Annotated in this window: 102 protein-coding genes and 2 tRNA genes (1 of these 104 running past the window's edge); 59 read left to right on the plus strand and 45 right to left on the minus strand. The window is 43.3% G+C overall.

The window, feature by feature from the left end; all coding sequences use genetic code 11:
• Positions 1 to 131: 131 nt before the first annotated feature.
• Positions 132 to 1,634 (minus strand): guanosine-5'-triphosphate,3'-diphosphate diphosphatase, encoded by a 1,503-nt coding sequence (gppA, locus tag N475_RS07910; protein WP_063355828.1) that lies wholly within the window; start codon positions 1,632 to 1,634, stop codon positions 132 to 134.
• Positions 1,635 to 1,664: 30 nt separating this feature from the next.
• Positions 1,665 to 2,948 (minus strand): ATP-dependent RNA helicase RhlB, encoded by a 1,284-nt coding sequence (gene rhlB / locus N475_RS07915; protein WP_063355829.1) that lies wholly within the window; start codon positions 2,946 to 2,948, stop codon positions 1,665 to 1,667.
• 92 nt (positions 2,949 to 3,040) lie between these two features.
• Here rhlB and trxA point away from each other — a divergent pair, with 92 nt between their 5' ends.
• The 3 genes from trxA to N475_RS07930 all read left to right on the plus strand — a co-directional run bounded on the left by trxA (position 3,041) and on the right by N475_RS07930 (position 6,251).
• A complete protein-coding gene (gene trxA, locus N475_RS07920) occupies positions 3,041 to 3,367 on the plus strand; it encodes a thioredoxin TrxA (protein WP_063355830.1) in 327 nt (108 codons plus the stop codon).
• 210 nt (positions 3,368 to 3,577) lie between these two features.
• A complete protein-coding gene (gene rho, locus N475_RS07925; RefSeq protein ID WP_023399073.1) occupies positions 3,578 to 4,837 on the plus strand; it encodes a transcription termination factor Rho in 1,260 nt (419 codons plus the stop codon).
• A gap of 136 nt (positions 4,838 to 4,973) precedes the next feature.
• Positions 4,974 to 6,251 (plus strand): methyl-accepting chemotaxis protein, encoded by a 1,278-nt coding sequence (locus tag N475_RS07930; protein ID WP_063364995.1) that lies wholly within the window; start codon positions 4,974 to 4,976, stop codon positions 6,249 to 6,251.
• Here the strand turns inward: N475_RS07930 and N475_RS07935 are convergent.
• Positions 6,228 to 9,077, minus strand: a complete 2,850-nt coding sequence (locus N475_RS07935; protein WP_063364996.1) for an ATP-binding protein — start codon at positions 9,075 to 9,077, stop codon at positions 6,228 to 6,230. The genes N475_RS07930 and N475_RS07935 overlap by 24 nt on opposite strands.
• Before the next feature lie 67 nt (positions 9,078 to 9,144).
• Between N475_RS07935 and N475_RS07940 the strand changes: the two genes are divergently transcribed.
• Positions 9,145 to 9,759 (plus strand): DNA-J related domain-containing protein, encoded by a 615-nt coding sequence (locus tag N475_RS07940; protein WP_081215843.1) that lies wholly within the window; start codon positions 9,145 to 9,147, stop codon positions 9,757 to 9,759.
• 17 nt (positions 9,760 to 9,776) lie between these two features.
• Here the strand turns inward: N475_RS07940 and dbpA are convergent, their stop codons facing one another.
• On the minus strand, positions 9,777 to 11,159 hold the full coding sequence (gene dbpA / locus N475_RS07945; RefSeq protein ID WP_063355833.1) for an ATP-dependent RNA helicase DbpA: 1,383 nt from the start codon (positions 11,157 to 11,159) through the stop codon (positions 9,777 to 9,779).
• Between the two features lie 231 nt (positions 11,160 to 11,390).
• Here dbpA and N475_RS07950 point away from each other — a divergent pair, with 231 nt between their 5' ends.
• Together N475_RS07950 and N475_RS07955 are read left to right on the plus strand one after the other, a co-directional pair.
• The gene (locus N475_RS07950; RefSeq protein ID WP_063364997.1) at positions 11,391 to 12,800 is read left to right on the plus strand and encodes a M20/M25/M40 family metallo-hydrolase; all 1,410 of its coding nucleotides are present in this window, start codon (positions 11,391 to 11,393) and stop codon (positions 12,798 to 12,800) included.
• An 88-nt stretch (positions 12,801 to 12,888) separates the two neighbouring features.
• The gene (locus N475_RS07955; RefSeq protein WP_063364998.1) at positions 12,889 to 13,665 is read left to right on the plus strand and encodes an SEL1-like repeat protein; all 777 of its coding nucleotides are present in this window, start codon (positions 12,889 to 12,891) and stop codon (positions 13,663 to 13,665) included.
• Here the strand turns inward: N475_RS07955 and N475_RS07960 are convergent.
• Positions 13,650 to 16,226 (minus strand): EAL domain-containing protein, encoded by a 2,577-nt coding sequence (locus N475_RS07960; protein WP_155730844.1) that lies wholly within the window; start codon positions 16,224 to 16,226, stop codon positions 13,650 to 13,652. The genes N475_RS07955 and N475_RS07960 overlap by 16 nt on opposite strands.
• 327 nt (positions 16,227 to 16,553) lie before the next feature.
• Here N475_RS07960 and ubiD point away from each other — a divergent pair, with 327 nt between their 5' ends.
• The 3 genes from ubiD to N475_RS07975 all read left to right on the plus strand — a co-directional run bounded on the left by ubiD (position 16,554) and on the right by N475_RS07975 (position 19,420).
• Positions 16,554 to 18,029, plus strand: coding sequence for a 4-hydroxy-3-polyprenylbenzoate decarboxylase (gene ubiD / locus N475_RS07965; protein WP_063355837.1), 1,476 nt, complete (start codon positions 16,554 to 16,556; stop codon positions 18,027 to 18,029).
• 137 nt (positions 18,030 to 18,166) lie between these two features.
• Positions 18,167 to 18,880, plus strand: a complete 714-nt coding sequence (fre, locus tag N475_RS07970; protein WP_063355838.1) for an NAD(P)H-flavin reductase — start codon at positions 18,167 to 18,169, stop codon at positions 18,878 to 18,880.
• 129 nt (positions 18,881 to 19,009) lie between these two features.
• Positions 19,010 to 19,420 carry a CBS domain-containing protein gene (locus N475_RS07975; RefSeq protein WP_063355839.1) on the plus strand — a complete coding sequence of 137 codons (411 nt, stop codon included), beginning with the start codon at positions 19,010 to 19,012 and terminating at the stop codon, positions 19,418 to 19,420.
• Between the two features lie 17 nt (positions 19,421 to 19,437).
• Here the strand turns inward: N475_RS07975 and add are convergent, their stop codons facing one another.
• The 7 genes from add to cyaY all read right to left on the minus strand — a co-directional run bounded on the left by add (position 19,438) and on the right by cyaY (position 26,450).
• Positions 19,438 to 20,433, minus strand: coding sequence for an adenosine deaminase (add, locus tag N475_RS07980; protein WP_063355840.1), 996 nt, complete (start codon positions 20,431 to 20,433; stop codon positions 19,438 to 19,440).
• Positions 20,434 to 20,637: 204 nt separating this feature from the next.
• A complete protein-coding gene (locus N475_RS07985) occupies positions 20,638 to 21,783 on the minus strand; it encodes a heme biosynthesis HemY N-terminal domain-containing protein (protein WP_063364999.1) in 1,146 nt (381 codons plus the stop codon).
• Positions 21,780 to 23,606, minus strand: coding sequence for a uroporphyrinogen-III C-methyltransferase (locus N475_RS07990; RefSeq protein WP_063365000.1), 1,827 nt, complete (start codon positions 23,604 to 23,606; stop codon positions 21,780 to 21,782). Before N475_RS07990 ends, N475_RS07985 begins: the two co-directional genes overlap by 4 nt.
• A 1-nt stretch (position 23,607) precedes the next feature.
• The gene (gene hemC, locus N475_RS07995; RefSeq protein ID WP_063355843.1) at positions 23,608 to 24,546 is read right to left on the minus strand and encodes a hydroxymethylbilane synthase; all 939 of its coding nucleotides are present in this window, start codon (positions 24,544 to 24,546) and stop codon (positions 23,608 to 23,610) included.
• 18 nt (positions 24,547 to 24,564) lie between these two features.
• Entirely contained in the window at positions 24,565 to 25,458 is an 894-nt protein-coding gene (locus tag N475_RS08000) for a DUF2914 domain-containing protein (protein WP_063355844.1), read from the minus strand.
• 18 nt (positions 25,459 to 25,476) lie between these two features.
• On the minus strand, positions 25,477 to 26,130 hold the full coding sequence (locus N475_RS08005) for an alpha/beta hydrolase (RefSeq protein ID WP_063355845.1): 654 nt from the start codon (positions 26,128 to 26,130) through the stop codon (positions 25,477 to 25,479).
• A complete protein-coding gene (gene cyaY / locus N475_RS08010; RefSeq protein WP_063355846.1) occupies positions 26,130 to 26,450 on the minus strand; it encodes an iron donor protein CyaY in 321 nt (106 codons plus the stop codon). Before cyaY ends, N475_RS08005 begins: the two co-directional genes overlap by 1 nt.
• Before the next feature lie 132 nt (positions 26,451 to 26,582).
• On the opposite strand from cyaY, the gene lptM reads away from it, so the two are divergent.
• From lptM to N475_RS08045, 8 genes are all read left to right on the plus strand, one after another.
• Complete coding sequence (gene lptM / locus N475_RS25075; RefSeq protein ID WP_081232398.1) at positions 26,583 to 26,759, plus strand: LPS translocon maturation chaperone LptM; 177 nt, start codon at positions 26,583 to 26,585, stop codon at positions 26,757 to 26,759.
• 3 nt (positions 26,760 to 26,762) lie between these two features.
• A complete protein-coding gene (lysA, locus tag N475_RS08015) occupies positions 26,763 to 28,019 on the plus strand; it encodes a diaminopimelate decarboxylase (RefSeq protein ID WP_063355847.1) in 1,257 nt (418 codons plus the stop codon).
• Positions 28,020 to 28,064: 45 nt separating this feature from the next.
• Positions 28,065 to 28,895, plus strand: coding sequence for a diaminopimelate epimerase (dapF, locus tag N475_RS08020; protein WP_063355848.1), 831 nt, complete (start codon positions 28,065 to 28,067; stop codon positions 28,893 to 28,895).
• On the plus strand, positions 28,892 to 29,518 hold the full coding sequence (locus N475_RS08025; RefSeq protein ID WP_063365001.1) for a DUF484 family protein: 627 nt from the start codon (positions 28,892 to 28,894) through the stop codon (positions 29,516 to 29,518). Before dapF ends, N475_RS08025 begins: the two co-directional genes overlap by 4 nt.
• Positions 29,515 to 30,441: a tyrosine recombinase XerC gene (locus N475_RS08030; RefSeq protein ID WP_063365002.1), complete on the plus strand. Its 927-nt coding sequence runs from the start codon at positions 29,515 to 29,517 to the stop codon at positions 30,439 to 30,441. The genes N475_RS08025 and N475_RS08030 overlap by 4 nt, the downstream gene beginning before the upstream one ends.
• 81 nt (positions 30,442 to 30,522) lie before the next feature.
• Positions 30,523 to 31,227, plus strand: coding sequence for an HAD-IA family hydrolase (locus tag N475_RS08035; RefSeq protein ID WP_193343366.1), 705 nt, complete (start codon positions 30,523 to 30,525; stop codon positions 31,225 to 31,227).
• 160 nt (positions 31,228 to 31,387) lie between these two features.
• Positions 31,388 to 32,269: a dTDP-4-dehydrorhamnose reductase family protein gene (locus tag N475_RS08040; protein WP_063355937.1), complete on the plus strand. Its 882-nt coding sequence runs from the start codon at positions 31,388 to 31,390 to the stop codon at positions 32,267 to 32,269.
• A 27-nt stretch (positions 32,270 to 32,296) separates the two neighbouring features.
• On the plus strand, positions 32,297 to 33,451 hold the full coding sequence (locus tag N475_RS08045) for a retropepsin-like aspartic protease (RefSeq protein WP_063355852.1): 1,155 nt from the start codon (positions 32,297 to 32,299) through the stop codon (positions 33,449 to 33,451).
• 44 nt (positions 33,452 to 33,495) lie between these two features.
• Here the strand turns inward: N475_RS08045 and N475_RS08050 are convergent, their stop codons facing one another.
• The 3 genes from N475_RS08050 to N475_RS08060 form a co-directional block, all read right to left on the minus strand.
• Positions 33,496 to 34,221, minus strand: coding sequence for a hypothetical protein (locus N475_RS08050; RefSeq protein WP_063355853.1), 726 nt, complete (start codon positions 34,219 to 34,221; stop codon positions 33,496 to 33,498).
• 104 nt (positions 34,222 to 34,325) lie between these two features.
• A complete protein-coding gene (locus tag N475_RS08055; protein ID WP_063365004.1) occupies positions 34,326 to 35,165 on the minus strand; it encodes a glycosyltransferase in 840 nt (279 codons plus the stop codon).
• A gap of 145 nt (positions 35,166 to 35,310) precedes the next feature.
• Positions 35,311 to 35,616, minus strand: a complete 306-nt coding sequence (locus N475_RS08060; protein ID WP_063365005.1) for a DUF6482 family protein — start codon at positions 35,614 to 35,616, stop codon at positions 35,311 to 35,313.
• 116 nt (positions 35,617 to 35,732) lie between these two features.
• On the opposite strand from N475_RS08060, the gene N475_RS08065 reads away from it, so the two are divergent.
• Positions 35,733 to 36,452: a pseudouridine synthase gene (locus N475_RS08065; protein WP_227008464.1), complete on the plus strand. Its 720-nt coding sequence runs from the start codon at positions 35,733 to 35,735 to the stop codon at positions 36,450 to 36,452.
• Here the strand turns inward: N475_RS08065 and N475_RS08070 are convergent.
• A complete protein-coding gene (locus N475_RS08070; RefSeq protein ID WP_063355856.1) occupies positions 36,441 to 36,824 on the minus strand; it encodes an MAPEG family protein in 384 nt (127 codons plus the stop codon). The two genes, N475_RS08065 and N475_RS08070, sit on opposite strands and share 12 nt — an antisense overlap.
• Before the next feature lie 297 nt (positions 36,825 to 37,121).
• Between N475_RS08070 and N475_RS08075 the strand changes: the two genes are divergently transcribed.
• Positions 37,122 to 37,994 carry a DMT family transporter gene (locus N475_RS08075; RefSeq protein ID WP_063365006.1) on the plus strand — a complete coding sequence of 291 codons (873 nt, stop codon included), beginning with the start codon at positions 37,122 to 37,124 and terminating at the stop codon, positions 37,992 to 37,994.
• A gap of 96 nt (positions 37,995 to 38,090) precedes the next feature.
• The gene (locus N475_RS08080; RefSeq protein WP_063365007.1) at positions 38,091 to 39,161 is read left to right on the plus strand and encodes a GGDEF domain-containing protein; all 1,071 of its coding nucleotides are present in this window, start codon (positions 38,091 to 38,093) and stop codon (positions 39,159 to 39,161) included.
• A 21-nt stretch (positions 39,162 to 39,182) separates the two neighbouring features.
• On the opposite strand, the gene N475_RS08085 is transcribed toward N475_RS08080, so the two are convergent.
• On the minus strand, positions 39,183 to 41,495 hold the full coding sequence (locus N475_RS08085) for a penicillin acylase family protein (protein WP_063365008.1): 2,313 nt from the start codon (positions 41,493 to 41,495) through the stop codon (positions 39,183 to 39,185).
• A 243-nt stretch (positions 41,496 to 41,738) separates the two neighbouring features.
• Between N475_RS08085 and N475_RS08090 the strand changes: the two genes are divergently transcribed.
• The 6 genes from N475_RS08090 (at position 41,739) to folX (ending at position 48,672) form a co-directional block, all read left to right on the plus strand.
• Positions 41,739 to 45,068, plus strand: coding sequence for an ATP-binding protein (locus N475_RS08090; RefSeq protein WP_063365009.1), 3,330 nt, complete (start codon positions 41,739 to 41,741; stop codon positions 45,066 to 45,068).
• A 106-nt stretch (positions 45,069 to 45,174) separates the two neighbouring features.
• Positions 45,175 to 45,789: a YceH family protein gene (locus N475_RS08095; RefSeq protein WP_063365010.1), complete on the plus strand. Its 615-nt coding sequence runs from the start codon at positions 45,175 to 45,177 to the stop codon at positions 45,787 to 45,789.
• A gap of 90 nt (positions 45,790 to 45,879) precedes the next feature.
• Positions 45,880 to 46,716 carry an NAD(+) synthase gene (nadE, locus tag N475_RS08100; RefSeq protein ID WP_063355862.1) on the plus strand — a complete coding sequence of 279 codons (837 nt, stop codon included), beginning with the start codon at positions 45,880 to 45,882 and terminating at the stop codon, positions 46,714 to 46,716.
• Between the two features lie 247 nt (positions 46,717 to 46,963).
• Complete coding sequence (gene folM / locus N475_RS08105; protein ID WP_063365011.1) at positions 46,964 to 47,671, plus strand: dihydromonapterin reductase; 708 nt, start codon at positions 46,964 to 46,966, stop codon at positions 47,669 to 47,671.
• A gap of 52 nt (positions 47,672 to 47,723) precedes the next feature.
• The gene (gene folE, locus N475_RS08110) at positions 47,724 to 48,281 is read left to right on the plus strand and encodes a GTP cyclohydrolase I FolE (RefSeq protein WP_063355864.1); all 558 of its coding nucleotides are present in this window, start codon (positions 47,724 to 47,726) and stop codon (positions 48,279 to 48,281) included.
• Positions 48,282 to 48,300: 19 nt separating this feature from the next.
• Complete coding sequence (folX, locus tag N475_RS08115) at positions 48,301 to 48,672, plus strand: dihydroneopterin triphosphate 2'-epimerase (RefSeq protein ID WP_063355939.1); 372 nt, start codon at positions 48,301 to 48,303, stop codon at positions 48,670 to 48,672.
• A gap of 34 nt (positions 48,673 to 48,706) precedes the next feature.
• Here folX and N475_RS08120 read toward each other — a convergent pair whose 3' ends face one another.
• Positions 48,707 to 49,132 (minus strand): YqaA family protein, encoded by a 426-nt coding sequence (locus N475_RS08120; protein WP_063365012.1) that lies wholly within the window; start codon positions 49,130 to 49,132, stop codon positions 48,707 to 48,709.
• A 100-nt stretch (positions 49,133 to 49,232) separates the two neighbouring features.
• On the opposite strand from N475_RS08120, the gene N475_RS08125 reads away from it, so the two are divergent.
• Positions 49,233 to 49,742 carry a TlpA family protein disulfide reductase gene (locus N475_RS08125; protein WP_063365013.1) on the plus strand — a complete coding sequence of 170 codons (510 nt, stop codon included), beginning with the start codon at positions 49,233 to 49,235 and terminating at the stop codon, positions 49,740 to 49,742.
• Positions 49,743 to 49,768: 26 nt separating this feature from the next.
• Entirely contained in the window at positions 49,769 to 50,200 is a 432-nt protein-coding gene (locus N475_RS08130) for a DUF2721 domain-containing protein (protein WP_063355940.1), read from the plus strand.
• A gap of 316 nt (positions 50,201 to 50,516) precedes the next feature.
• Here the strand turns inward: N475_RS08130 and N475_RS08135 are convergent, their stop codons facing one another.
• Positions 50,517 to 54,554, minus strand: a complete 4,038-nt coding sequence (locus tag N475_RS08135) for a S8 family serine peptidase (RefSeq protein WP_063365014.1) — start codon at positions 54,552 to 54,554, stop codon at positions 50,517 to 50,519.
• Positions 54,555 to 54,917: 363 nt separating this feature from the next.
• On the opposite strand from N475_RS08135, the gene N475_RS08140 reads away from it, so the two are divergent.
• Positions 54,918 to 55,367, plus strand: coding sequence for a c-type cytochrome (locus N475_RS08140; protein WP_063355868.1), 450 nt, complete (start codon positions 54,918 to 54,920; stop codon positions 55,365 to 55,367).
• A 76-nt stretch (positions 55,368 to 55,443) separates the two neighbouring features.
• Here the strand turns inward: N475_RS08140 and N475_RS08145 are convergent, their stop codons facing one another.
• Positions 55,444 to 55,626: a PA3496 family putative envelope integrity protein gene (locus tag N475_RS08145; RefSeq protein WP_063355869.1), complete on the minus strand. Its 183-nt coding sequence runs from the start codon at positions 55,624 to 55,626 to the stop codon at positions 55,444 to 55,446.
• 354 nt (positions 55,627 to 55,980) lie between these two features.
• On the opposite strand from N475_RS08145, the gene N475_RS08150 reads away from it, so the two are divergent.
• Positions 55,981 to 56,769 (plus strand): DUF2884 family protein, encoded by a 789-nt coding sequence (locus N475_RS08150; RefSeq protein WP_063355870.1) that lies wholly within the window; start codon positions 55,981 to 55,983, stop codon positions 56,767 to 56,769.
• A gap of 37 nt (positions 56,770 to 56,806) precedes the next feature.
• On the opposite strand, the gene N475_RS08155 is transcribed toward N475_RS08150, so the two are convergent.
• Positions 56,807 to 58,237, minus strand: a complete 1,431-nt coding sequence (locus N475_RS08155) for an aminotransferase-like domain-containing protein (protein WP_063355871.1) — start codon at positions 58,235 to 58,237, stop codon at positions 56,807 to 56,809.
• 122 nt (positions 58,238 to 58,359) lie between these two features.
• Here N475_RS08155 and N475_RS08160 point away from each other — a divergent pair, with 122 nt between their 5' ends.
• Positions 58,360 to 59,286, plus strand: a complete 927-nt coding sequence (locus N475_RS08160) for a DMT family transporter (protein WP_063355872.1) — start codon at positions 58,360 to 58,362, stop codon at positions 59,284 to 59,286.
• Here the strand turns inward: N475_RS08160 and N475_RS08165 are convergent.
• A complete protein-coding gene (locus N475_RS08165) occupies positions 59,279 to 60,118 on the minus strand; it encodes a diacylglycerol/lipid kinase family protein (RefSeq protein ID WP_063355873.1) in 840 nt (279 codons plus the stop codon). The two genes, N475_RS08160 and N475_RS08165, sit on opposite strands and share 8 nt — an antisense overlap.
• 250 nt (positions 60,119 to 60,368) lie before the next feature.
• On the opposite strand from N475_RS08165, the gene N475_RS25390 reads away from it, so the two are divergent.
• The 4 genes from N475_RS25390 to N475_RS08180 all read left to right on the plus strand — a co-directional run bounded on the left by N475_RS25390 (position 60,369) and on the right by N475_RS08180 (position 61,852).
• Complete coding sequence (locus tag N475_RS25390) at positions 60,369 to 60,518, plus strand: hypothetical protein (protein WP_155730837.1); 150 nt, start codon at positions 60,369 to 60,371, stop codon at positions 60,516 to 60,518.
• Between the two features lie 210 nt (positions 60,519 to 60,728).
• A tRNA-Ser gene (locus tag N475_RS08170) sits at positions 60,729 to 60,819 on the plus strand.
• Positions 60,820 to 60,838: 19 nt separating this feature from the next.
• A tRNA-Ser gene (locus N475_RS08175) sits at positions 60,839 to 60,931 on the plus strand.
• A 168-nt stretch (positions 60,932 to 61,099) separates the two neighbouring features.
• Positions 61,100 to 61,852: an MBL fold metallo-hydrolase gene (locus tag N475_RS08180; protein ID WP_063355874.1), complete on the plus strand. Its 753-nt coding sequence runs from the start codon at positions 61,100 to 61,102 to the stop codon at positions 61,850 to 61,852.
• 4 nt (positions 61,853 to 61,856) lie between these two features.
• Here N475_RS08180 and N475_RS08185 read toward each other — a convergent pair whose 3' ends face one another.
• Both N475_RS08185 and N475_RS08190 read right to left on the minus strand, forming a co-directional pair.
• Positions 61,857 to 62,969 carry an aminotransferase class V-fold PLP-dependent enzyme gene (locus N475_RS08185; protein ID WP_063365015.1) on the minus strand — a complete coding sequence of 371 codons (1,113 nt, stop codon included), beginning with the start codon at positions 62,967 to 62,969 and terminating at the stop codon, positions 61,857 to 61,859.
• Positions 62,956 to 64,149: a PrnB family protein gene (locus N475_RS08190; protein WP_063355876.1), complete on the minus strand. Its 1,194-nt coding sequence runs from the start codon at positions 64,147 to 64,149 to the stop codon at positions 62,956 to 62,958. Before N475_RS08190 ends, N475_RS08185 begins: the two co-directional genes overlap by 14 nt.
• 137 nt (positions 64,150 to 64,286) lie before the next feature.
• Here N475_RS08190 and N475_RS08195 point away from each other — a divergent pair, with 137 nt between their 5' ends.
• The 4 genes from N475_RS08195 to N475_RS08210 are packed head-to-tail and all read left to right on the plus strand — an operon-like array spanning position 64,287 to position 69,916.
• Positions 64,287 to 64,748 carry an Lrp/AsnC family transcriptional regulator gene (locus N475_RS08195; protein ID WP_063355877.1) on the plus strand — a complete coding sequence of 154 codons (462 nt, stop codon included), beginning with the start codon at positions 64,287 to 64,289 and terminating at the stop codon, positions 64,746 to 64,748.
• A 20-nt stretch (positions 64,749 to 64,768) separates the two neighbouring features.
• Entirely contained in the window at positions 64,769 to 67,516 is a 2,748-nt protein-coding gene (locus N475_RS08200; RefSeq protein ID WP_063355878.1) for an ATP-binding protein, read from the plus strand.
• On the plus strand, positions 67,468 to 68,763 hold the full coding sequence (locus N475_RS08205; protein ID WP_081232399.1) for an alpha/beta hydrolase: 1,296 nt from the start codon (positions 67,468 to 67,470) through the stop codon (positions 68,761 to 68,763). The genes N475_RS08200 and N475_RS08205 overlap by 49 nt, the downstream gene beginning before the upstream one ends.
• Positions 68,756 to 69,916 carry a GNAT family N-acetyltransferase gene (locus N475_RS08210; protein ID WP_063365017.1) on the plus strand — a complete coding sequence of 387 codons (1,161 nt, stop codon included), beginning with the start codon at positions 68,756 to 68,758 and terminating at the stop codon, positions 69,914 to 69,916. Before N475_RS08205 ends, N475_RS08210 begins: the two co-directional genes overlap by 8 nt.
• On the opposite strand, the gene N475_RS08215 is transcribed toward N475_RS08210, so the two are convergent.
• Positions 69,893 to 70,486 (minus strand): DUF938 domain-containing protein, encoded by a 594-nt coding sequence (locus tag N475_RS08215; RefSeq protein WP_063365018.1) that lies wholly within the window; start codon positions 70,484 to 70,486, stop codon positions 69,893 to 69,895. The two genes, N475_RS08210 and N475_RS08215, sit on opposite strands and share 24 nt — an antisense overlap.
• Positions 70,487 to 70,685: 199 nt before the next feature.
• On the opposite strand from N475_RS08215, the gene N475_RS25395 reads away from it, so the two are divergent.
• The 5 genes from N475_RS25395 to N475_RS08235 all read left to right on the plus strand — a co-directional run bounded on the left by N475_RS25395 (position 70,686) and on the right by N475_RS08235 (position 73,905).
• Entirely contained in the window at positions 70,686 to 70,856 is a 171-nt protein-coding gene (locus tag N475_RS25395) for a hypothetical protein (RefSeq protein WP_155730838.1), read from the plus strand.
• 98 nt (positions 70,857 to 70,954) lie between these two features.
• Positions 70,955 to 71,326, plus strand: coding sequence for a hypothetical protein (locus tag N475_RS08220; protein ID WP_063355882.1), 372 nt, complete (start codon positions 70,955 to 70,957; stop codon positions 71,324 to 71,326).
• An 8-nt stretch (positions 71,327 to 71,334) separates the two neighbouring features.
• Positions 71,335 to 72,711 (plus strand): class II fumarate hydratase, encoded by a 1,377-nt coding sequence (locus N475_RS08225; RefSeq protein ID WP_063355883.1) that lies wholly within the window; start codon positions 71,335 to 71,337, stop codon positions 72,709 to 72,711.
• Between the two features lie 220 nt (positions 72,712 to 72,931).
• Positions 72,932 to 73,525 carry a hypothetical protein gene (locus N475_RS08230; RefSeq protein WP_063355884.1) on the plus strand — a complete coding sequence of 198 codons (594 nt, stop codon included), beginning with the start codon at positions 72,932 to 72,934 and terminating at the stop codon, positions 73,523 to 73,525.
• Positions 73,522 to 73,905 (plus strand): hypothetical protein, encoded by a 384-nt coding sequence (locus N475_RS08235; protein WP_063365019.1) that lies wholly within the window; start codon positions 73,522 to 73,524, stop codon positions 73,903 to 73,905. Before N475_RS08230 ends, N475_RS08235 begins: the two co-directional genes overlap by 4 nt.
• A 331-nt stretch (positions 73,906 to 74,236) precedes the next feature.
• Here the strand turns inward: N475_RS08235 and N475_RS08245 are convergent, their stop codons facing one another.
• Complete coding sequence (locus tag N475_RS08245; RefSeq protein ID WP_063365020.1) at positions 74,237 to 75,229, minus strand: zinc-dependent alcohol dehydrogenase family protein; 993 nt, start codon at positions 75,227 to 75,229, stop codon at positions 74,237 to 74,239.
• A gap of 98 nt (positions 75,230 to 75,327) precedes the next feature.
• Here N475_RS08245 and N475_RS08250 point away from each other — a divergent pair, with 98 nt between their 5' ends.
• Positions 75,328 to 76,218 (plus strand): LysR family transcriptional regulator, encoded by an 891-nt coding sequence (locus tag N475_RS08250; protein WP_063365021.1) that lies wholly within the window; start codon positions 75,328 to 75,330, stop codon positions 76,216 to 76,218.
• A 6-nt stretch (positions 76,219 to 76,224) separates the two neighbouring features.
• Here N475_RS08250 and N475_RS08255 read toward each other — a convergent pair whose 3' ends face one another.
• Both N475_RS08255 and N475_RS08260 read right to left on the minus strand, forming a co-directional pair.
• On the minus strand, positions 76,225 to 77,031 hold the full coding sequence (locus tag N475_RS08255) for an SDR family NAD(P)-dependent oxidoreductase (RefSeq protein ID WP_063365022.1): 807 nt from the start codon (positions 77,029 to 77,031) through the stop codon (positions 76,225 to 76,227).
• Positions 77,032 to 77,164: 133 nt separating this feature from the next.
• Positions 77,165 to 77,872, minus strand: coding sequence for a DUF2306 domain-containing protein (locus N475_RS08260; protein ID WP_063355941.1), 708 nt, complete (start codon positions 77,870 to 77,872; stop codon positions 77,165 to 77,167).
• Between the two features lie 338 nt (positions 77,873 to 78,210).
• Between N475_RS08260 and N475_RS08265 the strand changes: the two genes are divergently transcribed.
• The 7 genes from N475_RS08265 to N475_RS08300 all read left to right on the plus strand — a co-directional run bounded on the left by N475_RS08265 (position 78,211) and on the right by N475_RS08300 (position 85,596).
• Positions 78,211 to 79,281, plus strand: a complete 1,071-nt coding sequence (locus N475_RS08265; protein ID WP_162269592.1) for a helix-turn-helix domain-containing protein — start codon at positions 78,211 to 78,213, stop codon at positions 79,279 to 79,281.
• 571 nt (positions 79,282 to 79,852) lie between these two features.
• Complete coding sequence (locus N475_RS08275; protein ID WP_063365025.1) at positions 79,853 to 80,638, plus strand: iron-containing redox enzyme family protein; 786 nt, start codon at positions 79,853 to 79,855, stop codon at positions 80,636 to 80,638.
• On the plus strand, positions 80,631 to 81,902 hold the full coding sequence (locus N475_RS08280) for a pyridoxal phosphate-dependent aminotransferase (RefSeq protein WP_063365026.1): 1,272 nt from the start codon (positions 80,631 to 80,633) through the stop codon (positions 81,900 to 81,902). The genes N475_RS08275 and N475_RS08280 overlap by 8 nt, the downstream gene beginning before the upstream one ends.
• A gap of 44 nt (positions 81,903 to 81,946) precedes the next feature.
• Positions 81,947 to 83,686, plus strand: a complete 1,740-nt coding sequence (locus tag N475_RS08285; protein ID WP_063365027.1) for an FAD/NAD(P)-binding protein — start codon at positions 81,947 to 81,949, stop codon at positions 83,684 to 83,686.
• 21 nt (positions 83,687 to 83,707) lie between these two features.
• Positions 83,708 to 84,238 carry a hypothetical protein gene (locus N475_RS08290; protein ID WP_063355894.1) on the plus strand — a complete coding sequence of 177 codons (531 nt, stop codon included), beginning with the start codon at positions 83,708 to 83,710 and terminating at the stop codon, positions 84,236 to 84,238.
• Entirely contained in the window at positions 84,238 to 84,993 is a 756-nt protein-coding gene (locus N475_RS08295) for a sulfite exporter TauE/SafE family protein (protein ID WP_063365028.1), read from the plus strand. Before N475_RS08290 ends, N475_RS08295 begins: the two co-directional genes overlap by 1 nt.
• A gap of 18 nt (positions 84,994 to 85,011) precedes the next feature.
• Positions 85,012 to 85,596, plus strand: coding sequence for an O-methyltransferase (locus N475_RS08300; protein ID WP_063365029.1), 585 nt, complete (start codon positions 85,012 to 85,014; stop codon positions 85,594 to 85,596).
• Between the two features lie 8 nt (positions 85,597 to 85,604).
• On the opposite strand, the gene N475_RS08305 is transcribed toward N475_RS08300, so the two are convergent.
• The 4 genes from N475_RS08305 to N475_RS08320 form a co-directional block, all read right to left on the minus strand.
• On the minus strand, positions 85,605 to 85,823 hold the full coding sequence (locus tag N475_RS08305; protein WP_063365030.1) for a TIGR02450 family Trp-rich protein: 219 nt from the start codon (positions 85,821 to 85,823) through the stop codon (positions 85,605 to 85,607).
• A 97-nt stretch (positions 85,824 to 85,920) separates the two neighbouring features.
• Positions 85,921 to 87,912, minus strand: a complete 1,992-nt coding sequence (locus N475_RS08310; RefSeq protein ID WP_063355898.1) for a methyl-accepting chemotaxis protein — start codon at positions 87,910 to 87,912, stop codon at positions 85,921 to 85,923.
• 308 nt (positions 87,913 to 88,220) lie between these two features.
• On the minus strand, positions 88,221 to 89,405 hold the full coding sequence (locus N475_RS08315; RefSeq protein ID WP_063365031.1) for a cellulase family glycosylhydrolase: 1,185 nt from the start codon (positions 89,403 to 89,405) through the stop codon (positions 88,221 to 88,223).
• Between the two features lie 400 nt (positions 89,406 to 89,805).
• A complete protein-coding gene (locus N475_RS08320; protein ID WP_063365032.1) occupies positions 89,806 to 90,084 on the minus strand; it encodes a helix-turn-helix domain-containing protein in 279 nt (92 codons plus the stop codon).
• A 227-nt stretch (positions 90,085 to 90,311) separates the two neighbouring features.
• On the opposite strand from N475_RS08320, the gene N475_RS08325 reads away from it, so the two are divergent.
• The 4 genes from N475_RS08325 (at position 90,312) to N475_RS08335 (ending at position 92,502) form a co-directional block, all read left to right on the plus strand.
• On the plus strand, positions 90,312 to 90,608 hold the full coding sequence (locus N475_RS08325) for a helix-turn-helix domain-containing protein (protein WP_227008463.1): 297 nt from the start codon (positions 90,312 to 90,314) through the stop codon (positions 90,606 to 90,608).
• Positions 90,608 to 90,739, plus strand: coding sequence for a hypothetical protein (locus tag N475_RS26160; RefSeq protein WP_264373385.1), 132 nt, complete (start codon positions 90,608 to 90,610; stop codon positions 90,737 to 90,739). Before N475_RS08325 ends, N475_RS26160 begins: the two co-directional genes overlap by 1 nt.
• Positions 90,740 to 90,864: 125 nt before the next feature.
• On the plus strand, positions 90,865 to 91,449 hold the full coding sequence (locus N475_RS08330) for a hypothetical protein (protein WP_063355902.1): 585 nt from the start codon (positions 90,865 to 90,867) through the stop codon (positions 91,447 to 91,449).
• Positions 91,450 to 91,902: 453 nt separating this feature from the next.
• Positions 91,903 to 92,502 (plus strand): hypothetical protein, encoded by a 600-nt coding sequence (locus tag N475_RS08335; protein WP_063355903.1) that lies wholly within the window; start codon positions 91,903 to 91,905, stop codon positions 92,500 to 92,502.
• Between the two features lie 43 nt (positions 92,503 to 92,545).
• On the opposite strand, the gene N475_RS08340 is transcribed toward N475_RS08335, so the two are convergent.
• Together N475_RS08340 and N475_RS08345 are read right to left on the minus strand one after the other, a co-directional pair.
• Positions 92,546 to 93,556, minus strand: a complete 1,011-nt coding sequence (locus N475_RS08340; RefSeq protein WP_063365034.1) for an AraC family transcriptional regulator — start codon at positions 93,554 to 93,556, stop codon at positions 92,546 to 92,548.
• Positions 93,556 to 94,464 carry a GGDEF domain-containing protein gene (locus tag N475_RS08345; protein WP_063365035.1) on the minus strand — a complete coding sequence of 303 codons (909 nt, stop codon included), beginning with the start codon at positions 94,462 to 94,464 and terminating at the stop codon, positions 93,556 to 93,558. The genes N475_RS08340 and N475_RS08345 overlap by 1 nt, the downstream gene beginning before the upstream one ends.
• Positions 94,465 to 94,898: 434 nt before the next feature.
• Here N475_RS08345 and N475_RS08350 point away from each other — a divergent pair, with 434 nt between their 5' ends.
• Positions 94,899 to 96,842: a phytase gene (locus N475_RS08350; protein WP_063365036.1), complete on the plus strand. Its 1,944-nt coding sequence runs from the start codon at positions 94,899 to 94,901 to the stop codon at positions 96,840 to 96,842.
• Between the two features lie 67 nt (positions 96,843 to 96,909).
• Here the strand turns inward: N475_RS08350 and N475_RS08355 are convergent, their stop codons facing one another.
• The gene (locus N475_RS08355; RefSeq protein ID WP_063355907.1) at positions 96,910 to 97,131 is read right to left on the minus strand and encodes a hypothetical protein; all 222 of its coding nucleotides are present in this window, start codon (positions 97,129 to 97,131) and stop codon (positions 96,910 to 96,912) included.
• 355 nt (positions 97,132 to 97,486) lie between these two features.
• Between N475_RS08355 and N475_RS08360 the strand changes: the two genes are divergently transcribed.
• Complete coding sequence (locus N475_RS08360; RefSeq protein ID WP_063355908.1) at positions 97,487 to 98,095, plus strand: hypothetical protein; 609 nt, start codon at positions 97,487 to 97,489, stop codon at positions 98,093 to 98,095.
• A gap of 405 nt (positions 98,096 to 98,500) precedes the next feature.
• On the opposite strand, the gene N475_RS08365 is transcribed toward N475_RS08360, so the two are convergent.
• The 9 genes from N475_RS08365 to N475_RS08405 form a co-directional block, all read right to left on the minus strand.
• Complete coding sequence (locus tag N475_RS08365) at positions 98,501 to 99,226, minus strand: hypothetical protein (RefSeq protein WP_063365037.1); 726 nt, start codon at positions 99,224 to 99,226, stop codon at positions 98,501 to 98,503.
• On the minus strand, positions 99,223 to 100,344 hold the full coding sequence (locus N475_RS08370) for a hypothetical protein (protein WP_063365038.1): 1,122 nt from the start codon (positions 100,342 to 100,344) through the stop codon (positions 99,223 to 99,225). The genes N475_RS08365 and N475_RS08370 overlap by 4 nt, the downstream gene beginning before the upstream one ends.
• Positions 100,334 to 102,727 carry a sensor histidine kinase gene (locus N475_RS08375; protein WP_063365039.1) on the minus strand — a complete coding sequence of 798 codons (2,394 nt, stop codon included), beginning with the start codon at positions 102,725 to 102,727 and terminating at the stop codon, positions 100,334 to 100,336. The genes N475_RS08370 and N475_RS08375 overlap by 11 nt, the downstream gene beginning before the upstream one ends.
• 28 nt (positions 102,728 to 102,755) lie before the next feature.
• A complete protein-coding gene (locus N475_RS08380) occupies positions 102,756 to 104,441 on the minus strand; it encodes an N-6 DNA methylase (RefSeq protein ID WP_063365040.1) in 1,686 nt (561 codons plus the stop codon).
• Positions 104,442 to 104,647: 206 nt separating this feature from the next.
• Positions 104,648 to 106,258, minus strand: a complete 1,611-nt coding sequence (locus N475_RS08385; RefSeq protein ID WP_063365041.1) for a Tn7-like element transposition protein TnsE — start codon at positions 106,256 to 106,258, stop codon at positions 104,648 to 104,650.
• Positions 106,221 to 107,759: a TnsD family Tn7-like transposition protein gene (locus N475_RS08390; protein WP_063365042.1), complete on the minus strand. Its 1,539-nt coding sequence runs from the start codon at positions 107,757 to 107,759 to the stop codon at positions 106,221 to 106,223. The genes N475_RS08385 and N475_RS08390 overlap by 38 nt, the downstream gene beginning before the upstream one ends.
• Position 107,760: 1 nt before the next feature.
• Complete coding sequence (locus N475_RS08395) at positions 107,761 to 109,431, minus strand: AAA family ATPase (RefSeq protein ID WP_063365043.1); 1,671 nt, start codon at positions 109,429 to 109,431, stop codon at positions 107,761 to 107,763.
• A complete protein-coding gene (locus tag N475_RS08400; protein WP_063365044.1) occupies positions 109,428 to 111,515 on the minus strand; it encodes a Mu transposase C-terminal domain-containing protein in 2,088 nt (695 codons plus the stop codon). The genes N475_RS08395 and N475_RS08400 overlap by 4 nt, the downstream gene beginning before the upstream one ends.
• On the minus strand, positions 111,499 to 112,326 hold the full coding sequence (locus tag N475_RS08405) for a heteromeric transposase endonuclease subunit TnsA (protein ID WP_063365045.1): 828 nt from the start codon (positions 112,324 to 112,326) through the stop codon (positions 111,499 to 111,501). Before N475_RS08405 ends, N475_RS08400 begins: the two co-directional genes overlap by 17 nt.
• 145 nt (positions 112,327 to 112,471) lie before the next feature.
• On the opposite strand from N475_RS08405, the gene N475_RS08410 reads away from it, so the two are divergent.
• Positions 112,472 to 113,923 (plus strand): anti-phage deoxyguanosine triphosphatase, encoded by a 1,452-nt coding sequence (locus tag N475_RS08410; RefSeq protein WP_063365046.1) that lies wholly within the window; start codon positions 112,472 to 112,474, stop codon positions 113,921 to 113,923.
• Between the two features lie 140 nt (positions 113,924 to 114,063).
• Here N475_RS08410 and glmS read toward each other — a convergent pair whose 3' ends face one another.
• A protein-coding gene (gene glmS, locus N475_RS08415; protein WP_063355909.1) for a glutamine--fructose-6-phosphate transaminase (isomerizing) crosses the window boundary here: on the minus strand, positions 114,064 to 115,343 show its 3' portion. The gene runs 541 nt beyond the window's last position; 1,280 of the gene's 1,821 nt are visible here — the last part of the coding sequence; the start codon falls outside the window, past its right edge — the gene reads right to left on this strand; the stop codon is at positions 114,064 to 114,066.

Here is a 115,343-nt window from a genome sequence, read left to right on the forward strand (position 1 = left end):
GTGGGTGCGCATTATAGGGAGATTTGAGATTGGCGCAAGCGTTTTTTTAATTAATAATCAAAAAACACTTGCAACTGCACAAACTATAACCAAAACATCACTTTTTGCTGATTAAACGTTCAAATTTGCGTTTAATCACACTCAATTATGAGCAACCAACCACACTTTTCTTGATACTTGGCTTCTTGCTCAAGCTCTGTTTCCATTAATGGATGTGCCTCTAACCAGTTTTTCGACACAGTTAAGGTCAGCGTTTCTGGTTCACTAGCAGTAAGAAACAATTCAGGCAACACATCATCTTGACGACGCATAGACAGAATAACCCCTAATCTTAACAGTCTAATCAAGATTTCAGCTAATCGTTGATTCGAGCCTAACTCCGCGAAACTATCTATTTGAATGTCCAGCCTGTGATTACTCACCATTGTCGCAATAAGTTGCTTCTGCGCTCTGGTGTAACCGGGCATCACACTATTATTGAGAATATATGCGCTATGCTTGTGGTACTCTTTATAGTCTATTAATAGCCCTATTTCGTGAACAACCGTTGCAGCTTTCAACGCATCTGAACCAAATTGCGTATTGATTGACCAATAATCTTTGAGTTGATTAAAGAAGCCATTGCTAATTTCAAAAACTCGTTGAGCTTGCAAATTGTCCACATGAAATCGTGCCATAAAACAATCAAGAGTACGTTTACGGATATCAGTCACACTTAGGTCATCAATCATGCCATAAAGAACACCTTCTCGAAGCGCTCCGCCAGCTAGTCCCATGCGCTCTATTTCCAGCGACTCGAATAATGCGATAAGAATCGCTAGGCCTGATACGAACACGAGCCTGCGCTCTTCACTTAAACCGGGTAAATCAAGTTTAGGGATGGTCTCGCAGCCAATAGCCAAAGATTTAATTTGAACAAGTTTGGACAATACTAAATATTCGTCCAGCCCAAGTGCTGCAAATATTTCTTGTATTGCTTGTACTGTCCCTGAGGCGCCAATCGCCAGCTCCCATCCTACCTGCTGGAATTCACTGACATGCGGTGCGATAACCTTTTTTGCAGCATTTATAGCTGATGCAAAATTTTCTTCGCTGAGCTGGTCATCTTTGAAGTATTTCTCCAAATATGTCACGCACCCCATATTGAGGCTGTAGTATATATGAGCATCAAAACCACGACCAATCACTACTTCTGTACTTGCACCACCAATGTCAACAACGAGCTGCTTGCCATGGCATGAAGAGGTATGCGCTACCCCTTTATAGATAGTACAGGCTTCCAGCTCACCACTAATAATATCAATTTTGTGATTGAGAATGTCTTGCGCACGCTGTTTAAACTGCTCAGCATTTTGAGCTAGCCGTAAAGTTGCTGTCGCCACAATTTTAATGTTTTGAGGCGGAATATCCTGCAATCTTTCCGCGAAGAGGGAGAGGCACTCCCACCCTCTTTCCATCGCTTCTTGAGAGAGTATATTTAGCTCATTCAGCCCAGCTGCGAGCCTTACTTTACGTTTTACCCTACCAATAGTATGGACCCCACCTGCCATATGCTTCGCAATTAACATGTGAAAACTATTTGAGCCCAAATCTATAACGGCATATACATTATTCTGTGGTGAGTTGTATCCCACGCTAGTAACCTCTACTTACCCTTTCTACGTCTAATTGTGTTTAGGCGATGATTTTTGATAACTACCTTGTCTGCGAGAGTTGCCTCGTTTTCTTTGACCCGATTGATAATTTCTTCGATGTTGTTTTACGGGTGGCTTAAGGTCATCTAGCAATGCCGTCTTATCATAGTGAGATACTGGAATAGAGTGTTCTATATATTCTTCGATCTCATGAAGGTTATAAGCATATTGCTCACACGCAAAACTAATTGCGTGTCCCGATGCGCCAGCACGTCCGGTTCGACCGATACGGTGAACGTAATCTTCTCTATCATCAGGTAAGTCAAAGTTAAACACATGACTCACTTCTGGAATATGTAACCCTCGCGCAGCGACATCAGTTGCAACAAGTAAGTCCAATTCGCCTTTGGTAAATTTAGTTAAAATAGACAAACGTTTTTTCTGATTCACATCGCCAGTTAGTAACCCCACTCGATGTCCATCAGCTTTCAACCACTCGTAAACATTCTCACAACTGTGTTTAGTGTTAGCAAAAACAATTGCCTTATCAGGCCAATCTTCCTCGATTAAGGTCAAAAGTAAAGGTAATTTGTCCTCTTGTGAGGGGTGAAATAGCTCTTCTTGGATGCGCTTACCTGTTTTAACATCAGGCTCGATTTGTACGTGAATGGGGTTGTGCATGTGCTCGAATGCTAATTCTTGCACTCTGTAAGAGAGTGTGGCTGAAAAGAGTAGATTTAAGCGCTCTTGCGTGCCAGGCATACGATTGAACAGATATCGGATATCTTTGATAAAGCCCAGATCAAACATACGGTCAGCTTCATCAAGTACCACAACCTCAATGCTATTTAGATTAAATGCACCTTGTTTGTAGAAATCAATTAGCCTACCAGTGGTGCCAATTAAAATATCAACGCCTTTTTCTAGTTGTGCCCGTTGTTTTTCATATTCTTCGCCACCATATACTAATCCTAACTGTAAATTGCAGTGCGGTGCGATGACTTTTGCATCTTTATGGATCTGTATTGCCAACTCTCTAGTCGGCGCCATTATAATGGCTCTAGGTTGTACAGATGCTTGCTGTTCAGGTTGATTTTGCATTAAACGATGACAAGTCGCTGTCAGGAATGCCAGTGTTTTACCGGTTCCCGTTTGCGCCTGACCCGCAATGTCCCTGCCTTCACATACGTAAGGCATACACTTTGCTTGAATTGGCGTACAAAACTCGAAGCCATTCGCTGTCAAACCGGCGACCACTTCCGGTGCTAAAGCAAAGTCTGAAAATGTAGTATTGGTCAAATGTGTCTTAGTCATAGCAATAAAGCATAACGTTTAAACTTGCAATAAGAAACAAGAGTGTTTAAATACGCACTAAATAATTCGCCTAATTTCTATCGGAGAACGTAATGAGCGACAAAATTATCCAATTAACTGACGACAGCTTTGAAGCTGACGTACTTAACTCAGACAAACCTGTTCTTGTTGACTTTTGGGCTGAGTGGTGTGGTCCTTGTAAGATGATCGCGCCGATCCTTGATGAGGTAGCGGAAGAGTTTGAAGGTAAAGTAACTATCGCGAAATTAAACATCGACCAAAATTCAGGTACTCCTGGTAAGTTTGGTATTCGTGGTATTCCTACGCTACTTCTTTTTAAAGATGGTGCTGTTGCTGCAACTAAAGTAGGCGCGCTATCTAAAACTCAGCTTGTTGAGTTTTTAAACGACAACGCTTAAAAACTTAAAAGCCCAAACTACACAGTGGATTGGGCTTCACTATTATTTGCTTGCCAGCGAAAATTATAGATAAATGGATTAATTTTTTGTATAAAGACTGGACGACTCGATGGCTAGCTGCTAACTTATAGAGCCACAAACCTTTTTATCGAATTTCAACTCAATCCCTCGTGCGACGAGAAAACAACGTTAATTAAAGAACCCACCAATATGCATTTACGCGAACTTAAAGACAAGTCAATAAATGAGCTTGTAAAACTTGCCGAGTCAATGGGACTCGAAAACGTAGCCCGTCTTAGAAAACAAGATATCATCTTCGCTATCTTAAAAGCTCACGCTAAAAGCGGCGAAAACATCTATGGCGGCGGTGTTTTAGAAATTCTCCAAGACGGCTTTGGCTTTTTACGCTCTTCCGAAGCTTCATACCTAGCAGGGCCGGATGACATCTATGTATCGCCGAGTCAAATCAGACGCTTTAGCTTGCGTACTGGTGATTCAATTAGCGGTCTTATCCGTCCACCAAAAGATGGCGAGCGCTATTTTGCTCTACTAAAAGTTAACGAAGTTAACTTTGATAAGCCAGAAAACTCTCGAACTAAGATCTTGTTCGAAAACTTAACTCCTATCCATGCTAACGAACGTTTGGTTATGCAGCGTGGTAACGGTAGCACTGAAGATATCACTGCGCGTGTTTTAGACCTTGCGTCACCTATTGGTAAAGGTCAACGTGCACTTATCGTAGCACCGCCTAAAGCCGGTAAAACAATGCTACTGCAGAATATTGCGCAGTCGATCTCTTACAACAACCCTGACGCAACTCTGATGGTATTACTTATCGATGAGCGTCCAGAAGAAGTAACTGAGATGCAGCGCCTTGTTCAAGGTGAAGTTGTTGCCTCAACGTTTGATGAACCAGCAAGTCGTCACGTCCAAGTTGCAGAAATGGTCATCGAAAAAGCTAAGCGACTAGTTGAGCACAAAAAAGACGTTGTAATTCTATTAGACTCGATTACCCGTTTAGCGCGTGCATACAACACTGTTATCCCTTCATCAGGTAAAGTACTAACAGGTGGTGTTGACGCAAACGCACTACACAAGCCTAAGCGTTTCTTTGGTGCAGCACGTAATGTTGAAGAAGGTGGTAGCTTAACTATTATCGCAACTGCGCTTATCGATACTGGCTCTAAGATGGATGAAGTTATCTACGAAGAGTTTAAAGGTACAGGTAACATGGAACTTCACCTAAACCGTAAGATCGCGGAGAAGCGTGTATTCCCTGCAATCGACTTTAACCGTTCTGGTACTCGTCGTGAAGAGCTATTAACCAAGCCGGACGAATTACAGAAGATGTGGATCTTGCGCAAGATTGTTCATGAAATGAGTGAGATCGATGCGATGGAGTTTCTCATCGACAAGCTATCAATGAGCAAAACGAATGATGAATTTTTCGATTCCATGAAGCGAAAATAATCAGTAAGAAGCCTGCGTTAGCAGGCTTTTTTTTGCCTTGTAAAAGCTTGGAATTCACTATGAACTAGTCTATACCTATTATTCTAAACTGGAAAAAGTTTCTAATTTTTAAGGTCATAGAAAGGAGACTCAGGCAATGCGTTTAAACGTCGGAGCGATTAGTACCACGTGCGCCAATCTTACAATTACCGTACTTTGTGCTTTGTATTTTGATTTTTCTTTAGCTGCAACACTTACTTTGTGTAGCTTCATCATCTTAAGCTCCCTGACAGTCTACCTCCTTATTTTGAAGTTTAGCCATAAAGGCACATATCTCGATAACTTGGTCAGTGCTTTACTCGCGGATACCAATATTGATCTTACTTACCGGTTTGATGAACAAGATAAACAACTCCCCAATGCCTGTTTAGCCCTTAACGCTGGCATTGCGACCATTGAGCATATTATTTGCGAAGTCTATACCTGTTCAGCACGACTCGCACCAATGGCTGATGACTTGCGAGATACTTATGCTTCAATGACACAGAAAGCCACAATTCAACATGCCCATGGTGAAGATCTAGCGGCTTCAATCAATCGTATGCTTATCGTCTCTCGCGAACTGGATGATAATTTAGATAAGATTTATCGATCTGTGGAAGACGCAACAGAGGCCGTTAAAAAAACCCGCATCGATACTGATAAAAGCCAAGAAAGCTTAATCAGTCTTGCTGAACATATTCGGCAAACCAGTAAACAAATAGAGGCCCTCAAAGCGGACAGTGATGCCATTAGTGCCGTGATTGATGTCATCAATTCTATCGCCGACCAGACAAACTTATTGGCCTTGAATGCCGCGATAGAAGCTGCCAGAGCTGGAGAGCAAGGCCGAGGATTTGCCGTAGTAGCTGATGAAGTGCGCAGCCTAGCCGCAAGAACTAGTCAATCAACACAAGAAGTGCGTACCATGGTGAGTAAAATCCAAGCGGGTACAGACAGTGCTCATTCACTTATGTTACTTGCATTAGAAGAAACCGATCGTACAGTTAGCTTATCGGAAGAGTCGACGAAAGAAGTCGACCAAATTGAACATGCCATGCTAGATATCAACGCTATGTCCCATAGTATTCACAGCCAAGTAAAACAGCAAAAAGAGGTTTCTGATGAGGCGCAGTCAAGTATTGAGTCTATGGTTGAGTTAAATTCAGACGCGCTATCTAGCTCTAAGATTCAGGCAGTTTCAAGTACAGATCTCATTAATCTTTCAACCAGTATCCATGAAAAGCTAAGTATCTTCAAAACCGAAACACCACAACCAGACTTAGATCCTCGAGTCGATAAAAGCCGTACCCATAGTGCTGAAGTTGCTGTTAATAAACCTCAAGCAACTCCTATTGATGATGCATCAGATTCAGGTGATATCGAACTGTTCTGAACAGGCATGTACTTTTAGCTCATCGCAGAGAATCAAAAACAGATCCTGATATTGGCTTGTATTTTGTGCTTTTAGGGCAGTTTCGAATTGCTTTGCGATATCTGCAATTGGTAAAAAGCCAAATACTGCTGCTGCACCTGCGAGCTTGTGACAGTGATATTGTAGCCCTGGATAATCTTCTTCTTGCCACAAGTCGATGAGCTTGTATCTCTCTTGCTCTAAGGTAGATGCAAAACTCTGTTTTAAATCCGTCATATCTAGGCTCATTTCAGTATTTGCTTGAGGTTGATACCTGTCGCCCAGCGTTGCTTGCAGCACAGCGATTAGTTTGTCTTTTTCTAGAGGTTTACTTAAGTGGCCGTTAAAACCATTGTCCAAGTAATACTTAATTTCATGCTCCATCACGTTTGCTGTCAAAGCATAAATAGGCCCTTCATAGCCTGCCTGACGCAATAAGCTCAATGCTTCTAACCCATCCATGTGCGGCATTTGAATATCCATCAGCACCAAATCTGGATAACTACTCAGGCACTTTTCAACAGCTTGTTTGCCATCTAGTGCAGATTCGACTTGTACACCGAGCTGAGACAGTATTCGCTCAAACAGCACTCTATTATCATCATGATCTTCTGCAAGGAGTACTAGCCCTTCGAACACCTCAACCGATGGCTTTTCTGGCTGTGAAATTGGCGCTGCATCATCTAATTGATTTAATCGAACGCAGGGAACCCAAAAAGAAAACCGGCTGCCTACATGCGGTTCACTTGTAACCTTGATCACCCCTCCCATCATGGCAGCAAGCTGCTGAGATAAACTTAGCCCCAAGCCCGATCCCCCAAAGCGACGTGTAATACTGTTATCACCCTGTTGGAAGTGCTCAAAAATCTTTTCTAGTTGGGATGCTGACATTCCAATCCCTGTGTCAGTCACGCTGAATAAGATACCATCTTCTTGCTGCTCGGCTAATAATTCAACATAGCCATGATGGGTAAACTTGATCGCATTGCTTAGTAGGTTTATTAATACTTGCTTCACCCTGACATAATCTAAGCATACCCGGTAAGGTGTATCCAAGCGGTGATCAACAATCAGTTCCAACGACTTTTCTAAACAGGGGTGATGGAACATATCAGTCACATCAGATAGCAATGACTCGACTTTGAATTCAGTTAGGTCAAGTTCGAGTTGTTCCGCTTCAATCTTACTAAGATCCAATACATCGCTGATCAGCTCTTTCAGATGCCTACCTTGACGCATTAGTACGGTGAGTGACTCTTTGAGCCGTTCATTGTCTCTATGCTCATGCAACATGCTTTCACTGTAACCAAGAATTGCGGTCAGCGGGGTACGTATTTCATGGCTAATATTGGCAAGAAACTGGCTTTTAATTTGATTCGCACTACGCAATTGATCCGCTGTTTTTTGCAGCTCGGCGGTACGCTCTGCAACCTCGTTGCTCAAATCTAGTTTGGCTTTGCGCTCAATCGTACGACGATACCAAGCCACAAGCGCAAGTAATGCAAAACCAACCACCAAAACGCTCATCCACATTAATTGTTGTTGTTGCTTTGACTTTAATTCCTGAAGTTGCTGTGCTTGTCTGAGCTGCGCAAGCTCTTGGCTTAATTCACTTTCTTCAAATCGCTTTTGGTACTTTTCAGCTTTTTCTAATAACGCCTGATTTAACAGCTTGAACATTTCCCGATCATAATCCGTCAAGGTCTGTAATGCCTCAGCGGTACTCCCTTGCGCAGCTTCCGCCAGCGCAATTATCGACAGGGCCCTTTTTTCACGTAACTCTGCGCCGAGGGACTGATTCATTTCTAAACTACGCTGTGCCGCAGATTTTGCTTTGGTAATCTGCCCCTTGACTAAAAATATCTGCGCCTGCACATATAAAGCTTCAGACATATTTGAGTCATTTTCTGCCTTTTCTGCATAATAAATAGCAAAGTTTACGTGTGTTTCCGCCATTGCCATATCACCAGTCGATATACTTACTTTCGCAAGATTGCTGTATTCATATGATAGGTGTTTAACGTCATTGACCGCCTCGTAGTAGTCAATGGCATTTTGTAAATAAACGCCAGCCTGCTCAAAGCGAGAGGTTTGAGTATATAGCACGCCTAAATTGGCTTGCGAGAGCGCGATACCGTAGCTATCTCCAAGCTTTTCGAACAATGTTATAGCCTTTTGCAGCAACTCTTCGGCCTTTTGATATCTTAACAAACGTATATACACACCCGCGATGTTAAGAATAATATCAGCTTGATCTTGCTCATTACCATGCTGCTTGTATAGCTCATACGCATCTAAATAGTGGGATAAGGCACTCATTAAATCGTGCATTTTTACGTATGCTAAGCCCAAATTATTTTGAATATGTGCCACTTCAATTGGCGGCTGGTGATTTTTCGCTAGCACCAATGCGCGTACATAGTCCTTTTCAGAAGCCGCAAACTCTCCCGAGTGGTACCAACCTATTCCTTGCATTTTTACTGCCGTAAAATGGAGTTGTGGATCGGGGTTTTCACCTAATGAAATCTCCATCCGTTTAAAAAAGTGAATACCTTTACGTAGTTCACCATTTTGAAAAGCAGATCTACCAAGGATTTGAAACAGAGAAGCTCTTTGCGGTTGCGAAAGCTGAGGGTGGTTTAACAATTGCTCTCCAACCATTTGCTGTTCTTGCCAGCTTTCGAGTTGTGCAATGTTCTGTATTTGTTGCGCTAGTGATTGTACTTCGTTGCTCTGCTCAGACGCATAGCTGAAGATACTCAATCCTAAAGTAAAAATCACTATCCAGCACGTGTTCATTAATGCCATCCATGCCATCCCAATTTGCAATAGCGTAATATTTCATCGACAATATTTAAGGTCATGAAGATACACTATGTTTACAGGCCGAACAATGATCAACCCAATTCTCAATATTATTTTTGACGTCATCTCGGCTACACCACACTTAAAAGTGCATGAACTAGCCGCCCATTTAAAAGCCCAATCAGCATTACCTGAACTAGACAAAGACCCTCATAAGGATCTGTTTAAAAGAAACTTTATAATTATGAATGGGCTGTACCAATTGCAAAACGAATTGCGAGATAGCCATTGTGATGTGCATATTTCAGCCTTAGACATTTATATAACGGATCTAAACACCAAGCGAGGGTCCAGCCAGTTAAACTTGCGAAACACACTACAAGAAAGTGACCCGCTTAAAAGCTATTATTTAGATTGGGGAAACTATGACACAAGCGCAGAAGAGGTTGAGTTATTATTGTCGCAGTTTTGGCAAAGCTATTTGACTAACTCCAACAATTTGGTATCACAACAAACCCAAATCGAGCTTATAGAAAAGTGGCAATTGCCTTCTAAATACGACTTATACACACTACAAAAAACTTGGCGCAAGCTCGCTTTATCATGTCACCCTGATAAGGGCGGTTGTGCTGCAGATTTCAACCAAATCAAACGTGAATATGCGCAGCTCAAAGCGCTCTTATGAGCTGCATAAAGTCATCTTTAAACCAATCGCTTAGCTTTAATTCGCTTACCTTTGATTTTATCAGCATTTAATTTTCGAATCGCGGGTTTCACTGCTTCTCTGAATATCGCGATGTAAGCTTGGTTATCCTGCACTGTAATATTACCAATATGCGCTGAACCAATACCGTTTTCACCAGTCAGGCAGCCGACTATATCTCCGGCACGAACTTTTTGCTTTTTACCCGCGTCGATCACAATAGTCACCATCGTTGGCTTGTAAGCTGGTTTATCAAGCAAACTAAGTGGTGGTGTTGGCGACGGGTTGAACTCTCTTTCGTACAACTCGCAAAGTTGCTTCATTTTAAATGTTTCATTCTCACCATACAGGGAGCAAGCAAAGCCCTTTTTCCCACCACGCCCTGTGCGCCCAACGCGGTGTACATGCGTTTGTGGATCCAGTGCCATATGGTAATTCACTACCATGTCGATATCATCTATATCTAGCCCCCGCGCAGCTACGTCAGTCGCAACCAGCACAGATGCACTTTTGTTAGCAAACCTTAAGAGCATTCTTTGTCGCTCGATCTGAGCTAAATCGCCATGCAAAACAGCAACCTGTAATCCTGTTTGTTGTAATTCGCTAAAAAGCTTTTTCGTTTCAACTTTGGTATTACAAAAAACAATGCAGCTTTGTGGCTTATGTTGCAACAGCAATAGTCTCAGTGTGTTAAATCTAAGTTTGTTGTTTTTGAGCGGGAAGAACTGCTGTTTGATCTGTTTGTTAAGTGTTTCAGTTTCACCTTTTACTAATATCGGCGATTGCATAAAGCGCGCTGATAACTGTTCAATATCTTTAGGATAAGTGGCGCTGAACATCATTGTTTGACGAGCAGGAGGTAAATATACTGCAATATTTTCAATGGCATCCACAAAGCCCATTTCCAACATTTGATCTGCTTCATCTAAGGTAAAGTGACTGACCTGCGTTAAGTCCAATGTCCCCTTGAACAAGTGCTCCTCGACACGACCAGGCGTACCTACAACAACATGGGCGCCATGCTCCAATGAGCTAATTTGTGGTCCAATGGGTTCACCGCCACAAATGGTCAACACTTTTACATTACCCAGATCCTTAGCCAATTTTCGTACTTCTTCAGCAACTTGGTTAGCTAACTCTCTGGTAGGTACTAAAATTAAACCCTGAATATGCGATGCTTGTACAACCAAACTTTGCAACATCGCTAAGCTAAAGGCCAATGTTTTCCCCGAGCCAGTTTTTGCTTGTGCGACCACATCTTTACCAGCCAGCAACTCAGGTAAACTTTGTAACTGGATAGGCGTCATGCGGCTAAATCCAGCTTTACTTAGTGCCGATTGTAACTCTGCGCGAAGTGTTAATTGAGTAAATTGCGGGTTCACATGGTTTTCCTGACAAATCAAATTGTGTTAATTTTATCAAAGATCATCCCCCTTGGTATACTGTGGAAAACATGTAAGCTTATACCACTTACAAAATTACACCGCGTGTTCCTTTTCACATTTTCTAAAATAGCTCATAACAGCTTCATGCCATGCATTTCATCCTATTTACGTTTTAATCAATTTCTTTTGGTGTCAAAATAACCACATTAATACCGACCAAGGACCATTATGAAACGAGTATTTCGTACTTTGATTAAAACTAGCATATTACCGCTCGTCGCATTGTGCACAAGCTACACAACACTGGCCCAAGAATTTAGCCAAGCTGAATTAGACACTGTAGCAAAGGTTCGTGAGCATGCACGACATAGCGAATTGAGCTGGCAACTTGTTGAATCATTAACCACAGAAGTAGGTCCTCGCCTCCCAGGTACAGAAAACGACAAAATGGCCGTCGCCTGGGCTAAGAAAAAGTTCCAACAACTCGGTTTTGACAAAGTCTGGTTGGAACCTTCCAAATTCCCCGAATGGCGCCGCTATCATGAATCAGGGTTTATTTTGACCCCAAGCAAACAACCTCTGCATTTAACCGCACTGGGCAATAGCGTCAGTACACCTAAAGCAGGCTTATCCGGCGAAGTCGTCATGTTCGAAACATTTGATGAGTTAATTGCAGCGCCAGCCGACAGCCTGAAAGGCAAAATTGCGTTTATCAATTACCGCATGAACAGAGACATAGACGGAAATGGCTATGGGCCCGCAGTAAAAGCCAGAAATAAAGGTGCTGTGGAGGCAGCTAAGAAAGGGGCTATCGCCTACATGATGCGCTCAGTCAGTACCAGTCATCACCGGTTTGCACACACAGGTGGCAGCCACTATACCAAGGGCGTCAGTAAGATCCCCACTACAGCGGTTGCCAACCCCGACGCCGATCAGTTAGCACGACTAATTGCGCTTGGTAAACCAGTTAAAGTAGAACTCAATATTCAAACTGAAGATTTAGGTGAAGGCACTAGCTATAACGTTATCGGTGAAATCACAGGCTCAAAGTACCCAGAACAATATGTGCTACTTGGCAGCCATTTAGATTCTTGGGATCTGGGCACAGGTGCATTGGATGATGGTGCAGGTGTCGCGCTCACCATGGCTGCGGCAAAGCATATTGCAGATCACACGCGGCCTGAGCGAAGCATTCGCGTTGTATTGTTTGCAGCTGAAGAGTTAGGGTTATGGGGTGCAAAAGCATACTTTAAACATTACCAAGACCGATTAGATAATATAGTTGCCGCCGCAGAGTCTGATTTTGGTGCAGATGTGGTGTATGCATTTGAATCAAATGTCAATGCCGCGTCCTTGCCTGCAGTACGCGAAATTGCTAAGCAGTTAAAGCCACTAGGCATCAAATACATACGCAAAAATGCCGCTCGAGGAGGCCCTGATCTGATCCCATTTAAGCAAATGACTTCGGCCCCTATTTTCGATTTACATCAAGTAGGAACTGATTACTTTGACTATCACCACACAGCAGATGATACGTTAGACAAAGTAGACCCTGATAAGCTCAAGCAAAATACCGCGGCTTATGCAGTATTTGCCTTGATGGCAGCCAATGCTGAAACCGCTATGGCGGGTAAATAACGACCTCTTTGTGTCGAGGCGAAGCCATGCTATCTTAGCTTCGACACGCATAAGAGCTAAAACAGTGTAACCAACCACGGAGATGGCAATGATAAAAAGCACCCTATTTCGCACACACGATGTGATTTCAGCATCTGTCAGTCGATATAAAGCAATTATTATTGCCTTCTTGGTTGTGGGGTTTTGTGGATACTGGATAGTTAAACACCAACAAAGCCAAACACAGCAACTGGAGTGGATTAACGCTCCAAAGGTCGACGATATTATTATGGTTGACTTTGGCCGAATTCAAACTGATCGCGTCTATCAACCGCAGTTTAGAGTCACGCAAGTCATTGCTGTAGATGAGCAGCACATCACCCTGAAAGAAGGTCGTTATACTTATGCAAGAAAACGCGATGCAAAGCGTGCAATTCAGCTAGACAACCTCATGCTTGATGATTACTTTAAATCGCAACCTTGGCGCTTGACACACTCGCAAATATCTAATTTCTACCAAAGTGGTGGTGTTTACGCTGCGTATCGTCCCAATGACATTTATGTCTTAGGTGGCATAGTAAAAAAGCGTGCACTTGCTCATTTTCCCAAACACCAGAGAGCGCAGTTTTCACCACAAAACAGCCAAGGGATCAGCTTATATCAACAAGGTGAATTTGAGGCGGCGCGCCAAGCATTTGAAGAAGCAGTGGCAACCCAAGATCAATGGGGGATGTATAACCTCGCAACCATGTTGATTGCAGCAGAAGGTGGAGTTCAAGACTTACCTCGAGCATTTGAGCTACTCAAAGCTGCAAAAACTCAAGGCAATCTCAAAGCCATTGAAGCGCTCAAGTCTCTGTGCCAGATGCATCAGGTTTGCGAGTGAGCCTCACTTTTTGAATAAGCTATCAAAAACTGTTCGAAGTCTCTGGCAGCACCAGGTTTAGCATGTAAATATCCCTGGGTATAATCACAACCAAGTTGCTGTAACAACGCCAATTGCTCTGCCGTTTCAACCCCTTCTGCAATTACTGTTAAGTTTAACTTGCTAGCCATAGAAACAATAGCGCTAATGAGTGTTTTATCTTCTTCGTCTTCAGGTAAGTCTTTGATAAATGCGCGGTCTATTTTTAGCTTGGACAATGGGAAGCGCTTTAAGTACCCCAACGACGAATACCCAGTACCAAAATCATCAATGGCTAGGCCAACTCCCATGCTGCGTAGTTGATCTAATTGCTGCTCTATACCATCGGAGTTATCTGCTAACACAGTCTCGGTTATCTCTAATGTAAGACATGTTGCAGGTAGACCCGTATCTTTGAGGACTTTGCTAACTAAACTCACGATATCCTGACGTTTGAACTGTGTGCTAGATACATTCACAGAAACAAAAAAAGGTTTGTCTGTTTTGGTCAACCAAGATCGCGCTTGTGCACAAGCTTGGTAAAGCACCCATTCACCCATCGCCAAAATTAGCCCAAGTTCTTCACTGATAGGAATAAAGTCGGCAGGAGATACTTCCCCCAAAGACTCATTGTGCCAACGTAATAATGCCTCACAACCTAAGTCGTTATCTTTACCAACGATGGGTTGATAGACCACTCTCAACTCTTGGTTAGACAGCGCTCGATGCAATGCGCCCTCTAACTGACTACGTGCCTTTGCGTGTTCATGCATTGCTGCGGTAAAGAATTGGAAGCAATTCCGGCCGTTTTCTTTGGCTTTATACATGGCGCTGTCTGCATTACGCAATAGTACCTTTCTATCCTCACCATCATCCGGATAAAAAGTAATGCCCATACTGCCCGAAACATACGCTTCATGCCCTTCTAGATGAAACGGCGCGCTCAAAGCGGTGAGAATTTTCTCTGCCACTTTTTCCATGTCACCGATCATCTCCATTTCTGGCAGTAACAAGGCGAACTCATCTCCGCCTAATCTGGCCACAGTATCTGAGTTTCTGGTGCATTCTCGAATGCGATTTGCTGCTTCAATCAGCAACAAATCACCAATATGGTGACCAAGAGTATCATTGACCGCTTTAAACCGGTCGAGGTCGATAAAACAGACTGCAACCCGTGATTGTTTGCGCTCTGCTTGAGTTAAGGCAATATCAAATTTGGCATGGTAGTGGTGTCGATTCGCAAGCCCAGTTAAATTATCAAAATTTGCTTGTTGCCACATCAATTGTTCATTGCGTTTGCGCGAAGTTATATCATTAAACAACGCCACATACATATCAATGTCACCGTGTTGATCAAATACAGCCGAGACTTGCAACCAACTTGGATATACCTCTCCACTTTTACGCTTATTCCAAATCTCTCCTTCCCAATGCCCTCTCGAACTTAACGCATCATAGAGCTGAGTAAAATAGGCCGCATCATGACGTCCAGAGTTAAATATGGCTGGCGTTTTTCCCATCACTTCAGGCCCACTAAAACCGGTGATTTCTGTAAATGCTTTATTGACCATTTGAATGCAATTGTTTTTGTCAGAAACCAATACACCTTCACTGGTGGTTGAAAATACCGTACTCGCGAGCCGCTGCTCTTGCTCATCAATGAGACGTTGGGTGATATTTTGCAACAGATAGATATGGCCATATAGACCACCGCTGCCGTCCGGCACATCCGTCTTACTTATTTCCACATCTAAGGCGCCAAAATTGGTGTCTAAACGACACTCTTTAGGCTCAAATTGCGTCACCTCTGTACATGCGCCGTTGCCCAGCGCTTCAGTGATCATTTTACCATCTAAGTCGCCCAAATCTTGATAAGCTGCTCGATTTGCCGACAACACTTTGTCATCTGGATCGGTAAATACAAGATAGTCACCAATGGAATCAAAAATCGCATTTAATCTAGCTCTTTGATATTCCAAGCGACGTTTTGTTTTACGTATGCGTAAGAAACCCCAGCCTAGAATTACCGTAGTCCCTACCAGAATAGCAATAACGCTACTCAATAAAAAAACCTGAACTGTGCTAGCGTGTTTGATTTCTTTTGTCTGTAACGCAACTTGCTGTTCAAGATTACTTTGATAATGCCATAACGCATGCTCCAGTTTTCGCCTTGCGCTGACATCTTGAATTACGGAAAATAATAAAGCATCCCCGTCATTGTTCATAAAGGGAGATGAATAAACAGATACAGTACGATTTTCACCATTAGCTAAGCGATGCTGGAAAATAAAATAATTGCGCCCTTCATTGAGTGCGGAGAGTCGCTCTTTTTCAACCTGCTGAGGTGTGAACTGATTAATCTCTTGAATGTAGAGATTTTCTAACTGTGCTTTGCTGTAGCCATAAAAATCAGCCGCAGACTGATTGGCACGCACAATTTTACCGCTGTCAGGTTCGATTAACAGCATTACTGCGCTGTGATTATCAAATACGCCAGCAGGCAAACTTTGCGCCTTTGAGTGGGCAGTATAAGTCACCACCATTAAACTTAGTATGAGGTAAACTATTGTTGTTATTGTCTTCAAGCCGCCTCCAATAGATACCCGTCGACTCATTCAGACTATAGCCCAAAGCCTAAATCAAGGAAACAATAGACTTCAAAACGGGCTTAAAAAGCTGCTCAACAACCAATCTAACTGACCATCCAGCTCGTATATGAGTGTACTTACACTTGTTAAACTTGCCTTCTCGTTGCCGTAATCATTTCAGCGAATTAAATCCGTCTTTCCTCGCGTAGAGTATGTTCAGCGTGTGGGGAATTGATATACTTGCAGCCACAGATAGGCTTACTCACTGCGTAATAGGCTAAAATGAAATATAAAGACTTAAGAGAGTTCATCGAACTGCTTGAAAAGCAAGGCGAACTTGTCCGCGTCAGTCAACCCATTTCCACTAAATTAGAAATGACTGAAATAGCAGATCGCACCTTACGTGCCGGTGGTCCTGCAATTTTATTTGAAAACCCTGAAGGATTTGATATCCCCGTACTTGCCAACCTATTCGGCACCCCTAAGCGTGTCGCGATGGGGATGGGCCAAACAGATGTCAGTGAACTTCGTGAAGTCGGTAAGCTCTTAGCGTTTCTCAAAGAACCTGAGCCACCAAAAGGTATCAAAGAAGCGTTGGGCCAAATTCCAGTCTTCAAGCAAGTCCTTAATATGCCCGCCAAGGAAGTCAAAAAGGCACCTTGTCAAAAAGTTGTATTGAGCGGTGACCAAGTAGATTTAACTAAGCTTCCGATTCAGCATTGCTGGCCAGGCGATGCTGCCCCACTCATTACATGGGGTCTAACAGTCACCAAAGGACCACACAAAAAACGTCAGAATCTTGGGATTTATCGCCAGCAACTACTGGGTAAAAACAAAATAATTATGCGCTGGTTGTCACATCGGGGCGGTGCACTAGATTTTCAAGAATGGTGCAAAGAGCATCCAGGCAAACCTTATCCGGTGTCTGTTGCACTGGGTGCAGATCCAGCAACAATTTTGGGTGCAGTAACCCCTGTGCCAGATACGCTCAGTGAATATGCATTTGCGGGCCTTTTGCGAGGCAGCAAAACCGAAGTCGTTAAGTCGATCTCTAATGACTTACAAGTGCCTGCAAGTGCAGAGATTGTGCTTGAAGGTTACATAGAGCAAGGCGAAACGGCACCAGAGGGCCCTTACGGTGACCACACAGGGTATTACAATGAGGTAGATGACTTTCCCGTTATGACCGTCACCCACATTACGCACCGCGAAAACCCGATTTATCACAGTACATACACTGGCCGCCCACCAGATGAGCCCGCGATACTGGGCGTGGCACTTAACGAAGTATTTGTGCCCATTTTGCAAAAGCAGTTCCCAGAGATTGTAGATTTTTACCTTCCACCTGAAGGCTGTTCATATCGCATGGCCGTCGTGACCATGAAAAAACAATACCCAGGACACGCCAAGCGCGTGATGATGGGTGTTTGGTCATTCTTGCGACAATTTATGTATACCAAATTTGTGATTGTTTGCGATGACGATGTTAATGCTCGTGACTGGAATGATGTGATCTGGGCCATTACAACACGCATGGACCCAGCTAGGGATACCACCATGATAGAAAGCACACCAATAGACTATCTAGACTTCGCCTCACCGGTATCAGGACTAGGCTCAAAAATGGGTATGGACGCGACCAATAAATGGCCGGGAGAAACGGACCGTGAGTGGGGTGTGCCTATAGTGATGGATGAAGATATCAAGCGCAAAGTCGACGATATCTGGGACAGTCTGGGCATTATGGATAAGAAATAACTAATAAGTATTGTGCACTTTCATAAAAATTTGTTTGAATTTCGGGTAAACGTCAAGCGACGCGATATAACAAAGTCGCGATTAAATATGTTACAGTGCGCATACTTTCGCCAAGGTGCTTAATAATAAGGTTTGAAATGCAAATATTAAAAGCGCGTGTTGAGGCCATTTCACCTCTCACAGAATTTGTTTACAAAGTGCTGTTAAAGCCACAACAAGATGCAGAATTTTCAGCAGGCCACTACTTACAGCTGGTACTTGGTGAAAAAGACAAGCGTGCATTTTCGATTGCCAGCAGCCCATCCAATAAACAGCAATTAGAGCTGCACATTGGTGCGTCAGGTGCTGACTCATACGCCATGCAGGCGCTTGAGCACTTAAAAACGGCGCATATTGATGGTACAGAGGTAGATCTAGAAGTTGGATTGGGTATATCTCAAGTTCGTCCAGAGCAAGCGAGACCTATCGTATTGCTAGCTGGCGGTACCGGATTTTCTTACGTGAAATCTATGGCAGACCACCTCGCTGAAATTAATTATGAACAGCCAGTATTGTTCTACTGGGGCGTGAAAGAAGAGTCAGCGCTCTATGCTAAAGCAGAGATGGAAGCATGGGCCGCAAGCAAGAAAAACTTCCAGTTTATCCCTGTTGTTGAACATGCCTCAGACGCGTGGCAAGGACATACAGGCTATGTACATCAGGCGGTAATGAAAGACATCATTTCACTAGAGCCATACAGCGTATACATGGCTGGTCGCTTTAACATGATTGGTATTGTTCGCGACGACTTTATCAACCACGGCGCGAATCGCGATTTCATGTACGCGGATGCGTTTGCATTTATCAAATAAATGCAGCAGCGCGCAGCACATCGCTTGCGCGCTTAATCTAAAAAACAAATCAAAGTGATACAATTAATCAATTTTAAAAATAAACTGAATTTGCCCATACTACTCCTAACACAAAACAGGAGACACACCATGGCAAACCAATTTATTGAAGACATCATGTCATTCCAGTTCCCGGTTATTACCCCAGACACCGAAATTACAGAAGCGATTGAGCAACTGCACAAATTTGATTTATTTGGCGCTCCTGTACAAAACAAGCATGGCGCACTAGTCGGATTTATTTCAGAGCAGCAGCTACTAGCACCTCTTCTACAAAGCAGCTATTTCTGCGATGGTGCAACACAAGTTGCAGAACTTATGACAACAGAACCATTATCAGTAAGAAAAAAGACCACTGTGGTAGATTTGGCGACCCAAATGCAACACGATAAGCCGAAGATTTATCCCGTTGTACAAGCCGATAAAGTGATTGCCATTGTCACACGAAGCCATGTGATCAATGCATTAAGAGAGGATTATTTGAGCTGCTCAAAACAATGAGCAACTCAAATTCAACATTAAACGTACTTTTGTAGCAATGCTTGCTTGTCTGCGTCGCTTAAGAATGCAATTTCAACTGCATTTCTTTGTGCCTTTTGAATGTCCGATTCACTCAGACCTGCAAGTGGAGCAGCCTTTGCAAACTCGTTGTCTAACTCAACACCTTGTACGGCTGGATCATCAGTGTTTATTGTCGCTAAGATACCATGATCCAAGAATTGCTTAAGCGGGTGGGCTTCAATGCTCGCCACAGTGCTAGTTTGTAAGTTACTCGTTAAGCAAGACTCGATACCAATACGGTTATCTCTCAAGAAATCCATTAACTGTGGGTCTTCAATGGCTTTAACACCATGCCCAATACGTGTAGCACCAAGCTCTTTAATCGCTTGCCAAATGCTCACTGCACCTTCGGCCTCACCCGCGTGAATTGTAGCGCCTAAGTACGCATCACGTACTTGCTTAAAGTGCTCAATAAATAACTCTCCAGGGAAACCCAACTCATCACCAGCCAAGTCTACGGCCACAAGACTTTCTTTAAACGCGAGTAATGCATCTAATTCGTGCTGACATTTCTCAACGCCAAAAGTACGCGACATAATACCAATCAAATTAACCTTGATATCTTGGCCCTGTGTTGCAGAGCTAATGCCATCGACAACTGCTTCAACGACGCCTTGCGGATGAAGATTGTGTGTCTTGGCCATGTAATATGGGCTAAAGCGCAGCTCGGTATAATCCATGTTTTGTACAATGGCATCTTCAACATTTTCTACTGCAATTCTATGACACGCATCATAATCACCTAGCACCTTAACCCCCCAATCCAGCTTCGCTAAAAAAGCCATTAAATTTGGCGCGTTGTCGATAACTTGCACATGAGGACGTAAACCGTCTACATCATTTGCAGGCAAAGGCATATTAAATTTCTGACCGAGTTCTAAAATCGTCTCAGCACGCACGTTACCGTCTAAGTGACGGTGTAAATCAAGTAAAGGTAGTTTGGTATTGATCATAAGGCACTCGGTTTGCAGATAAAATTTTTCAGATCATACGCAGATCAAGTTTAGATACAAGGACAATTATCCGCAAAATATAACTCAACAGACCTCTGTTGACTTAAGAGCAATTGCTTAAGAGGCAAGCGATTAGGAGCGATGAAAAGGGTTGGGAAGAAACGCTGTTAAAAAGCCAGTGTTCGGCGACACTGGCTGACTCGATTAATTCTGTACGTTGCTCACTAGCAAATAAGCCTTTTCAAATTGGCCTGTTTTGGCAAAGGCGATTTCAGCCTGATGCTGCCAAAGTGCTTGCCATGGCGCACTTGAAAGTGAATCGAATATTTTCGCAGCAAGTCCATGGTCCCCTTCCCCATTTGCCAAGCTCGCGAGACAAAACAACAGTTCAGTCTGATCTGGTTGCTTCTTAAGTTGAGCTTGAATGGCCTTGCGTAATTCAATATCACCACCGCCAGCATATTGCAGGATCGTCGCCAACTCTTGATATTGCGACTTTTTAAGCATTTTCAGCAACTCTTTACGAACTACCTCAATGTGCCCAAAGCGCACACAAGCGTGTACATACGCTTCATGACTCTGTCCGCGCAGCGCTCTCGGAAAAGCGCCGTAGAGTGCGTGAATATCTTTGTCACTGTGGCGCAGAATCGCTTCAAAGTATGCAGCAAAAAACTGCGACCACTGAGTACCAGACCACTGCAACTGTTTATGGCGTTGTTCAATAGTTGACTGCAAAGTGTCCCAATCTTTTGCCTGAAGCAGTGCGCTTACATAGGCATTTAATTCAGTTGGCGAAGCTTTTTTCATCTGCGCTTGTGGAGCTAGGCTAGTGAGTGCTTGCGTATCTTGTTCAGCAGCCAACCATAGCTCACTAACTTTGCTTTGAGCAGACTCAGAAAGCTGCTGGAGATACTCACGAGCAACCACTTTTTGACCAATGTGTAGTGCTGCTTTGGCTTGGATAGCAAGCTGCTGATCACGCCACTTTTCAGGAAATTCAGACAGCTGCAATGTATAACCAAGGCTATCAGGTTGATTGTTAATAAGCGCCCAAACACTTTGAGTAAATGCATCCTCTTCACGTTGCTGACGTTTTTTCGTTCTACGCGCAGTGACCCCTCTTATTACCCGCCACACAGTTTTGGCAAGCTTCGTTGTGAGCCACATTACAAATACAGTAATGACGGCAATAAACAACAGCGACACCAGTGTGCTTTCAATTGTGTACTGACCAAAAGAAACCAGCACATACCCTTTTTCATCTATGAGTAAATGCGATCCAGCTAATACGGCGCAAAACAGCAGTATCACAATCAAGACGAACAAAGTGCGTTTGATAAATTGCCTCATTGCAGCCACTCCTTCAATGCGTTAGGTGTGGCTAATTGCAGATCTTTGGAAGTGCCAAACTCAGCCCGTTGTAGCGTTTTAAGTGTGTTAAGCATGCTATTCGCTGCAGACTGCTCGACTCTAAAGTAACGATTCAAAGTGTCCTTCGCGCCCTCTACAGCATTAAAATAAATACTCATTTGCCCGTCTAACATTGCGGTTTGAGCTTGTTGTAAATAGCTGCGCAGCTGGCTGCGAATTAACTGTTGCTCTTGTGCATCAAGTAACGGATCAATAACCGGTTTGTCATGTCGCTCAACCGTTAAAAATTCAGCACTAATCTTCTCTAAACTGCGGATGATGTTTTCGCGCCATTCACTAATATCACTGCTCAGAACAGTAGAGTGTGGCTCAGACACCGTTGGCTTTTCGAAGGTCTTGAGAGGCACACTGTCTACTTGCGACAGTAAACCAGCCAGCTCCATATACAAGGCTTCCGTCTTTGGTTTTGGTTGTGCTTGTAATTTGGCAATGTCTGTACTGATTGCTAACCGCAACGCATCAGTGCCAGTTTCTTCAGCTAAAGCTTGTTTTAGACGCTTTAACACCAAAACTGAACCTAAGTAATCTCGCTCACTCAATGCTTTAAACTCGGCATGACGCGCCAAAGAACGTAGCTCTGAGCTAAGCGCCCCGCCTACTTGCTGGCGCGCCTTTGACAGTGCTTGTTGAAGGTTTTCAGCGACCTGAGCTTGCTGCCTTGCCAATTGCTCAGTCACAAGTTGCTCTTGCTTCGGCCACTGTGACTGCAACTGATTGAGTGATGATATTGCACTGCTAAGTTGGGTTTGTAGCTGCTGATTTTGTTGCTGAAGCGCAGCAAGTGAATTCTGTCGCTGCACATCTTGTTGTTGATTGTAATAAAACAGACCTGATGTAGCACCCACGCCCGTCAGCGCAATTAAAAGTGCCACCACAGCCGTCTTACTCAGCTTTGCTTTGGGAGCGCGCTCGGTATTCTCCTCTGCGACTTCCATATTCTGTTTTGATTCAGACGTGCTTGTTTGTTGGTTTTTTTCCGTCATTGCGCTGCCCTGTTGGGAAGTTAATTTACAGATCGTCTTAAAGAGTGACTCATTACTTGCTCCGTCACTCACGATGATCTGCTCATCGGTTATTTTAAACTGTATTTTGAGATGTTGCGCAGTACGCGCACTTACTACGACAAAGTAACGCGCTTTAAGCCAACGCAAATGTGCAGACTGTTTGCTGTTAAATATCGCATCCACTGCCGTATTACTGGTTACCACTATACCGTCAATCTTCTCCTGCATCCAGTGGTCTAACCAGTCAGAAGAATATTCATGAATCGAACATCGCTCATACACGTTGCACATTGTAACTAAGGCGCCCCGTGACTTCAGCGTTTTCGCGATATGCGTTCTGCCGCCACGTCCTTTTACCAGTGTCACTCTAACCTGCGCTATTTCTTGCAAAACTGATAGAGCAACCAACCCCTCTGAGTCCTGCTGAGTCGGTACAATGGCATTGCGAGAAAAGTGCTCTACTATGGTATCGGCCGTTTGCTGACCAACCGCAATGAGTTGAGCATGTGTAGAAAGTGGTATAGCTGCTTTTTGAAGTTGTGCAGCGAAATTAAGCACCGCATCTTGTGAAATAAAAATGATGATCTCAGCGTCACAAGCTTCAACCAGTTGGGCCTGTGAAGCTTCTACGCTTTCGAGTTTCAGCACTGGTGTGCACAGCGCTGAAATCCCCTGTTTTGCCAACTCAGTGGCTAATTCATCCCCTTTTCCTTGCGGCCGAGTTATGGCAAATTTCACATTAAGCGTCTCTGTATACCTCAGCTAAAATCTTATCTGCACCTTGTTCAAGCAGAGATTCAGCTAGTTCTACTCCTAATGCTTCAGCTTGCTGTAAAGACCCTGTTGTTTCTGCACGCAAGATTGTGCTGCCGTCAACAGCGCCCACAAGACCTCTTAAATAAATGTGATCTCCTTGCAACTCAGCATATGCCCCAATTGGTACCTGACAACCGCCCTCAAGACGACGATTCATCGCGCGCTCGGCTAAAACGCGAGCACGGGTTGGAGCATGCTCAAGTGGTGCCAGCAGGTTTTGCACGCGGATATCATCACTGCGACACTCAATTCCTACCGCACCTTGACCATTTGCAGGCAAAGATTGCTCAACTGACACATAACTGGCGATACGCTCCGCCATTTCCAAACGGATCAGGCCCGCAGCAGCTAAGATGATTGCATCAAACTCACCGGCATCCAGCTTAGCAAGTCGTGTATTCACATTGCCACGTAAATCTTTGATTTGCAGATCTGGCCTCATTTCTCTGATTTGGCACTGCCTGCGCAAGCTTGAAGTACCCACAACGGCACCCGCTGGTAATTCAGCTATTTGTTGATATTGGTTAGAAACAAATGCATCACGGGGGTCTTCGCGCTCACAGATAGTGTGTAACTTCAACCCTTCTGGAAAATCTACAGGCACATCTTTCATTGAGTGGACGGCGATATCAGCACGTCCCTCTAGCATCGCTTGCTCTAGCTCTTTTACAAACAAACCCTTACCACCAATTTTGGCCAGAGGCGTATCTAAAATTTTGTCGCCTTTGGTCGACATGGGCACCAATTCAACGACAAGGTCTGGATGAAAATGTTCAAGTTGCGCTTTTACATACTCCGCTTGCCAAAGCGCCAGTGCACTTTTACGCGTAGCTATGCGAACAATATTTTTTGTGTCTGTCATGTTTTGCCTTGTCGGCTCCTAAGGAGCCTTTGCTAAAATTCGAAATGATTTTTGTGCCAACAACTGTCCATTTTGCGTGATGACTTCTACGCGCCACTGTCCAGTTTGGCTTGGCATAATATTTTTACTTGAGTACGTACGGAACCGTGGCGCACTGATGGATAAGGTGATTTCAGCCATCAGTTGCTCTTGGTGAAACCACAAATGTTGCACCACTTCGCCTTGGAGGCCTTTGATCTCGGTAAAGAAATATAGCTTTTCTTCAAATCTATTTTGCTCAACGAGGTGCTTAAGTACGTTAACTGGTTCGCGATTTTCAATACCAGATGTAAGAACCGCGCGACTGATATGGCTAGTATCCACTTTGGCATTGAGCGCAACGCTGGCAATTTGTGCATCGTCAGCAAATCGCGTTGTGGTAGCAGGGCTTTCCTGAAACTCAGGTTGCGCAGGTAGCTCTGGCTGTACGTTTGCTTCTTCAGTGTCATTTGATGCCACAATTAACAAGCTATCTGCGTCATCGGCCACGTTAACAACGACTACAGAGGATAGTTCAGGCTCTGCTTCGGCCACAACCTGCTCGTCCTGAGTTGTTAGCTCGATGTCGTTAACTTCTGAGTTTAAAGCTTGATTGTCTTGAATTTGAGGTACAGACGGACGCTCTGTAGCTGGGGTTACGGGATTATTTGCAACTGACGCAGCTAAAACCACAGCATCGGAGTTTACCGTCGTTGAATCATCCGCATATACCGACTTAAATACGCCATAAGACAACGCCATCACACCAAAGCTCATCATGACCAGCACGGTAATTATACGTCGCCAATGATATTGATAACTCACTGAGTTTGCTGTTGCTGGCTGCGACTGCGCATCAGTCACTTTGGTTTTAATCACTATACGTTGAGTCATTCGTCTGTCCTAATTTCACTATGACAAGCGCGAGATTAACCACGCTCTAATCGCCTTGAGCTCTTCCAAACATACTTGGTGCTCCATGGGATAATCTTGCCAACTTACATCGTATCCTTGATGCACAAGCGCGTCATACGCTGTTTTACCCGCTGACATAGGTACAACTGGGTCATGGCTACCATGTGCCATAAAAATATTCAGCGTATTTTGGTGTGCCTCGTCTGCAAGCTTTTGAGGTGCACACATATAGGTAGATAAGGCCATCACGCCTGCAACTTGGAAAGGGAGTCTTGGTGCTAAATGCAAACTGATCACGCCACCTTGAGAAAAGCCAGCTAAGATAATTTTATCTGCTGGAATACCGGCTGCAATTTCTTTTTCAATCAAGTTTGTCACTAATGCCGCTGACTCTCTCACTCCAGACTCATCAGCTCGATTTTCAAGGTCCATGCTTTTAATATCATACCAAGCACGCATTTCCATACCACCATTGACCGTCACTGGCTGGATCGGTGCATGAGGAAATACAAAACGAACACCCAGCTCGTCTGGCAAACCAAGCTCTGGCGCAATCGGCAAGAAGCCGTTACCCGAATCACCTAGTCCGTGCAACCAAATTACCGTTGCCTTGTGCTGCTGTTTTGCAGCGTATTCTACAAATTCTAACATCAGTCGTGTTGCCACTCTATTGTTTGACCTGCTTGTCGAGTCGCGGCATCAGACATAAACTGCCAAAATTCAGCGCCCGAGCGGTTATCAATCCATTTATCATCACGCAATTCAAAGTGATGCCCATTAAATTTTGTCGCGACCCATACTTGATGCAAAGGTGCTTGCTTGTTGATAATAATTTTAGACTTATCAGCAAAAATGATTTCGAGAATACCTGAGGCAGACTCATAGTCTAAATCAGCACCACAATCGTCAATCTGCTCCTCGATCGTCAGCATCAGCGCCTCAGCTAATTGATGATATTCGTGATCTGTCATGGCTAACTCCTTAATTACGGCAACAAAGGCCAAACATTCCCTCAATCAGGGAATAAATTTCAACCGCAAAAGCTGCTTTTTTCGCGAATTCTGTTACTCTGCGATTATAAAGGCACTGACATCATTAATCTAATGAAAGCGACATACACTCAATTTAGCTCACTGGCACTAGTATTAACTAGCACCTTAACGTTATCAGCTTGCGGGCAGCGTGGTCCACTGTATTTGCCTGAGGATGCAGATAAAAATCGCACAACTCAGTCCAAGCCCGAGGCACAGGATAAAGCAAAAACTGACGAAAAGGAGTGATAAATGGACTTTTTCCAGTATCAAAATAATGAGCTCTTTGCCGAGCAAGTGGCTGTGCAAGACATTGCCAAGGAATATGGAACCCCTTGTTATGTTTATTCGCGCAAGACTCTGGAACGTCATTATCACGCGTTCACAGATGCAGCAGCTGCGCATACTCACTTGGTATGCTATGCCGTTAAGGCAAACAGTAATCTAGCAGTATTGAATGTATTGGCGAGATTAGGTGCTGGGTTTGACATTGTTTCGCAAGGGGAGCTTGCCAGAGTGCTCAAAGCTGGCGGCGATCCGAGTAAGGTAGTGTTTTCTGGTGTCGCCAAAACCAGCGACGAAATCGCATTTGCCATTGAAAAGCAAATCAAGTGTTTTAATGTTGAGTCAAAAGCCGAACTGGAACGCATTTCTGTGACAGCAACCCAAATGCAAACAGTTGCACCAGTGTCAATTCGAGTCAATCCTGATATTGATGCAAAAACACACCCATACATTTCAACTGGGCTTAAAGAGAACAAGTTTGGTATCGACATCAAACAGGCATTTGACGTTTACCAATTGGCATGTGCACTGCCTGGCATTGAAGTGGTGGGTGTAGATTTCCACATTGGCTCTCAGCTCACTGAGGTGGAACCTTTTCTAGCAGCGCTAGATAAAGTACTGGCACTGGTAGACAAGCTAAAACGCGCCGGAATTGTGCTAAAGCACTTAGATATTGGCGGTGGGTTAGGCGTCCCATATGAGGGCGAAAAACCACCTCATCCAAGTGCCTATGCTGCACAAGTCATTGATCGTTTAAGCAACTATTCAGAACTAGAACTGATTTTTGAGCCCGGCCGTGCCATTGCTGCAAACGCAGGAATACTGGTTACAAAAGTGGAATATTTAAAGCCAACAACCGACAAGCATTTTGCTATTGTAGATGCAGGCATGAACGATATGCTTCGCCCTTCTCTGTATCAGGCATGGCAAGAAATCATTGCGGTAAGCCCTCGTACAGATGGCACACCTGAACATACCTACGACGTGGTTGGGCCGGTATGTGAAACGGGCGATTTTATTGGCAAAGACAGAGTATTGGCCATACAACCAGGAGATCTGCTGGCACAGCGAAGCGCTGGGGCATATGGTTTTACCATGAGCTCCAACTATAACTCACGACCGAGAGTTGCTGAGATAATGGTAGATGGGGAAACCGCACACTTAGTCAGAGCTCGTGAATCGTTAGAGTCTCTATGGCATGGTGAAGCGTTACTTTCAGAATAATAATTTGCGTATATATCGCACTCAGCGACTCAATAGTAAGGTAATATGTTTGTAAATTTTTCAAAGATGCACGGCTTAGGAAATGACTTTGTAGTGATAGATAATGTCACTCAAAATGTGTTTCTATCCCGAGATCAGATCCGCAAGCTTGCTGATCGACACTTTGGTATTGGTTTCGATCAGTTACTGCTGGTTGAGCCGCCCTATTCACCAGATTTGGATTTTCACTACCGAATTTTTAATAGTGATGGCACTGAAGTAGAACAATGTGGCAACGGCGCTCGTTGCTTTGCCCGCTTCGTCCGTATGAAAGGATTGACTAACAAGCATAAAGTCAGTGTTTCTACAAAAGGGGGCGACATCACTCTCTATACAGAGAAAGACGGTCAAGTCACTGTTAATATGGGAACACCACAGTTTGCGCCACAAGATATTCCATTCAAAGCACAACAAAGCGAACTGACCTATATTCTAAGGGCGGGTGAACACACCATATTCTGCGGTGTCGTTTCTATGGGCAATCCCCATTGTGTGCTTGAGGTAGATGATATAGAAAGCGCAGACGTGGACACATTAGGACCGCTATTGGAGAATCATGAACGTTTTCCCAAGCGCGCCAATATAGGCTTCATGCAAATCATTAACCGTGAACACATCAAGCTTAGAGTTTGGGAGCGCGGAGCAAATGAAACCTTAGCGTGTGGCAGCGGTGCTTGTGGTGCTGTCGCTGTTGGTATCAAACAGGGTAAGTTGGCGGACACCGTACGTGTAGACCTGCCAGGTGGTACCTTACAGATCCGATGGAATGGTGCTAACAAGCCGGTGAAAATGACAGGCCCTGCTGAACATGTTTTTGATGGACAGGTAGCAATATGAGTGAGAAAAAAAACGCAGTAACGGAAACAGAAGTAATGGGCTTTTTACAAAAAAACCCTAACTTTCTGATTGAGCACCCATATTTGTTACTCGATCTCAACTTACATATTCAGCAGCAAGGCGCGCCAAACCTCGCGTTGATGCAACAACGATTACTGCGCGAAGAAAATGCCAAGTTACACTCGCAGATAGAGCGAATGATGGACTCTGCCCGAGAAAATGAACTCATTTTTAAGCTTTTTAATGATTGCCAACGTGCACTTTGGTACTGCCAAAGTTTTCAAGAGCTTGCTGATATCTTGGCTGATACTCTCACACAGTCGCCAAAAATTAATGTATGCCAACTTATTCAATACGACACAACATTAGAGGGACTAGTAAAAAGGCGCTTAAATAAACTACCTCGCTATCTAGGCCGCTTAGATAAGCAAGAGCAAAAACAGCTGTTTAGTGGATTTGATTGTCGTTCTGTTGCACTTTACCTGTTGGGACCAAGTGATGACCCAACCGCCATACTTGCCTTTGCAAGTGATTGCGCTGACCACTTTTCTCCCGACAATGGCAATCTATTTGTCAACGAGCTGGTATCGTCATTACAGCTGCGTTTAAAAGAGCTCGCATGAACGGCGATGGTGCCAATACACTCACACCATCATGGCAGCAGCCAATCTCTGACTTTATGGCGTACTTACAATTTGAAAAGCAGTACTCCGCCCACACCGTACGCCAATACCAAACACAATTGCAATTGGCCGCCCATTTTTTTGCAGCGCAAAGTGATGGCTGGTTTTCGGTTAGTAGCGAACAAATTCGCCGCTTTTCGATGTCATTGCGCAGTAAGCAGTACAACCCCAGAAGCATCAATTTAAAGCTTAGTTGCATCCGCAGCTTGTATAAATTTTTAAAAACCAAACAGGCAGATAGCACCCTGCTGCATAATCCTGCGGCCGGACAAAAAGGCCCTAAGTTTCAAAAGCCGCTGCCTAAAAACCTCGATGTTGACCAGATGCTCCAGCTACTGGAAATAGACACCGAAGACGCACTGGCCGTGCGAGACAAAGCGATGATGGAGCTGATGTACTCTAGTGGATTACGTGTTAGTGAGCTGGTTAACACCAATTTAAATGACATTCGAGAAGGCGAGATCAGAGTACTCGGTAAAGGGAATAAAGAGCGTGTTATCCCTGTTGGTTCAAAGGCCCTTGATGCCATTGCTGCGTGGCTAAAGTTACGACCACTTTTTGCTCATGATGAAGAATCAGCCATGTTTGTAAGTAAGCGTAAGACACGTATATCAATTCGCCATGTCCGCGCCCGAATGAAAGAATGGGGAGTCAAACAGGGGATTTCGGCCAATGTACACCCACATAAACTACGCCACTCATTTGCCAGCCACCTACTAGAGTCAAGTGGTGATCTGCGTGCTATTCAAGAAATGCTCGGCCACACCAGTTTATCAGCAACTCAGGTCTACACCCATGTGGACTTTCAGCACCTGGCTAAAGTCTATGACCAAACTCATCCACGTGCTAGGCAAAAGAAATAACCCATAAAAGGCACTGTCAATTTGCTCCGTAACCGTTGTTTTCGCGTACAATAGAATTAAATAGCACAAAGCAAAACGAGTATTATGCGATTTAATCGAGCCATTAACCCTGTCAAAGTTTTAAGCTTTGATTTAGATGACACGCTTTATAACAACCACCCAATTATTTTGAACGCCATCAGTGCCATGCAAGATTACTTGCAGTCAATTCCAGAGTGGGCCAATAAAGAAGGTGATTACTGGTTAGAGTGCAGACGCCATGTCGGTGCAACACAGCCACACTTGCAGGACGATGTCACAACATGGAGAAAAGTAGCGTTAAAATTTGGCATGTCACAGTTAGGCTTAACAAATGATGAAATCACAAGACATTCAACCAATGCGTATCAGGCATTTGCAGACGCTCGCAGCAACATTACGGTTGCCGACTCGGTTCTTGCTTTGCTGCAAAAGTTGGCTAAGAAATATACGCTCATCGCTATTACCAATGGGAATGTAGAGGTCGATAAATTTAATTTAGCGGGTGTATTTGAGCGCGTTTATCTTGCTGGTCCTGACGGGAGAGCGAAGCCAGATGCTGCTTTATTTCAACGCGCTTGCCAAGACCTTGCTGTAAAACCGGCGCAGATCTTACATATTGGTGATAGCTTGGACACCGATGTACAAGGAGCCAACTTGGCGGGTTGCCAAAGTATATGGCTTAATAATCAACAAACAACCTATACGTACAAAGGGCTCGCAGATATCGAAATAAGCGATATTCATCAGCTCTCGCTATTAGAGTAGCCCCCATACAGTGCTGTTTCTCTGTGAAAGCGGGCATTAACCCGCAACTTCTCAATTCGTCAGCAGATCTTGTATAAAAAGGAAATCGTCGATATTACTTTTTATATCAACCAAAGCAGAGTTAATATGGCAAGAAATACATCAAGGTGATATTCAGTTTATGCGCAAAATTGTTGTTACAGGTGCGACAGGTCTATTAGGCCGTACACTCTTCAAAACTCTAGCACACACGCACACAGTGATCGGCACAGGTTTCAGTAGGGCAAAGCCACCCATTGAGCAACTCGATTTAAATCAAGAAGATGCTATCGTTAACTTTTTAGACAAGCACCAACCAGATGTAATGATCCATGCAGCAGCAGAGCGAAAGCCCGATGTTTGCGAAAACGACCATGAAGCAACCATTGCATTAAATGTTAAAGCCGCAGAATTTTTGGCGAACCAATGCCGTGAACGTAATATCCATTTTATCTTTATTAGTACTGACTATGTATTTGATGGTAAATCTGCCCCTTATTTAGAAAGTGCAGCATGTTCACCTGTTAACTTTTATGGCCAAAGTAAAGCATTGGCAGAGCAAGCGATCCTCACAAACAGCACATTGCATACCATTATTCGCGTACCGGTTTTATATGGAGAGGTTGAAAATCTTGCAGAATCTGCCGTGACAATTATTGCTCAGCAAATACTCGCTCAGACGAACAGCGCCCATGATGATTGGGCTGTGCGATTCCCAACCCATGTCGAAGACATTGCATTAACATTGCAAGCGCTGTTACAACACCCTAAGTCAGCCACTGGCGGGGTTTTTCATATCTCTGACAATCAATCAATGACCAAGTACCAAATGGCCAGACATATTGCTGATGCACTGGGGCAAAACCCCGATAACCTTATTGCGCTGCCGGAGCCAACGCAAAGTGCCACTAGACCATACAATTGCGCTCTTGCAGACTCTCGACTAACAGCCTTGGGCATTGCCTTCTCGCGCGACTTTGCAACCGCCATTAAACAAGCTGTACTGCCTCATATAGCCCAATAATTCATAGCATAAGGGAGATTTGAAACAATGAAATACATGTTTAACCTGTTGTTATTTTGCTCCCTTACTCTCAATATTTACCTTGATTGGCATCGCCCAAATTCATGGCTAAAACAAGCTTTTACCACTGAACAGCCATCTCACAATCCTGCACAAAACGGCACAAGCTCCACTCCACAAGGTGTAGCAGCGAATCCACCTGCCCCTTCGCACATATCAACCACACGTGTCGTAATGGAACAAACATTTGCCGCTGGACAGTTGTTTGCGGCGTTCGAACAATGGCAAACCCTGCCACTGGATAGTCGCTCAGCTCAAACCATCCACACTTGGATAAAAAGCTTGCAAGGCACATTTGGTACAGCGACCTCCCATGCACTTGCAGATTACCTGCTATTTGTACAAAAATATTTAGCAATTGCACCCGAAGACTTAATCGCACTGCAATTTGAGGCCGAGGTTTTTTTAGCGCGTGGAGAACACATAGAGGCGATTTATCGATATATTCAATTGTCGCGACAATTCCCGGAGCATGCTCATCTCCAAGAGACCCTGTCCAAGCTCATAGCTGATGTACTTGCAGAATTACTGGCACAAAACAATTGGCATGAATTGATAGATAAAGGTCAAATTTGGTTGGGGGAGCAACCCGATAATTTGGTCCTAGTGGCACATATCGCTAAAGCCCATTTAGCCCTTGAAAATAACTTAGAAGCAGAGCTATTACTTACACAACTATCTCACCAACAGCAACAACATAAACTCATTGCGCCATTGCTTTCTGAGCTCAATAGCAAAGGCCAAGAAGTGGAAATGATCCCACTTGCACGACATGGCGAGCATTATATTTTGCAGGCCAAAATTGCCGGACAACAAATAGAATTAATGATTGATACTGGCGCGAGTGTCACCGCACTCACCTCTGCTCAGTTTGAGCAACTGGCTTTCGATGTAAACTTTTTGGCCTCTAGACGGGTGAGTACAGCCAACGGTGTTGTAGAGATTCCTTTTTATCAAAGTTCGGGGATCCAAATTGGTTCTAAGCAACAAACACCCTTTGAATTTGGTGTTATGACAGCATCTGAACAAGGGCCAGGATTACTCGGCATGAACTTTTTACGTCATTTCAAATTTGAAATAGACCAACAAAATGCACAGCTTATTCTTAAACCAAGAGAATAAAATCAGAAGGGGTAAAAGAACAACAGGGTGCAGTAACACAAAGATTATTTTGCAGGCGAAGCAAGCCTTCTATTCATAAACGTCAGCTCTAATGGCGCTTGGCTATGCTCGTCAATTTCGCCGCCAGAAATGTGCACCACCTCGAACGACTCCGACATGCGCTCAATAAATTGGTTTACTTGAGACATGCAGTCTGGCACTGGTGAGAGTTCGATTGTTACAACACTCAACATACTCTCCAGTCGAATAATATCATCTACCATATGGTATTCATCACACGACATACTGATGTTCAGCATAGTGGCATTGTCTTCAATGGTACCGTACACAGCGATCAATGTTTCTAGACTGATATCTACTTCATTGGTGTGATCGCTCACTCTGCGACGAAGTAATCGATTACCACTACTATAAAAAGTGTATAGCAGTACACGATTAAGTAACGCTTTTACATGTTGCTTGCTTTGCTTCAATTGCCCGAGCAATGCACTTTGTAATGACTTAGCCCCACTACTGAATGCACCACTGACGATAGAAGATAAACTCAATTGGTAGTCAACGCCAACCACTTTACAGTCAGGGTTAAGCTGCTGAAAAGCTCTATCAAAAGCCCAATTATCATTAGCACCCAATGAAAGTAACGTTTTTGTTTTCGCAATCGCACGTGCGGGGATCAGGTGACCACGCTCATGTTGCTCACCTACTCGCACGAGATCAGTACACTGATTTAGCTCCAGCTGTAATTTATTGATCTCCACTACAAGTAACACCAATTTAACCTAAGTTAGTTTAAGTGTAACTGTAGTATCTATGATTGTTTTAATAAAGTGTGAATTTACATAAAAATAATGCTGATTTTATTTTTTATGATCAATTATCTGGGCACAAATAACGTGCAAAGCACCTTGATAAAAGCATTTGGCAATGGATACTTTTTATTTACTTTATTTAAAAATTGCTGCCAAGCAATGCGTTTAAGGCGCTCAATTTCTTGCGCTTCAACTAAGCCCTGAAATAACTGTGCAAAATCCTTTAAAAATTGTACATCACGCCGACGATTATTCTTTGCGTACCCTTTGCCAGCGTAGTGTATAAAGCCTGCTCGACAATAATCTTGCTTACCAAACATATCCATACGGTTAAAGTCTTCGCTAAGCGACTGGTGTTTAAGTTGGTTGCCAAACAGCGCATAGTTAAACAATGTCTGCTCGTAAAATCGAACCTCATTACAGACTTGCTGGAGTTTTGAAAGCGTTGCAAATTCGAATAAACGACACCCCTTAGAAGCCAAAATCACACCGACATTGTAGTAAACGGGTTTATTGTTAAAAGTTGGCCAATCAATTTTACCCAAGGTATTCTCTATTAACGACTTTTCAACCTCACGCGAGCACGTTGCCCCTTCATTGAGCATATAAATAGCATCTAAGTCATCATATTTTTGAAATATATCAGGTGTATCTGGGTGCACCAAAATATCCGCATCCAAATAAAGTACGCGATCATATTCATTCAACAACTGGCCTATGCGTAGCTTTTCAGCCCAAGCTGGGTTGGCACCAAATTTTGGTGAGTCAATGTGCACCTTAAATGTCAATGAATCTGCAACCACCAAGTCGGCCCCGACTTTTTCTGCGTAATGCCTGAAACTATGTATCGCCGCCTGATACATAGGGTTATCCCCAATTGCCAAGGTAAATATTGCTTTTTTCAATCTCCCTCCAAAAGCGCACTGCGCAGATTAAAATGCTTGGTTTTTGTACTGTATTACCTTACCAAAGCTTCTATAGACGAACCATGAACTAATTCGTTCCACGCAGTATCGACTCAATGCTTGTCAATAATGTGAACTCGTACTGCTAATACAGTTTATTATTACCAAATGGTACCTCTAATTGATTGCTTCCTTGGCGAGTGGGCTGGCCAATCATTTCATCATAGGCACTCTGTTGGCGAATTGTCATTTGCAGGTAGTCGATATGCTGCACCAGTTTTTGCAGTTCAAGGGGGTTTCTAGCGCGAATGGCTTCGCCCCCACTATCTACCACGATATATTCTGCGTCGCCCACACAGGCTATTAAGTTATACAAGGCAACATCTAGTGAGTTCGCGACAAATTTGGTTATCGGCTGCATATCACACAGCGCAGTGAGGGTTATTTTCATAGTAGCACTCCAAATTAACTGTCATACGAAGCGCAGGCTCGGCTGGATTCTAATCTGTGACTCAAAACGACCTGCTCTGATATAATCGCGATTCAATACAATAAAATGTGATATTTATGTCTGGATCAACTGATAGCCTCCCAATGCGCCTTGCCAAGTACCTCAGCCATTGCGGTGTATGCTCACGGCGTCAGGCGTCAAGACTCATCGATCAGGGACTAGTACAGGTCAATGGCCATCCGGCCAATCACATCGACCACGTTAATGACCAAGACGAAATTTATGTCTCAGGAAAACGGGTTTCAGGCTTAGCAGAAAAACTGCTTTACCTCTACCATAAACCTGTGGGCGTGGATTGCAAACTCAATGAACATGATCCCGCTAGTTTATTCCACCAGCTGCCAGACGGCCCTAGGGTTTACCCCATCGGCAGACTCGATAAAGATAGCCGAGGGTTATTATTACTGACAAATGATGGGGAGCTATGCCATGCACTGATCCACCCAGACAACCATCAAGAGAAAGAGTACATCGTTACGGTAGATGCGGACATTGACACTCAGTTCTGTCTACAAATGTCACAAGGGATCCCTGTCGATGGACAACTCACACTCCCCTGTGTCGTCAAGCAAATTGCGCCAAAAACCTTTTCGATTATTCTTAAACAAGGGCTCAATCGCCAAATTAGAAAAATGGCCAAATATTGCGGCAGACGTGTAGTCGATCTCAACCGCGTACGTATTGCTAACCTAATTCTGAACCCTGAAACCCTCAGAGAGGGAGACTACTGTCAAATTAATCTCAATGCCCTTGTATTGGAACATTCACAGGCTTAATACAACCATCATAATGGGGCAGATAATTCCAATCAACCAAGTAACTGAACGCAGCATATCTAAGTCGAGCCAATAAAATATGCAATAGAATATACGTGCACCTATATGAGTCATCGCCAGCCACTGAACCGTACTGGCAGTATTATTAGTGCCTATTACTACAGCGATGGCAACAGCAAAAACAACGAGAGACTCAAAACAATTGTAATGCGCGGCTACTGCTCGCGCCCCTGCATCAGTTAACTGACGTTGCTGCATTCTAGGTTGCTTGTTGTTGTACCCTCCCGCTTTATGCATTTCAACAATGACTGGAATTTTTGCGAAGTAAGGCAACAACATACTTATCACTGCACAGATAATAATCACATCCATAGGGGTGTCCTTCAGGCCAAGTTTTAGACTATTAAAGCGCACTTCATATGTTTAAAAAAGAGGCAATTAGAGCGGTATAAAAGGAGACTAGAAATAAGTAAAGCCACCTAACAACATCAAGTGGCTTTACGAGTAACATCCTCTAGAGTATAGGCATGTTTTCCAAATTCAGCACTGCGACAGATTGTCACATACCGTTGCATTACTCTACTAAATATCCAACATCATTTTTTTTCATTCGAAAACCAGTAATAAAAATAGTAACTTAGTATATAAATCATACAAGCCGAGCCAATTATGGGATGGATTTTTTTTACCTGCCTCGCAGCATTTAGTCAGGCATGGCGAAATGCACTACAAAGTAAATTAAGTACACATGCGAGTGTTGCTACAGTGACCCTCTCTCGCTTTCTATTTGCTCTCCCGTTGGCTGGGCTCTATGTATATTTGCTCTACACATTTCAACCAGCTCCTCAGCTTGAGGTTAAGCACAACTTAGTCGCCTATGTCGTCGCAGCAAGCTTCATGCAAATTGTCGCTACGGCTTTAATGGTGCGTCTGTTTAAACAAAAAAGCTTTGCGATAGGTGCAGGCCTTGCAAAAAGTGAAGCCTTAGTTGCCGCAGTGCTGGGCGTGGTATTTTTTGGTTCTGCACTGACCTTACTAGGGTGGTTAGGTGTGCTTATTGGTGGTATTGCGGTACTCATTCTGAGTGGGTTTAACTTACAAAACTTCAACCTAAAAACAGCAGCTCTTGGTCTAGCTTGTGGCACATGCTTTGCGCTTACATCACTGTGGGTCAGAGAAGCTAGTTTGGCGAGTGCTTTGCCTTTCCCCCATAGCGCTGGTTGGGTGCTCTTCTGGGTGTTGAGCTGTCAAACAGTTATATTAAGTCTATATCTAACGATTAAAGAGCCACAGTCTTGGCGCGTAATTCGACAACACCTACCACTGATTTTATTGGTCAGCTTGGCTAGCTGTATTGGCTCTATTGGATGGTTTAGTGCAATGAGCTTGCAGCACGTGGCTTATGTTAAAACACTTGGGCAAATTGAAGTATTCTTCACTATTTTAATTGCAACTATGTGGCTAAAATCGCCTCCCAAGAAACGCGATACGCTTGGACTTATTTTAATCGCCATCGCTGCAATTTTAGTCATGGTAAGCTAACAGAGAATCTCCAAAGCAAACTAGGGGCGTTATTTTTCACCGCAGGATCCTTCACCTATACTTGAAAGTAAACACATCAATATAGTTAGGATCTGCGTGCCAACTAGTCAACATTACTTCAGCAAACCCGATGCGGTTGAGCAGGTCAAAAATAGACTCTTTAAACAATTGGCCTACTATTGTTGCGCGCTTCATACTTTTTTGATTTTCTTTTTTTGGTATTGTGATGTGTACTTCTTGGCACTGATCAATATTGGTAGTGTAACGCTTTGGATGTTGGGTATTTATTACTTACACCAACAAAAGAGTCATATCTCGTTACGGCTTTTTTGTGTAGAAGTCACTTTGCATTCTATCCTCGTGTGCGCAACTTTAGGTATGACCTACGGGTTTCAATATTACCTTTGGACCATTGCAAGTTTAATTCTGCTTGATTACCGGCTTAAACTAAAACTGGCTTCAGCACTTGCACTGGGTTTAGTGATTGCTTTTGCTGCCTTATTTGAACTATTCGATAACGTCCAAAATACTTTTATCTTTAGTGAACTGGCTCCTTACATTCACTTTATTAATGTACTGATATGCGGTTTGCCTTCCATTTATACGATTGGACATATTCGCGAAATCACCTTCTCACACCGCTATCAATTAGCAACGCTTGCAGCAAAAGATCCACTGACTAACTTATTTAACCGACGCTATGCCAAAGAACTCATAAATAATGCCCAGGAAGATTGCCTTGCAACATCTCGACAAATGTGTGTGATCATGGCCGATATAGATCACTTTAAGTCTGTTAACGACAAGTTCGGCCATGACGCTGGCGATGAGGTTTTAGTCGAAGTGGCACTGCGACTCTCCCGCTTTGCACTCAACTCAGACATCGCTGTACGTTGGGGTGGAGAGGAGTTTTTGCTGGTACTCATTAATTGTGACCTTGAGCAAGCTCAAACTCGGGCTGAAAGTATTCGATGCGATATCGCAACACAGGGCTTTTATGGCGATACACTTAATGTCACCATGAGTTTTGGTATTGCTCAATGGCACCCAGCTTTACCCTTTAGCGTTGCGGTGCAACTTGCTGATGATGCACTTTATGCTAGCAAAGCAAAAGGACGTAACTGCACTACAACTACAACAGCAGGCCATACGTCCCAATTAAGCTAATAACCCCAGTCACACAGTACCTTAGTGCTGCTCAGATTGTTGTGGCAGAAGCTCTATAGTATGAGTGATATCGCCGGGCAACAACGGAGTAAGTTTCCCTTCTGCATAGGCGTCAAAACCACTTCGATAGTAAGGCGAAAGAAGATGACCACTTTGTCCCCCCGCAACAGTCATAACCGCATTATTGAGATATCCCGGCTGCGCGATAAAACGCTGTGATGCACCAAAATCTTTCCCTTGTACAGCGGGCATAAAACTATCTCCGAAACCTGGCACAGTTGGCATATCCAAAAAGCGGCTTAACACGGGCATCTGCTTGCTAAATGGATGTTGTACTGTTAGCGCGTTTACATTGCCCCACTGCCAGTTAGCCATTTGAGTACCATGCTTTGCAGCTAAAGTTTTTTTGCTTTGAATATGTGCCTCCACCAATAGGGCTTGCCAAGACTCGTGCCCATTGAGCCAGCTTTGAGGTTGGCGCTCAATCAATTGCCAAAGAGCAGGTTCAAAATACCGTTTCAAATGACTTAAAGTTTCATCATGCTGTTTGAGCTGCTGTTCAAGCCTTGCAAAAAGAATATCTATGACTTGCGTTCGGTATGCTTTGACCAAAGTATAACCAACGGAATCACTACATGCACATGCTTGCCATTGTTTTAAATAGGCCAAAGCTTGTTTGTGCTCTTGACTACCAGCCTGTGCCGCAACGAGCGTTTCTGATAGCAGTGTGTGCCATGGCTTTAAAAACTTTGCTTCGTTATCTAATTGAAGCGCATTAAAGTCTGCTTCGGTAAATTGCTGCTGTGCCAACAAGCGATCTCGGATCTGCAACGCACGTGCCCCAAGTGCATACCCTCCATCACCAAAACGGCGCTGATCTAGTGCAGACATGACCCGCGAGTTTGCTGTCCAGAGCTTACCATTACTGGGGTTCATGACACTTGGACGCTGCTCTTCATTAACTTGCCAATGTGCCTTTTCAGCCCGCGATGAAGGGACCGACAGGTCATTAGGGAATACTCGAGCTGGTAAAGCCCCCGTGGGCTGCCAAGCAGCATTGCCCTGGGCATCTACCACCATTAAGTTCTGTACAGGAATACCAATATTACGTGCTACTAACAGTGCTTGGTCAACCGATTTTACCGTTTCAAATTTAAGCAGATTCAAATTGACAGCGTAAGACTGGTGGGCAACCCACTGCAAAGCATACTGTTTATCATTAAATGCCTTCACCGGACCAAATTGACTCATTAACAAGTCGTAAGTATGACTCTGCCCGTCGGGCAGCAAAATAGTTTGAGTTACTTGTTCTATCTCATCGCTGTCCGTTAGTTTAACCCAATCTGCTGTATCTAAGTATCCATTGGTAAAGCCCCACGCAATATGATCATTGCTACCAACAACAATGGCGGGCACACCAGGCAAGCTCACTCCAGTTACTTGCACATTTTCCCCTTGATGACTGGCGTAATTCAGCTGGACCCGATACCAAATTGAGGGCACATTTAGCCCTAAATGCATATCATCCGATACCATTGCAGCACCAGTTTTAGTAAGTTCGCCAGTGACCGCCCAGTTATTGCTGCCATATAGTGGACTAGCTTGAATATGCAGCTGTTCAACCAACTTCCCATCATTCGGTAACTCTGGAATATTTACGATTGAACTGTTGATTTGACTGCCATCTAAAGCCGCCTGAAAAGTGCTGGGTTGAAGTATAAAATCAACCATCTCTTGACCAAAAAGCTCTGCAATATAAATCAAAGTTTTGTCTCTACGAAAGGTCGCACTTTGCAAGTCTAAATACATACTATAAATGACCAGCAGTGAATCAGCAGGTCGCCACGGTTTTGCATCTGCACTTAAAAGTAAGTACTCAAAGCTGGGCACCCCTGATTGCATGCGCCCCTCATTGACCCCTTTGGCATAGTTTTCAAGTAGCTGTCGCTCTTGCGGCGCCATGGCTTTTACAATTTGCTCACTGCGTAAGCGGAACTGATGAAATCGCATAGACTTATCTAAGGAGATAGCACCTTCCCCAAATAACTCACTCAGTTCTCCCGCAGCATTACGGCGCAACAAATCCATTTGAAAAAAACGGTCTTGACCATGAGCATAGCCCATTGCATAGGCAGCATCGGCACGGCTCTGCGCGTTGATCACAGCGTGACCCAGAGAGTCTCGGCTCAATTTAGTTGGTGCCTCTAACGCACTGGAATAGCCACGACCATCCAATGCTGGCAAGCTAAGAGACAATACTCCATAGACTATCGCGGTCACGGACAACCCACCAAGTACCCCAACCGTGATCAAAACTTTTAACCATTTCAGCATATACTTTCCTTACTCTAATAGATGCCTAACACATTGCTCTGTGTCGACCCCCACAAATTTACCCTCTCATGTATAGCAATTCATTTGGGGCATTCAAAGTCTTAACATGATCAAATTACAAAAATGTCATGCTATGACGATAGGGTTTCATCAAGTTTAAAATAACATAAAACACGTCTTGATTTGGCGACTTCAATCAGGGGCAACTATAGTTAAAAGATTCATGGAATCTATTGAAAAGACATGCAAACAGAGACGGTTGTACCGCAAAGGAAAGCATTTCTCTCAAAATTTAGCGTAATCCTATTGCTCGCTGTCATCGTGGCGACTGGTTGGTACATTGATCGCGTGAATCACAAGCATATGATTGAAGTGCAAAAAAACAGCACTTACGAGCACATCAATGTATACCGCACACGCATAGAGGGAAAACTTGCGGCCAACATTCAGCTAGTAAGGGGTTTGGCCATAGCCCTTGGGAATAAAGGCACACTGACTCAAAAAGAGTTTGAGCGCATTGCTGCGCCCTTGTTTGAATCAGAAGACATACTAAGAAACTTAGGTGCTGCGCCAGATATGATTTTGCAATTCACCTACCCTCTGGAAGGTAACGAACGCGCATTAGGCCTCAATTACCTTACTCATCCAACTCAGCGTAAAGAAGCATTGCAAGCTAAAGAGAGTGGAGAAATTGTGCTCGCAGGGCCTCTAGAATTGATGCAAGGTGGTGAAGCCCTCATTGCCAGAGTCCCAGTTTTCACCGCAGAGAAATCTTTTTGGGGACTACTATCCGTGGTGATAGATATGGATAAACTCTATGCCAGTGCTCGGCTCAAAGAATTAGAAGATAACTATCAAATAGCGATTCAGGGGCAACATGCTCGCGGTGAGCAAGGGGCCTATTTTTATGGTTCTAGTGATATCCATCAACTCAACCCACTGGCTTTTAGTATTAGCGTGCCCTCTGGCTCATGGGTCCTTTATGCCGCGCCTCGATTTGGCTGGTCAGGGGAAGAATCCGCACTGTGGCCATTTCGCCTAGCTTTATTAATTATTGTGTTGTTTTTTGTGATTGCGTTTGTATTTTTCACACGCCTTTTAAAGCAACTTGAAGATCAAGCTAATTCTCTAACCAGTATGGGCTCTCTAGCTCAGGTCGGTGCATGGTCCGTAGATTTGGGCAATCACGACATTAGTTGGTCTAGTGTCACTCAACAAATTTTTAATGTTCCCCGCCATTACCAACCCTCTTGGATGGGTAGCACTGAATTTTTTAAAGGTGGCGCACAGCGTAAGAAATTCCAAGATGAAATGGGACAAGCCATCCGCAAAGGGACCTCATTTGAAGGAGAGTTTTTGATTGTTCCTCGGGACAAACCACCTTGCTGGGTCTTGATAAAAGCGCAAACTAAAAGGATGGGTGCACGGACTGTGGAGGTCTTTGGTTCTATTCAGAATATTCATGACCGCAAAATTATGGAAGTTGAACATGAGAAGGTGGCCAAAAACAATGAGCTACTTGTTCAATTGAGTACTCATGAAGCGATTTTGAACAATCACTTAGACCGTGCGCAAGAATTATGTATAGACACGGTTTGCCAAGGTGTCAGCGCCAATAGAGCCAGTATTTGGCTTTTCAATCATGAACAAACCCACTTATACCCAGTGTGCTTTAGCAACACCAAAAAAGATCGTCTACAGCACTTTCCACCATGGCGAAAAGCATCACAGTCAGCACTTTTTAACGCCCTTTTAGAGAGAGCCCCCATAGAAGCATGGGCAGCGACAAGTCACAACATCACGCGCTCCATCGCTGAGCAATATCTATCCCCTTTTGAGATCGACGCCATCGTATTTATGCCGATTCTGTTTAAAGACACTATTTTTGGTGTACTGAGCGCTGAATTTAATGCCTCTTATCCGCAGTGGACACAAAGTGATCGTCGCTTTCTCAAGGCCATTGCAGCAATGGTCGCCAGCTTGTACAGCAGCCAACAACAGCAGCAAGCACAAAATAAAGCAATTATGGATAAAGAATTAGCGGAGCAGTCTGCCAAAGTTAAAGCCACCTTTTTAGCCAGCATGAGTCATGAAATTCGAACACCCATGAATGGCATTTTGGGCATGCTCGACGTGCTCGCCAGCTCCAACTTAAATGATGGACAGAAACGCCACCTTGGACTCGCACAGAGCTCTGCTGAATCATTACTCACCATCATCAACGATATATTGGACTTCTCTAAAATCGAAGCGGGTAAAATGACAGTCGATGTGGTTGAAACGGATCTGGTACAAATCATCAGTGACTGTTTTGCAGCCTTTGCTCCCAAAGCCATTGCACAACATACGGAGCTGTTTCTAGACAGCCGTAACATGCAATGCCAATTTGCCAAAACCGACCCACACCGCCTTAAACAAGTTCTCAACAACCTGATAAGTAATGCTATTAAGTTTACTGAAAACGGGAAGATCACACTCACATGCTATACCGAGCAAACCAATTCGAGTACCAGACTGTGGTGTAGCGTCGAAGACACAGGCATTGGCATTAGCAAAGCACAACTAGATAAAATATTTGAATCATTCACACAAGCCGATCTCTCAACCACACGAAAATTCGGTGGAACGGGGTTAGGTTTAACAATTGCAAAGCAATTGTGTGAGTTACTAGGTGGAGCGCTGCATGCATATAGTAAACTGGATGTCGGTAGCACCTTTACCTTTTATATTGAGCTGCAAGATGCGAAACCTATTGAGGCTATAGACAGTACCAGCAACTGCTTAATCATTATCGACCAACACCCGCAAACAGAATTGAGCGCACGGCATATGCTGAATGCCTGGCGGATCCCCACTGAGCACTTCATCAATGTGCCTGAAGCACTTGATTTTGTTGAGTCACAGCATAATATGCAGCCAGCTTTCATTATTACTGCATCGATATTAACTCAATGCTCGGAGCTAGACTCTCAGGCACTACTAAATTTAATCAAGAAGCATAAACTAAAATACGCAATTTTATGCCACACCTTAGACGAGCTCTCAGGCCACCCTCAATTCAATAGTAGTAATACTTTACTTGCACCACTTACTCCAGCGAATGCGCTCGCCTTATTGCAAGCTGACAATGCCCAGTCATCAACTTTGCCAGACATAAAATTGGGTTGTAAAGTGTTGTTAGTAGAAGACAATAAAATCAACCAAACAGTGGCGCTAAGCTTTTTGAGTAAACTAGGAGCTCAAGTCGATTGCGCAATAAATGGCCGTGTTGCATTAGAAATGCTACAAAGTACCGAAAATACATATGACGTGATTTTAATGGACTGCCAAATGCCTGAAATGGATGGGTACACAGCCACACGAGAAATACGCAAAGGTGTATGTGGAGAGCGCCATCAAGATGCAGTGATAATAGCCCTGACGGCCAATGCTATGGAAGGAGACAAGGAAAAGTGTCTTGAGGCTGGAATGGACGCCTACTTAAGTAAACCAATTAACTTTGAGCTATTGACCAAAGCACTCCACGAATGGACCAGTAGCGCTAGGAAAATGTCCATAAATAGCATAGAGTAAGTACACTTTTGGGGACGCATAGACACTTTTGAGCCTGAACACATGCACAAGAGTTAAGTCACAGAAATGTGTTTCAAGTTGTAATACGCATTAAAAAAGGAAATCTATGAAACTCAGCACTATTGAGCAAAGGCTAATTGGGTGCCTGCTAGAAAAAGAGACCACTACCCCAGATCAGTACCCATTGTCAGTCAATGCACTGACGAATGCGTGTAACCAAAAGTCAAATCGTGAACCTGTGCTCTCTCTGAGCGAAGCTGAAGTTATGGATGGACTTGAGCAACTACAAGATCGGAGGCTAGTTATGTGCGATGAAGCGCTTTCAGGCCGCGTATCAAAGTACACACACCGATTTTGTAATACGGAGTTCAGTAGTTTACAACTGAACGAACAACAACGCGCCATAATCTGCTTATTGTTGTTACGAGGTCCCCAAACACCAGGTGAATTGAGAACACGCAGTGGCCGTCTAGCTACCTTTGGTAACGTTTCTGAAGTTGAACAAGCTCTCGAGGAGCTGCAAGCACAAGAGCTACTTGTGAAACTTCCTAGAGAGCCTGGCAAACGTGAAAGCCGTTACCAGCATTTATTTGGTGACACCGAAGTAGTTCAAGATGCAGAAGCGCCATTAAATGAGCCGCAAGAGCTAAGTGCACTGCTCGATGAGATAAACCAATTAAAAGCCGAATTACGGGTAATCAAGCAACATCTTGGACTTTGATTGCGATAACTCTCAAAACGTCATTGCTCCAAGACTTTAGAATCATTTAAACTGCACTGCATAAATTAAAATCAGGCCAGAGGATTTCCAATGCGTGAAGCAATCATTGCCGAAATGAAAGTTCAACCATCAATCGACGCAGCTGCAGAAGTAGCACGTCGTGTCCAGTTCATAAAGCAACGCTTATTATTAGCTCACTGTACCAGCGTGGTACTCGGAATAAGTGGTGGTGTTGACTCTTCAACATGTGGACGCCTCTGCCAGCTCGCTGTAGACGAATTAAACCAAGAGCAAAATGACAAAACTTACCAGTTTATTGCAATGCGTTTGCCCTATGGTATTCAAGCAGATGAAGATGAAGCGCAACTAGCTTTAGATTTTATTAAGCCAACCCAAAGGCTTACGGTCAATATCAAGCCAGCGGCAGACGCCTTACATGAACAAGCCATGTTAGCGATGCAAGAGGCGCATTTAGGCTTGCCTGAGCAGGCACAAATAGACTTTGTTAAGGGTAATGTTAAAGCGCGTCAGCGTATGGTTGCTCAGTACGAAATTGCAGGGTTGAGCCAAGGTTTAGTGGTTGGCACCGATCACAGTGCAGAAAATATAACTGGGTTCTATACCAAATTTGGCGATGGTGCATGTGATTTAGCACCTCTATTTGGTTTGTCTAAGCGCCAAGTAAGAGCATTAGCTGAGCACTTAGGTGCACCAGCACAATTGGTACATAAAGTACCGACCGCAGACCTGGAATGTGATAGGCCTGGGCTAGCTGACGAAGCTGCTTTGGGACTAAGCTATGATAATATTGATGATTTTCTTGAAGGCCGCTCCGTTTCTGACGAGGTTACTGAGAAGCTCATCGCCATTTATCAACGTACTCAGCATAAGCGTCAGCCAATCCCAACAATTTACGACGAAGAATAAATCATTCTCAGCCTCTGCTTTTCCAGTTTACAATATTCAGAGGCTGTCCGCCCCCATTAAATTAACAGGTTTATAACATCAGTTATGTACAGCCTATAAAAACTCGTGCTAATTTAGTGATCACTAAGTCTTTTTTACTCGTATGTAACAGCCAGTAAAAAACGAGAAAATGGAAAAGACCCCCTGCACGGGTCAATACCTTGCAGGCATGAAGCTCTGAAAAGAGCTATTGAACAAAGGAAAATCCATGAAAGCCCCAATTTTGATAACGGGTGGTGCTCAGCGCATTGGCCTTGCTATGGCGAAATATTTTATTGAGCAAGATGTGCCGGTCATCATAACTTATAGAACCAAGCATGACGCTGTTCAAGCATTGGAAGCACAGGGTGTAAAGTGTCTCCAAATAGATTTTGATCAGCCAGATGCGCGGGACTCTCTTGTAACCCAAGTGAAAGCACACACAACACAGCTGCGTGCGGTGATCCATAACGCCTCGAGCTGGGATTGCGAAAAGCTCAACCCCGATCACGATGCACTGTTTGACAATATGATGCGTATTCACGCCAAAGTGCCTTATTTACTTAACTTGGCACTGGCACCTTTGCTTGAAGCTTCAAACGAAGTGGCTGATATCATTCATATTACCGATTATGTTGCTGAAAAAGGCAGCCCTAAGCACATTGCTTACGCAGCGAGTAAAGCGGCATTAGACAACCTAAGTCGTTCTTTCGCAGCTAAGTATGCACCACAGATTAAAGTTAACTCCATCGCCCCTTCCCTGATTATTTTCAATGATGATGATGATGCCGATTACAGAGCAAAAACACTCAAAAAGTCACTGATGGGAATAGAGCCGGGGTGCCAAGAAGTGATTTCAACTATAGAGCTTTTGCTAAACAGCAGCTATATAACAGGTAGAACACTTGCCGTTGATGGCGGCAGACACCTAAAGTAAACACCAGAGCGCAGGCAGTGGAGGCGCTCTCAAAAAGAATGCGAGTCATATTATGCATGATGAATTAAAGAACAGTTACAAACAAATCATCAACGCGGTTGGTGAAGATATAGAAAGAGAAGGCTTATTAGATACACCAAAACGTGCAGCTAAAGCAATGGAGTATTTAACCCAAGGTTACAGACAAACTCTATCCGAAATAACCAATAATGCCGTCTTTACTTCAGATGCCGATGACATGGTATTGATCCAAGACATTGAGCTTTACTCAATGTGCGAGCATCACCTGCTTCCTTTTGTGGGCCGCTGCCATATCGCTTATATTCCAGATGGTAAGGTGTTAGGCTTGTCTAAGTTTGCTCGTATAGTAGACATGTTTGCTCGTCGCTTCCAAATTCAAGAGCAATTGACACATCAAATCGCAAAGGCTGTTGAAGAGGTTACAGGCGCTCGCGGTGTTGGCGTAATCGTAGAAGCAAAACACATGTGCATGATGATGCGCGGTGTCGAAAAGCAAAATTCACAGATGCGCACATCTGTCATGCTGGGTAACTTTAGAGAAGATGCCAAAACAAGAAATGAGTTTTTACAGCTTGTAAAGAACGGCTAAACTGCAAGGATATGCCATGATGCATAACGCGATAATCAATATCACCAACCTCAGACTAAGAACCTTTATTGGATTTAATGAAGAGGAACGTGAGAAAAAACAAGATGTAGTTATCAACATTGAAATCCACTACCCAGCTGATACTGAGTGTTTACAACAAGATGAAGTTGATCACGCCCTTAACTATAAGACCATTACAAAAGCCGTAATTAAACTCGTTGAAGATGGGCACTTTTTACTACTTGAGAAACTGGTCGCAGATATACTCGAACAATGTCATCAACATCCAGGTGTGACCTTTGCTAAAGTCCGCGTAGACAAGCCTCATGCTCTGCGCTTTGCCGACTCAGTCTCACTCACATTGGAGTGGACCAAAGCACTTAATCAGTAAACCCCTGAGTACGGCACCCATTGGTGGTGTCGTGCTAAAACACCTTCATTGCTAAAGTAATAACAAGCGCGTATCTCAGTCCTTTACCCAATGTCACTAAAAGTAAAAACACACGCAGTCTTACTTTAAAGACGCCTGCTACTAGTGTGAGCGGATCACCAATTATTGGCAACCACGCAAACAGCAAGCTTGGCGGACCATACTTTTGATAATGCTTTCTGGCTTTTAAAAGACTGCTTTCAGAAACGGGAAACCAGCGGTAGTGACTCAAAACTTCAACACGAGTACCCAGATAATAATTCACACAACTACCCATCACGTTACCTACGGTTGCAAAAAACCACAGGGCTAAAACAGATCCCATCTGCTGAGCAACCATGCCAGAAAGTAGCAATTCCGATGATGCAGGCAATAATGTTGCAGATATAAACGCACTAAAAAATAAACTCAAATAGACCATGTTTTAAATCAAGCCTTACTATACCTGTGCACACCACAAAGCTTGCCTTGTACCATAAAATAAGCGTAAATAGTGCCAGCCTAACATAAGGAAAGTCACAATGATAAATAGACGCAAAAAAATAGCGTTATTAACTGCTATCGGCTTGTCACTGTCGGCATGTGGTACCACGGACAATGACGCACCTTCCCAAGGTTATGAGACCTACATTAGTGATGGGCAGCCTTTTAAGCACACACACTTTGAGGACATCTCTGGCCATCCAATCGATTTGTCAAAAATTAAAGGCAATAAGTTGATCATTTTGTTTGCAACATGGTGCTCTGATTCCAAGCGTACCTTTAGTGAGTTAAATGCTTCAGCATTGATAAATGACAGTAGCCTCACCATTTTGGCAATCGGAAGAGAGGAAAGCCCAGAGTCTTTGGCTGAATTCGCAAAGAACTATCGTGTTAAATTCCCTTTGATTGCCGATGAAAAGCGCCAAATTTATAGTCAGTACGCAAATAAAGGAGTACCCAGACTTATCTTACTTGATGAAAACAATCGTGTAGTTAAAACTCTAATTGGAGAAACCGAAAATATCATTGAGCAAGTAACGTGGAATTAACCTCTGATGTCGTAAATATACTGACCATGGCGAAAGTGATTCAAACCGCTGTGGCCCCCGTATTTTTATTAACTGGGATTGCCGCTTTTTTAGGTGTGCTATCAAATCGTTTAGCGCGTATCACCGACCGAGCTCGATTGCTCGATAGAAAGCTCAACGCGAGCCTAGAAGAAGCTTTACACTTCACCCTCACGCAAGAGATGCGAGCACTACTTAAACGTTCTCGCTGCATTCATATTGCTTTTAGCATGAGTGTACTGAGCGCATTGATGGTCTGTGCAGTTGTAGTGCTATTATTTGTCTCTCACCTTTACACTTGGCCACTAGGCATCACGGTATCGAGCTGCTTTATTGCCGCAATGCTGCTCCTCATTGGCGCATTTGTGTCATTGCTCGCTGAAGTAATGTTAGCCACACGAAGTATGAGAAGAGGCATGATATTTAAAGATATAGGTTAAGTTTACTAAGCTTTACTCTCGTAACCGTGCCAGCATGTTCCCAGCCTAAGTTATCAATAACACAGTTTGGGCATTTCATGCCCCTTTCTACTGCTCTTTGCTGTTCAATACTCATTTCTTTTTACATGCCCATTCGCCGGGCATGTGGCGAGAGCCTTAACAATTAAAGTGAACCGCTGTACGACTATACCCGCACTACAAGTGCCACTTAGAGCAATGAAAAGGCTGAATTAAAGCCCACTTTCCTAGATTTTAGACATAAAAAAACACCGGCAATTGCCGGTGTTTTTATTTTTAGAGCGAATTAATCGCTAAATTATTTTTGCTTACGGCGACGTAGTGCAGCAAATGGTGCAGCAAGTAACGTCAACCAAGCCAATGAACCTGAATCATCATCATCGCCATTGTCTTCAGCTACATCAATTAGACGTACTTCAACACGTACTTTTTCTGAGTACTTGCCTTTTGCATCTTTCGCCATGATGTCGAAGCTGAACTGACGGTCAAATTCGAAGTCTAGGTTACCAGCAACAGATAGTTGACCATCTGCATTTACAGATACAAGCGTAGTACCAGTAATTACAAACTCAGTTACGTCGTTGTCGAAGTCTGAGAATGCGATTGTACCAATAGCAGTACCGATTGGGCTGTTTTCTTCGATGTTGAAGCTCTGACCTTCTTCAATCATCGGTTTACCTTCTAGCTCGTCTTCTTCAACATTGAATACAACAGTTACCGCTTCTGACTCAAGGCCGTCAGCATCAACTGCTGTCACAGTTACTTCGAAAGAAGCGCCTTGGTCGAAATCAACTTCACCAGCAACCGTGATTTTACCTTCAGCATCGATTGCAACAACACTTGAACCTTCAACTTTGAATGAAGCAACGTTGTCGTCTTGGTCCATGAACTCAAGCATACCGATTACTGTGCCAGACTCAGCGTTTTCTTGTACGTCAAACTCTTGACCTTCAGCAACAACTGGAGTTTTCTCTGCTTCTTCATCAACAGCGTTCATTACATCTACAATAATGTTTGTTGCTTCTGATTTGAAGCCTTTCGCATCGTAAGCTACTACTGTTAGCTCTACAGACATAACACCTGCGTCGTAGTCAGGAGCACCAGCTTCAGAAACTGTCACTTCACCAGTTCTAGATACTGCAATGCCGTCATGAGACTGTGCAACAACCTCAAATGCAGATAGCTCTGCACCACCATCTTGCTCAGCAAGTGCTAGTTGACCGATTACATGACCAACTGGAGCATCTTCAGAAACTTCTAGTTCAACGTCAGCGATTACTGGAACAACTACTGCAGGTAGCATATCAGCTGTGATGTTCGCAAGAATTTGGTCATCAGAAGCTAGCGTAAATGGCTTATAGCTATCTACAAATGCAGATGCACCAGGAGCTAGAGACTCAACCGCATTGCCATCTGCATCAACTAGAGAAGCAGGTGCTGTTGCGAATGTTGTGTGACCAGTTACTGTGTCTGTTACTTCGAAGATACCAGATTGGTAGTTACCGATACCTACTTGAGCTTGGATCATGATGTCATCACCAAGGTTAGAAGTATCTAGGCCGATTAGGTCTGAACAACCAGTGAAAGTAATTGTGTTTGAACCACCTTCATGGAACATTGCAGTTAGGAACTGCCACTGGTCTTCACCATTAACGATTGGACCACTTAGTGTACGTGCACGGCCGATAACCGCAGCACTACGACCTACATCGTTGTAGTTTTGTAGGAAGAAGTCATACACGCCATCGTAGTTCACATCTAGTGCCATACGGTAGCCCGCTTGACGGTGCATTGTAAGCTCATCGCGTAATGCCATTGATGCAGTGAAGAATGCGCCTGAGTCACAAGTGCTGCTGCCATACACATTGAATGAAGAGCTTAAAATGTTGAACTGCTTGTCTTCAGCAGACGCTTCTTGACCTACTGCTACAAGTTGGTCAGTAACAACATTGAACGTTGTGAAGCCGTTGTTCGTTACTTGAATACGCTTATCACCTTCTTCAAGTACAGTCACTTCAACACCTTCGTTTGCACGAGGTAGTACGTGATATACCATGTGAATGTCGTGATCAGTATCAGCAGTTGATTGGTCGTCAAAGATTAGTGCACCATCCAACTCAGAAAGTGTTAGAGACGCTGCACGTGCTGCTAGGTCATTTGCACTTTGAGGGTTAGGTAGGCTCCACGCAGGTAATTTGCTTGGGTCGATAGTAAGCTTAACTTGGAAAGAAGCTGTTTCACCCGCACCAACAGTTACTGAAGCAGGGATTTCCCAGCTTGTCGCACCTAATGCCGTATCGCTTGCATAACGGTCTGCAGTGCGAAGATTATAAGTTTTCTCTTCACCTGCGAAGTTTTTAACGAATACCGTTTTAGTGTAAGTCGTTGTTTCTTCTAGTACGTCGAAACCAAAAGAAAGTGCCGCTTGTGTTGTATCGTAATCACCGTGGTGTACCCACGCTACTGTTTGTGAAGCTACAGCTTTTTCAACGTCAACAAGACCAGCACCGATTAAGCTGATTGGCGCTAATTCAGCGTTTGCGTTAATTGATTTTGGCTCCATGAATACGTCTAGGTTAGCTGTATTCATAAGTACCGCTTTAACTTGTGCAGCACTTAGTTCAGGGCGAGCTTCACGTACTAGTGCTACTGCACCAGCTGTAATTGGACCAGAGAATGAAGTACCAGTTGCGCCAGCTAGCTGATCTTGAGTACCTGTTGCAGCAACCTGAATGTTAACACCAGGAGCTGTAATTTCTGGCTTCAGTAGACCGTCCATTGAAGGACCACGTGAAGAGAAGTCAGCAACTGTATCAATAGCTAGATGAGACTCAATACCAAAAGTAAATACTGGCTGTTGACCTGCCGCTAATGTCGCTTTTAGCGCTGCGCCATCGTCTAGCGTTACAGAGATAGTTGGTACTGTCACTTCGTCACTTGTACCACCAAGACCAGGTGCACCACCAGCTACGTTGTTAGCGATGATTACATACTTAGCACCTTTAGCTTGTGCATTTAGCGCTTTAGTTACGAATGCACATGCACCACGGTCGATTAGTACCGCTTTACCAGTGAAGTCAACGTCGTCACCAAATGCTTCACAACCATTTTGGTTTGCATCAGGATATACAAGCTCAGTGTCTGCATTAGAGAATGAGAACGGGTCTTGAGGACCAAAACCAGCAGTACCTACTTCAACAGACTTGCCATCGATAGTACCAAGTGCGAATAGTTCGTTAATAGTTGGGTGACCCATTGCACCTACAGATAGTGCATTAGGTGTTGTGCTTGGTCCGCCGATACGGAACGGGTGGTTACCATCGTTACCAGCTGAGATAACTACGTTAGTACCCATCTTAACAGCTTGGTGAATTAAGAATTGTGTACCGTCAACACGGTCTGTTGAACCAAACTCACCACCTAGTGACATGTTAATAACGTCAACACGGTCGCTGATATCACCGTCACCATTTGGATCCATTGCAGCTTCAAGTGCACCTAACTGTGCAGCGAATGGACAACCGCCACCACACACAGAGTAAACATAAAGTTCAACGTCTGGAGCAATACCAGTTACAGAGTGAGATACAGAAGTACCGTGTGAAGAAGCACCGTCATCAGGGCTTGTTGGATCTGGGAAGTTAGGATCGCTTTCAATTGGATCTGGGTCGTTACGCATAAAGTCGTAACCGCCTTTCACCTGACCTTGTGGCCATTCAACAGCTCTTGGATCTGCTTGCGCCGCCTCATATGCTTCTTTTGTACCAGCAGCAGGGTTGAATACTTTGTGCGTGTAGTCAATACCTGTATCTAGTACAGCAACTTTTTGTCCTTTACCAGTGAAACCAGCCAAGTTTACTGGAGCACCTTTGATATAATCATTAGCGTCAGCAACATGTAGCTCGTAGTCGTAAAGTGGTAATACGCGAGCAACATTTGCGTTTTGCTTAATTTGCTCTAGCGCAGCATCTGACGCTTCAACGATAAGCGTTGATGCTAATAATTTAGTTGAACCTACAACCTTAATGTCTGCATTTAATGTAGCAAACTCACGCTTAACATTTGATTGAATAGCTTCAACAGAAGCAACCGTGCTGCGTGCATCGCTTGTAGAGTAGTTGCCACGAGCCATAAGATCTGCGGCAGTTTCTTGCTTAAGTACAACTAGAAAAGCTTCAGCTCTGTGTTCTTGTTTAGCTGATTGCTCAACTTTAGCTGCTTGCGTGTTAACTGAACGTGTATTGGTCTCTAATGTTGCAGCACTTGCCGACGCTGCTGTAAGAGCACCTGAGACAGCCATAGCTACTGCTGTCGCTTTGAATGAATACTTGGCCATAGTTTCCCCTAGGACTTGTTGTTTAATTTGGTGTTTATTTATATTTAGAGAGTAGAATCATTCATCAATATAATGTGACTACATGGTTAATTGCAATAATAGAAATACAATTAAGTTACAAATATTTCAGTTTTACTTTTAACTAAAACATAAGTCATTGTTAAAATTAATAAAAATTCAATGTAAAAGAAAGTAAATGAACACTATTTAAATTAACTGTAAATAGACTTTTTCTTAAGTCCCCGTTTCAGCAACAAACCGCTTACGGTACAAATATTGATTACTATCTGTTAACCCCATTCTCCTTGCTAATTCATAAAGAAACCCTTACAAAGGTGATGAATTTTTTATTTAGGGGCACTTATGAAAAGGTCATTAACATTTTTAACTCTGCTGTTAGGACTGAGCTGTCAATCTCAGGCCAGCTCTATGTTTGAAAACAGTGAAGATGCAATTGAGTACCGCAAAGCTAGTTTCCAACTTATTCGGTATCAAATTGGTGATATGGGTGACATGCTAAAAGGAAAGATCCCGTTTGACGCTAAACGTTTTTCCGAGCGTGCACACAATGCAGCCCAGCTTTCTAAAATGCCATGGGAAGCTTTTATTCAAGGCTCAGATAAAGGAGACACCAGCGCATTACCATCTGTTTGGAAAGATAGGGCAACGTTTGACAAAAAAGCTGCTGACTTTGCAAAATACGCTGAGGCATTGGCAAAAGCTGCTGAGTCTGGAGATAAAAAAGTGATCAGTAAAGCGTTCAGAAATTGGGCGAAAGGTTGTAAAGATTGCCACAAGTCGTTTAAAGACTAACGTCAATACTTAGCAAGCAAAACTAAGTAGAGAGCAAGTCAAGCCAGTCGATGCTCTCTACTACACATAACGCAAGCTAATCGTCAAAGTAGTCGAAATCATCTTCTCCTAAATTACGCCTCAAACGTTTTTGTTCTAGATAATCATCCAATTTCTTACGCACTTTTTGGCGCTGTCTATTGGTATCCTTCTCGCTCAATGAACCAAACTCATCTTGGTATTCTTCGTCCAATGGATCATAGGAATATGTTTTACCCATGATAGACTCCTATTCAACATAAACTGTGCCAACCCCAACGAGGTCAAAATCTCAATTGACTCAACGCCCACAATGAGGATTTTGATACAACGGCATCTCATCGGTGCGTCAATTACACATAAGTTTATTTAGTCCTAAATAAGTGACTTTGACAGTGAATGATTTTTGTCGTGACGATTTATAAAATTGATTAAGCTAATAGTTAGCCAATATTGCTAATAATTAGCCAATGCGATTAGTTAAATTACACTCAAAGCGAACCGAAAACACATAAGAAACTGATTTAAAACAAATAAAAATTTTGGCATCTTCTTTGATTATTCTTAGTCGTCATCAACGAATAAGGACCCTACAATGAAAAACGCGCTACTTATTACAGCTATTTTGTCGTCCACTTCTGCGCTAGCACACAATGACCACAGCATCTCTTTTTCAAACGATAATTGCCAGGTTGAGTTTCAAAATAATGTCGCGATTACCCCAAACGAAGTCGCGATTACCACACCTCACTCACGATCGCTGACCATCGATGCCAATGGGTACGCCTTTATTAACGGCCAACCGGTAGATGTCACTGCACAGCAACAGCGCGCACTTGCACAGTACGCAGACACTTTACGTGTAGAGTTACCTAAAGTTGCAGAGATGGCCACTGACGCCATTAAGGTCGCTGAAGTAGCCCTTGATGAAGTGGGGGCTGCTTTTGACTTACACGGATTAGATAACCTATCCACTGTGTTAGACGACCTCAATCAAGAGATCCATGGCACGTTTTATCAACAGGGTAGCTTCGTCATGGGTGAACAAGCTTTCCATGACTTTAGCGAAAATTTTGAGCATCAATTCGAGGAGCGCATTGAAGACGCTGTAAAAAGTGCGATGTTTCAATCCATCGGCTCTCTGTTAGTTTCCATTGGTACAGAAATGAATAATGCCAATGGTGATATGTCTGCATTTGAACAGCGTATGGAAAACATGGGTAGGCAGATTGAAGAAAAGGTCACAGCCCAAGCCAAAAACCTTGAACAACGTGCCGCCTCTCTATGTAGCAATTTTGAGCGCATCGCGGCACAGGAAACGGCCTTATCTCAAAACATCCCAGCTATGTCCAGCTATAGTTTAATGCGCTATACCTCAGAGTAAGAGAAGGTTTCCAACCAACAGAGTGGTGAGCACTTCTTCAATGCTCGCCACTTTTCAGTTTTGCGACTAGGTCACCCAATTTCTTTATGTTAGCTTCCACCCCATCATTCCAAGGTAACCCATAGCTGATGCGAATACAGTTTTGAAACCGCTCAGAAACACTGAACAACTGCCCCGGAGTGATACTGACACCTTCCGCCATCGCCAATTTAAACAATTCACCGCCGTCCACGTCTGAGCCTAGCTCAAGCCAAACCACACACCCCCCACCGGGATCACTCACCCGCACATCGCTCGGGAAAAATGAACGAATACACATCAGCATTTTCTGCTTGTTGTCCATCAAGCGCTGTCGTAGTTTGCGCAAATGCCTTTCGTAATCACCTGATGCTAAATAATCAGCCAGTACCCATTGATTTATTAAAGAAGAAGAGCAACTCAATGCCCGCTTAAAACGTCGAGCCTGTGCTGCAAAACCCGGAGCCAGTATCCACCCCACACGATAACTTGGTGCGGCCGTTTTTGAAAAAGAGTCGCATGTGATCACCTGCCCTTCAGATGCATAGTATTGGGCAGGTTTTCCACGGTGTTTAGAAAAGTGCAGATCACCGTACACGTCATCTTCAATGAGGGTCACTCCTTTCGCGACCAAAATTTCTAGCAAGGCTTGGCGCCTGCTTTCTGGCATGACGCTCCCGAGCGGGTTATTGATGCTGGTTGAACAAATGCATGCGCTCACTTCGTGTTCATTCAAGGCCTTTTCCAGATCTTCTAACCATAAACCATCGTCCGGACAAACAGGGATCTCTAGTGCACGCAAGCCTAAGTTTTCAATTAATTCTATGATACCGAAATAGCACGGAGACTCGACAGCAACAACCTCCCCAGGTTTAGTCACGCATTGCAATGCAATCGCCAATGCCTCTTGCGCACCATTGGTGATCACCATGTCGTCAATTGACACCGAAAGCCCCATATGCAAATAACGCTGTGCAATTTGACGTTTCAACCTGTCCAAGCCATCCATCGCGCCATACTCTAATATTTGACTACCAGCCTGCTTTAGCGCTTGGCGCATCATTTTTGCAAGAACTAACTCATTGCTCATGGCAGCCACTGGGTTCGCTATGCCAAAAGGAGCACAATGCGGTGAATGTATTCCTTCATACACTTGTTCAATAAGAGATTGTTTATTCACTTCCGTGGGTGCCACAGACAACTTGCAACGTTTGGGCAACGTACTCTTTCCGTGGTCGGATAAGAAATACCCTGATTTTTCCTTCGAGTAGATGCGACCTTGTGCTTCCAATTGATAATAAGCTTGCTTGATGGTGGGAATGCTGACTGAAAGCTGTTGCGCTAATTTTCGCAATGAAGGCAACTTAGAACCTGGGGTCAGCAGTTCATTAGTGACCATTTCATTGATCACATCGATTACCTGTTGGTAAAGGAACTGGCCATGATGCATCGATTTCTCCAACTTAAATCTGTACAGGTCAAAAAATCATTTTTCTGTATCTATTATACACAGAAGTTCAGAGTAAACTGCTATTCGCTGCAATAATCAAGTCAAATCATAAGGGAACGACAATGAGAAACTGGCTGTTATACATCGTTACTGTTCTTATCTGGGGCTCAACTTGGCTGGCAATCGAATTTCAATTGGGTCAAGTCAATGAAGTTGTATCACTATTTTATCGCTTTGCGATATCAGCTTTGTGTATGTGGGGCTTTGTTATATGGCGTAAATTGCCGATGATGCAATTCACATGGATAGACCATGGTTTTTTCATACTATTGGCCGTGGGTAACTTTGGACTCAACTATCTGTTGCTTTATTGGGCCCAAGGTAGCCTTACATCCGCGATGGCTTCGATTGCATTCTCATTTATGCTGGTTCTCAACATTTTGAACACACGACTGTTCTTCGCCAAACCCATTGCTTTAAAAACGTATTTGGGTGCGCTGCTTGGCGTGTCGGGAATTGTCGCGCTATTTTGGCAAGATCTCAGTGCAGCAAGTTTTTCTTCAGCCACTTTTGTTGGTCTAGTGCTTGCGCTGACGGGCACATTTATCGCTTCATTAGGTAACATGGTCAGTATTCGCAATTCTAATCAGGGGGTTGGAGTGCTGGAAGGCAACGCTTGGGGCATGCTCTATAGCAGTATACTATTAGGCTTATATGTATTGTTTAGCCCACTCTCGTTCACTGTACAAGCTGATGTGAGCTACTGGAGTTCGCTACTCTACCTAGCAATTTTTGGCACCGTTATCGCTTTTGCCTGCTACTTTTCGTTACTGAAAAATATTGGCCCAGAACGCGCCAGCTACATCATAGTGCTCTTTCCCGTGGTGGCAGTGCTACTCAGCACTTGGTTCGAAGGGTTTACTTGGCAGACAAACACTTTCATAGGCTTTGGACTAATTTGCCTTGGCAACTTATTGGTTTTGATGCCAAAACAGCTCGTAGTCAAACTTATACGGCGCCCTGAACCACAACCAATCAAGGCTAATTAAGTACTTTAAACTGCAACAACGCCGCTCTGCACTTGACCTTTGCGGGTGTTGTTGCAATTAAGTCGCCATCGGCTTCAATAGCTAAGCTGGGAGTTTTAATTTCTATCTGTTGGCACCGCCTTACAGACACCCAAGATAACCGAGTATGCTGACCAAATAACATCAGTGCAAAACACCAAAACCTTTTATACCAAGAGACGGCAGGGATAGTGATCACCTCTAGCAAACCATCATCTAGTTGAGCTTGGGGAGCAGGTGTTAAGCCAGCCGCAAAATGACGACCATTGCTAAACAAACACATCATTGTAGGCATTGGCCCAAGTCCAAACTCCACTTGCGTCCCTCGATACAAAGCCAATTTCAACAAACCAGCAAAGGTATAACTTAATTTACCAAAAGGCTTTTTACCACCCATGGTTGAGACAACTTCAGCATTAAATCCCACCCCAGCTATGTTGATAAAGAAGCGCTTATCAACCTGACCCACATCAATGTGACGAGTTCTCCCAGCAAATACCGTGTTGCGCCATTGGCGTGTGGAATAGCCAAATTGTCGACTAAAGTCATTGCCTGTGCCGCAAGGTAGCAAAGACAAAGCAACTTCAGTCCCTGCGATGGCATTAATGGCTAAGTTAAGTGTACCGTCACCACCTAGTACAATAACCTGCGTGTATCCTGAAACGAGAATTTTTAGCCGTTCAAGATCTGCCTCAAAGTACCCAGTAGTTTCATACCAATACAACTGTATTGAGCGATCTTGCGCTTGTGATTTCAACCACTTTATATGTGCCAAATATTTTTTTCCTTGCTGTGGCCTATAAATAACTAACAAACAGAAAACTCCCTAATTAAAATTATCTGAATAAGTATTCAGAAAACAAAAACAAACACAGAAAAGCTCTACAGATATGGATTAAACCTATGAATACTTATTCAATAGATGAAATTTAAAACAAAACAAAAAAGCACAACCATTAAATTTTCTAATGCGACAACAGCAATTTTTATCGTTTTAATTTCACTCAACTTGCATGCAAAATAACCATGTAACCAATCAATGAATCGTCGTAGGAGACACAGATATGCTTAATACAGCTGCAGCGTGCAGCAACACGCAAACCACTGCCAACCCAACATTAAAAAATGTCCAAACACCACGTGTTCAATGGATGAAATGGTTGAGTAAGATTGGCCAGTCTTTACAATTGAGTTATGTGGTCATGCACAAGTAAATCTGTTGACTTCTTCTATGTGACATCCTCAATAGATGTCACATTTTTACTTTTACACCGCAAAATACACTTCTAATTCCTTCGTAGATTACCAAAAAGTATAAATTTCGGGCAAAAAATTCAATAACTTCGGTTTTTTGTTTATTTTTTCAGCAAACGATTAAAAAACTATTTACAGCACCCAATTCGATAAGTATTATCTGTGCCCATGGAGAGATGGCTGAGTGGTTGAAAGCACCGGTCTTGAAAACCGGCATACGTTAATAGCGTATCTAGGGTTCAAATCCCTATCTCTCCGCCATTTTAAAAAGTTTTGCGTCGGAGAGGTGGCCGAGTGGCTGAAGGCGCTCCCCTGCTAAGGGAGTATAGGGTTTGTAGCCCTATCGAGGGTTCGAATCCCTCCCCCTCCGCCAGTTCTTTGTGAAGAAACCGTCCTTTGGACGGTTTTTTTATGCCTGAAATTTGTCACGTCATTTGTTTCTTTTTGCACATCAATCATTTTTTACTGCACTTTTCTCTTTCAATCAACTGGTCAGATGTGTTAACTATAAAAAGATGAACTCGCTTTGGCTTGCGCGATTATGCATATCCACTTTATTGAAGGTTACATTCAACAAATTTATTTAGTCGAATACTCTGACAAACTCCTGTTGCTTGACGGATGCTGCAGAGCAGATGTAGACACAGTGTGTAATTACATTACGCATACGCTATCTAGACCAGTGACCGATTTAAAGCTGGTGGTTGTCACCCATATGCACCCAGATCATGCAGGTGGCGCCCACCTTTTACGGACTAAAACCGGCGCACAAATAGCAACTGCCAATGTTGCAGGGCACTGGTATAGTGGTTTGGATGGCATATTAATGCATTGGTCAGATATGGTTTTGGCACTGTGGGTGGCCGGTAGAAAAAACAAAGCAAGAAAGAATATCTGGTATGACCGCAAATTAAATGCTGATTATTACCTTGAAGATGCTGAGCCTTTACCAGGCTTCGAAGATTGGCAAGCCAGACATACTCCAGGCCATACTGATCGCGATTTATCTCTTTATCATCAAACACGTAATTGTATATATATCGCCGATTTGTTCGTCAAAGTTCGAGGCCAGTTTATTCCCCCATATCCTGTGTTTTATCCCAACAGATATCGCAATTCACTTGAGTTGGTGAAAAGCCTAAAGCCAAAATCCATTATTTTGGCCCACCAAGGCGAAATAGACTTTCAAGATATAGACTTTGAAAAGTTAGACAAGCAGGCGCCAAGTATTCCTGTAACACATTGGCGCTCCGTTAAAGCCAAAACCAAACGGGCGTTAGGTTTTGTTGACTAGTTTCTTAGTTTACAAATTGCTGTACGACGTCAATAAAGCGCATGATTTGCGCACGCTCATTGTAAATATGGGGTGATACGCGTATGCCATATTTTCTTGTATCGACTGCGATCCCCTCATTTTTCAGAGCCTGAGTACAGGCTGCCAACTGTGTACCCGGGTTAATAATTGCTGTGCCAGAACACTGCAAAGGGTTCTGCGGAGAAACGCACCACGGTGAGAGAGCTTCCCACACTTGTTTGAGTAAATTTATATTATGCGCTCTCACATGCTCGATACCCTGCTGAGAAAATGCCTCAATACTATGCCCAGCAAGTATAAAAGGCGCCACAGAGGGAGTGCCGCCCCAAAAACGCAGTGCACTCTCATGAGGTACAAAATGATGTATATCGAATTCGAAAGGGTTTTGGTGTGAAAACCAACCTACATCCATAGGCTGACACAATGACACACATTCAGAACTAACCCATAGGAATCCAGCCCCCGGACCACCGCATAGCCATTTTACACTTGAACCAACAACACAATCAGCCTGCCACTTATCCAAATCAATGGGCAAAACTCCCGCCGCTTGCGCAATATCCACCACAATACGACAGTGGTGCTTTTTCGCATGGTCAATAATCTGTTTTACTGGTGCTTGTTGTCCTGTATTTGAATAAACATGGCTGACAAACAACAAATCGTACTCTGCAGTTAAATAGCGCTCCCATGTATCAAAGCAGCTCAAATCTTCGGTATCTGGGATAAAGGTTAACTCAACATCGTGCATAGCTTGCTGCAAAACAAACCCCATGCTCGGAAAGTCATGTTCACTCAACAACACTTTGACCCGACGCTCGCGAAACTCGGGCATGCTCATCAGCCATTTAGTTAACCCGCTCGACAAATTAACCTGAGGGCAAAAATTACTGGCTTGACTACCAAGTAAATCTGCCAGCGCTGCTGTGAAACGTTCAACTCCTTCAAGCCACTGCACCCAAGGTTCTTGATTGAGCTGTTGCCATGGAGCCATGAAGTGGTCATTAAAATCTGCTTGCGCTGTTTTCAGCATGCGCCCAACCGAATGACTAAGCAAATAGTCTTCTGTGGGCAAATAAAAATCACTCGCTTGCATGGTTGCCTCCTCCACTCAAGGTGCTTCTGAGTTGCTGGATATCTGCAAACCGAGTTTCTAGGTCTGCGCGCTTAGCCGCAGCACGCTTGTCTCGAAGTGTTTCTAATTGTTTGAGAAGCACTTCTAAAGGTGGGCCACTGGCCGTCACCTTCTCTAAGTGGTTACTCGCCATAAATTTAGCGGGGTGACAGATATACTTTTCAACGAGTTGATTATGGTGTTGGATCGCAGTATCTCCATGTAGCTTACACGCTTGTAAGAAAACACTTAACGACTCTTGATACCAAGCTTGGTTTCGATAAGTCTGAGCCTCTAGGAATGCATCCATTAAATTCGGCAAACGCATACACTCACGCAATGTAGCTTGATCCTCGGGCATCATATAGAGTAACTTTTCGACCAGTATCTGAGCATAATCAACATCGTTGGCACGGCACAATCCCAGCATCATGTCGATGACATTGATCCCAGCAAAGTCACCTGCATTGGCACCACGATATACCTCCTTACCCACTCGGTATGGTTTATAGTATGGTCTAACAACATAAAAGAACGATTCAGTATCCAGTTGCTTGAACAAAGTCTGATTTGAGCCAATCACATCGAGTAAAGCCCGTTTCACCTCCTCAAATAAAACCGGCGTCATCGGATGAGAAATACCCAATGGTTGAATTTTTAGCAAGGCTTCAGCAGCCCGTTTGTACGCCAAGATACCGCGGGTGTTGTAATCAATAAAAAGCTGCTCAGCAGGGTCACTGGTAAAACGTTTATAAACGCCATCAATCGCCGAATTATGCGTGGTTAAATGGGCAGTCGCGAATCGGGGAGTAACACCGATGGAAGAACCAATGTGCATCGCAAGAGCTGATGCCGCTTTTAAGGGGGAGTAGAGCTCCCGGCTGGGCTCCGTAATTTCATGGCGACGACAAGCAGCCATATACAAACCCACATTACCAAGCAGATCAAAGGCACTGTCAAACCCTTCATCGGTATTTCCCTCAGCCAGCAGTGCTTCAATATGCTGCTCTCCCTGTAACAAGAGCTGTTGTTTTATATCCTCACCGACACCTTCAACATTGGCTCTATCTGATTGATCGCGATAAGCCGCCTCCAATCTATCATTGAGTTCGACAAAATCATTTCTTATCCAGATATCAAAATCTTTTGTTAGTTGCGTCATTGTCAAAATCCTAAAAAATACATCATTGTCAGGCTAACAAAAGTGTAAGAGGGATATTTGCCAATTATTTATTAATCGTTAAACTTAATTAGTGAATTACCTGTTTTTTCTCCCTTTATATAGCAGATTTAACTAATATGCCTGATATTGATAACAAAGATCGCATTTTGCTAAGTGCACTACAAAGTAATGCGCGCTTGAGCAATGCCGCCTTGGCAGAGCAAGCTAGCCTCTCAGACACCCCCTGCTTGAGACGTGTCAAAAAACTCCAACAAGACGGTGTGATTTTGGGGTATCATGCAGATATCTCACCGCAAGCTGTTGGCTACTCGGTTCTTGTTTATGCATTTATTCGCCTTACCAAAAACTCAGTACAAGCAGCCGAGTGCTTTGAAAATCATGTGGATGTATTAAAAGAAGTACGCAGTTGCTCAGTGGTGTCCGGTAGTCATGATTATTTGCTTGAAATCATTGCCGCTGACTTGCCCAGCTATGAGCACTTTGTGAAGCACAGCTTGGCAAATTTGGACTATATCGCAGCGGTCGAGTCAACTATCGTATTAAAACAGACCTTCAATAAACGTGGAGTTCCGTTATGACCCCGAAAGGCAAGTAATTCATGCAAGTTCAATTTCGCTCACCAATCCATAACCTAGCTGCGTATGCACTACTTACTTTAGGTTATTTTGGGTTTGGTAAGCTATTCACTTTATTCGCCTTTCAGAATCAAGTTTTGCCAATTTGGCTGCCTGCAGGCATCGCATTAGTAGGTTGCTGCTTATGGGGCTGGCGATTTGCCCCTGCAATATTTGGCGCATCGGTTCTATTTAATTGGACTACTTATTTTGGTTTTCAGTCACCGTTTAATAACTATACGGATGTTTTACAAGTCATCATTGTCGCAGCCGGTGCTGTACTTCAAGGGGTGATAGGTGGCTATATAATGCGCCTCTGGCTTGGCGACCCATTATTAATGCGCTCTCGTAAGTATATTGCTTACTACGTATTGTTAGTAGGGATATTGGTCAACCTCGTGTCGGCCAATATAGGTATGCTCTCTCTGAGTCTGTTTAACCCTCTGTATGCCTTTTCGCAACACTGGCAAAACGTCATAGCATGGTGGTTAGGGGATAGTTTGGGGATTTTGATCTTTGCCCCGCTGCTATTGATGCTGCTGAATATGACTGTATTTACCACACGCCCCTATCAGCATAAGCGTATTATGCTCGCCACATGCGCTATTTTGTTTATGTCTGTTACCGCGACCACCTATCTATATAATTTGGGTAATTTGAATGCAGCCAAACGAGAAGCGCAGCGCGAAATCAATATTATCGAAAACTTGGTACTTCGACACGTCAATCTCAGCATGTTGGCAGTACAAGGAATGGCTGCAAAATTACAATCACTGCCCGAATTTGAATTGGCAAAATTCCAGCAAATCGCTGAACAACAAAGGCAGCGCTACCCATTTTTATTTGCGCTTTCTTGGGGGCAAAGAGCGCCACAGACACAGGCTCAACAATTACAAGATGAGCTCAATCAACTGTATCGCAACGAAGTCAGAATACAAGGCGCTCCCCTATCGCCAACCGATCCACTGGTTATCGTTAAATACGTCTCACCTCAGGCCGAAAACTTCACTTCGTTAGGCTTTAATATATATTCTCGAGCTAATCGTAAAGCGGCGTTAGAAGACCCTGAAATTATTTTGCAGCCACGTGCAACGAATGTGGTCAAGCTCATTCAAACAACACCCGCTAAGTCTGCGTACATACTCTTTTCGCCTGTATTTCAGCAAAGCACTGAGCAGCAAGACAACCATGCAGATATAACAGGCTACGCCATCGGTGTCGTGCAAACAGATGTACTGCTCAACTCAGTGTTAAAATCCACGCAAGCCAAGAATTATGATTTGGCTTTCTTTGATGGCAACAGCGACACGCCATTCTTTAGCAACCACGATGCTTCGCTGCGCCCTTATCATGCCAGCACGCATAACTATACGCAGATCCAATTTGCAGGCCAAACTTGGCGCCTCACGCTAGCAATTAAAGACAGCTTTATCACTGAACTCAATCATCAACAAACTATATGGTTGTTAACTCTACAACTCAGTATATGCGCGTTAATTACCTTTATCGTGCTACTTTATAATTATCAAAATAATGCGCTTAATCACTTAGTTGCACAGCGCACAGCGTCATTGAACCTCGCATTGCAAGATGCCCAGCAAGCAAACCAAGCAAAGAGCCGCTTTCTCGCCAATATGAGTCACGAAATACGCACTCCGCTCAATGCTGTGATTGGTTTTGCATCGTTAACACGCACTTCAGAATCAATCGAAGTTCTCCAAGGCTATGTCAATAATATCAATATGGCGGCCAAAACGTTGCTCCACTTAGTCAATGATATTCTCGACATAACTAAGATTGAGTCCAATAAGCTGCAACTAGAGCAACATAGCTTTAATTTACAAGAGCTACTTAAACGTATGGATAGCCTCTTTGCGAATAGTGCTCAAGCTAAAAACCTTAGCTGGAAACTCCACACCAATGTAGAACATGCAGTTTGGTTAAAAGGAGATGAACTGCGCATCGAACAGGTACTGATAAATCTATGTAGTAATGCCATCAAATTTACAGAGTCAGGCCACGTCTCCTTACATTGTGAAATATTTGAAAGTGCCACTGATTATCGAGTTCAGTTTACTGTTGCAGATACTGGTATTGGTATTGAACAAAATCAATTAGAACATGTGTTTGCTCCATTTTCTCAGGCTGATAGCTCCACTTCGCGCCGTTATGGTGGCACCGGCTTAGGACTGGCAATTTGCAAAGAGCTAAGCGAGTTAATGTCGGGTCATTTAACCGTAGAAAGCGTCTTGGGCACAGGTAGTCAGTTTTGCTTTAGCCTACGATGCCCATTTGGGGATGCCTTGAATGCCCAAAAACCACAATTTGACCTCGAACTCATTAGCAAGCTAAATGTGTTAGTCGCGGAAGATAATCCAGTTAACCAAATTGTGATCAAATCTATGCTGGATTCGTTTAACGTAACATTTCAATTAGTACCAAATGGTCAACAGGCCATTGCTCGCATTCAAGAACAGCACTTTGATCTGGTCCTGATGGACTGCCAAATGCCTGTATTAGATGGCTATCAAGCGACCTCAACTCTGCGTCAAACACATGATCAACATAGTTTGCCCATTGTCGCTTTGACTGCTGATGTGATGCCTGAAGATAAAGCATATGCCATTGCAATTGGCTTTAATAGCCACCTTGCAAAACCCCTTGATCGCGATAAGCTAGGAGCATGTTTAGATCATTACGCAAAACTATGCTCAAAAGATTCATCGGCTTAATTTCAATTATCGGCGCAATGGCAGCGTCAGCGCAAGATTGCACAACGCTGCCAGCCAATCATCAAAACTTTATTGAAGGTAAAAAAACGGGTGAATATCGCATCGCCAACGATCAAGGCAATGCGACCATCGCGGTGAATGATAAACTGACCTTTGCACAATATGTAAAACAAACGAGAGCGTTAATTTCAGCACGTAATAAACGCGCTCAACTACCTTGCCCACTGCCCAGTTTGACGCATGTGCTACGTGAGGATCCAACCGTATTAGATCACATTGCTCCTTACCAATTAATTCAGTCAAACAATAATAAAGCTGTGCTATTGATCCATGGGCTCACAGATTCACCCTATATCTTCAATGCCATCGCGAGAGACTTGTATAGACAAGGTTTCAATGTTCGTACATTACTACTGCCGGGTCACGCCACAGCCGCAGATGACCTGCGCCACGTAAGTAATCAGGACTGGCAGAAACATGTGCAATACGCTATCAACCGTATGTCAGCAGACTTTCAACAATTTGCGATTATGGGGTTTTCTACGGGTGCCGCGCTTGCCACAATTGAAGTATCACAGGCTCAACCAAACAATCTAAAAGCACTGGTATTAGTGGCCCCAGCCACCGAATCACATAATAAGAAAAGTTGGCTTGCCCAGTGGGTTGATTGGGTCCCATTTATGGATTGGCTTGATCAAGACGCTGATCTGGATTTTGCTAAGTATGAGTCTTTTCCGCTCGCAGCTGCCGCACTAGTTCATAACGTGATGGTTGAAATGATGAACACAAATATCCCTAATGACCTACCAATATTGACCATTATGAGTGATGTAGATGCCACCATAGACAGCCACGCAACACTCAGTTTGCTGAATCGCTGGGCAAATGATCATACTGCTTCGCTACAATTACGTCTCTATTCGAGAAATGGCATGGCCGTTAGTGACAAAATTCAGGTCACCCAAATAAGCCAATTAGACAATGTCGTCGATATGTCCCATGTCGGCTTATTAATACCGCAAAGCCACCCTTATTACGGCAGAGAAGGTAGCTATCGCCATTGCGGCAGCTATTTTGAAGACAACGACGCCTTTGCAGCCTGTAAAACAGCCAAAAATATTACCTTCGGTGAGCACCATGCAAGCAATAAAATGGTGTATCAACCACTGGCACGTGTGACATTCAATCCAGACTTTAACAACTTAAGTAAGCAAATTCTGACATTTTTGGAGTCCCACGTTGAGTAATCAAAGTTTTGAACATCAATTTGTTAACGCGGTCTCTCAGGTCCCAAAAGCTGATTGGCAACAATTAGCGGGTACAGCCATTTTTACCAGTTATGAATGGCTCGACGCGTTAGAGCAAAGCCATTCAGTAGGCGGTCATTCAGGTTGGCAACCCCATCATTTAGTAATATTTGAAAAACACACAGCCAAACCCGTTGCCATCTTACCGGGTTACCTTAAAAGCCACTCCTATGGCGAATATGTCTTTGATTGGGCATGGGCTGAGGCCTATGAGCGCCACAATCTCGCATATTACCCCAAATGGCTCAGCGCAGTTCCATTCACCCCAGTTGTCGGCCCGAGGTTGCTATGTCAAGCACCAACAGATGCATTACTCCAATACATTTTAACTATCCTGAACGACTCCACGTCACACCATGGCTGGTCTGGGTTTCATATTAACTTCCCCTATCACAAGGAAAATTGGCCAACCGAAAAGCTGATGGAACGACTTGGTGTGCAATTTCACTGGCACAATCGTAATTATGCTGATTTCGACACATTTTTGGCTTCGATGAAAGCACGCAAGCGAAAAATGATAAAGAAAGAGCGCGCTCAGGTGCACAACTCTGGTTTACATATAAGATGGCTACAAACGGAACAAATCACCCCCGAGGTGATTTATCAATTTTACCGCTGTTACTGCCAAACTTATCGCAAACGCTCAGGACATAATGGCTACTTAACACAACAGTTTTTTACCTTGCTGTTTGCCAATCTACCTAACAACACGGCGTTATGCTGTGCTTATCAAACTGACCCCAACCAAGATGCCAGTTCATTTATTGCTGCTAGTTTATATCTAATTGATGAAGGCACCTTGTATGGAAGGTACTGGGGAGCCCTAGAAGAAAGTGAGCACTTACATTTTGAGTTGTGTTACTACCAAGGAATAGAGCGTGCAATTGAGCAAGGGTTACAACGATTTGACGCAGGAGCCCAAGGCGAACACAAGCTATTACGCGGCTTTGAGCCCGTATATACACGCTCATTTCATACAATTGCCCACCCGTTATTTGAGCAGGCCATTGCTGAGTTTATCCATACTGAGCGCGCCCAACTTGCGCAGTATTATCAACAATGTCAAAGCTTACTGCCGTTTAAAGAACAATAATCGATTGTTGGCTGGCATCGCGTGATCGGTCACCAATGTCAGCCCAGCCCCTTCGGCCAACTCACAGATCCATTCAAAGTCTCTAATGCCACTCTCTGGGTCACGTTCTTTTAAAAACGCGTCAAACTGCGCATTGCTCTGAGAAGTGAATTCACCTTGGTAATTAAACGGCCCATACACGGCCAATTTACCATTGGTGGCTAAATGCTCAGCGACTCCAACAAAAAACTGCTTCACCAGCTTCGTAGATACAATATGCAAGGTATTAGCTGTGTACATTGCAGGAGCACCTGAAATGGGCCAAGTGTCCATATTCAGATCTAGCACGACAGGTAGTTTTAAGTTACTTAGATTAACCTCTTTGCACCAACTGATAATACCATCATGGTTATATGCCAAATCGGAGGTTTGCCACTCTAACGTTGGCATCGCATTTGCGAAATGCACTGCATGCTGCCCTGTTCCAGAGCCAATTTCTAAAACTTGGGTCACATCAGCAAAAAACGGTAGCAACTTTTGCAATATAGGATCTTTATTGTTTTCACATGCTTGGGAGAAAGGTTTTTTCATTTTGCACCTAAATTGAACAAATACGCGCCTAATTGATGCAACTTTCAGTGAATAATGCAAACTTTTATCAGTGCAATTTCATTACTAACTTGATAAATAAAGAGAAAAAAATTTTGGTATATGGTATGCAAAAAACTTTGGTATTGGCTATAAGTAGTTATGTATAGCCCGTTCAAATACCTTAAATGGAGATACCATAATGAAGTATTCTAAAGTGACACACATGCCCAACCTGAGTTTAGGTCATATTCCTGAAAACAACACACCAGAATCAGAACCGACATATCAACAAGAAGTTGCTGACTTACTCAGCAGTAAAGAACAAGAGAAAGAACAAACCTCTGAGCAATTTATTCTCGGTTATAACTGAGTTACAACCACATCAGTACAATCCAACCAGCAAGGGTTGCTAATCTCCTATTTTAGTGTAATGATAATAATTATCGTTACACTAAAATATAATGCGCCATGGTTACCCCTCAAGTACTTTGCCAATTTCAGCCCCGCTTAGAAACACAATGCCAAAGACCTCATTTAGATGCACCTGTTCATGTAGCACAATTTATTGAGGACGGTTTTAATTTGGCCAAATGGTACGAAAGAAAACCCTGCGTGTTATTACAAGAACTCTATCTACGACGTGTCTTTTTTGAATTGCTCAATCACATTGCCGATCCTTTGGTTCATCAAAGCTTTAGACAACAGTGCTTTGAGCAGCTTCACAAACCGCTTCTCGCACTAAAACGATTTTATAAAAAACAACATCGTTCTATGGCACCTTTCTATCGCCTTGAGCGAGAAGCACGGATCATTAGCCACGAATTTAATCCTTTTAGTTAGGAGTCAGTATGACCACTTACCGTACCGCATCTGATAGCATGGGCACCTTAGAAGTACCTGAAACCGCGCTTTACCAAGCGCAGACACAACGTGCTGTTAATAATTTTCCAGTCAGTGGGCTGACGATGCCAACCAGCTTTGTCCGCGCACTAGCCTATATCAAGCAAGCCGCCGCAGAAGCCAATGCAGAGCTGGGCCACTTAGACAAAGACAAAGCAAAAGCCATCACTACAGCTTGTCAGGCTTTAATTGATGGAGAGCATCTGGACCAGTTTCCCGTTGATGTGTTTCAAACAGGCTCAGGCACCAGCTCGAATATGAACGCCAATGAAGTGATAGCCACGCTAGCCAGCCAACAAAGCGGTCTATCGATCCATCCAAATGATGACGTTAATATGGGTCAAAGCTCAAATGACGTGATCCCGACGGCAATTCACGTAAGTAGTGCAACATCCGCTGTTTATGAGCTACTACCAGCATTAAAACACCTGTCACAAACAATCGAGAAAAAGAGCAAAGAAGTGGGCCACCACGTTAAAACTGGCCGCACTCATTTGATGGATGCAATGCCAGTGACATTTGCCCAAACACTGAGCAGTTGGCAGCAACAAGTTGACTCAGCTTATGAAGGTATTTTAGCTTCTCTAGATAAAGTCTATCAGCTTGGACAAGGTGGTACAGCAGTTGGCACTGGAGTAAACGCTGATAAGCAGTTTTCAGCAACCTTTAATAGCTACCTGAGTAGCAATATCGGTATTCGCTTTAGCCCAAGTCCAAACTTTTTCTACAATATCGGTTCTCAAGATGCCATTGTAGCCTTATCGGGCCAACTTAAAACGTTGGCTGTTGCCAATATGAAGATTGCCAACGACTTGCGCTGGATGAATTCAGGCCCGCTAGCTGGATTGTCTGAAATTGAATTGCAAGCACTTCAGCCTGGCTCATCCATTATGCCGGGTAAAGTTAACCCAGTAATACCAGAAGCCGCAGCAATGGTCAGCGCACAAGTGATAGGTAATGATGCAACTATTACCGTAGGTGGTCAATCAGGTAACTTTGAGTTAAATGTCATGCTACCTGTCATTGCTTATAATATCCTTCAAAGCATTGAACTACTGGCGAACATTTCTCGCCTTGTTGCTGACAAAGCGATCGCGACATTTAAGGTTAATGAGCAAAGTATTCAACAGGCATTGTCTCGCAACCCAATTTTAGTGACTGCACTGAATCCGGTGATCGGATATGAAAAAGCCGCAGCCATTGCCAAATTGGCATACAAAGAGGGTCGCCCAATCATTGAAGTAGCAGCTGAGAATACCGATCTAAGCGAAGATGAATTAAAAGCCTTGCTCGATCCTCAAAAGCTGACTGAGGGTGGCCTGTAAACTAAAAGCGCTCTAATCTTAGAGGGTATGTGGACTGCACTACGCAAAATATTTGCTCACCGATGCCATTCAGCAGCAATAAAGGTGGGCGATGCCAACTTACTAAAAGAGTATAATTTGTGTAGATTTTACCCAGGGTCAGTTCACTTACCCTTGAGCGCTTTCCCTTGTATCTGAGGAAAAAGCGCGGCACACTGTGAAAAAATAAACAGGATAGATTATGAACGCACTTAAGCTAACACTAGCTAGCCTAGTGATAATATCAGGATGTTCCACTACAGAGGCCGGCTCAGAGCAAACACAACAGCAAGCACAGCCTGAAAAACCACAACAACAAGCCACACCAAATAAAAAGCCGATTGCGCCTGCAAAACTGCAAACTAAGTCTGCAACACGCCATGATGCAGGGATGAGTAAGCCAACCCCAGCCAAAATGGTTACCAAAGCAGAGCCAATAGCCAAATATGACCAAGATGCCATTGACGAAGCAAGTATTAAAAATCAACACGCATATTTAAACTTCATCACCAAAGACAAAAGCTGTGACAGTAGTAGCCAATGTCAGGCTATTCCGGTAGGCAGCCGTGCCTGTGGTGGTCCTTCTAGCTATTTGTTATTTTCTACAAAAACAGCGGACCTAGAAAAAGTTTATAAACTGGCTAAAAAGCTCACTGATTCCGAAGCACAATATAATGCCAAACACGGTATGATCAGCATTTGTGAACATTTGCGTCAACCAGCAACACAATGTGTTGAAAATACTTGTGTTAAACTAGAGGGCACAAATAAGTCACCAACTAGGGATTATCGATGAAGCGAAAGGCCGGTATGATTGTAGGCTTGTCACTTATGCTATTAGCTGGGTGTGAAGCCACTTACACAGAAACACAACCGCTACAAAGTGAAGACAGTGATTCACTTGAGCAATTAATTGCAGATAAAGGCTGTGATGCCAGTTTCCAGTGTAAAGTCATCGCCGTTGGTGAGCGCCTAACATGTGGTGGGCCAAGTAAGTATTTGGTTTACTCGTCTCGCAATGTAGATGAAGAACAAGTAGAACGCGCAGCGCACGCCATTACAGCGGCGGAAAAGGCCAAAAATCAACATGCTATTGCAAGTGATATATGCGAGCCTGTGTTACCAATCCAAGCACTGTGTATCAGCAATGCCTGCCAGTCTATCGTGTTAAAATAATCGAATTGACAGTAGCGACCTAGCTACTGTCTACCCAGCCAAAAAGTAGTTCAATATCACCAATGGCACAACACACACGACACACAGCCCCGCCAGCCCTAAGTATTTTAAGACCATGCGCTTTTGAATCCAGTAACTATACATAAAGCGCAACAAGTAGGTCGACGCCACACCAAATAATGCAAAAATCAATAATAGTGATAACAAATAAAAAGACACTGACAACTCATAAACTTATAACCATAAATTTATAATAGCGGCAGTGCCTAAAAAGCGCACCTATTTTGATCTGCACAATAGTGATAGCCTCTTCGACCTCAAAGTACGACAACTACCACTTGTTACTGACAACAACTTTGCCCATCACCTGGCCACTCGCCAGTCTTTCGTGCGCCTGTCCAATATCTGAAAAAGAAAAGGTACTTTCATCTAAGACAGGTGTTAAATAACCTGCATCAACTATATTGGCAATGGAAGCAAGGATTTCATGATGCTCAGCACGTTTTACATTGTGTAGCATGGGAATAAGCATAAATACGACGTGTAGAGAGAGCCCTTTAAAATGTGCAACTGACAAATCAATTTCTGCCAGTGAAACCGTTGTCGCCACTTGACCATTTAATGCAGCCGCCTCAAATGAGTTAAGTAAGTTGGCACCACCCACAGAGTCGTATACTAAATCAAAACCCGCTCCCTCGGTATGTGTTGCCACATAGTCCGCAACGGAGTCTGTCTGGTAATTAATGGGTGTAGCCCCCAGCTTTTCTATGAGTTCGAGTTGCGCATCTTTACTACCTGTTGCGTAAACGTCACCACCAAAATACTTCGCCAATTGCAAAGCAATGTGCCCAACTCCGCCAGCACCACCGTGCACTAATACAGATTGCCCTTGAGCAACACCTGCCCGCTTCAACCCTTCATAAGCCGTGATCCCCACCAGTGGTAATGCAGCTGCCTGCGCCATGGTTAGGCGTTTTGGTTTATGTGCAATCAGGTCAGCATCAGCCAGCATGTATTCACTTAAAGTACCTGGTAGATTAGCAAGGCCACCGGCACAACCGTAGACTTCATCACCAACTTGATACCCTTCAACCCCTTCACCGATTGACTCAACTACACCAGCGAAGTCCATGCCCAAGATTGCAGGTAACGACGGAGATAGAGGTAGAGCAGGGCCCATTTCTCTGATCATTGTGTCCACCGTATTAACGCTACTGGCATGTACTTTGATCAGCACATGACCCGCGGTCACTGCTGGTTTATCCACTTCTGATTCTGTAAATACGTCACTGCCACCAAATGCATTTATTGTCATTGCTTTCATGATTAAATCCTCGCTGATTGAATGGATTTAGTATATTTTTTAACTATAGTTTTGATAATATCCATAAAAATACAATCAGTTTTAAGATCTTATTGATAATGAACATCGCACATTTAAAGCTATTTACACGCATTGCCGCCACACACAATATTAGCTTGGCTGGCAAAGAGTTGGGGCTCTCTGCCGCGGTCGCCAGTGCTCATATCAATAAATTAGAAGAAACGTTGGGTACGAAGCTGTTATACCGAACAACCCGTAAGGTCTCACTGACCGAAGAAGGGCTCGCATTTTTGCCACACGCTGAATCTGTGCTAGAGAGTATTGAAAGTGCAAAAGCTGCCATTGGCGCAGGTAGCCACACGCCTCAAGGCACTTTGCGGATCACCGCACCTGCATCGTTTGGACGGATGCATATCGTGCCTGCGTTAGCCGAATTTAGGTTGCTCTACCCTGATTTAAAAATCGATCTGCGCCTGAGCGACACCATTGTCGATATGGTTGAGGGTGGCTTTGATATTGCCATTCGTAATGCTGCACTCAGTGACTCAACGCTGGTTGCCAGTAAGCTTGCCAGTGACACTCGAATTCTGTGCGCTTCACCAGAATATGTCGCACAGCACGGTATGCCCAGTACACCGCAAGCGCTTCAGTCTCACCCAACCATCAACTTAACGGGCATAGAACACTGGGTGTTTGCCAATTCACAAGGCAATATAAAGTTCAAACCTAATAACGGGTTACAAATTGATAATGGCGAAGCAATTAGAGACGCCTGTATTCGGGGTATGGGCATCACGCTTTGCTCAATGTGGTGCGCCTATCAAGCGCTACAAGAAGGTAAATTAATCCAAGTGCTCAAAGATACGCCTTTGGTCAATGACACTGCACTTTGGGCTGTGTATCCAAACTCTCGATTACTGGCCCCCAAAGTGCGCGTTTTCATTGATTACCTCAAGGCATATATTGGCGATGTCCCATATTGGGAATAAACCTTGTTAACCTAATTTAATCGATAAGGTATTTAACTCTGCCATCAACTCGCTCATCAATGTAGCGTCAGCCGCAGCACTATGTGGTGCGCTAAAGCGACCAATATCATTGTCAAAATAGCGCCCACCCGCACTTGCAAAAGACTCAGAGAGCGCCGCTGACACCAAAATATCGGCGCCTTGCTGAATATTTGTGCCTTGCATACCATAAGCTTCGTGCACCATTTTACTTGCCAAAAATGATTTGGGATTCACTGCAACTATCATGGGGCCTGCGTCTTTATGCTTTTCACCCAAGAACTGTGACCACATAGTCAGTGCCAGCTTACTTTTTGCATAGACTGCACCATTAGACAGCGCACTATGCTCACTCAATTCATTTGCTTTGAATGGAGCCTGTGCCGCCGAAGAGAGATTGACTACCCGACCATGTGGTGAGAGTAGCGGTAGCAACCCTTGCGTCAACATAAAAGGAGCAATGGTGTTGACCATAAAACGTATATCTAGATTATCCACCGAGTGGGTTTGATCAATGTTAAACACACCTGCATTATTAATCAGTACATCCAACTGCTTGTGCTCACTGCGCACATCTGCAATCAGCGCATTCACTTCTTTGGCTGATGATAAATCAGCACGGTAGCTAAAAATGACATCTGGACCAAATTGCGCTGATAAATCTTTGAATACGCTATCAAGTTTACTTTGGCTACGGCCATGAAGCAGTACTTGATGACCACTTTTAAGTAACGTGATAGCGGTTGCAAGTCCAATTCCGTCTGTTGAACCAGTGATTAAAATTGTCTGTTTCATAATCTTTCCCGCCGCGTATTTTACGTTCAGTCTAGTGTTGGTTGAATTACCACTCTATTCCATAATAAATATTTTGATAATAACCTTTAAAATTAAATCAGTTTCAATTTAATTTTGAAAATAAGCACGATGTTCATTGTGTCAGTGCTGAGCCTTCTCGCCAAGGTATGCGCTTTTGCTGAATCACCCACTCCACCACAATCAAATTGATGACTATCGCAATCAGGCGATCATAGTCATGGTGTAAAGCCGCAAGCACTTCATAAAGACCAGTCCAAGCGCTAAATACTAGCTGCAATATTGCGCCAGTGAAAAGTGGTGTAATTGCTGCCAAGGCGAGTGCAACTGCGCGCATCATCCATATTTGGTGCTGGGCAATTCGCCCCTTTACCACATGTACCACAGCTACTGAAAAGGCAATACAAATCGACATACTTAAAATTACTAGGGCAATAAATCGGCCGCCGAGTTCATCAGGTGACAGCGCTATATGCATCCAAACCCCAGACATGGCCATCAGGCACCCAGAAACCACAGCGATTCGGCCGCTCACTTTATGCCATATAGGTCGGCGCATTCTGATACGTGGTGAGAACTGCCAAGGCATGGTTAAAAAAAACAATGCCCCCGTACTACCGTGTGTAAGTATCGCTGCAGGCGCATAAAAATACTGCGCATTGATCAGTTGTGAAACGCCAGCAATGGCCCCATCCCCCAAAAGTACAAGAGCCACAATAAAAATTGCCGGTATGCCAGGAATTGCGGTGAGCAAAAATAAGCTTATCACCACTGGCCAGTTGAATTTATTATCTTGTTTAGTATGCTGCAATTGTGCTGTCATTTTTAATTCACTCTTTGTTTCGATACACATGAATGGATTATGAGAAACCGCCTAAAAAAATCGTCCTTATCTATTGGCGAGGACTAATTTGGTTGACTCAGCACTCACATAAAGAACCAATAACCCCCCCTAACTATATGATATAAAAACTTTGTTTTAATATTAGAGGAAAGCCAAGGAACATGATGATGAGTGAGCAGCCGATACTATTTACTCTTAATATAGCAACGCTTTGTATCATCTTGTTTAGCACTCATCAGCTCTTATTACGCGCACAAGATAGATGGATTTACCAGCCATTAAGTTTGTGCCTAGTATCCATCGGAATGGTGATTTGTATGCCTTCCATTAGGCTTCTATTGCCACAACTTCAGGTCACTATACTGATACTCTCATTACCAGCACTACTGCTCATCTCTCCTTGCTTATGGCTCTATACAAAAGGTCTAACTAGCCAAACTCCGTGGCAGCTTAGTAAAAGTGAGTTTAAACATTTTATCCCAGCTATATTTGGTAGCTTGCTCGCTCTTACTGCTCTGTGTTTACCCACCAAGTATGTAAATGCTGTTTTATTGACAGAGCAACTCAGTGTCGTCGAACAAGCGCCCAGCATGATGCGTTATACCATTTATGGTGTGCTGATTTTCACATTCTTAAGCATAATGGGCTGGGTGCTCCAGTCAGCATGGTATGTCTTCAAAATTATTGCACGGCTTAAGAGCTATCGAAATCAATTACAAGATGTATTCGCCTCTACAGAACAAAAGGAGCTACATTGGTTGAGTTGGTTAATCATCAGTGTCGGCGGTGTTTGGGTCTTTACCGCCATCAATTTGGTACTCGATAACCTATTCACGCCAATTTATTTTGATGATCGGATTTACCCACTTTTGTATTTACTGGTCGTGTATAGTTTGGCACTTTGGGGCCTCAGGCAAAAGCCAGGGTTTGCTGAACTCTATTCGTTACCAACCTCTCACAATAGCGCGCAATTAATAGAGATGGACAGCAAAGAGGCCAATCAAAATGGCGAACAAAAATATCGTCGTAGTGCTTTAGACCCTGCGCAAGCCAACCAAATAAGTCAAAAAATAGAGCACGCAATGCAAGTCGACAAACTCTACTTAGATGCGTCACTTTCACTGCCCAAATTAGCCGCCCACATACATACCTCACCAAACTATATCTCTCAAACCTTAAATGAGAATTTGGGCACACGCTTTTTTGACTATATCAATAAGTATCGTGTTACCGAAGCAAAGGGGTACCTACAAACAACACATAACACCATACTTGATATTGCCATGACCGTGGGTTTTAACTCAAAATCCGCCTTTTATTCTGCCTTTAAGAAGCACACGGGGTTCACTCCCAACCAGTACAAGAAACAGCATCATACAAATGAATAGCCATGGTTGTAGGTGATCTCTTTGCAACATTGTCACTGCCCACGCCAGCCCACAGTGCTCTCACAATTCATGCCTAATATAAATAATGGCTTGGCTGGGCGCTAAAATTGAAAAAATAAAAATTCTTATTCACTACATGATGGTTAGACCACTTGCAACAAAAAATAGACAAGGTAATTTTGAGCTCTTTTCAATTATATTTCTTTTTATTATAAAAAAACGTCGCTTATTACTCATAAAGATTAGTAACAGGCTGTTACCTTTTAAAATAATTAAATAATCAATTTTGATTTTCACACTCCAAAAAACACCAAAATTATAATAAACAACCAGATATATGAATTAACTAGTTTAAAAATTTAAAGAGTCGTTTAAATTACCTCACAAACCAATTGTTAATAGCAATCAGTCTCAATAACAACCACGGACCTATAAAAGGTTCACACCTAAAACCTAGACATAGGTCTAATACTTTGATCTTAATTATCGATCAAATACTCTTCGCACAGCAATCCTTTTGCATTAACAGCTGTCCATTTAAAAAATTTTAATAACCAAAAAGGAATTACACATGTCTGCAAATAATCTAAATCAAAAATCCGAGTTAGATACCTTTTTAACCGAACTAGAAAATCACAAAATATTTAAAAACAAATACTTTTTACATTTAGCAGAAAATAAATGGAGCCCAGAAAGCTATGCATTATTCCGGGCTAATTTCTTTTATCGGACTGAGCTTACGGTAAAAGGCATTGCACAAGTGTGTGCAAGGGCAGCTGAAGTTAATGATATGGATACGCTAATTTTGTTTTCTTATATTCTTGGTGAAGAGACTGGCATGGGAAATAAAGCTCACTGCCACGAAGTATTCATGGAAAATGCGTTAAATTTATTTGGTGGGATGGAATTTGATTTACACCCATTAAAAGTTGTAGATGCGAAAAACAGCCACTATATCCTCCCAGAAACATTAGCCTACAGAGAGCGAGTAACATCACTTATTTCAAATAGTTATCAAAGAATGCTAGGAGTTGCAATGGCACTTGAAACCCATGCAGATCACATGCTCACAGCATTTAGAGAAGGCTTCCGCCTAACCCGTGAGCACCTGGATAAAGAACAGTATCTGAATAAAGTGGAAATCTACTTTAATGCCCATGTCGATAATGGTGTGGAAGAGCGCCATGCCGAAGATGCTCGTCAGTGCGTGATCAATAATTGTCAGTCACAGAGCGATCTCAATGAAATTATGTTTGGTGCCAATGAAATGCTGAAAGTACAAGAAGAAATGTGGCACGCAATGTACGAAAAAACTCTGCAATTAGAAGCCCAAGAGCAGGGAGAGATTTATGCATAACTCCGTATTTTCTCGCTCCGCCTTGGCCCTTAGGGAATCAATTACTCATGGTACAAAAGCCAAAATAGCCAGTATAAATGCCAACTCAGCCCAACAGGTGATCGATCTCAGTATTGGCACACTCGACAATATGGCCGACAAGCGAATTGACGAGGCGGTAATTAACTTCATACACAATGATGCACGTGCCATTCATGAATTTGCGCCGGTAACTGGATTTGCATTTTTACGTGACTCCATCAGTGATCGCGTGTTTCGCCTGCGCGGATTAAGATACTCTCCAGCCGATGAAGTTATGGTGACACCTGGCGGAATAAAAGGCGCGATCACAGTCGCTTTTCATACTCTGCTTAATCCAGGGGATGAAGTAATTGTACCAATTCCCAACTGGCCGCATTACGCCGACATGCTGGCACTGCACGATGCGACCATGGTGCCTGTTTTAGTCGATGATTTTTATCAGCAAGGGTTGCAACCAGATCAGCTCGCAGCCGCGATAACCGATCAAACCAAAATGATTATCCTTGGAGATTGCGTTAACCCATCAGGCAAGATTTATTCGTACAAAGAACAATGTAAACTGGCCGATGTGATTGCCAAACACAATATTGAGCGAATTAAGCGCGACTTACCTGAGATCCAAGTATTGTTTGACTGCCCATATGAGTCACATATTTTAGACGGCCCAGATACAATTTCGGCCTATACATTTACCGACAAAGATCATACCCAATACGCGTTAAGGGACTGCACGACCATAGTCACAGGCCCGGGTAAGACCTACGGTATGCATGGCGACCGAGCAGGCTATATTTGCGCCCCAGCCAAGTTGATATCGATGATGGCACGCGTGCAAGTAAACCTAAATTCGTTTGCTGCAACCTATGCGCAAGTGGCCACCAACGAAGCCATGCAGGCGTATATGGACGAAGTGGCACACCAGCGCGCCGTTGATTCTAGAGCAAATTTGCAAAACTATGCCGATCTACTCAATGCCATAGAGGGCGTAGTCGCGCCAGTACCTCAAGGTGGTTTCTTTATCTTTGTCGATCTATCAAGCTATGGAGACAAAATTACCGCAGCAGGATTTGAAACAGCGCAAGCGTTTATCCTAGAAAAGGCCAAGGTTGCCTCCATTGGCGGTATGCACTTTGCTGAAGGGTGTGCGCAATTGCGACACTTTATTCGTATGAACTGTGGCCGGACAAAAGCCACACTCGAAGAAGCCGCAAATCGCATTAAGCTGGCACTAGAATCTCTGTAGTGAGAATGGCCCAGAAGACTGGGCCAGTATAAGGAAATATAACCATGCAAAGTAAAAACATGACTAAGTTTTGCATTGTGGGAACTGGCTTTTCGGGTACAGCTGCGCTCGTGCATTTAGTGAAGCAGCTCGTCGCTTCCAAACTGGATTGTCGCAATATCGAAGTTGTCACCATCGAACAACGAAAAAGCAATGGGCCTGGCCACCCCTATTGCCGTGAAGAGCTGTTACCTACTCACTTGTGCAACAACCAAACCTATATGATGGCGTTATTTGACAACGACTTTTATGATTGGTTATGTGAGCAACGGGTTGAATTAGCTGAGCAAATACCTGATCTGATCAAAGTGACACATCCAGAATTAAAAGACGTCACTCAGTGGCAGCCAGATCAAGACGCCTTTTATCCACGGGCGCTTTTTGGTCTATACCTCAAAGCTCGATTTGACCAGTACTGTCTAGTTGCCAAAGAGAATGGCATACAACTGCATCACTTCAACGACTGCCAAGTACTTGATGGCCAATCAACTGAACAAGGCTTTGCACTGCAATTTCGACAAGCGGCAAGCCTCAATAAAACCACACAGGTGTTCGACAGGGTATTGCTTTGCACAGGTCACTGGAACAGTATTAAAACCAACAAATATGATGACCGAGTGCTTACCTCACCTTATCCGTATTCAAAATTAAAAGAATGGCTAAATCAGCAAGCGCAAAAGGGTGAGATAAAAACCAAACATATTGGCATCAAAGGCATGGGGCCAAGTGGAATTGATGCAATCCTATCGCTGGTCGAATCAGGCCAATTTATTTACAACGCTGAGGGCGAAGTCACTGCGTTTAAAGCTGATGAAATCACAGCTAAACTTAAGATCCATGCGCTGAGTCGCTGTGGCTTTTTTCCAGCTGTGCGTGACAAACGTATTGAGCACCAGTTTAAGTACCTCACAGAAGATACGTTTTTCGATTTAGAGCAAAAACAAGGGAAACGCCTCGCCTTGGACGACATTTTGCATCTCATTGATATGGAATTAAAAACTGCCTCAGGCGGTGCGATTGGCTGGTATGAAGTTGCCCATCCACCCTTTGATTCGGCTCTAGAAAAGCTTGAATATGATGTCACATTGCCCCATGACAACGCCCTGATCCACACCGTGTTATTGCGGGTTAGGCGCATGAAGTTTTATCGCTATTTAACGGCCGATGAAAAACAACGTTACGACAGTTTACTTGACACCCACTTTATCCGCACCGCAGTACCAATTCCGCTGCTCAATGCACAAAAATTGATAGCCTTGTTTGAAGCTGGCATATTGTCTAGTTGTCAGCTCGGTTACGAACACAAGGATGCAATAAAAGTGAGTGCAAAGGACATTGTGGTTACTGATGGTCAACTACCAGAGCCATTTAACCTAGATGGTATCATTTTAGCGGCGGGGCAAAGCTTTAAGCTGGAACGCCACCCAGACAACCTAGTAAAGTCATTAGTTGCACGGGGTGAGCTGCGGCCACACGCAGAGCAAAGTTACCAAACTGGTGGTATTCAGTTACAGGGGCATGAATCATACCGCGCTATGCGAACTAACCCGAATACCCTTCAGGCACAGGTATCTCCCTATTTATCCTCATTTGGCGTACTCACTCGATATTGGCAAAACGAAAGAAACTTTGCCGCAGCATTTGTCGAAGCAGCCCAAAGTGTTGCCCATGATTGGGTCGATCATATTTACCAAAAAACTAAGTCACAACACACACGAACTGAACAAAACAACGTCCATGCTTAACCGTATGACAAGGAGCAAACAATGGAAATGAAAGAGTTTTACTATGAAAATGGCATTCGCGTCAGCTTGTTCAATTTAGATCATAGAGCTGTTCCTTACCATTTTCATCAATCCGTATCCGATATGATTTATTGTGCCAAGGGCGCCATAAACATTGAATTGCCTGACAGGCATCAAATCTACCATGTACCGCTTGGCGAGGTGTTTCAGATCCCGTCTAAGCTCAAGCACCGTTTTGCCAACGCCATGGCGCTGGGTACGCCAAGTCGCTATGTACTCATGCAATTGGGTGAGTTTGACATTGAGTTTGTGAAAAACAACAAAAAAATGGATGCCTTACTAGAGGGGGCAACGCGTTTTGATTATCAACAAACCAATGTTTACATTGAAAATCGCAAGCAAGATATTCTGGCATTGGTCGAACAATTTGCCACCAACAAACCTGACGTACTAGATGAAGAAGAGCTCAATGATGTCCTTATCGCATTAAAACTCTTTGCAACACACGGCGTCGAGGCGCGCTATCCAGAGAATGCGCTAGAGAGCGCCTAATGGAATATACCAATGTAACCACCGCTATTATTTTAGGGGTTTTTGGGTTTGCAGGGTTGATAAAAGGGGTGGTCGGGCTCGGCCTCCCTCCCATTGTGTTGGGCCTGCTTACTGCCATCATTGGGATCCATCCAGCTATGGCCCTAGTTGCACTGCCAGCTTTTATTACCAACATTGTGCAAGCGATCAGCGGTCAATATTGGCACACCTTATGGCTTACACAACGGCTATTTTTCTTTTTTGCGACTATCTCTGTGGCGTTGGGATGTTTGTTGACTCAGTTTGTGGATCAAACACATATGTCGCTGCTTTTAGGCGTTTTACTGGTCTGCTACGGCAGCCTGGGCATTATACAATTTAAACCTCGCATTAGTGCCCCTTGGCAGCCACGCGCAGGCGTCCTACTTGGCGTTTGCAATGGCGTATTTACCGGCCTCACAGGATCCTCTGCCGTACCCGGTGTGTTTTACTTACAAGCCATCGGGTTACCCAAAGAAAAACTCATTCAAGCAATGGGAATTTTATTCACTTGCTCGTCGCTCGGGCTCAGTATTGGTTTGATCTGGCAAGGTATTTTAACACCTTCAACTAGCGCATTATCTGTAGCTGCCTTGTTACCTGCGACACTGTGTATGTTTGTGGGTGCGAAGCTACGCAAGCGCATTTCCGTAGCCGTGTTTCAACGTATTTTTTATTCAGCACTTACCTTACTTGGCGCTTATGTCATCGTTAAAAATAGCGCCCTAATCGTTTAACTTACAAGGACTGACATCATGCTTGACGCCCATCTAACACAATTACTCACTGATCTTGCAAAACTAGGAGAAGAGAATGACGCAAAAGCATCTGATAAACAGTCTAAGTATCTTAATATCACCCAAGATACCGGAGAGTTTTTGGCTTTTTTAATTAAAGCCTGTGGCGTCAAGCGCATCTTGGAGCTAGGTACTTCTAACGCTTATTCGACATTATGGATGGCAAGCGCACTTGCGAACAATGGCCACATCACAACCATTGAATATAACGCGCAAAAACACCAACAAGCACGCCATAATATCGACAGGGCAAAATTGAATGTGCAAATTCACAGTATCCATGGCGATATCACTGCCGAGCTTACACATTTAGAAAGCACTTATGATCTTGTTTTTTTCGATGCAGATCGCAGCATTTATATGGATATTTTGCCTGATATTGAGCGGTTACTACGCCCAGCAGGCATCGTAGTGTGTGACAACGCAACCTCCCATCCACAAGAGTTAGCAGCATTTATGCATTATTTTAATCAAAGTCCTAACTACACAACGGCTTTGTTACCTGTGGGTAAAGGAGAATTTGTCGCGTACAAAGCGCAGTGACAAGCGGGCTATTTCCAGCCCATTTTCCACATTTTGGGGTCTTTAAGCTCGCGCCAGTTAATATCTTGCTCGCGATTCGTCATCACCGCTTCGATGATGCATTCGATCACACGACCGTCTTCATCAAATTCGACGCTGGTAACAATAAAGTGCTTCTCTTTATGCGCTGGACTCACCGATGTCCATTTGCTGTTGAGTAATTTTTTGGGGGTAATGGCGTGTTGCATAACCAATATCTTAAATTTTTTAAGTTGTTACGTGCCACGCCAAACGAAAGATCAAAAAACCAGTGTTGAGACTCTGTCTGAGTCTCAACACACTTGTCTAGCGGACCGATTGACTCACAGAATATTGTGCAATCAGCTTATCCATCACTTTAGCCGCGCTGGCAATGTCGGTTGCAGCGACACTGATCTGCTCTGCACCTGTGACATTTTCAGTGGCTTTTTGGAAAATGGCAGTGATATTTTGGCTCACTTCATCAATCGCATTGCTTTGCTGCTGCGTGTTACTCGAAACAGATTCTGTCACCAATTCTACTTGCTGCGCTTGTTCTACGATTTGCTCTAACGCTTTTTTAATAGCCTCTGCACGCTCGGCTGCTTCCAGTGCATTTTCTTTGCCTTGCGTGATCACGCTGGATGCTTCCGATGAGCTGGTTTGGAGTTCGGATACCAAGGCTGCAATTTCTTCCGTTGATTTTTGAGTACGGCTTGCCAAACTGCGCACTTCATCGGCAACAACAGCAAAGCCTCGCCCCTGTTCACCGGCACGAGCCGCTTCAATGGCTGCGTTGAGTGCCAACAAGTTGGTTTGCTCCGCAATACTTTTGATCATTTCAACCATAGAAGAAATACTACCAACGCGCTCGTTCAGGGCATCTACAGTTGTAGCTGAACGCGCCATGTCATCAGAAGCCTGCTGAATAACCTGTACAGCGTCTGCAACCACTTGCTGCCCTTGCAAGGACTCCTGAGTTACCGTTTTAGCAGCTGCCGCGTTTTCATTCATAGAGTTTGCAATAACCTGAATGTTTGCGCTCATCTGTTCAGAGGCCGACGCAATAGTCTGTATACCTGTTTGCTGGCTGATTAGGTTCTCTTGGCTCTGCTGAATTGCCGCTGCCGTTTCTTGAGATGAACCAGCAATTTGCGCAGAAACTCGGGCAAATTCAACGAGGTCATCTTCAAACTGCCTCGTTAAGTTATTGATATTGAGTGCTGAATTCCCCAAGTCGTCTTTAGAGATGACGTCAATCTCGTGGCCCAGGTTCTTGTGTAAGCGCGCGATATCAATGCCTTCTGCAATCATACTCGATTGGCGGCGTCGCAAACGAATCGCAAAAAACAACGCCGCAGTAACCAATAGCCCAACAACTAAAATTATAAATTCAATCACTAAAATCAGCACCGCATGTTGCTGAATTTTAATTGCGGTTTCATCAACCAAGTTCAGTGCTTTTTCTTCTGCATCTTTTAACGCATTGATCCGCTCTGTCGCAGCCCTAAACCAAGTTTCAGCATCTAGTCCAAATCCTGAGTTTTTATCAGCTACGCCGCGGCGAAAGCGCTCAATCTCACGTATCGCTGGGGTATCTAGCGCCTGCTCAAACATGCGTTTCATTACTAGAGGAGACGCTTCAAGCGCCTCATCCAAATAGACTTCCTGCTTAGTTATCAAAGCCACATGCTTAGTTTTTAGTGCCGGAGTAAAGCCATCGCGACTAAGTACATTCGTCAATACCGCTCGCTCAATACCCGCAGACTCTTTGGCACTGGAAAAGTTGTATATTGCCACCAACTCAGAGGCGATGGTGTGGTCATTACTTAACCTTGATGCGGTGATAACAATATGCAGCGCTTTTAGATTAATATCGGTGTAGTACTTTAACGCTTCAGATAGAGGGATAGAAAGGTTGTCAACTTGCCCACGCACCGTGGAAAGGCGGCTAAACTTACGCTCGAATTCATCGAGTTCTTTGGCCATTTCAGGCATTAAGTCCCAGTGTTTTTGTTCTTCTTTTAGTTTGGCCAAGAACCTGTCTGTTTGACCTCGCTGCTGGCGCAGCTGATCTCTAAACTTGGCTCCCTTGGAACCAATAAACCCGGCGGATGCGCCGCGCTCCTTTTGCGTTTCATGGATCACGCTCAATACAGCGTGGCTTAAAAACGCGTTATATTCTGCGTCATAGGCGTCATTCATCCGCTTCGCCGACACAGATACATCATAAAAAATCACCGCTCCTAGCAGTAAGCACGGTAGTAACACAACGGTAGTCATATGACTAGAAACGTATCGAGCAATTGCTTGTAACATCACTGCACCACTATATTTTATTCAACACAACTTATACGACTGTAAATAATTTACAGCTCACACTTTTACAGAAAAAATCATTATTTACTAGTTAAATAAATGAAAACATTAAAATAAATAACTAAAACTTTTTTCCTATACCCAATTAAGGGAAAATATCGCCTTGATTTGATTTTTTACTCTAAAACTGTAGACGATATTTCGTTCAATGCTCGTGCTAAATGACGTTTCCTCGTGATGGTATTTTAATAAGGCACAGCCACAACATCAGCAATTAATTGTAAATATGCCTTATACAAAGTCTGCGCTTATTTCCCTTCACTGATTCGTGCTTTTACCCAAGCACCAGCCTCTTTGAGTTGGCTGTCGGAAAAATTTTGACTGGTGCAGGCGCCGCGCTTAAACACTGCTCCACTGCGAAAATCATCTGAGTAGTTCCAATTGGTCCAGCTGATTTTTTTGCGCGCCATGAGATCGATGTACTGCTGTGCACTGACAAAATCATTGGGGCCATCGCCATCGTAGTTTTGTGTGCCCCATTCACTAACGAAAACAGGTAGCACATCTGATGCTTGGTCGAGCACGCTACGATAATAGTCTTTGTGGGATGCCGCGTAAAAATGGAAAGTGTACATTATATTGTCGAATTTCACCGGGTCATTAAGTACATCTTGAACACTACCACCAGATGATGCACCAAACGTTGACCAACCGTGTGTCCCCAGTAAAATCAAAGCATTAGGCTGAATATTTCTGATGACCGGAATCACCTGATCTGCATAGTGGCGGATCTGTGACCACTCGACTTTATTTGGCTCATTGGCAATATCATAAATCACATTTTTGCGATGTTTATTACTGGTCACAATGTCGGTGAAAAACTGTTTTGCTAAATCCAAATTAAAGTTGGGATCTCCTGGGGTAAGTTGGTGCCAATCCACCAAGACATATAAACCACGCTGACTGGCCATTTCGATTAGGGTATTCATTTGTGCCGTAAACCCAGCTGGATCATTTTCATAGCCACCCTCTTGTACATACAAGCTCAGTCGTACAATGTCTGCCTGCCAATCATACGCCAACACATCGAGGCTAACGTCTGTCATACATTTACCTAATCCATACCACTGTAATCCATGAGAACTCATGCCACGCAGCTGAATACGCTCGTTTTTCTCACTACATAGACCCGTGCCACACACTCGTAATTGGCCGTACTTTTCAACCGGTGTAATTTGAGTGCCGTCACTACAACGCCCCAAATATTGCCATGCGGTATTACTGCCAGGCTCAGATTTTGTCCACCAGTTGGCCTGATAGAGTTTATTGTCATGTTGCATTTTATCGCCAGTATCTGCATGACTCGGTTTACCCTGCCAATCTAATTTTGGCCAGTCTGGATAAACCTTCACACCCTCACAATTTGCCGCTTGTGCCTGATTAATACTCAGACCCAACGTGAGTGTTATTGCACTTAAATAAACCGCTTTCATTTCGGTCTCCTTTACATGTTGTTTACTTTTTAGTTCCTAATAAGGATATACATGGTTGAGCACAAAATGCTTAGTCAAAGAGCTAAGTTTGATCGCAAAGTATTACTATTGGCGTGAAATGTGTTGATTTTGGGGAATGAATTGCTTTTCAAGGTGGCCATCTGAATAAAAATAAAATATACCGGCTGCATGAAACGCAATGTATTCTATTCATTCGTGTGCGTGTTTTTTCCAACGATAGGAAAAAAGTAAACAATTCAACTAATAAGCTTGTCTGTGATAGTCACAGGACATCAAAATATTAGTTAGGATGGCCTATATTGATAAAGCACCTCTACTTACATCTTAAAACTCGCTTCATATACTATTTATAGAAAAAGTTTAAAAGTCAGTGGTGCGACTAGAAACTGTTACTCATATTATTTTCCTGACCGGTATAATGAATAAATGGGCAGTCAAAATCGTCGCCAAAAATTAAGTACATCTCATAGAGTTGGGCCACGGTCATCACTGTTTTACCAGTTTCAAAATTACTGATAGTGGCCTGATCTACATTGAGTTTTGCACCCAATTGGCTTTGTGTCAGCTTGTTTCTTTTTCTTAGTCGACGTAAGTTATGCTGCACTTCCGTCATTAGGCTATTCACCTTTATCTTTCTTCTCACTACATTGTTTTTCATCGCTTCCCTCGCCAATGCTCTCTATCAACTGTGTTTACTCATTTCCATATTTACTTATGAAAATACATTGTTAATAATATAAAGTGCTTAATGCGGAAAAATCTTCGAATTTTATAAAAAGGATTATTTATCAGAAATTTTCTAGCCATCAGCATTTTTAGCAAACTAATCAAAGCTTGATTAACCTCTCAACACGCACTGGATAGAGGTCATTTAGATCAACTTAGGTGTTAGTAGGTAAAAACTTTGATATTTGCATAATAAGGAAATCAAATGTGATAAGCGGTGACGACCTCAAAGCCATGAGGAAAAAAGCAGGTTTAACTCAAAAACAAATGGCCGATAAGCTAAATATCACCAGAGAAACTGTAAGTAATTATGAGCTTGGGGTAGGCGAGCCTAGGATCAGTCATTTTTTCAAATGGCTGGCTTATTGTAAAATTGACATTAACCCCCTGATGATACAGATTAGAAATATATCGAACAAATTAACTAACCAAGAAGACATTAAGGATAAGGAATAATGATGAGATCTCTGGATAAGGCATTACTGAAGGGAGTAGTTGGCGGTTCAGTATATAAACCAAGTCGACCACACTCAGCATGTGCGACCACGATACCAATTGAAAAAAAGCCTCAGCCTATTCAAAATTAGGCATTTCAATTAACCCAGCTCAAAGGGATCCTAATGATTAGATTGAGCCATATTAACCCTCACTGCCGATTAAAAATATTAACCGGTATCTATTATTTAGAAATTTAGAGTAAGCAATTCAAACTATGAAATTAGTACATCTAATATTTGCTACAGTAATTGCGCTTACCGCTTTCTATATCAAATTAGACAACCCTAACACTGTTGTGTTTTTGTATATTGTAGTTTTAGCATTTTTCTATGCATTCGGTACATTTAACAATGAGCCTAATATTAGTCATATATCAATGATACTCGTTATAGTTACTCTAGTTGAACATGTGACATTTGCTTATGGACTTGTGAACTTAGGGCAACTGGGTGACAACTTCCTCATTATTGGCACTATTGTTTTTGGGTTGCAGATCTTAATAAATTTACTAGCTGTTTTGCTGTTTATGTTAAGAGTTCAAATATCCCGTTTGTTCTCAAGCTCTAGTAAAATCATACTCACAGATTTTGATGGCTTGTTTCATTGGCTATTTATAGCCGCAGGGTTTGTGAATGTTTTAGCCTTAATTGAAAATGCCTTAAGAAATGCATTGGGCTGGCACTCACTGACGTTTATCTACGACACCTACGAGATATATGGCTATGCATTGATGGCCATAGCCTGTGGTCTGTTGCTAACTATGCTGATCTTAAAGGTGAAAAATAGACAGCTTACTTAACACTTTATGGTCATTTTTTAATTTCTAAATTATGAAATATTACATATTAACTATTTACATAATTAAAGCTATCAAAGGACCTTTTCCTTGGTAGCTAGCGTGTTCTAACGTAGTCGAGTCACGTAACTAAGCGAGATTTCTTCGTTTGATCGCTCACCATTTAATGAGCCAGTGCCTACTGGCTCATATCACTGTCAGTTATACTTTTGATATTAATCAATACACGCTCAAACATTGCTGAATTACAAAGCCTCTGCCTATTTTCATGCTAAGAAATGTCGCTTGCAATCCTCACTGTGCCTCTCACATTGCACCAATTATCCGCCATCGCTCTAGAATTAAGCTAACATTTCAAATAACACCACTCGAGTCGCCATAGTCGTTCAAGTTTTTCATTACAGAGTGTGCTGCCGCACCGCCTATGGCAAAAGCCTTTAAGGAAAGATGTCAAAAATGACCACTCAACATGCTAATAGTAACCTCGTGATGCTGATCTCCATTTTGGCCATGTGCATTGTTTTTGCTGTCGACTCACATATTCCGTTGGGGGTTGCGGGCGGTGTACCCCATATCATTCCAATTCTCATCTCTTTGTGGGCCAAAAACATAAGATTCACACTAATTTTGGCCGTGCTCTGTTCATTATTCACTGTTATTGCTTATTTCAGCTCCCCCAGTGGTGGAGAACTCTGGAAGGTGCTGTTTAACCGTGGCATTGCACTCCTCGCCATTTGGTCCTGTGCCTTACTCACCATTAAGTACTTTAACGAGCTCATCAGACATGCTGCGTTAGAAAAAGAGCTAGAAAAAATAACGGTATATAGAGAAACCATTTCTGGCGTTAATCATCTGGTGAGGAATTTGCAGAGCAATTTCCTAATTATTAACCACTCAAAGAATTTGAAAGATGACTTAGGAGAGGAAGTCATTGACGCATTGAATCAATCTTCCCGAGAAGTGTGTGAAATTCTTGATAAATTGGGGGACTTAGACGAAGTAACACCTGAAGTGATTTCTAAAATAGCCTATTCGAATGTCAATGAATCTAAGTAGTTATATGCACTTAGCTTCTTGTATATACAATTAAAACTGTCGATTAGTTACAACGAAACGCACTGGGCACCGCCCCTGTCCAACGCTTAAATGCCCTGCGAAAACTGTGCTCGTCAGAAAAAGCCATATTGCTGGCAAGTTGACTGTTATTCCATTGGTTTAGCGCCATCAAGTGCAGTGCTTCTTGCCCTTTTACTTCATCGACCAGCAGTTTGAAATTGGTCCCATCTTGCTTAAGACGTCGCTTTAACGTAGCTGGACTCATCCCCAAAGACCGTGCTGTTATGTCTAAGTTCCAAGGATCGCTGAGGCGACGCCTGATCAACCTGCGCAGATGCGCTTGTAGCAAACATGATGCTTGACGGTGCAATCTAACTGCACGCTTAGTTTGTGCAAAGCGCAGTACACTTGCCTCCTTAAAAGGTTGATACAAAACCTGCTCAGAAAGAATAATGGCGCAGCGCGGCGCATTAAACTCAATATGCTCACCAAGGTAAACCGGATAATGAAAATTATGGCTAGGTTGTGCCCACGGAAGTTCAACCTTGAGCCAAGTCTGCGCGCCTAATTGCTCCTTTAGCAGCAGGCGGCATGCTGACAGTGCCAGTTCAAATACGCTTCTTTGCTGCGTGCTTAAAGATGCTGACTCGGTCAGCCGAATGTAGATTTCACCTTGATGGCGCTGTACATTGAGTTGCAGCAGTGTTTCGATATGATTTTGTGACCTTGCCCATGCTGCCAGGGCTTCGTTTAGATTAGGGGCATAACGCCACAGATCAAATAACACATGGCCATGACCGCTAGCAATGCGTTGACCTAACTCCATCGCCAGCTGTGGCTGATCGGCAAGCTCTCTTTTCAGCTTTTTGAGCACATAAAGTGCCTGCTCGGGCGCAACTTGTGCCTCCGGAAACGCCAAATCATCCAAGAATAACTGCGAACCTCGCAATAGCGATTCTGGTTCAACACGGTACTGCTCTGCCAGCTCCAACATAGCGATGAGGAAATGCGCGGGCATACGTTTGTCATTCAAACAAGCGAAACTTCGTTGCATCAGGCGACCTCCGTTTGTGATTGGCTGCGCTTAGCACTGACCAAAAGTTGATTTAAACGTTCGAACAAGGCTTGTTCTGGTTCTTCTTTTTGACGCGTCAACTGCACTGTGGTGACCTTGAGCTTGCCTTTTAAAGCACTGTTGCAGCAATCTTCCATCAGCTGACTAAACACGCTCACTTCGTGAGGAGGCGTGTCTGGCAGTAACACTACAAATCGGTCGCTGGTATAGCGGCAGGCAAGATCGGTATCTCTCAATGCCACTTCAAGCGCCGCAGCCACCTCATTTAATGCTTGGTCTCCTTGGCGCGGGCCATGTATTCGGTTGTAGTGAGCAAAGCCATCAATATCTACCATCACCATTGAAAGGGGCTGCTCTCGCTTATCATGTAGTAACGCCTCTCTGCTGAGCTGAACCAACAAATAGCGCAGGCTATACAACTGTGTCACCGGATCAATTAAGCTGTGTTCGCGGTGAAAATGCTCTCGTTGTTTGAGTTGACGATTCACTGCTTGCTGTTCACTAAACCAAACAACTAGTCCCCAAGTGAGCAAGAACATACTAATCGGTGCAGGCAAGGATTCAAGCCAGGCAAGTAGGCGGTTATCTGGTGGATAGGCAAGGAGTTCATCGAGCAAGTCAAGCCAAGTTGTTAACCAATAAGTACCAGATCCTATGAGTAATAATATCGTTACCCAGCCTCTGGGACGGCACAACATCAGTAACACAAACCAAATGGCCGCCATGATCGTAGCGGCAGCTTCACCGACAAAATCCATCCAGTCGATGGCACTCATAGGTTCTAAATCACCAATGATAAAGGCGAGCAATGTCAGCAACACTCCGGCGAACAAAGTGATGGATAAACTGACAACATGCTGTTTTTGATTGGGGAATAATCTAGTCATGGCAGCATCCTAGACGTGCTTTATGACACTTTTAAGGCGCTAAGCGTTTAATGTATGAGCTATTTAGACCCAGACAAAGCAGCTCGGCTTCTTGCTGCATTACTGTGGCGATCTCTGTTTTTGTGCTTCTCAAAGCCGCCCACAGCGCCGTTAACGCCCTATTTTTCGCGACAAATTAGCTCACAACATGCAGCAAAAAGGTCCGAACTGACGACGAAATGTCTACATCCAAGCCATGTATCTTAACCCTGAAATAAAACTGCAATACAGGGTTTCTAAGGTAGCCGCTCAGCAGATACATACATTCACTAGTTTGCTCTCTGTCGATTTGAAAACAGAGGTAGCGCAACTTCGACAAGCTAAAGTCAGCATGCGCAGTGCGGAAATGGAGACTGTATTTACAAAATGAATTTTAGTTACGTCGGAATTTAACCATGAATAAATCGCAATTTTATAAAACAACGCTGATGCTTGGCTTGTTGGGAGCATTAAGTGCCTGCCAAAGTCACGATATTCAGCCAGCTCACACATCGCAATCGCTGCCGCTATCCACATCAACGTTGACCGCAGGCGCCGTCGACAGCTGGCAAGTGCCCAATGCCGATCAGGTTTTGGTGGTATCTGAAAAAACAGGTTTGAGTTTATATCAAAGCGATACGCTTAGCGCACAGCAAAAAGGCGAATTTAAGCAAGTACGCCTCAGTCCGCTAAGTACTAACCAATGGTTATACGCAGCACAGGAAGCCAGTAATGATAGAGTATTTGTCGGCTCATTGAACGCCGATACAGCCACACTGACGCCACAATTTTCACTCTCTCAAACAGGATTGCTGGTAGATAATCTTTGCTTATTTGCCGACCCCGCTAATGAAACACTTTCAATTTTTGTGTCTGATGGCCGTGGCCGAGCTGAACAATGGCTACTGCGCCAACAACAAAGCTGGTTAGAAGAGCCTTTATTACTGCGTGAACTGGCACTGCCTTATGATGCCGATTCGTGCGCAGTCGACCCCAACCGAGGCTACTTGTATGTCACGGAACCGCTAGGTATTTGGCGCTATCCAGCACGTATTGAAGACAATCCAGAGTATTATCCCGTCTCTTTAGTTGCACCATATGGCGAACAAGCTGAGCCAGCTTCAAGCCTTGCCACTAGTGATTCTGGCGAACTTTTCGCATTATTAGAAAGTGGTGACAATTTACTTTACTGGGATGCCCCGGAAAAAGTAGATAGCTGGCAACCCGCCACAAGCTATGCGTTAACAGGGCTAACAGCAACGATGTTGAACTTAACGCACACAACCAACCAGCAAGTACAACTCAGCTTTACTAATGAAGAAACTGGCCAGTATAGCGTCGCACAGGTAAAACTTAACTCCATCGCCCTGGCCCCTGAATTAAAAGTCGTCCGCCCGATTGCACAGAGTCAGCCTGCGGAGCAATTTGGTGATGCCATGGATGACCCCGCGATTTGGGTTCACCCAAATGACCCAGAAAAGTCACGAGTACTAGGCACACATAAAAAACAGGGTCTCCAAATTTATGATTTAAAAGGAAACCTACTGCAAAAATTTGAAGATGGACGACTCAATAACGTCGACGTACGCGATGGTTTTAGCTGGCAAGGGCGCACGATTAGTCTAGTTGCAGCCAGTAAACGTGATGATGATAGCTTGGCATTTTACGCAATAGAAGCCGATGGTCAGGTAAGACGCCTAGGCACGACACCAGCTCAGTTAACAGGAATTTACGGTCTGTGTATGGCAACCTACCAAGGCAAACATTATGTGTTTGCAAACAACAAAGACGGCCTGACACTGCAGTACGAACTGCAAGTAAATAATGGCAATTTAGTTGCCCCAGTAGTACGTAAAATTCAATTAGGCTCACAGCCAGAGGGCTGCGTGGCAGATGATGTGCACGAGCGTCTGTTTATTGGTGAAGAAGATGTCGGCATTTGGGTCATCAGCCTCAACCCAGCAGATAACAGCCAACCACACTCTATCGCCACAGTTGGAGAACACTTAGTGGATGATGTGGAGGGCATCGCATTGTCCTCTGGAGACTCCCCCATCCTTGTAGTTTCGAGTCAAGGCAACAACAGCTATCAACTTTACCAAGCGACACCACCGTACAAACATCTGGCTGGTTTTCGTGTGGGATTAGATGGATTTAACGGGATTGACGGTTCCTCAGAAACCGACGGGTTAGAGCTATCTACGACCTTGCACTCAAAAGATTACCCACAAGGTTTATTGGTGATCCAAGATGGCCGTAATCGTTTACCAGATAAGCCTCAAAACTTTAAATATGTGAGCTGGCAAGATGTCCTTGAAGTGGCAGGGTTAGCCACAACAAAATTGACTCAAGCAGACTAACCAATATCTTGCTTTCTACTAAATGTTGTTAAGGGTTGGCTATCCAACCCTTATTATATGTTAACCCTTAGCACAGCTCTGTAGGGCAAGCGTCGGTCACTCGGCACGTGTAACACGTATAATTACCAGCGGTGCGGTTGGTACCGCCACCACCGCAGTTATTGCAATTACTGGCACAAGTCTCTTCAGTATATGCACCACCTGCAACTTTTGGCGTCATATCCGATGGCATACGCTTATTATCATTCGATAGTGCTTTAATTTTTTTCTTACTCAATGCTAATTTCATACTTTTTTCCTTAATTTATTTCCATGGGTTTGCTCACTCCCACCCAGTGGCGGTTATTTTTTATACACCTCAAGACCTAAAGAATTCAAGTTGATTGCTTTGAATACCAGAAATAAAACTCAGAATATGCGAATTTTATAAATATTCTGAGCTTTTTTAGAGGGGTAAAAGTTGCGCGCCAAAATTGTTATTAAATTGTTTATTAAATTTTGATTTTTATTGATCTCATCGCTTGCTTGGGCTCTTTTTTGGGTTATGTTAGGAAGGTCTCACCACGCTTCTGGCGATGGGACAAGTAGGAAAAAAACTCTAAACAACTGAAAATCAATATAAACTTGTAAAAGGATACGTTACGATGAAAAAAGTTTATGCATTGACAGCAATCGCTGTATCTATGTTTGTATCAGCATCAGCACTGGCCGCCCAAGGTGAATGTGCCTTAAACCTAGTGAAAGAAGACGGTAACTTTTTACCCGGTGATTACGGACACGGCAACAGAGTCACATACAATGTCACCATCCCTTATACAGATGGTTTTTACCCTAACCCTTGGACCAGCACGCAGCCAAAACCAAGACTCCCTTTCAGCAATTGCATAACCCATTACAATGTACCTGCCAATGCTAAGATCAACTCGATTAGTGTTGATTACACCTTCCAAGAAGCAGTTTTGGTCGCAGACTACGAAATACTTATGGGCTTTATGGGACCAACCAACAAGTTCGATTCCACTTTAAAACGCGGCGGCGGCAATCGCAGAGGTTCTGGCATTCCATTGAGAAATACCGATACAACCGCAGTTGTAAATGGCCAGTTTTTAAAAGACATTGAATTAGAACTACGTGCACGTGTAAACAACCCAGCAGTGAATAACGACTGCCCGCAGTACATCTCGCGAGACACTTGCCGCACAAGAAATACACGCCTTTCAAACTTCACCGTGAAAATTCAGTGGCGCAATTAAATTAACGTTAGTACGTGAATACTGATAAATATACAGATTTAAACTTCACATACAAAAAAGGCGCTTGCGCGCCTTTTTCAAATGTTGGAGAGTACTTTATTATTCACCCACAACCTTTGTGGACTAGCAAAAAAGTTTCATACCAACCGAGACTGCAGGACCTGTATTTTGGTTTTGAAACTTGAGACTTAAGAAATAAAGTTTCATACCATGAATGAAACCTCCATTAGAGCTGCCGTATATTAAACAATAAAGCTTCATCCAATTGTCAGTTTTTCAGAGTCACTAATATGAGCTGTAATCAACAGTTCACTGTGTGTAATAGAAGGCCTCCCTTAATGAGCTGAAGACCTTCATTTGTTAAACCTACCATTGCTCTGTGATGACACTATAAATTTTTCCCACTTATGGGTGCAAACCAAGGGAGGTCTTAGCCGAGGGGTTTAACAAATAATCAGAAATTCCACTATAGTAAGGTTTCCAAAACATATCTTTACTCAATTTGTGGATCTTGCCGAAAGGCTTCTTATTTCTCAAAGCTTTCCAAGCATTTTCACCCAGAAAATTACCGAAAATAAAATCGATAGCTAAAACAGGATCTAATGGCGGATGCATCAATCGTGGGCTTTCCATCAATAATAATTCACCTGTATTCAAGTGAGAGTTACTCTCTTGCAATGACTCCCTAAGTTTCTTTCCTCCAAATTGAAAATGGAACTGAGGGTGAGAAAAATGCTCATTACCTACTACATTATGGTAATCAAGGTGCCAAGCGCTTTTTACTGTATTCCCTTCTGAGTTATATGATGAAACTTCAAAGTCAATATTCAGTTCACTTATAGCATCAAATGAAACTGTAGACGTTCGAAACCCCATTTTAATTGAGACAGACAGAGTAGACTCAGTTATACCTACTGGCAAGGTATGTTTATGTGTGTTGGGAACGTCAAATACTAAACGCGCGATATTGATGTTTAGTGGATAATTTTTTTGCTTTGGGTTCCGTGCTCGTGTACGAAGTCTACTAATTGCTCGTTTTAACCCTGATACATCTCTAACACCTCGCCCAAAAAATGACTCTAGAATATCGCATAAATCTTGTAGCGAGTCTGACAATTCCAACTCATTCATAATTTTTTCTCTTTCCTTAGCTTTAGGAATCTCTCCTTGTCTCGCTGCGCTAGCTCATATCCATTCTCTTTATGCTTCTTTTCGTTTATTGCATCAAAACTTGCGTAAAAGTGATCTTGCCATTCTCGGCGCTCTGAGGACGTAACCTTGTAACTGTCTAATTCATCTATTGCTATTTTATTAATAACGCAACTATACCAAAATCGGCTTTCTACATGATTTCTAGCTGGCTTTGCCACTACGAGAGATAAGCTGAGCTTCTCATTTAGCAACTCGACTCTATCTTGCGCTTCTAAATTTGCTGGATGTTCAGGAGACACATTTTCTAACCACCAAGTCTCAAACTCAGAGGCCCACCATCGAGAGTAAAAGTCAGAGTAAACACCGTTGAATTGGAAGTGACTTAAACAATTCTTCTTTAATTTCCCCCAATCAGAACAACCAATCTCAACCCCCAACCTAGCTGCAAGTGTATGTTCATCAATAAGAAAGCCATTGAATCGGAGAATCGCATTAATAAGAAAGTTTGAAATAGTATGAGTGATGTGATGATTCTTATTAGCTAAGTGACCAAATACAGATTCCGGGATATAACCTTCTACTAACTCAGGCTTTATACCAAAAATTTTGGCTACCAGCTGTGTTGCTTTCATGTCATCATTTGCTTTGTAATCAACTAGAAACGATGAAATAGAACGATATCCAGACACAAGAGTCTTCATTTTTCTGGAACATTCATCTCGCTTATGTTCATTCACGTGATGTAGCCATTCTTTATTCCAAACTGCATCTACAAGGTTGTGAGAGGACTTTTCATTTTGGTAACTTGTTATATTTCCAGCTATTGACCACAAAATTATAGGTTTTGGCTTTAGCTTATTTTCGGCCATTCGGGTTCTTAACTCTTGGATAAGAGTTGTCCCCATATACGGTATTTTGCCAATGTTACCAGCTAGCTTCTGATCCATCAGAATCAGGTCATATTGATCAGATATACTTTCTATATCATCTTGAAAAGATGATGGCTTTATTTGTGAATAAGACAAACCTCTAAGATTCAAATTGTTTAGTAAGTTTGTTACATCTTCATCATCGACAACAGCTATTTTAAAAGTCACCTTCGATATCCTTCTCGTCTGCTTTAGGTAGGGTTACTAAGAAAGACGTTGAGTATCCTTCTTTTGGTACAATTAAATCGATTTCTCCTCCTAAGCCCTCTACAATTTCTCGAACAATGGTTAACCCAAGTCCCATTCCCAACATTTGTTGGTTTTCAGAAGCGCTATATACTTGAGTATTAGTAGTAAAGAACTCATCAAAGATTTTACTTTTATTTTCTTCCTCGACTCCACAGCCGTTATCGCTAAAGGTCATCTCAACAGTATCTTCTGTTTCTTCCAACTCTATTTGGATTTTGCCTGCTACTCCAGCTCTATAAATTGCTTTTTTTGCATTTGAGTAAAGATTAACTAAGACAGAATCAAAGTTTGCTCGATGTGCCTTATGAGAAATAAAATCAAGACCTTTCAACTCCAGGCTAATATTAACTAGCTCATCTTCATGTTTGGTATCTGCTAACGCTTCGATGAACTCATTCACAAACCTTCTTAAATCGATTAGTTCCCCCTCCTTATCTGTTAATGACTGGAAACTAGCTTCAAAAAACGATGTATAAGATCTTAAATTCTCAATAGCGGAAAAAACTTGCTCAACTTCTGAGCAAAACTCATTACTTTGAACTTTTTCTCTTAACTTTGATAAGTTATCTGAAACTTTTAAAATTGAGAATTTAACTTCATGAGTAAACTCGGCCATAGATAGCCCAAGGCCCGCGAGAATGCGATACATTTCGGTCTTATCTATTAAATATTTAGTTTGTTTAACAATATTTTCAATAAGCTCATTGGAAACAACTCTAGAGCCTTCACTACCACCCTCACTTGGTAAAGTAGCCTTCTCGTCAAATAAAGAACCATTTGACGGAGCTTTAGTGTCCTCAGATTCAGGTGTGCTCTCTAGTTGCTCTATAGACTCCGCAAGTTCTTCTAGAGCATCTTTAAGCGTAGCTCTGTCTTTCTTCACATAATCCTTTTCACCAGAAAATACTTTGCTCTGTCCCAGTGCATAACTAAAATCAACTATAGCCGATAAGATTGACGAAGATACGAACTCCCTTAATGCATTGAACGAATCGGTTTCCAGCAACCCTTCTCTAGAAGCCACCTCTTCAAAGTCTCCCTTAGTATCAGGATTAATCTCTACAACCCCAAAGAAATTCTGGTTACCTACGGGTGGCAATATCGTTCGGCTCTTGGTATGCCAATCTAGCCGAAGCCAATCGTCGAACTTCTCTCCATATGGCAGTACTCGAAAGCCATTTCGATACAACCTTACTCCCCCCGATTCTCTCAAATTCTCATACACTGTCGAGCTCAGCAGTTTCGGGATATGAGCTATACCCTTAGGGTTAAAATAGTAAGCCTTAAACTTAACGTTACTGACTTTGCTTACAGTTATTTGTTCTATAGATTGCTGATCTTTCTCCATGTATTGAGAAAGAGTTTTAGTCATGTAGTTTTTTGTACCGGAATCATACTTGAGGTAGTTACTTTTTACCCGCCAAAAACCCTGCCCTTCTTCATCTATCCAACCCTCTACTTCAGCAAGAGCATGCTTTAAGAACATATCATGAGAATCGACTACGTTAATTTCGTTTCCATCCATAACTCTTCTGATAACAGCGGAAAACCCTGGATCTTTATGTTCGCTTTCACTTGAATTTATTTTGGATACAGGAAAAGGGAGCAATAAACCAGAAGCGTAACGATAAGCTCTTTTTATTTGGCTTTCAGTCCAATTGTCTCGTAACTCACTAATAATCAATAAAGTGCCTGATTTAAATCCTCTCTGCTGAAATGGAGTATCTGTTGCTTCTAGAATTTTATTAGAAATTGCAATTAGCTCTTTTTCTGACTCAAAGTCCTTCCAATCGATCTCGACTTTCAAGCAACTTTCATCAATTTCACGCTTAGTGAAGATTGTCAGTATTAACCCCAAACGTTGAGTTGCAAAACGACCTATGCCTTTTTTACCTGCTCTTTTCCTGCCATACTTCCTCGAGTACTCCTCATTCTTTTTCAAGCTAGTCGATATCCTCATGAATCCGTCTACGAGCTCTTCTCTGCTCATACCAGACCCATTGTCTATAATTTCTAGCCAAGACCTATTTCCATCAGTGTGAAAATCGACGTCTACAGTATCCGCATCAGCATCATAAGAATTTTTTATTATTTCTGAAAGTGCCGTTTCTTTTTTTGAAACTAACTCAAGCCCGAGTCTACTTACATGATCAGCATCGACTGTGAAGCGTACACTTTCCTTATCTAATTTAGACAGCTTTGTAGAAAGAGTTAATACTTCCCCAGCATCAACATCATTTTTAGAGAGCTGTTCTATAAGCTTTTTTTTAATATCATCAGTTAAGCTATTGTCTTGCTTCATGTATTCCCTTCACCAAATTAAAATTCAATTAAAAACTTCTTATGCCTCTATATCTTTCACACCTTAACTGTTCTACGGCAACACGCAAAACAGCTAATTTTTCTTCCGAAATAAGTCCACATTTAATAAGTACATTATCTACTAGCTCTGCAACATGCTCATACTTTTCTGACTTCAAAGCAACCTCAATCGGCTTTTGCAACTCACACAAGCTCTGTACACAATCATCTGAAAAAAGCAGTACAATCCTCTTACCAGCTGTCGGCTCTAACTTCAAAACGCCTGAACTGTACGCCCTTCCTTCAACCTCCGCAGAGAATTGAGAAAACGTTGATAGCATTGAAATCGCCAATGCCAACTTTTTGTTAGCTCGCATTTTCTTATCGTGAAAAATTACTTTATGTATAGAATTAGTGCAGTTATAACGACCTTTATTTATCACAATGCGTGGGCCGCGATGAATCATATAAGACAAAAATGCATCAGGAATTACGCCATCAATCCCCCACCCTGGCGCAAACCAATTAGGTCGCTTTTTGAACGTTTTATTTCCCCCGATCTCTTCTTTAGATAATTGTGATAAATACTTAGCGACAGGGCTATCTAAATCACTCATTTGCTCTTCAGTTGGACAAACCAAAAAAGCTCTATGCCCATCTTTTTGAATTAGATTCTGCTGCCTTTTTCCATGTGCAACCCCCATTAGGGATGAAAACCGACCTACTACAGGCTTTAAACATTCCGCAGGTAAAGAATGCTCGTCGATTGTATTTTTATTCACTACGAAATAATTATTCGCACCCGTAACCATGCCAATTTTGACATCTGCATAGTATCCAAGAGGTTTGGCATGGGGAGAGCTTGTTATTTGTGAGTAGGTCAGCCTTGCTTCTTGAGAAATTACATTAAATTTATAATCTTTAATTTCTGCGGTGTTTGCCTCTTCATCGGCGCCAATACAATTTACTAGCTCAGCAAGGTTGTTCACAGAATGAATTATCAGGCCTTTAGCATCATGTGCCTCTTTGGTAAAACCATCAGCAACTAAAACAATTGATGTTTCCTCTGCTCCCTCAGCTTTAAAGAATCGCTCTGCTAGCTTAATTACCTTGATTTGCGTGAAGTGTTTTTGGTGTACTGCAAGTAATTTCACTGCATAATCGGCATGTAGCAGACTACTAGGTAAAACCCAAGCTACTCGACCACCTTCATTTAAAAACGACAAACTATGGAGTAAAAAAAATGCCCACAGACTAGCATTACGACCAATCGAATATTGCACAAAATCAGAGTTGGCCAAAACATCGTCACAAGATTTGCGTTGTTCAAGCGTCATATTATGCATCGATACGTAAGGAGGGTTTCCTAAAATGACATCAAATAGCGCCACACTAAAATCGTTAGGATTGACCCTTATGAAATCATCAAGAATGAAACGTTTTTTGGTGTTGATGACTTTCCCAAACTTACTACTGAGAATGTCAAATGCTTGACTATCGATATCTACACCAAACAGCCTGTCTTCTGGCTTTTTACAGCCAAGACCTTTCAACCTCACAATACTGCTTTCAAAGAAGCCACACCCACCAAAGCTAGGCTCTAAGATATTTTCATCAGGCCCATGAATCGCCCAATCAGCCAAGATTTGGCTAAGTTCTGGTGGAGTGTAGTAGGCACCCAATTCTTTTTTTTTGGGTAACGAATGCAGGTTCATGATTTCAAATACTCGTTAGTCACATGACATAATCTAAAAACTTATTCAAGCATTCTATAGTATAGAACGTCATTATTGAATAGTTTATAAAATGCAGGGACCTCCTTAACCTTTAATTTCATTAGGTTACAAAGGCACTTTATCGAGCAATTTCAATACCTAGGTACTATTTAGAAAACCCAGTAATTATTGAAATTTTTTCGTTACTAGAAAACATTTAGCACTCGCTCTGCCCATCTATGCACATCTACCTCACTCAACCCACCTTTGCCTTTAGATTTCTGATGCGGAACACTTTTGTGATTGCCTTCACCAACTAGCGCATCAAAGTATTTCTTTGGCCAACAGAACTGTTTGCTGAGCAACCCTCTTTCTATCTCGGCTATAAAGTCTCGTAACAGGCCTTTTGGCGCTAATGCTCGCGCTGAAATGACTTTGGTGGCTATTGAGGCTTTACCGTCTGAGGTATCCACCTCTAATAAGAAATAGCCTTCGCTTTGATATTCAATCCGTACAATAGCCATACATCTAGGCGAACCATCTACCATAAGGTGACTCTCACTGCGCCCCACTGCTGGTAGCTTACGAACAATGTGCTTATTTTGCTTAACACCATGTTCTTTTTCTAATAGCTCCAGCATTTTGAAGAAGCCATCGAATTTATTGTGACTCAAAGCGTCGTTATCAGTTTGATCATCTAACCCATCAATGGCAGCTCGAGGCTTATCACCTCGTGAGCTTGGGTCATCGGTGCTTACTTCGGGTGGTAAGGTACTGGGTTTTTCCTCGTCTTTCTTACCGCCTGAGCCATTACGAGCTTTTGTGTAGACTTTACGAGTGTGTGGTACTCTGTTGTATGTGCGCTGCGTTGCATCACAAAATATCAACGCAGACTCGTTATCTTCGCTACCGTCACTGTCTTCATCTATTTCTCTCTGTGTCGGTAACTGCGGATAGGTGCCACCTTTCCCCTTACCAGAACCTCTCTTGTTCTCAATAAAGTTTGGGTGTGCATAGCCAATGTCAGTAATATCTGGAAAGTACAAACCATCGATGGCTTCTATACGGTTAATAAACCAGGTTTTTTCATCTGGCGACTGCCAACCTCTGGCCGCAATGCTTACCCCTTCAAGTTGAGGCGGATCAAACCGGAATTTCCACTGTTGATACTTTTCTGTTATTACGCTCTCATCCAGGAGATATGCATAGATGCTCTGAAAAGAATGCTTTACATCGTCGTCGAGCAGTATCCAGGCTATCTGATGCCTGAACTCATCATTGTCGAACAAGATTTTCGGGCACAGTGATGTTGGTAAGGCATTGATCATCACATCAGGCTGAAAGTCACCTACGAGCTCAGGGTCGTAGTCAACGTCAAATTCAAAGTCGAGTGCGTTATGGATCAGAGCCGCATTTGCCAAATAGTTATTGGTAAAGAACAGTGCTCTGGCCAGTTCAAGCTGAGGAAGGTAAATTGTTTTACCCTCGGACCTGAACACAAAACAATTTTGAGATTGTTCATTGCTGTGCCTGAACTTAACTAAACCACACTCTTCAACTGTTCCCCTCTCCCAAAGATCACGTTCGGGCAATGTAATTTCGACTGAAAAGCCAGGCGGTGTTGCCGTGGAAGTTTGGTTGAGTACAACCTGGCGGCTTAAATATGGTAGCTGGCTAAACTTAAGGGATTTGCGATGGGAGTTATTAAACTGAACGCCAATGCTCCATGTCTTACGATCGTGGTACTTGAAAACGTTGCCAATCCCCTGGATCCTGGCGTTATCTGGTAGATTTTTGAATCTGCTCGTTTGCTTCATTCGTTACAACACTTCCCAATAACTCCGCCGTGATGGGGCGGATCCTATCCTTACTGAGCCGTGCTAAACGCTGAATGCGCCAACTTCTATAGTCATGGTGATGTCGAACACAATTAATACATGCCACAGCGATACGACGGCATTGGTACTCCTCTATAGTTTCACAGTATTTATTAAAAAACAATTTACACAAAGGCAACCTTTCTAATTGTTTGATCTGGGACAACGGAATATTTACATGCAAAAAGTACCAGTTTTTTGTCAACCTTGGGACTTCCAGACTAAGCTCCAACGTATTTCTCAGCCTGATAAGTCGCTTTACGTATGCCAGATCACGCTGGTACCAATCTACTTTCGGCTTACGCTTAATGCCTTGTTTCGTGTGCGCTTGATTAAACGCCATAAGCCAGAATTTATCATGTCGATACAACCATATATACAGATCTGCAAAGCCACTTTGTCTGGCTCCCTTAACTCCGTATCTGGCTACTGCATGCTGCCAATTTTGCCGTTTGGCAAGCTCAACGGTGTGAGGTGGTGCCGCAGGTTGATTGCCTGGTTCCTGGCTATAACCCATTTTTGAAACATCTGTCAGTAAACCAGCAATGTCCAGGTGCTCATCAAAAAATGCCTGCAAAACCAGCAAGTGCTGCAAGTAACTAAATGCTTTTCTGTGCTTTCTAAATAATGTCTTGAGCCAGTTTGAATCAACACCATCATCAATACTCAGCCCGAGCCAACTCAAGCCAAGAGCACTCCAGTATTTATGCACGATATGACTGACCCCTGTATGGTCAATATGTTTACCATGATTTAAACCAAGACGCGTCGCCAGCGCTCGGTAGAATGCACTCCACTGCTCTGGATAAATATCAACCTCAGGTGCATCTAACAGAACCTGTGTGTATCCCGCCAGTCTTTGAAATTTAGCAGGCAACTGCTCGGCCACAGCAGCAGGGAGCACACTCGGATTGAGAGCAGAAAACACATGCTTATGAAGAGAGTGAACATGTACAGCACTCTGCATTAAGCTTCCGTGTACTGGACAACTCACAACCCCGGGAGCCTGCCAGAGACGATGCCAGTACCACTCTTTATATTTATCGAGCTGCATTGCCAGGCAACGCGGACAGTACTTTAAATACACAGGGCTTTTTACAACCGAGGCGGCTTTCCCAAGCTGCAACTCTGCGGAGCAACCGTTACCAGAGAGCAAGTCATTTTTCACTCGCTGAGCGATTTCTGGATGAACAAAGGGGGCATACAGCGGGTATAGCGTGTATTGCTTCAACAGCTTTTCGGCCGTTAGTTTTGCATTTCCCTGGTAGTGGGAAGCAAGCAATTGCAAATGGCCCTGCAATGCCACAGCAGCAACAAACGTCTTGCTGCCAAGCAGATTGTAGAGCAGTTGTTTAGGTGAAAGCTCTAAGCTATATACACCATACCGAGCGATAACACTGTAAATCAGCTCATCGCGATACGGGATGGGTAAATCAAACACCTTACACGCTCTGTTTAAGCCACGATTCTATATCGAATATCTTTCCCTGCTGTTTGTAATACTGATAAAGCTCGCCGGATTGCTTTTTGTGTTGAGAATAACCAAACCGTAAGTCGTCACTAGGCAATGTATGCCAGTCCTTGAGCTTGATGAGTGCTGGCTTCTCTTTGGGTTCTTCCACTTCGATTGGCGTTTGCTCATACCATTCTAGAACGAGTGGAATAAGCCCTCTTACCTGAAGGTTTGGATAATCTTCAATGGCTCTTTGCACTAACGGTACCAATAACTCAGATTCACATCCCATGCCTAGCAAAAGGTTATAAAGCCGCATGGCCTCTGAGTCGCTGGCAAAAGGTAATGTGTCTGACTTAGTAGCGGCAACTTCAGAGATCTGTTTGCTCAATTCTAGCAATCGCTTATCAATCTCTTTGTATTTCAAATCTGAATATTTGGCGATACTCCTGACTTTTCCCGATTTAAGTGCTTCAATCATCGGATGAATAGGCTGTAGTTCAGACTCGTACACCTTCATAAGTAACTTTGAAGATAACCGTTCAACTCCAGTGATAATGGCACGAAGCTGCGCAAGTACAAATAACTTAACCACGATATCCAGCACACCTTGAGACAGCTCAAACCAGGTGTTGCGGATCTCTTCTGTGAGCGGCTCATCGCGATGGATCAGCCACTGATACTGCCAAAGCTTATCTGTCAACAATCGCCACTCGGTGGGCTTTGGCTTACCCGTTGTTTTATCGATTCTATTTTTATGCTGTGGCAGGGGTTCCCACACCATAGAGCCAATCCCAGTACTACGCCTTGCAGATTGCAACTCAAGTTCAAATATGGGCCTTGCTTTGGGGGTACCAACTAAAATCACCGGCACACCAATAATATTCACCAAGGCCACAAAGAACTCGAGCATTCGTTCTTGCCCTTCTTTTTGCTTACGGCCTAAACGCTGAATTTCATCAATCACTAACACGCCAATAGCATATTGATTAGCGACTTGCCCCATAAATGACAACAGCACCTCAGTACTATGGCGTTTGCGTCCATACCTTTCAGTAAGATCGGTGTGCAGATGTTTATCAACCTCCTGAAAGAAATTTAAGCATAGGCTTTTCAATGACCCATCCACTGGGCATTCGATACGCAAATAGGTGAGCTGGTAAGTGTTATATTGTTCGTGATAGATCGCTTGCGGGTAGGTGGCCAGTATTCGTAGCACACTGGAGCTTTTACCACATCCAGAGCAACCAATAAGTGATAAACAACGTGCCGTTGAGGGCGCTTCGGCAAAACGAAAGCTACTAATGTCTCCCGTCATCAGCCGCTCGTAGCCATTTTGCAAGTGTTGTTGTAACTGGCCAGTAGCGATGTTTCTGGCAACATAGCCACCACGGATCATCAGCGCTATTTTTTCTTCTAACGCCACATGCATCGAAAGCGGCTGAAAAAAGTCATCAAGCAAGCCACATAATTCATGAGCACGCTGCCTTGCATCTAAATAACCGGCTGCGGGATTGTATTTTACCTTACCCTCCAGTTTAGTTTTTAGCTCTTCTATTTTGCTCACTCTTGGCAACGCTTCGATAAACGGATTACCTTTGTAGCGCTCAATCTCAGACTCCTGATACATCGCGCGGAAAATGTTGGGTGGTAAAGTCATACGTCGTCATCCTCCCCAAACAGCTGATCTGAAAAGTCAGGAAAGTCCAAATCATCATCCGGTTCAGAGAGATAATGCACTTGAGCCGATTTGCTGGTATCAATTTCTACTGGCTTATGAGCACGCTCTTTACGTTCTTTGGCTTTTTCTTCAGCTCGATTATCACGAATATTGTGAATACGCTCAGCATCCGACAAACCAATGTGTTTTGGTGCGGCCTTTTCAGCCTGCTTAACCACATCGATCACTTGACGTTCCAGAGCACGCTTTTGCTGGTCAGCTATCAGTTTTGCATCAGCATGAGTGTGTTTTAATTCGTCACTTTGCTGCCATACATCCCAGAAGCTCGCTCCGGAAAACTGCCTTGAACGTGTGGCTAACTGGCACACAAAGTAATCGCTGCTGTTAGGACCGCAGTAAATATAGATATGATCTGCTATCGCCAGATCATATGCCACTTCCACACTCTTGGGCCGTTTAACGTCCTTCCCCCGATGCATCCAGCCCAACTTCAAAAGCTCCGCGCTGGTGTAATACAAACCAAATATACAAGCACCTGACTCGGATATGGTTGCGCGAGCTCTCGGCATCAGTGCTACACGGAGATGCTCTGCCTCAGGCTTTCTCAAACGACCAGTACGATGTTGCAGGCCCCAATTCCAGATAGCCAGCGGGTTATTTTGCAAGTTCGTTGGCATATCTGCGGCTTTATCATAGCTTTCAATTACGTGATATTGGTTGTGATAAAGTACTGACGCTAAAATAATTCTGGTGAACTCTTGAATCGTAAGCTTGGCATCCAGGCGATAATCCCGGTCTCCATGCTTTTTGGTCTTGGTGCCTGTGACCACACCTGGTGCGAACGGCTTGAATGCCTGCTGAAAAGTATTAAATGCTCTTTCGACGATGCCTTTTGCCTCGCTTCTGAATGGGGGTGTATTTTCAAGGCGAACGCCAAAACCCTTTTCCAGGCATTCAATTTGATGCCCCATTAGCTCGCCTCTGTCAGCCAACAATGCGGTGGGTAGGCCTATACAAGGCCATTGCTCTGGTGTTACATCAAAGCCAAACTCGCGGCAATAATCTGTTTTATCAGCCGCTGCCATATGAAGTGCTTGAATGGCGGCTGCATACGAAGGGTTTTCAAAGCCGACATAAAACCCCGCCACCATGCGACTGAATACATCGATTACCATGTAAATTACTGGGCGACCAACGATATTGCTTCTTTGGGAGTCAGACACCAGGTAAATATCTGCAATTGTTGCGTCAATCTCGTAGCGCATTCCCGGGCCTAAAACATCTGCAACGGCGGTACCTGTTAAAGGCCGTATGTCTTTTTGCAGTTTGATCTTTCCGGCCTGAGCCTCAATTTTTTCTACCTGGCGATATTCGCGTTTGTAAAAGTGTTCCATTTGCCTGAGTGTTGGCAGCTCCTCTTCCGGAAGATCTGGGAAATACTGCGCATATATATCTTTAAGTCTGTTGTGTGCATATCTAAATGATTTGCCTTTGTCGGTCAGTACATGGCGCTCAATAGCAATACGAAACAGTTTTTCAGTAAAATCATCAATCAGGGCACCGGTACCTTTCATATACTTACGAGGCCTGCCTAACTTTGTTGTTGTAGCCCGGCGCTTTTTGCCCTTTGCCCCTGAGTTTTTATAATCCGGTAACAATGCATTGGGGATCTGGCCTCGCTGCCAGTAGCGACGTGCAAAACGATAGATCGTCTGCTTAGTCTTGCCCGTATCGGCCATAACCTGATGAACCACTTTGCCACGCGCTTTAGGCTCGTAGAAATCTTCATGCTCTACCAAGGGCTTAATTGCCGCATAGTTCTCATCGCGTTTTACCTGTGCTGTAGAACCGGGTTCTGGTATGACAGTGATGATGTCACTATATGGGTCCGCCGCACGTTTTAGTACTTCATTCTGAAAGCCTTGCTCCAATTCAGCCAATTTAACGAACTCAGGGAAGGCCTTATCATCATGGACTTTGATCCAAATAGCGTAGTAATCAAACACCATTAGTATGCGATATAAGGTCTGTTCGTACTGCAATACTTCATTGATTTGAAACACGAAATACCTCCTGAATTTGCTCAACATTACCTAATCTGAGTTGACCCACCTGAAGCTTTTGTACTGGCGTAAAAATGTCGAAAGTAAAGTACCTGTCAGCCAGCAAAGCTCTTATTTCAAACAACGATTCCCCTAAGTCTAGTCCATAAGCGGTATCTATCTCTTTACAGGCATTTATAAGCGTTTTAGCTGGATGTTTTGCAAAGTAATCGGCATAGAATCTGGCGTGCTCAATGGCTGAGTCTTCAGCTTCTTCATGCTCGCCTTGCAATGGATAAATCCACTCAACATTCGTCTTAACCACTTTGGGGATCTCTTGCTCAGTGACTATTTGCCAGGGGATCTGCTTTTCAAGCCAAAAGCGCTTTTCGAGCTCGAGTATTTCTATTTTTCGCTGATCTTCAAATGAGCTGACGTATTTGGCCTGTAGCGCAAAGTAGGGAAGATCTCTTGAGGTTGTTTCAACAAAGAAGTCACTTGAAAGGTATTGATCAACGCCACGAACATTTGGGTGCTTGATACCCGCAGATTCCGCTAACTCAAGCGTTATCTCGCGTTCTAGAGGGAACTGCTCTTTGACTTGCAGCACATCCTCCCGCCACTCGAGCAAGTAAAACATGGACAGTTCAAGATCGGATAATAAATGATGAGTGCGTTTTGATTTATAACCAAAAACCCGATGTACACGACCGTCTGAAGGTGCATCGTAAACAGTCAACCAAGGCTTATAATCTTGATTGTCACCTGCACCGCGTCCTTCTTTAACCCACTTACGATATTGAGCCTCAGTATGGCCAATCTTCCTAGACATAATATACCGCTATAACTGATTGAAATTTCAGCATAGCGTATCAGCACTTTCCATTGCAACCTGACTGAAATAAACTACTACAGTCAGTCCAAAGTATGGTGCTGATATACATTTTTTTAATATCAAGGAACAGCTAGGAGGAACTATGAGTCTCGAAAACTCAGCTTGGGAAGTACGCCAGTCCCCACAAGAACTAAGGAAAGATGATCATCGTAGCGAATACGACAGAGATGAAGCTCGGTTAATTCACTCATCAGCATTCAGGAGGCTTCAATCAAAAACTCAAGTTCTAGGCTTAGGAGAAAGCGATTTCTATCGAACTAGGCTGACACACTCTATGGAAGTTGCACAAATTGGTAGAGGCATCGTTCAGTATTTAAGTAAGAAAAAAGTAGAAAACGCAGATAAGTTACCTCCAAGTGAATTAATTACAGCTATTTGTCTAGCACATGATATTGGGCATCCACCATTCGGACACGGCGGTGAGGTAGCTCTAAATTACTGTATGAGAGATTATGGTGGATTTGAAGGAAATGGGCAGACTTTAAGAATTCTTGGGACTTTAGATAAATATCTCAAAGGATATGGCTTAAACCCAACACGTAGAATGCTACTTGGTGTATTGAAATATCCAGCAGCATACAGTTCTTTACTTAATGACATGGCTTATGAAGCAAAGACGAAAGACACACCGAACTGGTTATTTAAAGCTGCGAAACAAAAACCACCAAAATGCTATCATGATGATGATCAAGGCATTGTAGACTTCATCCTCGAACCTTTTTCACAGGAAGATAAAGAAAAGTTTACTGCAAGCATGGAATATAAGCCAAAGAATGATGAGGATCGTCGTTCTCCAGAAACCGAGCATAAGCTTACAAAATATAAATCATTAGACTGCTCAATCATGAACCTAGCAGATAACATATCATACAGTTTGCATGACTTTGAAGATGCCTTGTCTCTGGAACTTATCCGTCAGAGTGATTGGAAGCGCTACTTTGAAGAAGAAGTAGGTGGTAGGCAAAGAAAAGAGTTATTTGCGAAAATTAGTACCATGCGACCAGATTGTGCGTATGACAAGATTACAACAGATCTATTTGAGTCAAGCTATACACGCAAAGACGCTATAGGTTCCTTAGTAAACCTAATGATTAGTAACACCCAAATAGTCGAAAATGATTCCGAGTGCTTAGAGCCTTTATTAAGATTGAACGTTGAGCTCACTGGAGATGTTGAGAAGATAAGAAAAGCAATATTTGACCTGGTTAAAGAACTTGTTATCAACAATGAAAATGTACAACAGCTTGAGTTTAAGGGTCAAAAACTAATAATTGAACTCTTTGAGGTATTGGCAACAGATCCTGAGAGATTCCTACCCAACAAGACTAAAAAAGTTTGGGAGAAAGCAGCCAAATCAGTACTTGATGGGTTATCGGAAGAAGAAAAAGAGAGGCAATCAACTAAAGACTTAGTAAAACGTAAGCAAATGAGGGTAATTTGTGACTTCGTTTCTGGAATGACAGACGAATATGCGACAAAGTACTATGAAAAGCTTTTCACCCCTAGCAAAGGTTCTATATTTGACCACCTGTAGTTTGAGACTATCCAGCTTTTAAAAGCCGGACCCATTAAGAATACATCCAGCATGAAACTTTATTGTTTGAGATGATACTTTATTGTATGGGGTGAAACTTTATTGTTCACCCACAACCTTTTTCACTCTATTCAACCTTATTACTCAACCGTTACCGATTTCGCTAGGTTACGTGGTTGGTCAACATCGGTGCCTTTGATAACGGCAACATAGTATGACAATAGCTGTAGAGGAATTGTATATACAACTGGTGCAATGATGTCTTCTACGTGGTTCACGTTCATTACACGCATTGTATCATCTGATGAGAACGCAGAGTCTTTGTCCGCGAATACATAGATGATACCGCCACGGGCGCGTACTTCTTCAACGTTTGATTTAAGCTTCTCAAGTAGTTCGTTGTTTGGTGCAACAACAATGATAGGCATATCAGCGTCAATAAGTGCCAGTGGACCGTGCTTTAATTCACCTGCTGCATAAGCTTCTGCGTGAATGTATGAGATCTCTTTCAGCTTCAATGCACCTTCCATCGCGATCGGGTATTGAGAGCCACGACCGAGGAATAATGAATGGTGCTTGTCTGCAAACTCTTCAGCCAACGCTTCAATGCCATCAGCCATGCTGAGTGCTTCTTCCAGCTTGTTTGGTAGCGTTTTGATTGCATTAACAATTACACTCTGATCACGGCCTTTTTCTTGCGCGATAGAAGCGGTTAGCATTAATAAACCAACAAGTTGCGTAGTAAAAGCTTTGGTTGAAGCAACACCGATTTCAGCACCTGCTTTGGTCATAAATGCCAAGTCAGACTCGCGTACCAGCGAAGAGCCAGGTACGTTACAGATGGTCATTGAAGCCATATAACCTTGCTCTTTCGCAAGGCGCAGTGCTGCAAGCGTATCCGCCGTTTCACCTGATTGTGAAATCGTGACTAATAGGCTATTTTCGTGCACAAACGACTCACGATAGCGGAACTCTGATGCAATTTCCACATTACAGCTTACACCCGCAAACTGCTCTAGCCAGTAGCGTGCTACCATGCCCGAATGATACGAAGTACCACATGCAATGATTTGCACGTGCTTTACATCTTTAAAGATTTGATTGGCGCTGTCACCAAAGGCATCAATTGCTACTTTGTCGTTTTCAAGACGCCCTTCAAGGGTGTTACGTACAGCCAGTGGTTGCTCGTAAATCTCTTTTAGCATGTAGTGGCGGTATTCACCTTTACCAGAAGCATCTTGCGTGATGTTTGACTCAACGACTTCACGCTCAACAGGGTTACCGTCAACGTCAAAGATCTCAACCGTATCACGTGTAATACGTGCAACGTCGCCCTCTTCCAAGAAGATAAAGCTACGCGTTACAGGTAAAAGTGCCAACTGATCAGAAGCAATAAAGTTCTCGCCTAGGCCTAAACCAA

Source organism: Pseudoalteromonas luteoviolacea DSM 6061 (assembly GCF_001625655.1).
GTDB classification, from domain to species: Bacteria; Pseudomonadota; Gammaproteobacteria; order Enterobacterales; family Alteromonadaceae; genus Pseudoalteromonas; species Pseudoalteromonas luteoviolacea.

Excerpts from the sequence above, each read along its gene's own strand:
- rhlB (WP_063355829.1), bottom strand. The coding sequence starts at position 2,948 with ATGACTAAGACACATTTGACCAATACTACATTTTCAGACTTTGCTTTA.
- trxA (WP_063355830.1), top strand. The coding sequence starts at position 3,041 with ATGAGCGACAAAATTATCCAATTAACTGACGACAGCTTTGAAGCTGAC.
- rho (WP_023399073.1), top strand. The coding sequence starts at position 3,578 with ATGCATTTACGCGAACTTAAAGACAAGTCAATAAATGAGCTTGTAAAA.
- N475_RS07930 (WP_063364995.1), top strand. The coding sequence starts at position 4,974 with ATGCGTTTAAACGTCGGAGCGATTAGTACCACGTGCGCCAATCTTACA.
- N475_RS07935 (WP_063364996.1), bottom strand. The coding sequence starts at position 9,077 with ATGGCATTAATGAACACGTGCTGGATAGTGATTTTTACTTTAGGATTG.
- N475_RS07940 (WP_081215843.1), top strand. The coding sequence starts at position 9,145 with ATGTTTACAGGCCGAACAATGATCAACCCAATTCTCAATATTATTTTT.
- N475_RS07950 (WP_063364997.1), top strand. The coding sequence starts at position 11,391 with ATGAAACGAGTATTTCGTACTTTGATTAAAACTAGCATATTACCGCTC.
- N475_RS07955 (WP_063364998.1), top strand. The coding sequence starts at position 12,889 with ATGATAAAAAGCACCCTATTTCGCACACACGATGTGATTTCAGCATCT.
- N475_RS07960 (WP_155730844.1), bottom strand. The coding sequence starts at position 16,226 with ATGGTGGTGACTTATACTGCCCACTCAAAGGCGCAAAGTTTGCCTGCT.
- ubiD (WP_063355837.1), top strand. The coding sequence starts at position 16,554 with ATGAAATATAAAGACTTAAGAGAGTTCATCGAACTGCTTGAAAAGCAA.
- fre (WP_063355838.1), top strand. The coding sequence starts at position 18,167 with ATGCAAATATTAAAAGCGCGTGTTGAGGCCATTTCACCTCTCACAGAA.
- N475_RS07975 (WP_063355839.1), top strand. The coding sequence starts at position 19,010 with ATGGCAAACCAATTTATTGAAGACATCATGTCATTCCAGTTCCCGGTT.
- add (WP_063355840.1), bottom strand. The coding sequence starts at position 20,433 with ATGATCAATACCAAACTACCTTTACTTGATTTACACCGTCACTTAGAC.
- N475_RS07985 (WP_063364999.1), bottom strand. The coding sequence starts at position 21,783 with ATGAGGCAATTTATCAAACGCACTTTGTTCGTCTTGATTGTGATACTG.
- hemC (WP_063355843.1), bottom strand. The coding sequence starts at position 24,546 with ATGACAGACACAAAAAATATTGTTCGCATAGCTACGCGTAAAAGTGCA.
- N475_RS08000 (WP_063355844.1), bottom strand. The coding sequence starts at position 25,458 with ATGACTCAACGTATAGTGATTAAAACCAAAGTGACTGATGCGCAGTCG.
- N475_RS08005 (WP_063355845.1), bottom strand. The coding sequence starts at position 26,130 with ATGTTAGAATTTGTAGAATACGCTGCAAAACAGCAGCACAAGGCAACG.
- cyaY (WP_063355846.1), bottom strand. The coding sequence starts at position 26,450 with ATGACAGATCACGAATATCATCAATTAGCTGAGGCGCTGATGCTGACG.
- lptM (WP_081232398.1), top strand. The coding sequence starts at position 26,583 with ATGAAAGCGACATACACTCAATTTAGCTCACTGGCACTAGTATTAACT.
- lysA (WP_063355847.1), top strand. The coding sequence starts at position 26,763 with ATGGACTTTTTCCAGTATCAAAATAATGAGCTCTTTGCCGAGCAAGTG.
- dapF (WP_063355848.1), top strand. The coding sequence starts at position 28,065 with ATGTTTGTAAATTTTTCAAAGATGCACGGCTTAGGAAATGACTTTGTA.
- N475_RS08025 (WP_063365001.1), top strand. The coding sequence starts at position 28,892 with ATGAGTGAGAAAAAAAACGCAGTAACGGAAACAGAAGTAATGGGCTTT.
- N475_RS08030 (WP_063365002.1), top strand. The coding sequence starts at position 29,515 with ATGAACGGCGATGGTGCCAATACACTCACACCATCATGGCAGCAGCCA.
- N475_RS08040 (WP_063355937.1), top strand. The coding sequence starts at position 31,388 with ATGCGCAAAATTGTTGTTACAGGTGCGACAGGTCTATTAGGCCGTACA.
- N475_RS08045 (WP_063355852.1), top strand. The coding sequence starts at position 32,297 with ATGAAATACATGTTTAACCTGTTGTTATTTTGCTCCCTTACTCTCAAT.
- N475_RS08060 (WP_063365005.1), bottom strand. The coding sequence starts at position 35,616 with ATGAAAATAACCCTCACTGCGCTGTGTGATATGCAGCCGATAACCAAA.
- N475_RS08065 (WP_227008464.1), top strand. The coding sequence starts at position 35,733 with ATGTCTGGATCAACTGATAGCCTCCCAATGCGCCTTGCCAAGTACCTC.
- N475_RS08070 (WP_063355856.1), bottom strand. The coding sequence starts at position 36,824 with ATGGATGTGATTATTATCTGTGCAGTGATAAGTATGTTGTTGCCTTAC.
- N475_RS08075 (WP_063365006.1), top strand. The coding sequence starts at position 37,122 with ATGGGATGGATTTTTTTTACCTGCCTCGCAGCATTTAGTCAGGCATGG.
- N475_RS08085 (WP_063365008.1), bottom strand. The coding sequence starts at position 41,495 with ATGCTGAAATGGTTAAAAGTTTTGATCACGGTTGGGGTACTTGGTGGG.
- N475_RS08090 (WP_063365009.1), top strand. The coding sequence starts at position 41,739 with ATGCAAACAGAGACGGTTGTACCGCAAAGGAAAGCATTTCTCTCAAAA.
- N475_RS08095 (WP_063365010.1), top strand. The coding sequence starts at position 45,175 with ATGAAACTCAGCACTATTGAGCAAAGGCTAATTGGGTGCCTGCTAGAA.
- nadE (WP_063355862.1), top strand. The coding sequence starts at position 45,880 with ATGCGTGAAGCAATCATTGCCGAAATGAAAGTTCAACCATCAATCGAC.
- folM (WP_063365011.1), top strand. The coding sequence starts at position 46,964 with ATGAAAGCCCCAATTTTGATAACGGGTGGTGCTCAGCGCATTGGCCTT.
- folE (WP_063355864.1), top strand. The coding sequence starts at position 47,724 with ATGCATGATGAATTAAAGAACAGTTACAAACAAATCATCAACGCGGTT.
- folX (WP_063355939.1), top strand. The coding sequence starts at position 48,301 with ATGCATAACGCGATAATCAATATCACCAACCTCAGACTAAGAACCTTT.
- N475_RS08120 (WP_063365012.1), bottom strand. The coding sequence starts at position 49,132 with ATGGTCTATTTGAGTTTATTTTTTAGTGCGTTTATATCTGCAACATTA.
- N475_RS08125 (WP_063365013.1), top strand. The coding sequence starts at position 49,233 with ATGATAAATAGACGCAAAAAAATAGCGTTATTAACTGCTATCGGCTTG.
- N475_RS08130 (WP_063355940.1), top strand. The coding sequence starts at position 49,769 with ATGGCGAAAGTGATTCAAACCGCTGTGGCCCCCGTATTTTTATTAACT.
- N475_RS08135 (WP_063365014.1), bottom strand. The coding sequence starts at position 54,554 with ATGGCCAAGTATTCATTCAAAGCGACAGCAGTAGCTATGGCTGTCTCA.
- N475_RS08140 (WP_063355868.1), top strand. The coding sequence starts at position 54,918 with ATGAAAAGGTCATTAACATTTTTAACTCTGCTGTTAGGACTGAGCTGT.
- N475_RS08145 (WP_063355869.1), bottom strand. The coding sequence starts at position 55,626 with ATGGGTAAAACATATTCCTATGATCCATTGGACGAAGAATACCAAGAT.
- N475_RS08150 (WP_063355870.1), top strand. The coding sequence starts at position 55,981 with ATGAAAAACGCGCTACTTATTACAGCTATTTTGTCGTCCACTTCTGCG.
- N475_RS08155 (WP_063355871.1), bottom strand. The coding sequence starts at position 58,237 with ATGCATCATGGCCAGTTCCTTTACCAACAGGTAATCGATGTGATCAAT.
- N475_RS08160 (WP_063355872.1), top strand. The coding sequence starts at position 58,360 with ATGAGAAACTGGCTGTTATACATCGTTACTGTTCTTATCTGGGGCTCA.
- N475_RS25390 (WP_155730837.1), top strand. The coding sequence starts at position 60,369 with ATGCTTAATACAGCTGCAGCGTGCAGCAACACGCAAACCACTGCCAAC.
- N475_RS08180 (WP_063355874.1), top strand. The coding sequence starts at position 61,100 with ATGCATATCCACTTTATTGAAGGTTACATTCAACAAATTTATTTAGTC.
- N475_RS08185 (WP_063365015.1), bottom strand. The coding sequence starts at position 62,969 with ATGCAAGCGAGTGATTTTTATTTGCCCACAGAAGACTATTTGCTTAGT.
- N475_RS08190 (WP_063355876.1), bottom strand. The coding sequence starts at position 64,149 with ATGACGCAACTAACAAAAGATTTTGATATCTGGATAAGAAATGATTTT.
- N475_RS08195 (WP_063355877.1), top strand. The coding sequence starts at position 64,287 with ATGCCTGATATTGATAACAAAGATCGCATTTTGCTAAGTGCACTACAA.
- N475_RS08200 (WP_063355878.1), top strand. The coding sequence starts at position 64,769 with ATGCAAGTTCAATTTCGCTCACCAATCCATAACCTAGCTGCGTATGCA.
- N475_RS08205 (WP_081232399.1), top strand. The coding sequence starts at position 67,468 with ATGTTTAGATCATTACGCAAAACTATGCTCAAAAGATTCATCGGCTTA.
- N475_RS08215 (WP_063365018.1), bottom strand. The coding sequence starts at position 70,486 with ATGAAAAAACCTTTCTCCCAAGCATGTGAAAACAATAAAGATCCTATA.
- N475_RS25395 (WP_155730838.1), top strand. The coding sequence starts at position 70,686 with ATGAAGTATTCTAAAGTGACACACATGCCCAACCTGAGTTTAGGTCAT.
- N475_RS08220 (WP_063355882.1), top strand. The coding sequence starts at position 70,955 with ATGGTTACCCCTCAAGTACTTTGCCAATTTCAGCCCCGCTTAGAAACA.
- N475_RS08225 (WP_063355883.1), top strand. The coding sequence starts at position 71,335 with ATGACCACTTACCGTACCGCATCTGATAGCATGGGCACCTTAGAAGTA.
- N475_RS08230 (WP_063355884.1), top strand. The coding sequence starts at position 72,932 with ATGAACGCACTTAAGCTAACACTAGCTAGCCTAGTGATAATATCAGGA.
- N475_RS08235 (WP_063365019.1), top strand. The coding sequence starts at position 73,522 with ATGAAGCGAAAGGCCGGTATGATTGTAGGCTTGTCACTTATGCTATTA.
- N475_RS08245 (WP_063365020.1), bottom strand. The coding sequence starts at position 75,229 with ATGAAAGCAATGACAATAAATGCATTTGGTGGCAGTGACGTATTTACA.
- N475_RS08250 (WP_063365021.1), top strand. The coding sequence starts at position 75,328 with ATGAACATCGCACATTTAAAGCTATTTACACGCATTGCCGCCACACAC.
- N475_RS08255 (WP_063365022.1), bottom strand. The coding sequence starts at position 77,031 with ATGAAACAGACAATTTTAATCACTGGTTCAACAGACGGAATTGGACTT.
- N475_RS08260 (WP_063355941.1), bottom strand. The coding sequence starts at position 77,872 with ATGACAGCACAATTGCAGCATACTAAACAAGATAATAAATTCAACTGG.
- N475_RS08265 (WP_162269592.1), top strand. The coding sequence starts at position 78,211 with ATGCCTTCCATTAGGCTTCTATTGCCACAACTTCAGGTCACTATACTG.
- N475_RS08275 (WP_063365025.1), top strand. The coding sequence starts at position 79,853 with ATGTCTGCAAATAATCTAAATCAAAAATCCGAGTTAGATACCTTTTTA.
- N475_RS08280 (WP_063365026.1), top strand. The coding sequence starts at position 80,631 with ATGCATAACTCCGTATTTTCTCGCTCCGCCTTGGCCCTTAGGGAATCA.
- N475_RS08285 (WP_063365027.1), top strand. The coding sequence starts at position 81,947 with ATGCAAAGTAAAAACATGACTAAGTTTTGCATTGTGGGAACTGGCTTT.
- N475_RS08290 (WP_063355894.1), top strand. The coding sequence starts at position 83,708 with ATGGAAATGAAAGAGTTTTACTATGAAAATGGCATTCGCGTCAGCTTG.
- N475_RS08295 (WP_063365028.1), top strand. The coding sequence starts at position 84,238 with ATGGAATATACCAATGTAACCACCGCTATTATTTTAGGGGTTTTTGGG.
- N475_RS08300 (WP_063365029.1), top strand. The coding sequence starts at position 85,012 with ATGCTTGACGCCCATCTAACACAATTACTCACTGATCTTGCAAAACTA.
- N475_RS08305 (WP_063365030.1), bottom strand. The coding sequence starts at position 85,823 with ATGCAACACGCCATTACCCCCAAAAAATTACTCAACAGCAAATGGACA.
- N475_RS08310 (WP_063355898.1), bottom strand. The coding sequence starts at position 87,912 with ATGTTACAAGCAATTGCTCGATACGTTTCTAGTCATATGACTACCGTT.
- N475_RS08315 (WP_063365031.1), bottom strand. The coding sequence starts at position 89,405 with ATGAAAGCGGTTTATTTAAGTGCAATAACACTCACGTTGGGTCTGAGT.
- N475_RS08320 (WP_063365032.1), bottom strand. The coding sequence starts at position 90,084 with ATGAAAAACAATGTAGTGAGAAGAAAGATAAAGGTGAATAGCCTAATG.
- N475_RS26160 (WP_264373385.1), top strand. The coding sequence starts at position 90,608 with ATGATGAGATCTCTGGATAAGGCATTACTGAAGGGAGTAGTTGGCGGT.
- N475_RS08330 (WP_063355902.1), top strand. The coding sequence starts at position 90,865 with ATGAAATTAGTACATCTAATATTTGCTACAGTAATTGCGCTTACCGCT.
- N475_RS08335 (WP_063355903.1), top strand. The coding sequence starts at position 91,903 with ATGACCACTCAACATGCTAATAGTAACCTCGTGATGCTGATCTCCATT.
- N475_RS08340 (WP_063365034.1), bottom strand. The coding sequence starts at position 93,556 with ATGCAACGAAGTTTCGCTTGTTTGAATGACAAACGTATGCCCGCGCAT.
- N475_RS08345 (WP_063365035.1), bottom strand. The coding sequence starts at position 94,464 with ATGACTAGATTATTCCCCAATCAAAAACAGCATGTTGTCAGTTTATCC.
- N475_RS08350 (WP_063365036.1), top strand. The coding sequence starts at position 94,899 with ATGAATAAATCGCAATTTTATAAAACAACGCTGATGCTTGGCTTGTTG.
- N475_RS08355 (WP_063355907.1), bottom strand. The coding sequence starts at position 97,131 with ATGAAATTAGCATTGAGTAAGAAAAAAATTAAAGCACTATCGAATGAT.
- N475_RS08360 (WP_063355908.1), top strand. The coding sequence starts at position 97,487 with ATGAAAAAAGTTTATGCATTGACAGCAATCGCTGTATCTATGTTTGTA.
- N475_RS08365 (WP_063365037.1), bottom strand. The coding sequence starts at position 99,226 with ATGAATGAGTTGGAATTGTCAGACTCGCTACAAGATTTATGCGATATT.
- N475_RS08375 (WP_063365039.1), bottom strand. The coding sequence starts at position 102,727 with ATGAAGCAAGACAATAGCTTAACTGATGATATTAAAAAAAAGCTTATA.
- N475_RS08380 (WP_063365040.1), bottom strand. The coding sequence starts at position 104,441 with ATGAACCTGCATTCGTTACCCAAAAAAAAAGAATTGGGTGCCTACTAC.
- N475_RS08385 (WP_063365041.1), bottom strand. The coding sequence starts at position 106,258 with ATGAAGCAAACGAGCAGATTCAAAAATCTACCAGATAACGCCAGGATC.
- N475_RS08395 (WP_063365043.1), bottom strand. The coding sequence starts at position 109,431 with ATGACTTTACCACCCAACATTTTCCGCGCGATGTATCAGGAGTCTGAG.
- N475_RS08405 (WP_063365045.1), bottom strand. The coding sequence starts at position 112,326 with ATGTCTAGGAAGATTGGCCATACTGAGGCTCAATATCGTAAGTGGGTT.
- N475_RS08410 (WP_063365046.1), top strand. The coding sequence starts at position 112,472 with ATGAGTCTCGAAAACTCAGCTTGGGAAGTACGCCAGTCCCCACAAGAA.